Raw genomic sequence first — 115,343 nt, forward strand, 5'->3', positions numbered from 1 at the left:
GGTTGACGTAGTCGTCCTCGATCGAGCTGACGGCGGCGGCGATGGCCTTGAGCCGGCGCACCATGCGGCCCTCGCCCGCGTTAAGGACCTTTTCCAGAATCGACACGGATCAACGCTCCCCTAGACAGTCTCGAACCATCGTAGGCGCTCCATCGGCGCGATGGTCACTGGTGGCGGCGGTCCACCCCGCCGAACCCGACATAACTCGCGCACCGGGTGCGTACCGAAGGTTATCCGGTTACGCCGTCGGCGAACGTTCCGGCACGATGCACGGGTGGAGCCTGTGGAGATCATCGAGGACGGCCTGCTGTTGCGGCCCTGGCGGGACGCCGACGCCGACGCGGTGCACCGCGCGTGCCAGGACCCCGACATCCAGCGCTGGACCACCGTACCGCGCCCATACCTACCCGAACACGCGCACGGGTTCGTCACCGAAATGAGTGGGCGGGCCTGGGCGGAGGGCACCGGGGCACCGTTCGCGGTCTGCGACCCGACCACCGGCGAGCTGTTGGGTTCCTGCGGGCTGATCTCGATCAGCGATGCCGGCACCGGCGAGATCGGCTACTGGACGGCCCCGTGGGCGCGCGGCCGAGGGGTGACCGTCCGGGCCGCCCGCGCGGTGGCCCGCTGGTCCTTCGACACGCTCGGGCTGCGCCGGCTGATCTGGCAGGCTGAGGTGGGCAATCACGCCTCCCGGCTGGTCGCGCTCCGGGCCGGGTTCCGGATCGACGGCCGGCTGCGGCTGGCCGACCCGGCGCTCAAGGGCAGCGCGGACGGCTGGATCGGGTCTCTGCTGCCCGGCGAGGTGCCCGAGCCGGGGTCGACCGAGCCGGCCGGTCCGGGCACCCTGGCCGCCCTGCGGGCCGCCGTCTTCGGCCGCCCGCAACCCACCCTGTTCGCCACCGCCGGGGCCGGCGAGCTGCGGCTGCGTCCGATGGAGGAGCAGGACCTGGACGCCGTGGTGGAGACCTGCCGGGACCCGGAGACCATCCGCTGGACCACCGTGCCGGACCCGTACGAGCGCTCCGACGCGCAGTGGTACGAGAACTTCGGCCGAGAAGCCTGGGCGCGGGGGGAGGCAGCCTGCTTCGTCATCGCCGACCCGGATGACCGGTACGCCGGTTCGATCGACCTGCGGCTCTCCCCCGCCGATCCGCTGCTCGCCGACGTGGGCTTCATGACCGCCCCGGCGGCCCGTGGCCGCGGCTACATGCCGGCGGCGCTGGCCGCCCTGAGCGCCTGGGGCTTCACCACGCTGGGACTGGCCCGGATCGAGTGGAAGGCGCACGTGGGAAACACCGCCTCCCGCCGGGTGGCCGAGAAGGCGGGCTTCGCGTTCGAGGGGACGGCCCGGGGCGGCCTGCAGCACCGGGGTGAGCGGGTCGACGTCTGGGTGGCCGCGCTGCTCCCCAAGGACCTGACGTGACCCTGCAGCAGGTCGTCGAGGCGCACGGGGTACGGCTGCGCCCGTTCCGGGCCGCCGACACCGCCGACGTCGTCGCCGCCTGCGCGGACCCGCTCACCCAGCGGTTCATTCCGGGCATGCCGGCCCCGTACACGGAGACCGACGCCCGCTGGTGGATCGACGCCGGCGCACCGGCGGTCTGGACCGGGGGCGGCGCGGTGTACGCCGTCGCCGACCCGGCCACCGACCGGCTGCTCGGCGGGGTCGGGCTGAGCAACCCGGTGCCCGCGCGAGGTCAGGCCGAGGTCGGCTACTGGGTGCGGCCGGCGGCGCGCGGGCGGGGGGTGGCCGCCGCGGCCACCCGCGCGCTGAGCGAGCACGCGTTCGACACCGGGACGGTCCGGCTGGAGCTGCTCACCGACCCGGAGAACGGGCCGAGCCAGCGGGTCGCGCTGGCTGCCGGCTTCCACCACGAGGGGGTACGCCGCTGGGCCGGCGCGCGCCGCGACGGCGTCCGGCACGACCTGCTGGCCTGGGTACGCCTCACCGACGACCCGCCCGGCCCGGCCGCCCGGCTGCTGCCCGACCTGCCGGGCGGGGTGCTCACCGATCAGGTGGTGGCCCTGCGCCGGCTCGCCCCGGACGACGCGGAGCTGATGTACCGGCTGCACAGCCGGCCCGAGGTGGTGGCGAACCAGGCGCCGCCCGTGCCGCCGGAGCGGTCCGCGATCGAGCGGCGTTGCCGGCTCGCGGAGAGCGGGTGGCTGACCGGCGACATCGCCCGGCTGCTGATCACTGACGTGGCCAGCGGCGAGCCGGCGGGCAGTTGCGGGTTGTCGTACACCGACGTGTCCAGCGGCGAGGGGTCGATCGGCTACGCGTTGCTGCCCGCCTGGCGGGGCCGGGGGTACGCCACCCGAGCGGTCCGGCTGCTGGCCGGCTGGGCGTTCGGGCCGGCCGCCATCGCCCGGCTGACCGCCGGCACCGTGCCGGAGAACACCGCCTCGCACCGTGTGCTGGAGCGGGTCGGCTTCCACCGCGAGGCCCTGCAGCGCGCCCGGCTCCCCGGCCTGGCCGGCGCCCGCCTCGACGACCTGACCTTCGCCCTGCTACCCGCCGACCTCCGCTGACAGATCATGGAGTTGTGGTGGGCGGTCGGGGCCGCCCCACCACAACTCCATGATCGACGCGGGTCAGGCCCGGTCAGGTGGCGAGGGAGATGATGCCGTAGTCGTAGGCGTGGCGGCGGTAGACGACGCTCGGGCGGCCGGACTCCTTGTCCTGGAACAGGTAGAAGTCGTGGCCGACCAGTTCCATCTCGAACAGGGCGTCGTCGATGGTCATCGGTTCCGCCGGGTGCACCTTTTCCCGGGCGATGTGCCACGGCTGCTGGTCGTACTCCTCCTCCACCCGCTCGGCGACGGCCGTGCCGGAGCGGGCACCGTCACCGTTCGCGCTCAGCGGGGCAGCCACCAGGTCCGCGACCGGCAGGTCGGCGGTGGCGGCGGCGACGGAGATCGGCGCGTGCCGACCACGGTGTACGCGGCGACGATCGGCCGCGCGGCGCAGCCGCGTGTCGAGCTTCGCGATGGCCGCGTCGAGCGCGCTGTAGAAGTCATCCGTGCAGGCCTCGGCCCGGATCACCGGGCCCCGGGAAATGCAGGTGATCTCCACCCGCTGGCAGTGGTCGGCCTGGCGCGGATTGCGCTCGTGGAACAGCTCGACATCGACACGAATAAGTTTGTGGTCGTAGCGTTCGACCTTTGCGAGTTTCTCGGCTACGTGCACCCGGTAATGGTCCGGCACTTCGACGTTACGGCCCTTGACCACGATGTCCACGTGACCTCCCTTGTTCGGACGGTCTTCGATCCGGTAACCCGGTCGCGCGCCCTGGGGAGCCCCGCTGGCGTCGACCGGTCAGTACGGCTACGCCTCCTCTCACCGCCGGAGGCGGGTGGAATGACCTCCTACCCCCGACAGCGAAACGCTAACTCTTGTTCGCCCGGTCGTCACCCCAAGTTGCCGAGACGGCCCAGTATTTTTCGCAGCTCATACACCAACGGGTGAAACGGAAACACGGTCGGTTACGAACGGAGTCGTTTCTCGGTCGCCGCGAGCACCACGGCGACACTCGGTGCCCGCCCGATCCCGGCCAGCACCCGGGACGCAGCGGCCAGGGTGACCCCGGTGGTGACGATGTCGTCCAGCAGCACCACCACGGGTGCGCCGCCCCCGCTGGGCGCACCGGAACGGGGCCGGAACGCCGCCTCGGCCGCCGCCGCCCGGCCGGCGCTGTCCAGGGTCACCGAGTCGGGTCGGGGCAGCGCGCGCAGCGGCCGGTCCACCCGGACCGGCCAGCCGCCCCGGCTCAGCCGGGCCGCACAGTGCCGGGCCAGCCGATCGAGGTGGTCGCCGTAGCGTGCCCGGGCCGCTGCCGCGGTGTCCGGCACCGGCACCAGCGCCACCGGACAGGCCCGGCCGACCGCCGCCGCGACAACCTCGGCGAGCAGAGCGCCGAGTGGGCGGGCCAGCCCGTGCCGGCCGCGCTCCTTGTATGCCAGCAGGGCCTCGCGCAGCGGGCCGGCGTACGGGCCGAGGGCGACGCAGGGCGGCAGGCCGGGCGGGACGGGGGTGGGAAGGACGGCCCGGGGGCGGAGTGCGCCCAGCGCCGTCACACAGGTCGGGCAGACCCCGTGCCGCAGGCCGGGCCGGCGCTCCCGACAGCCCGCGCAGTCGGCGGGCACCACCAGATCGGCGAGATCCGCCCAGAGCCCGCGCACGACGTCAGTAGAGGAAGAACGGGGCCGACGGGTTGCTCGCGCGGACCCCGGCGGGCGGCGGGGCGATGTCCCGCACCCGTTGGGCCTCGATCCGTTCGAACGGGCTGCTGCGGTAGGCCACCCCGTTCGCCTCGTACATGTACGCCCCGCTGGGCAGCGGCACACTGCGATTGGTCGGGTACGCCGCCAAGTGGTTGACCTTGGCACCCACGTCGGTCCGCAGCGGCGTCTCCAGGGCACCGTCGACGCTGATCTCGTAGATCGCCGGCTGGCCGGCGGACCCGGCCACCACCAGCCGGTCCTCGCTGCCCCAGTCCACCGCGGTGAGGCCGGTCAGCGAGGTGACCAATGACCGGGGCGGGCCGATGGAGACTCCCCCGCCGTCCAGGTTGACCGCCGCGACGTAGAGCCGGCCGCCGGCGATCAACGCGACCCGCTGGCCGTCCAGCGCGGCCGCCACCGCGGTGACCTCGGTGGAGGGCAGGTTGAGCGGTACCGGGTACATCCGGGCGGCCTCGTCGAAGCGGTAGAGCCGGCCGTCGGCCACCACCAGGCCCCGAGCCGGGCGAGAGTCGATGGTGCGCAGCCAGACCGGGCGGCTGATCGAGGCGTACTCGGGCCCGCTCCGGTTGGGCACGCTGACCGGAACGCGGCCGGTGCCCACGGCGAGCCGGTGCCGGCCCTTGCCGCTGGTCACCACCATCGCGGCGAGGATCCTGCTGTCGTCCCGGGCCAGACTGGCAGAGACGATGTTGCGGTTGGCCTCGGCCGCCAACGGCACGGCGCCGCTGGGCTCACCGACGAAGTCGAGCGGGCGGATGGCGCCCTCGTACACGCCGAACCGCTGCGGGCTCTCCGTGATCGGGTAGAGCCCACGGGACAGTCGGCGCTCGTTCAGATCCTGTACGGGCTGCGAGTTGTTGCGGATCTTCAACTCCAGCTCGCCCGGCAGGTCGCCCAGCGACCAGGCGAGCTGCGTGATCAGCTGGTCGATGCGGGTCTTGTCGTCACCGGACATGTCCAGGTTGACCTCCCACCGGCCGTTCGCACCGGTGGCATTGTTGATCAGCTCGGTGCGGTCGGGTAGCCCGACGACACCGGGGCGCAGCCACTCGGAAGGGCCGCCGACCAGCCACTTCACCACCTCGTTGACCCGGCGCTCGTCCGGCACGGCCAGCGGCAGGTAACGCTGGTCGGGCACCAGCCGACTGCGGTCGGAGTTCCAGAAGTAGATCGACTCGTCCTGGTAGTACTGCTGGAGGGCGACGTCGCTCAGCAGCAGCACGTTCGGTGGGTTGAGGACGTACAGGCCTGCGCGCTCGTCGTTGCCGGCTCCGCCGAGTGCCCCGCTGCGCAGCCCGAACTCGTATTCCGTCTCGGTCGCCACCGGCGGAGCCAGGGTGCCGTTGGTCCCCAGCACGCCGATCTGCTGCACCGTGATCTTCACGGTGGTGGTCGAGTCGCTGTTGAGGGTGAAGACCGTCTCCCGCAGGCGGACCACGGTCAGCGCGACCTCACTGCCCTTCTTCTCCTGCAAGCGGGACCGGTGCTCCGGGGCAACGAACAGCTTGACCCGCTCGTAGGCCCGGTCCGACTCGCCTGCGGCGGCGGACAGGAAGTTGCGCACGAACGCGTCGTTGGCACTGCCGCTGGCCGTCCGCGACGGCGGTTCACTGCCCCGGCCGTTGACCGAAGCGGCCTCCGCCGCGGTGCCACCCTTGCCGTCCACCCGCACGTCGGACGCCTCCGGGATGCCGCACCCGGCACCCAGCAGCAACACCACGCCCACTGCCCCGAGCAGACCCTGACGCCTCACGAGCTCACCTCCGCCCGCTGCCCGTCCCCGGCCGGTGCCGGGTTGATCGCCAGCGCCCCGCCGGTGCCCGGCCCGATGGCCAGCGGGCCACCGTCCCGGGGGCCACCGAACGGCAGCGCGGCGTCGGCGGGCACCAGCCGCAGCGGTGAGGTGGTAAGCCGGTCACCGGCGCGGGCCGGCAGGGTGAGCCGGAACTGGGCGCCCTGCCCGGGCGCACCCCACGCCTCCAGCCAGCCGCCGTGCAGTCGGGCGTCCTCCAGGCTGATCGACAGGCCCAGCCCGGTGCCCCCGGTCTGCCGGGCCCGGGACGGGTCCGCCCGCCAGAACCGGTTGAAGACCAACTTCTCCTCGCCCACCTTGAGCCCCACCCCGTGGTCCCGCACGGTGATCGCCACGGCGGTCTCGTCGATGCCGAGGGTGATCAGCACCGGCCGGCCCTCACCGTGCTCGACGGCGTTGCCGACCAGGTTGCGCAACACGCGCTCGACCCGGCGCGGGTCGACCTCGGCGATCACCGGCGTGCCCGGGAGATCAAGCTCGATCGGTACGCCCACCCGCTCGGCCAGGCCGGCCAACCGGTCGACCACCCGGTGCACCACCGGCACCAGGTCGGTCGGCTCGGCGTCCAGCATGGCGAAGCCCGCGTCGAACCGGCTGATCTCCAACAGGTCGGTGAGCAGCTCCTCGAAACGGTCCAGCTCGGCCTGGAGCAGCTCGGCGCTGCGGGCCACCGCCGGATCGAACTCGTCGCGCTCGGCGAAGATCAGGTCGGCGGCCATCCGGACCGTGGTCAACGGGGTACGCAGCTCGTGCGAGACGTCGGAGGTGAACCGGCGCTGCAACCGGGACATCTCCTCCAGGCGCAGGATCTGCCGTTGCAGGTTGGTCGCCATCTGGTTGAACGAGGCGGCGAGCAGAGCGAGGTCGTCCTCCCCGTTGACCACCATCCGCTGGTCGAGCAGGCCGGCGGACAGCCGCTGGGCGGTCCGCGCGGCGACCCGGACCGGGTTTACCACCAGGCGGGTGACCAGGGCCGCGAGCAGCCCGAGCAGGATCACCAGGGCACCCCCGGTGGCCACCACGGTGGCTCGGGCATCGGCGGCGGTGGCGTCCTGCCGGGTCAACGGCACGAGGTAGTACAACTCGATCTGGCCGAACCGGGTGGGCACCGGCGAGCCGTACACCAGATATTTGGTCGGCTCCCCGGTGAGCCGTCCGGTGCGGATCTGGCTGGCCACCTTGCCGTCGGCGACCGCGGCCCGCAGCTCCGGGCTGATCAGTGGCTGGACGTTCACCGCGGGCGCCGTGCGGGTCTGGATGATGTTGGGGTAGCCGTCGGCGGTGATCGCCACCACCACACCACCGGTCTGCTGGGGGTCGCCGCCGGCCAGGTAATTGACCGTGTCCTCGATGGTCTCCTGGAGCTGCGCCTCCTGCGGCTGGCCGTAGAGGGAGACCTGCTTGACCGCGTAGCCGGCGCCGCTGTTCACCCGAATCCGGACATCGGTGCGGGCGTTGTCGAGCAGGATCGTGGTGATCTTGTCAGCGATCAGGTACGCGAAACCGCCGACCAGCAGGCTGGAGGCGACCAGCGTGATGGTCACCACCCGGACCTGGAGCGAGCGGCGCCAGGTCTGGTGCACCCGGGCGACCATCCGGGTGGCCCGCCCGCTCAGGGCACGCCACAGCTCCCAGCCGGCGCCGGGCCGGCGGGGAACCGTGGTTGGGGGGTGCGGGGGCGGGGAGGTCGACACAGTGTGACCAGGCTATCCGGTCCCCGCCTTATAGCCCACGCCCCGCACGGTGAGGATGATTTCCGGCCGCTCCGGGTCCGGCTCGATCTTGGCGCGCAGCCGCTGCACGTGCACGTTGACCAGCCGGGTGTCGGCAGCGTGCCGGTAGCCCCAGACCTGCTCCAGCAGCACCTCGCGGGTGAAGACCTGACGCGGCTTGCGGGCGAGCGCGACCAGCAGGTCGAACTCCAGCGGAGTCAGCTTCACCTCCTCGTCGTTGCGGCTGACCGTGTGCGCGGGCACGTCGATGGTGATCTGGTTGCTGGGCGGCCCGATGGTCAGCATCTCCGGCGCCACATCCTCGCCCCGGCGCAGCCGGGCCCGCATCCGGGCCACCAGCTCCTTGGGCTTGAACGGCTTGACCACGTAGTCGTCGGCCCCGGACTCCAAGCCGAGCACCACATCGACGGTGTCGCTTTTGGCGGTCAGCATGACGATCGGCACGCCGGACTCGGCCCGGATCGAGCGGGCCACGTCTATACCACTCATTCCGGGCAGCATCAGGTCGAGCAGCACGATATCCGGACGACTGTCGCGAAATGCCGCCAACGCCCGCTCGCCGTCGGCCACGAACGAGGGCAGGAAGCCCTCGCTACGCAGCACGATGCCGAGCATCTCGGCGAGTGCGGGGTCGTCGTCGACCACCAGTACCCGGGCTCTCATGGGATTAATATTGCATCCCCATTCAGTTCGGTGGGACCGGCGTCACCCGGCACGGATAGCGCCGCCGGCAAGTGTGGCATCCCGACCTGCGGCGGCGGCGCCACGTGGTGCGGGGGCTCGGCGCGCGGAAAGTTCCGGAGCCGAGCCATCACCATGATCCCCCTTCGGCGCCGCCTGGCGCCACCGCTACCTCCGGCCGGTCGCACTGTCACGATCACGACCGAGGTCAGCCGAAGAGTGCCCGCCCCCAGTGGTCCCCGCCGTCGCGCACTCCGGGCGGGCAGGCGAACAGGCCGCTGGAGACGTGCCGAAGGTATTCGTTCATCACGTCGTGCCGGGCCAACTGGGTCTGGATCGGCACGAACTGCCGGCGTGGATCCCGCTGGTAGGCGATGAAGAAGAGGCCCGCGTCTAGCCGACCGAGGCCGTCCGAGCCGTCGACGAAGTTGTAGCCCCGGCGCAGCAGGTGCGCGCCGGCGTTGCGGCTGGGGTGCGCCAGCGTGACGTGGGCGTGCTCGGCGATCACCGGCTGCCCGTCGTCACCACGGGCGGCGAAATCCGGCTCGTCGAACTCGTCGGTCCTGCCCAGCGGGGCACCGCTGCCCTTGGTCCGACCGACGATCTCCTCCTGCTCGGCCAGCGAGGTCCGGTCCCAGGTCTCCACGAGCATCCGGATCTTGCGAGTGACCAGGTACGAGCCGCCGGCCATCCAGTCCGGCCCGTCGCCCGGCTGCACCCACAACTGGTCGCGCAGCAGGTCGGTGTCCTCGGCCTTGAGGTTGGCCGTGCCGTCCTTGAAGCCGAACAGGTTGCGCGCGGTGGCCTGGTCGCGGGAGGTCGACGAGGTACGACCGAAGCCGAGCTGCGACCAGCGAACACTGACCACACCCATACCGAGCCGGGCCAGGTTGCGGATCGCGTGCACCGCCACCTGCGGATCGTTGGCGCACGCCTGCACGCAGAGGTCTCCGCCGGAGAGTTGCGGCTGCAACGCGTCGCCGGGGAACTTCGGCAGCTCGGCCAGGGCGGCCGGGCGCCGGTCGGCGATGCCGAACCGGTCCCGGCCATCGGCGTCGCGGAACAGCGTCGGCCCGAAGCCGATCGTCAGGGTGAGCTGCGACGGGGGCAGGCCGAGCGCCTCGCCGGTGTCGTCCGGCGGGGCCTCCGGCATCCCGCCCACCGCGCCGAGCACCCCGGCGTCGCGCCCGGCGGTCATCCGCACGGCGGCAGCCGTCCACTCCTGGAGCAGCTCGACCAGCCGGGCCCGGTCCTTGGTGATCACGTCGAAGGCGACGAAATGCAGCCGGTCCTGAGCCGGGGTGACGATGCCGGCCTGGTGTTCACCATGGAACGGCACCGCCCCCGCCGGGTGGTCGCTGGCCGCAGCCGAGTCACGAGAGTCGCTGATCAGCGCGCCCGCGCCCGCCGCCACCCCGGCGACTCCGGCCACTCCGACACCGGCGAGCGTGATCGCCCGCCGCCGGCTCAGCCTGCTTCCGCTCATCGACTCGACTCCCCCTGACGTCCGGTCACCGGGCGACGACCGCGGCGACCTTGCTGATCGGCTCGGCGAGCGCGTTGATGCCGTCGGAAAGCTCCTTGAGCTCGGCCTTGCTCAGCGCGTTGTGCAGCTTCCAGCCGTCGCCGTCGCGGTGCTTGCCGAGCAGCGCCTCGACGTTGGTGAACTCGGTGTCGAGCTGCGTGACCAGCTCCGGCGAGCGCTGCTCCAGCGCCGGCCGCAGGGCGGACACGGCGGCCTTGGAACCTTCCAGGTTGGCGGCGAAGTCCCACAGGTCGGTGTGCGAGTAGCGGTCCTCCTCGCCGGTGATCTTGCCGCTGGCCACCTCGTCGAGCAGTTCCTTGGCGCCATTGGCGAGCTGCAGCGGCGAGAGCTTCTCGGCGTTGGCCTTGGCCACGATCTCCTTGACGTCGGCCAGCAGCCGGTCGGCGATCGGGCCGTCCTTGCTGATGTCGCCGGACTGCCAGAGGTCCTTCTCGATCCGGTGGAAGCCGGTGAACTCCATCCCCTCCTCGATGACCTCCTCGCGGCCGTCGATCTTGGGGTCGAGGTCGCCGAAGATCTCGGCCACCGGCTCGATCCGCTCCCAGTAGGTGCGGGCCACCGGGAACAGCGCCTTGGACTTCGCCACGTCGCCGGCCTTGACCGCGGCCACGAACTCCTCGGTCTTCTCCAGCAGCGCGCCGGTCTGGCTCTTGACGTACCGCTGGTAGTTGTCCGTGGCGCCCGCCAGCGCGGCGTCGGCGGTCAGCGGCTGCGCCGACCCGCTGACCTTGAGCGCGCCCCGGATGCCCTTGCCGCTCATCCCCGGCTTGCAGGCCGTCTCGTACGTGCCGGCCGGCAGCTCCACGTGCAGCTCACGGCTCAGCCCGGGGGCGATGTTCTCGACCTCGCCCATCACCCGGTCGCCGGAGGCGTACACGTAGAACTCGGTCACCTTCGCACCGGAATTAGTGATCTTGAAGGTGGCGGTGCCGGCGCCGAGGTCGGTGGTGCCGACGTCGCAGGCGGTGTCGCTGGCCTTGACCACGATCGGGCCGCCGGCCGTGGCCGAGTCACCCTTCTCCGAGTCGGAGCAGGCGGCAACACCGGTCGTCGCCAGCACGCCGGCGGCGGCCAGCGCGAAAAATCGGGCCGTACGCATCTGAGCTTTCTCTCCTCGTGGGGTCAGGCACGCTGCGGCGTGGTCGCCGCGTCGGCCCCGGGGTCGGCCCCGCGCTCGGTGCCGGTAGCGGTGGTGGGGGTGGGGGTGTTCGCGGTGTCGCTCGCGCCGGTCGTCGGGGCCGCCTCGCTCGCGGGCCCGCCCGCTGCCGCGACGGGTGCCGACTTGCGGCGGGTCGGGCGCAGGAAGAGCAGGAGGACCGGCACGGCGTACCCGACCCAGGCGATCGTCTCCAGCACGGTGGGCGCGGGAGTCACGTTGAACATGCCGGCGAGCAGCGCGGCGTACCAGGTGCTCGGGTCGAGCACGGTGGTGATGTCGAAGGCCAGGTCGTTCAGGCCGGGCAGGACGCTGGCCTCCTGGAAGTCGTGCACGCCGTACTTGAGGATGCCGGCGGCGACCAGGATCAGCAGCGCGCCGGTCCAGGTGAAGAACTTGCTGAGGTTGATCCGCAGGGCACTGGCGTAGAGCAGCCCGCCGATCACCACGGCGGTGGCGATGCCGCCGATCAGCGCGAGCAGCGGCCCGCTGTCGCCGGCCGCGCCCTGGGCGGCGGAGTAGAAGATCAGCGCGGTCTCCAGGCCCTCGCGGATCACCGCGAGGAAGGCCATTCCGGCGACCGCCAGAGAGCCGACGGCCAGCGCCTCGGTGAGTTTGCCCCGCAGCTCGCCGGCGATACTCCGGGCGGCCCGACGCATCCAGAAGATCATCCAGGTGACGAAGACGACGGCGGCAACGGAGGTGATCGCCTCGAACAACTCGCGGTCCTCGGAGCGGGCCAGCAGAGAGGTCGAGGTGTACTCGATCAGCCAGCCGAAGAGCACCGAGAGCGCAACGGCCAAGCCGACCCCTGCCCAGACCTGCGGCAACCGGTCCCGCCGCTGCGACTTCACCAGGAAGGCCACGAGGATGCTGACCACCAGGGTCGCTTCCAGGCCTTCCCGCAGGCCGATCAGATAGGTGGCGAACATCGGGACTCCGAGATCCTCAGGCACTTCTCAGCTAACTTAGGGCAGCCATACCTTCCTCCTGATCAGAGGCCTCGTCAAGCCGTTCTCGACAAGCTCACCTGGGTCGCGACCTAGCCTCGGCCGAGCGACGATCAGCCGGTGTCGTCCGGGCTGTGAAAGGATCCCGCCGTGAAGGGATTCCTGCCGTGGCTGACGGTGCTGGCCGTGGTGCTGCTGCTCAGCGCGCTGCGCATGCGGGCGCTGGCCACCGTCGTGTCGCTCGGATGGCTGGCCTGGTGTCTGTGGACGTGGTTCCGCCCCGCCCGCCGTCGTTCCCACCCGGACTGACCAGGGTCCGAACCGGCCGGGAACGACGAACCGGGCCGGCTGCGGACAGCCGACCCGGTACGAACGTGTCGATCAGTAGCGGTAGTGGTCCGGCTTGAACGGACCCTCGGTGGAAACGCCCAGGTAGGCGGCCTGCTCCTTGGTCAGCGTGCTCAGCTTGGCGCCGAGCGCGCCCAGGTGCAGCCGGGCGACCTTCTCGTCCAGGTGCTTGGGCAGCACGTAGACGCCGATCGGGTAATCCTCGGTCTTGGTGAACAGCTCGATCTGGGCGATCGTCTGGTTGGCGAACGAGTTCGACATCACGAAGCTCGGGTGCCCCGTGGCGTTGCCCAGGTTCAGCAGGCGGCCCTCGGAGAGCACGAGGATGGCGTGCCCGTCGGCGAAGCGCCACAGGTCGACCTGCGGCTTGATGTTGACCCGCTCGACGTCGGAGCGCTTGGCCAGGCCGGCCATGTCGATCTCGTTGTCGAAGTGGCCGATGTTGCCGACGATGGCCTGGTGCTTCATCCGGGCCATGTGCTCGTTGGTGATGACGTCGTAGCAGCCGGTGGCGGTGATGAAGATGTCACCCTGCTCGACCACGTCGTCCAGGGTGGCGACCTGGTAGCCATCCATCGCGGCCTGCAACGCGCAGATCGGGTCGATTTCGGTCACCACGACCCGGGCGCCCTGGCCACGCAGCGACTCGGCGCAGCCCTTGCCCACGTCGCCGTAGCCCATCACGACGGCCATCTTGCCGCCGATCAGCACGTCGGTGGCCCGGTTGATGCCGTCGATCAGCGAGTGCCGGCAGCCGTACTTGTTGTCGAACTTGCTCTTGGTCACCGAGTCGTTGACGTTGATGGCCGGGAAGAGCAGGGTGCCGGCGCGGTGCATCTCGTAGAGCCGGTGCACGCCCGTGGTGGTCTCCTCGGTCACGCCCTTGATGCCGGCGGCGATCCGGGTCCAGCGCTGACCGTCCTCAGGGAGCGAGCGGTGCAGCAGCTCGAGGATGACCGCGTACTCCTCGGAGTCGGCGGACTCGACCGGCGGCACGACCCCGGCCTGCTCGAACTCGGCGCCCTTGTGCACGAGCAGGGTGGCGTCGCCGCCATCGTCGAGGATCATGTTCGGGCCCTGCCCGTCCGGCCAGGCGAGCACCTGCTCGGTGCACCACCAGTACTCCGGCAGGGTCTCGCCCTTCCAGGCGTAGACCGGCACGCCGGCGGGGGCCTCGGGGGTGCCGTCCGGGCCGACGACGATCGCCGCGGCGGCGTGATCCTGAGTGGAGAAGATGTTGCAGGACGCCCAGCGCACCTGCGCGCCGAGGGCCACCAGCGTCTCGATCAGGACGGCAGTCTGGATGGTCATGTGCAGCGAGCCAGTGATCCGCGCGCCGGCGAGCGGCTGGGCCTCGGCGAACTCCCGGCGGATCGACATCAGGCCGGGCATCTCGTGCTCGGCGAGTTGGATCTCCTTGCGCCCGTATTCGGCAAGCGACAGATCCGCCACCTTGAAGTCGCCCTCGGCGAGGGTGCTCGGCCGGGCCTCGGACGGCGTACCGCTGGGGAACGCCGGGAGGGTGCTGGTCATGAAAGCTCCTGTCGAACGATGTCTGCGCCGACCCTCCACCTTACGCGCGTCGGCGACGGGCGCCAGGCACGGTCCGCGGACAGCGCACGGGGCGGTCGGTGATGGACAGAAATTCCGCCCACTCCCGCCCGCCCCGCGCATCCCCCCGGTTTGGTTCCCCGCACGTTGTCGGACCGTCGTCGCGATAACGCTGCGTACTCATAGAGTCACACCCGAGCAGCACAGCGTCAAGCTATTCCGGGAAAGTCGGACTTGTGTCGTCGCGGTGAGTCAGCGTCAACGCAGTCCGGCGGTCGCCACGTACGCCTCACCGCTGCCGCTGACCCGCAACTGCTCACCGGCCGCGGTGCCGATCGCCGCCTGACCGGACCCCAGCGTCAGCGCGCCAGCCCCGTCGTCCACGGTGATCGGGCCGACACCGCAGAGCACCACCCGGGGACCGGGCAGCGACAGCGTGACCGAGGGCACCGCCGCCCCGACCCGCACCCGGTGCAGCGCGAAGTCGTCCACCGGCACCGGCCACCAGTCCACCCCTGGGGCGACCGGCTGCGCGGTCCGTACCGGATCGTCGAGCACCTCGAAGCGAAGCACCCGCAGCAACTCGTCGACGTCCACCCGCTTCGGGGTCAGCCCGCCGCGCAGCACGTTGTCGCTGGCCGCCATGATCTCCACTCCGCAGCCGCTCAGGTAGGCGTGCAGGTTGCCGGCGGGCATCCAGATCGCCTCCCCGGGCACCAGCCGCACGTGGTGCAGCAGCAGCGCGACCAGCACGCCCGGGTCCCCCGGGTAGGCAAGAGCCAGCCGGCGGGCCAGTTCCGCGTCCGGGCTGTCGGTCGAGGCCACCACCACGGAGCCCAGCAACTCGCCGCGCTCCCCCGCCGGCCAGGCGAGCAGCGTCTGCACCGCCGCCCGCAGCCCCGCCGGCCCGGTTCGCAGCGCGGCGACCACAGGCGCCAACGCCGGTACGCCGAACGCGGCGAGCGCCTCGGCCGACTCCGCCGGGTCCCGGAAACCGCACAGCGCCTCGAACGGCGTCAGCGCCACCAGCAGCTCCGGCTTGTGGTGCGGGTCGGAGTAGTTGCGCTCCTCCAGCGGGCGCCCCGTGTCCGCCGCGAAGCCCGCCCGAGCCTGCTCGGCGTCCGGATGGGCCTGCAGGCTCAGCGGGGCGTCGGCGGCGAGCACCTTGAGCAGGAACGGCAGCCTGCTGCCGAACCGATCCGAGACCCGCTGGCCGAGCCACTGCCCCGGCTCGTCGCGCACCAGGTCGCAGAGGCTGACCCGGAGACCGGCCCGCTCAACGCTGGCCGGGGCGCCCGGGTGGGCGCCCAGCCACAGCTCCGCCTCCGGGCCGGCGCTGGGCACCGGTCGCCCCTGCAACATGGCGATCGCCGAGCGGGACCCCCAGGCGTAGTCCCGGATCGGTCCGTACAGCAGCTCCACCTGTCAGCCCCCGGGCCGCCCGGCCGCCTCGCCCGATCCATCCCCGGGTTGCGTCACGGCGGTGTCGGCGGCCGCACCGGTGCCGGCCTCAGCGGCGGCGGCGCTGTAGATGTCCGGCTCCAGGTAGATCACCCGGGCGGTCGGAACGGCGGCACGGATCCGCAGTTCCACGGCGTTGATGCCCCGGGCCAGATCGTGGGCGTTCTCGCAGGCCTGCACCCCGATCTTCGCGGCCACCATCAGCTCTTCCGGCCCCAGGTAGAGCGTCTTCATGTGGATGATCCGCTCCACCTCGGGGCCCTCGGTGATCGCCCGCTCGATGGCGGCCACGTCCTGCTGCTCGGCGCCTTCACCGAGCAACAGGCTCTTGGTCTCGATGGCCAGCACGACGGCGATCGTCACCAGCAGGATGCCGATCATCGCGGTGCCGGCGGCGTCCCACTCGCCGTTGCCGGTGATCAGCGTCATGGTGACGCCGAACAGCGCGAAGACCAGACCGACCAGCGCGCCGAGGTCCTCCAGCAGCACCACCGGCAGCTCGGGCGCCTTGGCCCGGCGGATGAAGTGCACCCAGGACTGGTTGCCCCGGACGAGGTTGGACTCCTTGATGGCGGTTCGGAAGGAGAACGACTCCATGATTATCGCCGCCACCAGCACGACGACCGGCACCCAGTGCCAGGACTCGATTCCCCCCTTGTGCTCCCACTTGTGGTACGCCTCGTACAGGGCGAACAGGCCACCGACGCTGAACAGCACGATCGACACGATGAACGCGTAGACGTAGCGCTCCCGGCCGTACCCGAACGGATGCTCCGGGGTGGCCGCCCGCTTCGCCCGCTTGCCACCGAGCAGCAACAGGGCCTGGTTGCCGGAGTCGGCGACCGAGTGGATCGCCTCGGCCAGCATCGACGACGAGCTGGTCAGCAGGAACGCGACGAACTTGGTGACGGCGATGCCGACGTTGGCCAGCAGGGCGGCGACGATCGCTTTGGTTCCGCCGTTGGCGCTCATGCGAGCGCCCCGCTCTGCCGCACTGCGCTGCCGGGTGCGCGCGTGCCGCGCCGCCCCCTACATTCGTTCACTGGTTCGACAGCTCCTTCATTTCGGTGATGGCTGGTACAGCCATCGGGTCCAGTCCGTGGGCCAGGGCAAGGTAGACCGAGGCGAAGTCCGGGACGGCGATCAGCGAGGCCAGCCGCTCCAGCGCGGAGCCACCCTCGGCGGTCACCACGTCGCACCGCACCCCGCGACGCTCGGCGAGGGTCTGCACCGCGTCCGCGCGGCGCTCCTCGACCGCCAGCGGCTCGTCCGTGTCGTCCTCGGCGTTGAGCCCGCCATCGCGCAGCAGCACGAGCCGCAGTCGGGTCCCCTCGCCGTCGTCCTCGGCCGGGTCGGCGAAGATGTCCCGCTCCCCCTCGGCCAGGCCACCGAAGACGCCGTCCAACAGGCCGACCCGGCCCCGACCGGCCTCACCGAGCGCCCCGGTGACCACCGGGTAGCGGGCGTTGGCCGACAGGGTGTCGCCGAACCGGCGGGCCGCCACGGTGGCCAGCGGGGACGAGCCCCAGACGATCGGGATCGAGCCGGCCAGGCCCAGGGCCAATGACTTCGCCGGGTTGACGAAGGACTCCGCTGCGGACCGGCAGCGGTCGGCGTCCGCGTCGAGCCGGGCCGCGGTCTCCGCCAGGTCCGCCTCGTTGACCTTCACCAGCCCGAGGGAACGGGCGGCGAGCAGGACCGGCACGGTGAGCGCCCAGAGGCTGGCCCGCGCCGGTGCGCGCCGGGGCACCGGGATGAACGGCGCTCGGGCCCGCTCGGCGACCGACTGCAACTGCGAGTCGGGGGCACCCACCGCGACCAGCCGGGCGCCCCGCCGGTGCGCCGCCTCGGCGGCGCCCAGCGCCTCCGGGCTGCGACCGGACGCGCTCACGGCGATCACCACGTCGGCCGCACCCACCCAACCGGGTACGCCGGCGCTGCGGTGCGCGATGACCGGGACCGGGCAGCGCGGCCCGGCGACCGTGGCGAGTATGTCCCCGGTCCGCCCCGCGGTGCCGATGCCAGCGATCACCACGGCCCGGGGCCGCCCGTCGTCGGCGAGCACCGCGAGGTTCGCCTCGGCGGCCAGTGCGGCCGTCTCGCGGACCTGCGCGCCGGCCGAGGCGGTGTGCCGGAGCATGCCGCCCGGGTCCTGCTCGGCCAGGGCATCCGGGTTGTCGAGCAGTGCCTCGTCGGCGTCACGACGTCCGCTGACCCCGGCCGTACCGTCGATCATGAGGGCTGCCCGGGGCCGCCGCGCGCCTCGTCGAGCAGCAGCACCGGCACGTCGTCGCGGACCTCGAAGATCCGGGCGCACTGCGTGCAGGTCAGCGTCTGCGCCTCGGCGTCGTAGGCGAGCGGGGCGTGGTGCGTGTCCGGACAGGCGAGAATCTCGAGCAACTGCGGATCCAGGGCCATGGCACGGCTCCTTCCACGTGTGCGGCTTCACCGGCGGCGGTGCCGACCGGCGCAGGCGATCTTATCGGCGAACGCGGCCGAGCACCTCGTCCCGCAGCGAGACCATCCGCTCGCGGGTGGGCGCCTCGACGTTGAGCCGCAGCAACGGCTCCGTGTTGGAGGCACGCAGGTTGAACCAGGCGCCATCGGGGAAACGCAGCGTGAGCCCGTCCATCTCGTCGGGCACCGCATCGGGGTACGCGGCCCGCACCTCGGCCACCGCCGCCGCCTGGTCGAGCACCGTCGAGTTGATCTCACCGGAGGCGATGTAGCGCTCGTACTCGCCGGCCAGCACGGACAGCGGCAGTGACTGCTCACCGAGCGCGGCCAGGGTGTGCATCGCGGCGAGCATCCCGGTGTCGGCGAACCAGAAGTCCCGGAAGTAGTAGTGCGCGGAGTGTTCACCGCCGAAGACAGCGTTGGTCCGGGCCATCTCCGCCTTGATGAAGGAGTGCCCGACCCGGGCGACCACCGGCTCCCCACCGTGCTCACGGATGATCTCCGGCACCGCACTGGAGGTGATCAGACCGTGGATCACCGTGGAACCCGGGTGCTTGGCCAGCTCGCGCGCGGCGACCAGGGCGGTGATCGCCGACGGCGAGACCGGCTCACCGCGCTCGTCCACCACGAAGCACCGGTCGGCGTCGCCGTCGAAGGCCAGCCCGATGTCGGCCCCGTGCTCGACCACGGCGCGCTGGAGGTCGACCAGGTTCGCCGGGTCCAGTGGGTTGGCCTCGTGGTTGGGGAAGGTGCCGTCCAGTTCGAAGTAGAGCGGGACGATCTCCAGCGGCAGGGCCGACAGGGCGGCGTCGCCCAGCACGGTGGGGACGGTGAAGCCGCCCATCCCATTGCCGGCGTCGACCACCACCTTCAGCGGCCGGCTGCCGGAGAGGTCGACCAGCTTGCGCAGGTACGCGGCGTAGTCGGGGAGCAGGTCCCGCCGCTCGGCGGGCCGGGTCGGCTCGCCGGCCGGCCGGGACTCGCCCGAGTCGAGCAGCGCCTGAGCCCGCTCACGGATCTCTGCCAACCCGCTGTCCTGGCCGATCGGGCGCGCACCGGAGCGGCACATCTTGATGCCGTTGTACTGCGCCGGGTTGTGACTGGCGGTGAACATCGCACCGGGCAGGTCGAGCGAACCGGAGGCGAAGTAGAGCAGGTCGGTGGAGGCGAGCCCGATCTCGATCACCGAGCGTCCCTCGGCCCGGACGCCAGCGGCGAAGGCGGCGGCCAACCCGGGCGAACTGGCCCGCATGTCGTACCCGACGACGACCGCGTCGCCCGGCTCCTCAGTGGTGTTGAGCAGTTGGGTGAATGCTGCTCCGAGTGCCTCGGCGACCCGCTCGTCCCACTGGTCCGGCACCGTCCCTCGGACGTCGTACGCCTTCACGATCTGGGACAGATCCGACACTAGTTCCGCTCCTCGGGCCGCAGGTTCCACCGAACCTGAGCGTATCGGAGGGTCGACGCCGGTCCCCGCTCAGCCGGGGAGCCGGGGCATGAACACGGTGTGATCGCCGCCGTCGGCGGGCGGATCGCCGGGCAGCGGGCGGGCCGGAGGATTGCCCGGCATCGGCTGCGTCGCGTCCGGCGTCGGCGCGGGATCGGCCGGCCGTGCCCCGTAGACCCCACCAGTGGCGGGCCGGGGGGAGGGCACCGTGCCGTAGCCGTCGGCCGGCTGCGGCTGGCCGTACACCGGGCCGGGGTGACCGGGCGCGGTCGGCGACCCCCCGCCGGAGCGGTAGGTGGTGCCACCGGGGTTGCCCGGCAGCGGCCCCAGCGCCCCGTCGGTCGGTGTCCGATCCTGCCGCGAGCGACGGAACAGCAGCCCGATGAGCAGCAGCCCAACCGCCACCATCGCGATGCCGAAGAACATCACCGGCGAGCCGCCCCCGGACGATTCGGCCGCGGTAGCCGTGGTGTCGGGCGCGCCGTCCAGCGCGGCCGGATTCACCGCGTCGACCGGCGCGGCCTCGGTCGTGGCCACGCTCGGGGTGGGCGACGGCTTCTTCGACGGGGTCGGCGACGCGGAGGCCCGGCCGCCGGTCACCTTCGCCGAGTCGGAACCCCGACCCAGCTCCTGCCCTGCCGCGCTGGCGGCCGCGCCGGTCACCACGAGCCGACCAGCCGGAGCACCGGCGGCGAACGCCACCCGGTAGCGCACGGTGATGCCCTTGCCCTTGCACAGGGTCGGCTTCGCCGGCGAGGTCTGCCCGGTCACCACGCTGCCGTCACCGCCGGAAACGGCCACCGGGAACCAGGTCCCGCCCGCGTTGACCTGCACCGTCACCTGGTCCGGCTGGAGACCCTCAAGGCGCAGACCCAGGGCGGTACGCAGCAGGACGCACCCGTCGGAGCGCTTGCGCACCGCGACGTTCACCCCCTGCGCGGAGCCGCCGGCGGCGAAGCTGCTGGCCGAACCCACCCGGACCGAGTCGTCGTCGGCCAGCGCCGGCGACGCACCGAGCATCACCAGGCCGCCCACCAGACCGCAGACCGTCCCGAGCCGCGCCACGCGCCGACGTACCGTCATGATCACCTCACCGTTCCTCCCCGGGTGGGGTCCGCGGTCAGGCTACTACCGGCCCACCCCCACCCCTGATCATTGAGCGGGCCGTATGTGTGCGGCGTTACGGTTTGAGGGCCCGGCCCGCCGACCTGCTGCGGGCTCTGCCGGACTGCTGGCTAGGGATGCCCAGCTAGCGCGCGAGCGAGGGCGTCCCGGCAGAGCCGGTCGGCGGTACGGGTGGTCTCCGGGAGCCGGTAACGCGGGGTCAGTGCGAGCACCTGCGCGGCGGCGTTGTCCAGGCTCATCCGGTGCCCGACGCTCACGAAGACCGGCTTCACCCCGTCCTGGGTCCGCAGGACCCGGCCGACGACCTCGTCGCCGTCGCGCAGCGGCGACCAGGCACCCCGCTCAGCGGGCGGTGGATCCCACTGACCGACCAGGGGCGTCTTCCCCACCCCGATCGCAGGCAGCCCGGTGACCACGCCGAGGTGACAGGCAAGCCCGAATCGGCGTGGATGCGCCAACCCATGCCCGTCACAGACCAGCAGGTCCGGGCGGGTGCTCAGCCGGTCCAGTGCGGCGAGCAACGCGGGCAGCTCACGGAAGGCGAACAGCCCCGGAACGTAGCCGAACGCGGGCCGGCCCACGCTCACCGCGGAGTCCACCACGGCCAGCGTCCGGGCGTCCAGCACGGTCACGGCCGCCGCGAGGAGGTCACCGCTCTGCGCGTACGCGACGTCCAGGCCAGCCACCGTCGCTGGCGCGGTCGGCCCCGGCCCGACCAGGTCCACCAGCGGCCGCAACTCCTCCTGCACAGCCACCGCCTCCCCCACACTGCCCGGCACCGCTGGCACCGCTGGCGGCGGCGGCCATGATCCACTCGATATCGGCGACATCGGGCTATCCGACGGCCCGGAATGCCCCGATGTCCCCGACATGGAGTCGATCACCCTCGATCCGGGCCGTCGACGTTGCCCCCGGTGGTGCTGCCGTCCGGATTGTCCCGGGTGGAGTGACCCGCCGGGCCAGTGCCGGTGGAGCTGGTGCCGCCATCTGGGTCGCCGTCGGTGGCGGGAGCTTCGGTGCGCTTACTGGTCGCGCCAAAGGCGATCGCGAAGGCAACGCCGATGGCGACGCCGAAGGCGACGCCGAAGGCGACGCCACTTGACGAACCGAACACGGGGATGCCGATCGCCAGGCCGACCAGGATCCCGACCGGCCACGCCCACGCCTTGGACCTGCTGCTGTCCGTCTCGGAGCTCGCCATACCCCGATGCTATTCGGGCCTTACGATGATCTGCCCCCGGCGCAATGGCTCTGACGCGCCTTCCCGCTCGCGGAGTGCGGTGGCCAAGCCGATCCGCCCGGGTCGCCGGCGGTCCATCGACCCGCCATCATGAGCCGTGCGTCACTGGTCGGAGGGCGACGGTTGCCGACTGTCACCGCCGCCGGCCGTGAACATCGAACGGATGGCTTCTTCGTCGGGCAAGCTGGCACCACTCGTGACAATCTCAGCCACGGTCTCGGCCGTAGCACGATCGACGGTTTCGTACCGATCAAGGTTTCGGTAGTCGTTGACGAAGCGCACGACCAGGCCCGGATCGAAGGCCCAGCCTCGGCTGCGGTGATCCCAGATGATTGCCCGTCCCAGGCCCACATCCATGACGAACAGCCCGGCCGGTCCTCCCACCCTCTCGTCATTCCGGTAGATCACGTAGTACGTCAACAAAGTCCTTCTCCAACTTAGGGGCGAGTTCCTCACTTACCGGGAAGTCGCCAGACTTCAGTCCCAACTGCCGCACTACCTCCGAGAAGTTACTCCCTTGACGGTCAAGCCATGATCGATACTTCTGCCACGCGTCTCCGTTCCGGCTCAACCACCTGGCAAAGCTGGCGTCCTTGGTTGGGAAATGCTCCTCCAAGCCGGGCGGGACGCGCTCCGGCATCCGGTGCTCGCGGTTGGCGGCAAGCATCCTCAGGAGCGCACACACATGCTCCTCCGGACTGCTTGAAACCCGCCGCAGGATCTCGTAGTCGCCGTGAGTCTGCATCCACACTTCCCGCGATCCCCGCGTGTGCAGCTGCAACTCAAGAAGAAGCCCGTCGGGTGATCGGACTGTGCAGTTGAATCCGTAGAACCTGTTACCAGCTCGCCAGAAGTTCTTGAGGTCCGAATTCGGTACTGAGAAGCCGGCCTCCACGAGCCCCGCGAGCATCAGGTGGACCGCGTCCCGGTAGCGCTCCCCCGACGGCATCTCGAACAGGAACCTCAGGACGTCGTTGACCGTCTCCGCAAACTCCTCGACTCCGATGTTCACACCTCGCGCCTCGTCGAGGTACTTCCGCGCGAGCGACTCCAGTCCTTTGACGCGAAACTCCCGGTCGCGCAGTTGCACCGGCTCCCTCAGGTTCATCGTCTTCGTCACGCTCTGCCCAACCTGACTCAGAGCATCCTCGACTCGATCGGCGGCAGCCGACGCGCGGTCACGGAGGTCGGTCAGCGCGGTCCACTCCGATGTCGTGAGCCGCGCCAGATCGAGCGTTAGTTGTTCGAGATTGCTCGAGTCGGCGCCGTCGCTCACTCCGGCAGGGGGTTCCGCTGAGCCTGGGCCGTCCAGTAGCAGGTACATCCGGTTGATGTACGGGTCGCCGTGGCCGCCGTCGTCGAGCGTCGGCGGGTGGTCCGGCAGGTCGGGACGCTCGCTGAACCGCCCGCGGGGTAGCCCACCGAGGGGCATCGGCCGGCCGCTCCCATCGAGCACCAACGCGTCGATGCCGACCACGTGGGGGTACAACGGCCGGTCCCGGACGAGGCCGGTCTGCGGGTCGACGTAGAGCACCGTGCCGTTCTGGTTGAGCGCCACCCAGGCGTGCGAGCCACCGTTCGGCCAGTCGGTAACCAGGAACGCGTAGCTGCCGTGGCCTCCCAGCAGCAGTTGGTCGTGCAGGTTGGCGTAGCCCCGGTCGGCGGCCCGCCGTGCCTGCGCGGGATGCGACCGCTGGCCGCTGGGCGGGGCGAGAAGCTGCTGGAAGCGGCCGCCCGTCGCGTCCTCCACCCGGCCCGGGCCGCCCGCCTCGCCCCGGATCGGGCGCCGGATGTCACCGTCCAGGTAGCCGTCGAAGGTGCGTGGCGCCGACACCCGTGGTCGGCCGTGCACCCACGTCTCGAACAACGACAGGGTGCAGTCCAGGCAGTTGATGCCGCGGGTGGCGTCGGCCTCGGGACCACCGTCGTTGAGGAGCCGGAACCAGCCGCCGCGCCGGGGGTCGGCGGTGCGGACGATCGTGCCGTCCGGCTCGCGGGGCATCTGCCGCTCGACGTCGACCTGGTGCAGGGCCAGCGGCGGACGCAGCCCCCCGGGCTGCCCGTACGGCCGGGAGTCGTCGATGGGCGGGGGAACATCATCGCCGGTGAGCCGGGACCGACCAGCGGTCTCCACCGCGCCGAGGGCGAGCGCGCCCATGTCCTTGTTGGCCTGCCGGAACGCCACGTCGCCGATGTCCACGACCGGGGGCGCCGTGGTGCCGGCCAGCACCGCGTCGGCCAGGTCACGGCATTCGGCGTACGCCCGCATTTCGTCGTTCGCGGTCCGCTGCCAGCCGTCGGCCCACCGTGGGTGACCGGTTTGGCGGAGCTGCCGGGCGTAGTTGGCGTACTCCGCGGCCCTGCGGTCGTGCTCGGCGGCCAGAGCGCGCAGTCGGCCAGCCTCCGCCTGCCGGCGGCTGTTCTCGAACTCGCTCCGTCGCGACTCGTAGTAGCCCTGGTAGCGCCGCCGCTCGGCGGCTTCCGCCTCGGCCGTCCACCGAGCCGCGTACCAGTCGCTGCTCTCGATATCGGGCAGCGGCGAGTCGTCGAGTGCCGCCACGTCCGCAGGAACCGATGCCCTACCGCGAGCCGGATGGTCGGGCGGCGCGAGAGCCTGCCGGGTCGCGAAGCGGGACGGCAGGCCGGCTCGACCCACCGACGGCCTGACCGACGAACCGGTGGCCGTTCCGCCCCACGCGCTACCCGCCGCCGCACCGGGCGTGGTCACGACGCTGGGCGCCGGGCCGGTGGACGTGGCGGGCGGCGCCAGAGCGGTGACGTTGGGAGCGACCGTGCTCGGGGTGGTGACGGGAAGCCCCGGAGCGGTGACGGTCGGGGCGACCGCGTTCGGGGCGGTGGCGTGCGGCGCGCTGACCGGGTTGCCTGCCGCGACACCGGCAGCCGGCCCGGTGGCGGGATCGAGAGGACCGGCCACGGGCGCAGCGACCGAGGAGAGCGTGGGATCAGCGACGGCCGAGGAGAGCGTCGGATTGGCCGCAACCGCCTGCGATGCAGCCGACCACTCCGTCGAAGGCACCCTCGTCCCGTCACCCGGCCTGCCTGACGACGGCACGCCATCGAGTGAGGACCCCGAAGGGCTGTCGTCAACCTCGGACACTCCGACGACGGCCAGCGACGAAGAACCGTTCACGTCCAAGGACGTGGGTTGCGGCGGTTCGGCCCCGTGCGGCAAACCCGAGCCCGAATACGTCGGCAGCTCACCGCGCAGGGGCGCCGCGTGGTCGGGCGACACCGGCGACGCGATGACGTCCGCCCCGGCCACCGCCGACGCCTGCGCGGGTATCCCCGGAACCACCGCAGGCGAGGCCATCCCGGACGAGGTCACCGGGGAGGAACCGACCGATGAGATGGAGGGGCCGGCGAGCGAGGCTCCGGCGAGGGCGTTGGCCTGCGCGTCGAGCCGGGCTTGCAACGCGTGGTCGGCCTGCCCGGTCGCCGAACCGGTGGCACCGGACGCGGCGGCCCGGACGGCGTCCTCCACCGAGGTCAGGCCCTGGCCGGTGGCCAGACTGGCGGCGCTCTCGGCGAGCACCTCGCCGGTCATCTCCCGGCCCAGGTGCTCTCCGACCCGTGCCGCGCGCCCGGTCGCGTGCCGGCCCAGGCCGGCAAGCGGCGCAACGGCCCCGCCGGCGAGCCCGCCGACCGCCGACGCGCCCAGATCGGTCAGGTCCACGCCGTGCGCCCGTCCGGTGGAGTTCTGGTACGCCTGGATCGCCAGGCTGATGCCGGCCTCCTCCGCCGCTTCCTCCAGCCCTCCACGGGTGGCTCGCTTGGCGAGCCCGCGCGCGCCACCCCGTGCGACCTCCTTGGCTGCCCGCTCGCCGGCCTCCTTGAGGCCATGCCTGAGGGACTTGCTGGCCAGTTGGCCCATCAGCCGTTTGAAGATCTGCTGGATCAGCAGCCGGGTCACGGTGATCGCCGCGCCAGCCGCCGGGGATGCGGCACCGGCGGTGAGCACCGCGGCAACCGCGAGCGCGAGCAGCTCGACGACCAGGATGCCCAGCTCGATCCAGACTTCCAGTTTGGCGCCCTCGATGTCGCAGCCACACTCCTCGACCAACCGGCCGAGGTCGGCGGTGACCGCGAGCAGCACCGGCAGCGGCGCGTCGTCGCCCTCGGCGATCCCCCGCCAGGCCGCCTCGAACGCGGCGTCGACCGACCCGACGCCGCCGTATCCGCTGCGGACCTCGGCGGCGGCCGCTGCGGCGTCGGTGTGCGGGCCGGCGAGTACGGCGGCGACGGAGTACCACTGGTCGGCGAGGTCCCAGACGGCCCGCTCGTTTCCCTCCGGCCACTGCACGCCGACCACCAGGTCGAGGGCCTCGTAGATCCAGCCGGGCACATCCCAGGGTGCGTAGTCCAGCGGGTGCGGAATCGGGCTCGGCAGCACGCTCATCGGAATGGGCCCGCCCGTCAGCGCTGGTCGGCGGCCCGGTCGAACCGGGCGGCGCTGGTCCCATCGGTCTGCACGCTCGCGTCGACCGCGCGGACCACGTCGCTGCCGAGCTCGGTGAGCCGGTGCCCGACGCCTGCCCAGGCCCGCAACACGGTCTGCTCGAACCCGCGATAGCTCCGCTCGAATGCGGCGCCGATGTCGTCACGGCCCCACGGTCGGGCACCGCTGGCGGCCTCGATCTCACCGCCTTCCGCCGCGCGGCGGGCCGTCACCGCCTCACCGGCGAGGGCCAGGTCGGCGCCGCCTCGGCAGGCCCGGGACGGATCGAGCCAGAGCTGCCCGTCGGTCATGCCGACCCCTCGCCCCGGCCGAGTACGGCGTCGGCCCTGCCGAGCAGCGCGCCGTAGTCGCCGGTGCGCAGGAACTCCACCGAGCCGGAGCCGGCCGGCATGGTTTCGGCGACCATCTCACGGGTGGCGGCGGTGGCGGCGACCGTGGCGGCGCGGACCGTCTCGGTGATCTTCCGGCTCAGCGCCTCGGCCTCCCGGTCTCGGTAGACGGCCGGGTCCAGCTCGACCGCAACCAGCTCGCCCCGGGCCCCCACGGTGGCGCTCACCTGCCCGTCGGCCGACCGCCGGGTCACCCGCAGCTCGGCGAGCCGTACCTGCAGACTGTCCAAACCGGACCTGAGCTGCTGGTACTGGCCGTACACGTCGTCGAATCGGGCCCGTAGCTCGCGATTGGCGTCCCGGTCCACGCGTTCGCTCACCGCCGCCCCTCCCGTCACCGTCGGTAGGCCGAACCATACCGGGTGCCACCGATCCGTGTAGTCCGGTAGTTTCGGTGCGTGATCGACCGTCAACAGGCCGAGCAGCTCGCAGCCATCTGGGCCAACCGGGATTCGCTGCGCCTCGGCTACCAGTGCACGCCGACGGTCGACGAGTTCGATCTCGGCTACGTCATCACCTCCGTCGTGCCGGCCGAGGTACGCACAGTGCCCGGTGACCTGCCGACCACCGTCATCGACAAACAGACCGGGAAGGTCACCACCTGGCCCCGGGTGCCGAGCACCGTTGTGGCGGACATGTACCGGCGCAGCCAGCCCACCGGGTCCACCGCTGCACGCACCGTCGATCAGTCAAGCCTGTTGGTCCGGGAAATCCATCGGGCTGCCACCCCGAACACCACCGCGCACCTGACCATTGACGGTCGAATTTGGACGGCCCAGGGCACGAAGGGCGACGTCCCGCTGAACCACCACCCGCTCATCCGCACCTACCTGGACCAGCTCCCAGCTGGCGAGTTGGTCCGCGGCGGCGAGGGTCATGCCGAGCTGATCGTCGTCTCCGACGTGCTGCACGAGTACGACCACCGGCGAGCCGCCGACGGCATCGCCCCGATGGGTCGGGCCGAGGCTGCGGCACTGCTGGAGGACGCCCGGTTCGAAATCTTCCGGATCCGTGAGCCGGGTGATCCAGCAGGTGGTCCCGCCGAGCGGCCCTGCGATTCGTGCATCAACTTCCTGGTGCGCGCCAACGTTCTGCCCGAGTCAACTCGGGCGTACACCGAAGCCTGGTACCCGCCGGCGGAGACCGACCCCGACCCGGGCCGCTTCCCGCCGGAGGTGGCCAACGCGCTGGTGGCGGCCGGCTGGCGGCCACACCTCGGCGACCAACTCATGGCCGCCGCGGCTGTGCGGGACGTGACCGCCGTGCCGGGGCAGGCCCACCGGCACGCTGTCTTTCCCGCCGTCATGGAGACGCTGACCGCGTTCCCCAGCCTGGTCGGTGCCCGGCGTGGCCCGGGCGAGCAGGTGTGGATCTCCCGCTTCGACATCCGCCCGCACACCATCGCGCACACCGCCGACACGCTCGCCGACTTCGGTGCGGTGCTCGGCGCACGGGTCTTCCCAATCGGCACCGAGCAGCAGGACAGCATCCTGGCGGTGGACGAGCGCGGCCGGGTCTTCGCGCTCGATCAGGCCGGCGAGTGGTTCCTCGGTGACTCCATCGACGCCGCGCTGACCACCCTCCTGCTCGGGCGTGCACCCGCCCGGGTCGGCGACGACGGCACCTGGCAGGCCGGCTAGAGCGCCAGGCCGGTCAGCACCATGACCCGCGGCTCGGTGTAGTCGTCCATCGCGCTGCGCAGTCCTTCCCGGCCGACGCCGCTGCCCTTGACCCCGCCGTACGGCATCTGGTCGGCCCGGTACGACGGCACGTCGCCGACGATCAGCCCGCCCACCTCCAGGGACCGCGCGGCGGCGAAGGCCACGTCCAGCCGCCGGGTGAACACGCCCGCCTGCAACCCGTACGCCGAATCGTTGACCGCGGTGAACGCGGCCTGGTCGTCGGTGACCGGGGCGACCACCAGCACCGGTCCGAACACCTCCTCGGCGACGACCTTGGCGTCCGCCGGCACGCCGGTCAGCACGGTCGGCGGGTAGGTGGCGCCGTCACGGGCCCCGCCCACCTCGACGGTGGCGCCGGCCGCGACCGCCTCGGCCACCCACGTCTCGACCCGGCGGGCCGCGTCCTCGGACACCATCGGCCCCACGTCCGTCAGCTCCGAGGAGGGGTCGCCGGTGCGCAGTGCGCGTACCGCCGCCACCAGCCGGGGCAGGAAGTCGGCGAAGAGCGAGTGGTGCACGTACACCCGCTGGACGGCGATGCACGACTGGCCGGCCTGGTAGTTGGCGAACGTGGCGATGCGCTGCGCGGCGAAGGCCAGGTCGTCGTCCGACGTCCAGTCCGCGCAGATCACCGCCGCCGCGTTGCCGCCCAGCTCCAGCGTCACGTGCTTCTCCGGCACCTGGCGACGGATGGCCGCGCCGACCGGCCCGGATCCGGTGAACGACACCACCGGCAGCCGGGGGTCGGTGACCAGTTCGGCGGCACGGGAGTTCGGCAGCGGCAGGACCGAGAACATCCCGGCGGGCAGCTCTGTCTCGGCCAGCAACTCGCCGAGCAGCAGCGCGGACAGCGGGGTCGCCGGGGCCGGCTTGACGATGATCGGCGCACCGACCGCGATGGCCGGTGCCACCTTGTGCGCGACCAGGTTGAGCGGGAAGTTGAACGGCGCGATGCCCAGCACCGGCCCCTTCGGCACCCGCCGGACCAGCGCGATCCGCCCGCTGGCGGCCGGGTCGGTGTCGAGTCGTTGCAGTTCCCCGGAGAAGCGTCGGGCCTCCTCTGCGGCCCACCGGAAGGTGGACACCGCCCGTCCGACCTCAGCTCGGGCCCATTTCACCGGCTTGCCGTTCTCGGCGGTGATCAGCGCCGCGACCTCCTCGGCGCGTTCGGCGAGCCGCCGGGACACGTGGTCCAGGGCCGCCGCGCGGGCGTGCGCGGGTAGGGCCGCGGCCTGCGCGGCCACTCCGGCCGCCGAGGCGACGGCGGCCTCGACCTGGTCGGCGGTGGCGAGCGTGGTACGCCCCACCGGGCGACCGTCGTACGGGTGGTGGACGGTCAGCTCCCCCTCGCCGTGGGCGGGGCGGGAGGCGACGAAGAAGGCTGCGGACTCCACGCCGAGCAGCGTAGACGAGGAAGCACCCGACGGAAACAGTCGCCGGAACCCTTGTCTGCCGCGAATTCAGTAGCCAAGATGGCAGACAGATTGCGATAACCGCCGCAGAAGCGCACCCCCGGCCCCCTCGGAGAGATCCAGTCATGAGTGACCAGCAGCAGCTGCGCAACTTCGTCAACGGCTCCTACGTCGAACCGGCCGACGGTGGCTACGCCGACCTGATCGACCCCTGCACCGGTGAGGTGTTCGCCCAGGCCCCGGTCTCCGGCGCCGCCGACGTGGACGCGGCCATGACCGCCGCCGCCACCGCGTTCGAGAGTTGGCGGGAGGTCACCCCGGCCGAGCGGCAGAGGGCCATGCTCAAGCTCGCCGACGCGGTGGAGGCTCGGGCAGCCGAGTTGGTCGACGCCGAGGTCCGCAACACCGGCAAGCCGCGCCAGCTCACCGCCGAGGAGGAGCTGCCGCCGGCGGTGGACCAGTTCCGCTTCTTCGCCGGCGCCGCCCGGCTGCTGGAGGGGCGGTCCGCCGGGGAGTACCTGGCGGGGCACACCTCGTACGTGCGGCGCGAGCCGATCGGCGTCTGCGCCCAGGTCACCCCGTGGAACTACCCGCTCATGATGGCCGTCTGGAAGATCGCCCCGGCGCTCGCCGCCGGCAACACGGTGGTGCTCAAGCCGTCGGACACCACACCGGTGTCGACGCTGCTGCTCGCGGAGATCGCCGCCGAGTTCTTCCCGCCGGGCGTGTTCAACGTGGTCTGCGGCGACCGGGACACCGGTCGTACCCTCGTCTCGCACCCGACCCCGCAGCTGGTCTCGATCACCGGCTCGACCCGTGCGGGCATGGAGGTCGCCGCCGCAGCGGCCCCCGACCTGAAGCGGACCCACCTGGAGTTGGGCGGCAAGGCCCCGGTAGTGATCTTCGATGACGCGGACGTGGCGGCGGCAGCCGAGGCCATCGCGATGGGCGGCTACTTCAACGCCGGGCAGGACTGCACGGCCGCCACCCGCGTGCTGGCCGGCCCGGGCATCCACGACGACTTCGTGGCGGCGCTCGCCGAGCAGGCCCGCAACACGAAGACCGGCGCCCCGGACGACGCCGACGTGCTCTACGGCCCGCTGAACAACGCCAACCAGCTCGCCCGGGTCAGCGGTTTCGTCGACCGGCTGCCGGACCACGCGGCGATCCAGAGCGGCGGGTCCCGGCAGGGCGAGCGCGGCTACTTCTACGCGCCGACCGTGGTCTCCGGGCTGCGCCAGGCCGACGAGATCATCCAGGACGAGGTGTTCGGGCCGGTCATCACCGTGCAGCGCTTCTCCGACGAGGACGAGGCGGTGCGCTGGGCCAACGGTGTCGACTACGGCCTGTCCGCCTCGGTCTGGACGAAGGACCACGGGCGGGCGATGCGGATGACCCGGCGGCTGGACTTCGGCTGCGTCTGGGTGAACACGCACATCCCGTTCGTCTCCGAGATGCCGCACGGCGGCTTCAAGCACTCCGGGCACGGCAAGGACCTGTCGGTCTACAGCCTGGAGGACTACACCCGGATCAAGCACGTCATGCACAACATCGAAGGCTGACACCGGTGACCACATCTGACGAGTTGCACAAGCGACGCGGTGCGGCGGTCGCCCGGGGCGTCAGCAGTGTCGTGCCGTCCTACGTGGACAGAGCCTCCGGCGGAACGATCACCGACGTCGACGGCCGGGAGTGGATCGACTTCGCCGCAGGCATCGCGGTGACCAGCGTCGGCAACTCCGCACCGAAGGTCGTCGAGGCGGTACGGGCGCAGGTCGAGCGGTTCACCCACACCTGCTTCATGGTCGCACCGTACGAGTCGTACGTGGCGGTATGCGAGCAGCTCAACGCGCTGACGCCGGGCGGGTTCGAGAAGCGCTCGGCGCTGTTCAACTCCGGCGCCGAGGCGGTGGAGAACGCCGTGAAGATCGCCCGGCACGCCACCGGCCGACCGGCGGTGGTGGTCTTCGACCACGCGTACCACGGCCGGACGAACCTGACCATGGCGTTGACCGCGAAGAACATGCCGTACAAGCACCGGTTCGGGCCGTTCGCCGGGGAGATCTACCGGGTGCCGATGTCGTACCCGCTGCGCGACGGCGGGTTGTCCGGCGCGGAGGCTGCTGCCCGGGCGGTCGAGATGATCGAGAAGCAGGTCGGCGCGGAGAACGTCGCCGCACTGCTGATCGAGCCGATCCAGGGTGAGGGCGGTTTCGTGGTGCCCGCGCCGGGTTTCCTGCCGGCGCTGCGGGCCTGGGCCACGGCGGCCGGGGTGGTCTTCGTGGCCGACGAGATCCAGACCGGCTTCTGTCGCACCGGGGACTGGTTCGCCTGCCAGCACGAGGGCGTCGAACCCGACCTGGTCACCCTGGCCAAGGGCATCGCCGGCGGCCTGCCGCTGGCGGCGGTCACCGGTCGGGCCGAGCTGATGGACGCCGTGCACGTCGGCGGGCTCGGCGGCACCTACGGCGGCAACCCGATCGCCTGTGCCGCCGCGCTGGCCACCATCGAGACCATGCACGAGCTGGACCTGGCCGGCGCGGCCCGCCGGACCGAGGCGGTGCTGACCCCCCGGCTACGGGCCATCGCCGAGCGGGACCCCCGGATCGCCGAGGTACGCGGGCGGGGCGCGATGCTCGCCGTGGAACTGGTGCAGCCCGGCACGCTCATCCCCGACCCGGCCAGCACGGCGGCGGTCTCGGCCGCCTGTCACGCCGCCGGCCTGCTCACCCTGACCTGCGGCACGTACGGCAACGTGCTGCGCTTCCTGCCACCGCTGGTGATCTCCGACGCGCACCTCACCCGGGGCGCCGACATCCTCGACGCCGCCTTCGGCTGAGTGCAGGAAGGGCACCTTCCCAAGAAGGTGCCCTTCCGAACCCGGCAACGTCAGCGCAGCACCTCGACGGTGTTGCGGCGGACCAGGTTCTTGCCCGGCTCGCGGATCTGATCCATGGCGGCGGAGTTGAGCAGCACGCAACTGCCCGACGGGCCGGTCACCGTCACCGTGGTCACCCGGTTGTTGTCCAGGTTGGTGACCCGCAGCCGGGTGCCCACCGGGAACTGGCCACTGGTCGCCGCGGGAGCCCCGCCCTCGGCGAAGAAGGTGATCGAGCCCTGGCAGGCCGAGCGGGGCGCCGGACCAGGCACGCCGGGCGATGCGGCGCCGGGACGTACCGTGCCAGCGGCCGGCTGCCCGGCGGGCGGCGCGGCGGCGCCGTCCAGGCGTTCCACCACGTTGCGGCGGATCACGTTCTTCCCCGGCTCACGGACCAACTCCATGGCTGCGGCGTTGAGCAGCACACAACTGCCCGACGGGCCGGTCACCGTCACCGTGGCCGCCCGGTTGTTGTCCAGATTGGTCACCCGCAGCCGGGTACCCACCGGGAACCGGTCGCTGGTCGCCGCCGGTGCACCGCCCTCCGCCGAGAAGGTGACCGAGCCCGAGCAGGCGGACTGCCCCATCGGGGCGGTGCCGGCGAACCCGAAGCCAGTCCCCACCGCCACTCCCGCCGCGGCGAGCACCGCCACGGTCGCCGCCAGCACGTGCTTGCGCTGCACCCTCATCGCCGTCACTCCCGTCCTCGGTGTGTCCTTCACCGCCTGGTACGGACGGGAGCGCCCTACCGTTCAGTCGGCACGGGCACCGATCCCCGAAACGGCCAGGTTCGCCGGCCGTTTCCACCCTCGGGGACCCGGTGGTTGGCGATCAGGGGTGAGCTGCGTCACGATGGGGGCCGAGGAGGTCGCCCGATGGCTGACCCGTGGCTCGCCCTGGAGTTCGGCGTCGATCCGGCAGAGCGGATCGCGCAGGTCGGCGCCGCCCACGAGGCGTTCCTCACCGCCGGCGCCGCGCCGCACCGGGTGCGGGAGGTGGTACGCCGCTCGTGGGAACGCTCGGCGCGACTCGACCCGGAGGCCACCCCACCGGTCGACCTGGTCGACGACGCGCTGGCCGCCTACCGGGCCGCCCACCCGCTGGCCCGAGTGCTGCCACTCTTCCGGGACCTGCTCGGCGGCATCGCCCAGGACGGCGCGCACCTGATGGCGGTGTGCGACGCGTACGGGCGGCTGCTCTGGGTGGAGGGACATCCGGGGGTGCTCCGGCACGCCGAGCGGATGAACTTCGTGCCCGGCGCCCGCTGGGACGAGACGCACGCCGGGACCAACGCCCCCGGCACCGCGCTGGCCGTCGACCACAGCGTGCAGATCTTCGCCACCGAGCACTTCAGCCGGCCGGTGCAGCGCTGGACCTGCGCCGCCGCGCCGATCCACGACCCGGTCACCGGGCGGCTGCTCGGCGCGGTCGACATCACCGGCGGCGACCACCTGGCCAACCCGCACAGCCTGGCGCTGGTCCGGGCCACCGCCCGGGCCGCCGAGGCACAGCTGGCCGCCGACCGTCCGGTGGAGCCCGGCGTCGCCATCGTGACCGCACTCGGCCGGGACGAAGCGGAGCTGCGGGTCGACGGACGGCGCATCCGGCTCGGCCGGCGGCACAGCGAGCTGCTGGTACTGCTGCTCCACCACCCCGAGGGGCGCACCGGCGAACAGCTCGGCCTCGACCTGTACGGCGACGACCGGCTGCACCCGGTGACCCTGCGCGCTGAGCTGTCCCGGCTGCGCCGGGTGCTCGGCCCCGAACTGCTCGATTCGCGCCCGTACCGGCTGCGCGGCACCGTCCGGGCCGACTTCACCACCGTCGCCAACCGGCTGGAGCAGGGCGATCCGGCGGGCGCGCTCGACGCGTACCCCGGGCCGTTGCTGCCCGGCTCGGACGCACCGGGAGTGACCCGACTGCGCCGGCTGATCGACGGCCAGCTCCGCGCGGCCGTGCTGGCCGCCACGGACCCGTCGCTGCTCGCGGCCTGGACCGCGACGCCCGCCGGCGCCGACGACCTGACCGCCTGGCAGGCCCTGGCGCGGGCGTTGCCGGTGGGCGCGCCGCGCCGGCCGCTCGCCCTCGCCCGCATCGACCAGCTCGCCGGGGAGTACGACCTACCGCGCGCAACGTGGCTGCAACGTTCCTGAAACTAACGTCGCCGTCGGCACACCCGCACAACGACGGCGGAGGTAACCATGACGCGCTACGACGCGCCCACCCACTGGCAGTCCCGTTACGACCACTTCATCGGCGGCGAGTACGTCAAGCCGCACGGCGGCGCCTACTTCGAGAACCCCACCCCGGTCACCGGGCAGACCTTCACCGAGGTGGCCCGAGGCACCGCCCCGGACGTGGAGAAGGCCCTGGACGCCGCGCACGGCGCGGCCGACGCCTGGGGCCGCACCTCGGTGGCCGAGCGGGCGCTGATCCTCAACCGGATCGCCGACCGGATGCAGGAAAACCTGGAATCGCTGGCCATCGCCGAGAGCTGGGAGAACGGCAAGCCGGTCCGGGAGACGCTGGCGGCCGACATCCCGCTCGCCATCGACCACTTCCGCTACTTCGCCGGGGCCATCCGGGCCCAGGAGGGCTCGCTCGGCGAGCTCGACGACGACACCGTGGCGTACCACTTCCACGAGCCGCTCGGCGTGGTCGGGCAGATCATCCCGTGGAACTTCCCGATCCTGATGGCGACCTGGAAGCTGGCACCCGCGCTGGCCGCCGGCAACGCCGTGGTGCTCAAGCCGGCCGAGCAGACCCCGGCGTCCATCCACTACTGGCTGTCGCTGGTGGCGGACCTGCTGCCGCCGGGCGTGCTCAACATCGTCAACGGCTTCGGCGTGGAGGCCGGCAAGCCGCTGGCGTCCTCGTCCCGGGTGGCCAAGGTGGCGTTCACCGGCGAGACCACCACCGGGCGGCTGATCATGCAGTACGCCAGTGAGAACATCAAGCCGGTCACCCTGGAACTGGGTGGCAAGAGCCCGAACATCTTCTTCGACGACGTCAGCGCGTCCCGCGACGACTTCTTCGACAAGGCGCTCGAAGGCTTCACCATGTTCGCGCTCAACCAGGGTGAGGTCTGCACCTGCCCGTCGCGGGCGCTGATCCAGCAGGGCCACTACAGCGACTTCCTCGCCGCGGCCGTCGAGCGCACGCAGGCGATCGTCGCCGGGCACCCGCTGGACACCGACACGATGATCGGGGCGCAGGCATCCAACGACCAGTTGGAGAAGATCCTGTCCTACCTGGACATCGGTCGGCAGGAGGGTGCCAAGGTGCTCACCGGCGGGTCGCGCGCGGACCTGGGCGGCGAGTTGTCCGGTGGGTACTACGTCGAGCCGACCATCTTCGAGGGCGACAACTCGATGCGGATCTTCCAGGAGGAGATCTTCGGCCCGGTGGTCTCGGTGACCTCCTTCGCCGACCTCGACGACGCCGTCAAGACCGCCAACGACACCCTGTACGGGCTGGGCGCGGGCGTCTGGACCCGGGACATGAACACCGCGTACCGGGCCGGGCGGGCCATCCAGGCCGGCCGGGTGTGGACCAACTGCTACCACGCGTACCCGGCGCACGCCGCGTTCGGCGGGTACAAGCAGTCCGGCATCGGCCGGGAGAACCACAAGATGATGCTGGAGCACTACCAGCAGACCAAGAACCTGCTGGTCAGCTACTCCACCCAGAAGCTCGGCTTTTTCTGATGAACCTCGTCTCCGTGACTCCCGCAGCGGCCGACCTGATCCGGTCGCTGCGGGAGCGGCACGGACCGCTGATGTTCCACCAGTCCGGCGGCTGCTGCGACGGTAGCGCCCCGATGTGCTACCCGGCGGGCGAGTTCCGCACCGGCTCGTCCGACGTGCTGCTCGCCTCGCTCGCGGTCGACGGAGTGTCCGAGCCGGTCGAGTTCTGGATGTCGAAGTCCCAATGGGAGCTGTGGAAGCACACCCGGCTGACCGTCGACGTTGTCCCCGGCCGAGGCAGTGGCTTCTCCCTGGAGGCCCCCGACGGCCTCCGCTTCCTCATCCGCTCCCACCTAGCCGCCTGACGCCGACGCCGGCACGGCTGGGGCGTGGGCGCCGGGGGCACTCGGGCTGGAGAGCGTGATACCTCTGAGGCATAAATATGACTCAGAGGTATCACGCTCTAAACCCAGTCATCCACCCCGCGGGTGACGTGACCGCCGCGCGGGATTAGTCGCAGCCGTAGCCGTCGTTGTCGCGGTCCAGGTCGTAGATGTCGGTGCCAATGACCTTGACAGTGCCACGGACGTAGGCGGGGCCGTTGCCACTGCCGGGCAAACAGTCGACGTCACTGGCGATCGGGACGCAGGGGCTGTAGTTCGGGTCGCAATTCGCCTGCGGCTTCTTGGTGCCGACGGCGACGACCTCGGTCACCGGCTGCTTCGTCACGACGGTCTTGACCAGCTTCTTGCTCGTCTGCACCCCGTCCGTGGTGGTCACCTGATAGGTCAGCGTCTTTACGCCGTCCACACCGTTGGTCCGGACCACCCGCTTGCCCTCGGCCAGGGACGAGTCCTTCACGGTGCGAACACGTCAGCGGGCGTCGAGGAGGGGTTGGTTCGGGTTCCATGGTGGACCACCGGCGGCATCGCGGCGACGGCGGGCGATTGCCGAGAGCGCCTCCAGGACCACCCGGTTCCCCAGGTACGCGGTGATGTCGGCGTGGTCGTACGGCGGGGCGACCTCGACCACGTCCACCCCGACCACGGGCAGCTCGTAACAGACCCGGCGGACGGCGTCGAGCAACTGCCGGGAGGTCAGGCCGCCTGGTTCCGGGGTGCCGGTGCCGGGTGCCATCCCGGGGTCGACCACGTCCACGTCGACGGAGAGGAACACTCCCTCGCACTCGTCGACGACGATCGTGAACGCCTCGGTGAGGCACGTGTCGAGTCCGCGGGCGACCAGCTCGGTCATCTCGTACGACCGCATCCGCTGCTCAGCCATCCAGGACAGGACGTCCGGGCCCGGCCAGTAGCCGCGCAGCCCGATCTGGAGGAAGCGGTCTCCGCGTACCGCGCCGGACTCGATGAGCCGGCGCATCGGCTGGCCGTGCCCGTGCAGCGAGCCGAACTCGATCTCGCCGGTGTCGGCGTGCGCGTCGAAGTGCACCAGCGACACCCGGCCGTGCCCGTGCTGCCGGGCCACGCCGGTGGCGTCGGGCAGCGCGATGGAGTGGTCTCCACCGAGCACCACCGGGATGGCACCGGCGGATGAGGCGGCGTACACCGCTGCTTCCAGGGCGGCCAGCGAGCGTTCGATGTCGCCGGAGAACATCTCGACATCGCCGGCGTCGTACACCCGCAGGTCGCGGAGCGCGTCGACGCGCAGCGCGAGCGACGGGCGGGAGCCATCGTGGGCCAGATAGCACGCCTGGCGGATCGCCGATGGCCCGAACCGGGTGCCGGGCCGGTGCGAGGTGCCACCGTCGAAGGGGGCCCCGATGATCACCACGTCGGCGTCGGCGTACGACGCGGAGTCGTCGAGCGTGCACCGGTCCACCCCGAGGAAGGTGACGTCCGGCCCGTACATGGCCCCGTAGCGGCTCATCGCTCCTCCATTCCCCACGGCGATCCGTAGGCGGTAAGCAGGTCGAGGAAGGGCATCGGGGGCAGCGCCTCCGGGCCGAGTACGCCGACGCCGGACCAGACTCCGGTGGCGAGCAGCTCCAGCGCGACCACCGGGTTGACCGCGGTCTGCCAGACCACCGCCTGGTGGCCGTACTCCCGCATCGACCACTCGTTGTCGACCACGTGGTACAGGTAGACCTCCCGGGGCTGCCCGTCGGGGCCGAGACCGCGCACCCAGGTGCCGGCGCAGGTCTTGCCGCGCATCCGCTCGCCGAGGGTGGCCGGGTCGGGCAGACAGGCCGCGACCACGTCGCGCGGGGACACCTCGACGCCGCGCACCCGGACCGGGGAAGCAGCGTCCAGGCCGAGTTTGTGCAGCGTCTTGAGCACCTCGATGAACTCGTCGCCGAGGCCGTACTTGAAGGTGACCCGGCGGGCCTTGACCCAGCGCGGGATGAGCAGCACCTCCTCGTGCTCGACGTTGACGCACTCGACCGGCCCGATCCCCTCGGGGAAGTGGAAGACCTCCGGCTCGGAGAACGGCTCGGTCGTGTACCAGCCCCGATCCTTCTCCCAGACCACCGGCGGGTTGAGGCACTCCTCGATGGTGGTCCAGATGGAGAACGAGGGCGCGAAGTCGTAGCCGTCGACGGTGAGGTTCGCGCCGTCCCGGACGCCGATCTCGTCGATCTCGCTGAACAACTCGTCGGCGGCGTACCGGGCGAACACGTCGGACAGGCCGGGTTCGACGCCGATGCCGCAGAGCGCCAGCCGACCGGCCGTGGACCAGGCATCGGACACCGCGAACTGCTCGTCGCCGAGCATCACCCCGGTCTCGGCGTACGGGCGGGACGGGTGCGGGTGCGACAGCGACATCGCCATGTCGAGGTAGTCCGCACCGGCCGCGAACGCACCGTCGAAGATCGGCATGACGAAGCGCGGGTCGACGGCGTTGAGTACGTGGGTGATCCGGTGCTCCCGGCAGAGCGCGGCGACCGCGTCGGCCGACGAGGCGTCCACCTGGGCGGCGACGAAGCGGTCACCGTGCCCGGCGATCGCCCGCTCGGCGCGGCCCGGGTCGTGGTCGGCGACCACCATGGTCTCGAAGTAGGAGCGTCGGGCGGCGATGGCTACGGCGGCGGAGCCGACGCCACCGGCGCCGACGAGGAGGACACGCATCAGGAATCAAACCCCAAACCGAGACGATCGAGAGTACGGAGCCAGAGGTCGCGACGGCCGTCGCGCGCGTCAGCACGGGCCATTGACCAGCGGGTGAGGTTGATGCCGATCGCGCGGACGGGTTCCGGCGGGAACGGCAGTGGCTTGCTGCGGACCAGGTCGAGCCGGGTCAGCGGGGTGTCCCCGCCGGCCAGCAGGTCGAGCAGTACCCGGGCTCCGAAGCGGGTGGCCCCCACGCCGAGACCGGTGTAGCCGGCCGCGTACGCCAGCCGGCCGCCGTACGCGGTGCCGAAGAACGGGCAGAACCGGGTGCAGGTGTCGATGACGCCGCCCCAGCGGTGGCTGAAGCGCACGTCGGCGAGCTGCGGGAAGGTGGTGAAGAAGTGCGCGGCGAGGGCGGCGAAGGTGGCCGGGCGCTGTTCCAGCTCCGGCGCTACCCGGTTGCCGTAGTGGTAGACCGCGTCGTAGCCGCCGAAGAGGATCCGCCCGTCGGCGGTGATCCGGTAGTAGTGGAACTGGTTGCCGGTGTCGGCCAGCCCCTGCCGGTTGCGCCAGCCGATCGCGTCCCGCTGGGCCGGGGTGAGCGGTTCGGTCATCAGCACGTGGTCGTAGACCGGCACCAGGTACGCCCGCAGCCGGCGCAGCAGCGGCGGGAAGGCGTTGGTGGCCAGCACGATTCGTCGGGCCCGCACCGACCCGGGCCGACCTGCGGCCGGCGCACCGGCCATGCCGGCGTCGGCGGGATCGGTGCCGAGGGTGCTGGCGTACAGCGCGGCACCGTCGGCGCGTAGCCCGGTGACCCGGGTGTGCTCGTGCACCCGCACGCCGAGGTCGAGGCAGGCGCGGCGCAGCCCCCACGCCAGCTTCGCCGGGTCCAGCATGGCCACCCGGTCGGCGTCGAACATCCCACCCAGGTACGTCGGTGAGTTGACTTCGGCGCGCACCTCGTCGCGGTCCAGCAGCCGCACGTGGTGGCCGTACCGCTGGGCCAGCTCCGCGTCGGCGGCCAGCCCGGCCACCTGGTACGGCGCGACGGCGACTGCCAGCTCGCCGGTGCGCTCGAAGTCGCAGTCGATGCCGAAATCGGCGACGGTGGCGGCGATGGCGTCCAGGTTCTCCCGGCCGAGTCGTTCCAGCTCGCCGATCTCACCGGGGAACCGGTCGACGCCGTTGGCCAGCCCGTGGGTGAGCGAGGCCGCGCAGAACCCGCCGTTGCGCCCAGACGCGGCCCAGCCGCAGGTACCGGCGTCGAGCAGCAGCACGTCGCGGTCGGGGTCGGCCTGCTTGGCCAGCAGGGCGGCCCAGAGCCCGCTGTACCCGCCACCGATCACCAACAGGTCGGCGTCCTGCGGGCCGGCGAGCGGCGGAAGCGGGTCGGGGCGGTCCGGGCGGTCGAGCCAGTACGGCACGGGCGCCGCGTCGGCCAGCGCCCGGCCGGTATGCGGCAGGGTCATGACGACCGGCGCGTCTGACGGCCCGATGCCGTGCCGGCCAGCAGGTTGGCACGGCGGGATCGCCGGCCGCGCAGCGAGCTGAGCCCGACCAGCAGCAGCGCGATCGCGAACATCGCGGTGCCGATGACGTTGACCTGCGGCGGGATGCCCCGCTGGGCGGCACCCCAGACGTACATCGGGAACGTGACGGTGGTGCCGGCGTTGAAGTTCGTGATGATGAAGTCGTCGAAGCTCAGCGAGAAGGCCAGCAGCGCGGCGGCCACGATGCCGGGCAGCACCAGCGGCAGGGTGATCCGCCGGAAGGTCTGCCACTCGCTGGCGTAGAGGTCCATGGCGGCCTCCTCCAGCCGCCGGTCCATCCCGGCCAGCCGCGCCTTGACCGTGACCACCACGAACGAGACGCAGAACATCACGTGCGCGATGACGATGGTCCAGAAGCCCTGCGGCACCCCGGCGGAGACGAAGAGGGCCAGCAGCGAGGTGCCCATCACCAGCTCCGGGGTGGCCATCGGCAGGAAGATCAGCACGTTGATGCCGGACCGGCCGCGGAAGCGGTGCCGGACCAGCGCGAACGCCATCAGGGTGCCGAGCACGGTGGCGACCACGGTGGCGATGAAGCCGATCTGCACGCTCCGGACGACCGCGTCGCACATGTCGGAGGTGGCGCACGGCTGACGCCAGTTGTCCAGGGTGAACTCGTTGAAGTCGTACGACAGCCGGCTCGACGGCCGGTTGAACGACAGCCCGGCCACCACCAGGATCGGCAGCGCCAGGTAGCCGAGCACCAGCAGCGCCACGATCATCACCCAGCGGTCGGCCAGCCAGCGGGACACTCTCATCAGAGAACCTCCTCCGTGCCGGCCTTGCGCAGGTAGCCGAAGACCACCGCGAGGATCGCCGCCATCAGCAGGAACGACAGCGCCGCGCCCTGCGGGTAGTCCAGCCGGACCAGGAACGCCGAGTCGATGACGTTGCCGATCATGTACTCGTTCGGGGTGCCGAGCAGCTCGGCGTTGATGTAGTCACCGCTGGCCGGAATGAAGAACAGCAGCGTGCCGGCGATCAGGCCGGGCATGGACAGCGGCAGGGTCACCCGGCGGAACGCCTGTACCGGGCTGGCGTACAGGTCACTGGCCGCCTCCAGCAGCCGGTAGTCCAGCCGTTCCAGGCTCGCGTACAGCGGCAGCACCAGGAACGGCAGGAAGTTGTACGTCAGGCCGAGCACCACGGCGAACGGGGTGGCCAGCAGCCGGCCGTCCGGGGCGAGCAGGTGCACGTCGCGCAGCAGGCCGACCAGCGCGCCGTTGTCCGACAGGATGGTCTTCCAGGCCAGCGTGCGGACCAGGAAGCTGGTGAACATCGGCGCTACCACGCAGACGAGCAGCAGGTTCTTCCACCGGCCGGCCTTCTGCGCGATGGCGTACGCCAGTGGGTAGCCGAGCAGCAGCGCCAGCACCAGGGCCAGACCGGCGTAGCCGAACGAGCGGAGGAACTGCGGCCAGTACGCCTGCAACACGTCCGGGTAGTTGCCGAACGCCCAGGTCATCGCGTACCCGGTGGAGAGCGAGCCGCTGGGGTCGTAGAGGCTGGCCGAGGCGAGCTGCACCAGCGGCACGCCGAAGAAGACCAGCAGCCAGGCCGCGCCGGGCAGCAGCAGCAGGTACGGCAGCAGGCGGTACTTCCCGGACCGGGCGGCCGGCGGCGTGGGCGGCGGCTGCCCCGATCCGGTGGGCACCTGGGCCAGGAGGGTCACGACGACGCACCCACCGGCTCGTCGAGCACCGGGGAGGTCCGATCGGTGTCGGCGGCATCCCGGGGCAGCAGGAACGCGTGCCGCGGGTCCCAGTACGCCACCGCCTCGCTGCCGACCGGAACCTGCGCCACCGCACCGCTGTTGGCCGCGAAGACCGACAGTTCGGTGCCCCAGCCGGTGCGCAGGAGGTACTGCGTGCTGACTCCGACGTAGGAGGCGTCGGTGACCACCCCGGTGACGTGCTGGTGGCCCGCGGGCACCTGGTCGGCGGAGCCGACCAGATGGAGCTTCTCCGGGCGTACCCCCAGGTGGACCGGGCCCTGGTCGGCCCGGGCGCGGCCGGCGGGCACCGAGAAGCGCGCGCCGTGCGCGGTCACCGCGACCTCGCCGCCGCCGGTGCCGGCGGCTTCGCCGGCGAGCAGGTTGGACTGGCCGAGGAAGTTCGCCACGAAGGCGGTTGCCGGGAACTCGTAGATGTCGGCCGGGGTGCCGAGCTGCTCGATCCGGCCGGCGTTCATCACCGCGACCGTGTCGGCCATGGTCATGGCCTCCTCCTGGTCGTGCGTGACGTGCACGAAGGTGATGCCCACCTCGGTCTGGATCCGCTTCAGCTCGATCTGCATCTGCCGACGCAGCTTCAGGTCGAGCGCGCCGAGCGGCTCGTCCAGCAGCAGTACCTGCGGCTGGTTGATCAGCGCACGGGCCAGCGCGACCCGTTGCTGCTGGCCGCCGGAGAGCTGGGCCGGGCGACGGTTGCCGTAGTCGTCGAGCTGCACCAGCGACAGCATCCGCATGACCTCGTCGTCGACCGAGCGGATGCCACGCCGACGCAGCCCGAAGGCCACGTTCTCGAAGATGTTCAGGTGCGGGAAGAGCGCGTAGCTCTGGAAGACGGTGTTGACCGGGCGCTTGTACGGCCGCAGCCGGGCGATGTCCCGGTCGCCGAGCAGCACCTGGCCGCTGGTCGGCTCCTCCAGACCGGCGATCATCCGCAGCGTGGTGGTCTTGCCGCAGCCGGACGCGCCGAGCAGGGCGAAGAACGAGCCCTGCGGAACGGTCAGGCTGAGGTCGTCGACCGCGGTGAAGATGCCGAACCGCTTGGTGAGGTTGGCCAGGCGCAGGTCGCCGGCGGGTGTCTCGCGCGCCATCCCCGTCACGCTCCGATGACCTGCTGGAACTTGCCCTCGAACTCCTTCTCCTGCTTCTCGTCCAGGGCCATGAACACCTTGGACTTCGACAGCAGCGCCTCGTCGGGGAAGATCAGCGGGTTGGCGGCCAGCTCCGGGTCGATCTTCTCCATCTCGGCCTGGGCGCCCTTGACGGGGCAGATGTAGTTGACGTACGCGGCGAGCGTCGCGGCGGCGGCCGGCTCGTAGTAGTAGTTGATCAGCGCCTCGGCGTTGCCCTTGTGGGTGGCCTTGTTGGGGACCATCATGTTGTCGCTGAACAGCATCACGCCGGAGTCGGGTGCGACGAACTGCACCTTCTCGTTCTCGCTGGAGAGCTGGATGACGTCGCCGGACCAGCCGATGCATGCGGCGATGTCGCCCTTTGCCAGGTCGGGTGCGTAGTCGTTGCCGGTGAACTTGCGAATCTGCCCCGAGTCGACGGCCTTCTTGAGCTTGTTGAGCGCGTCGTCGAACTGGGCCGTGGTGAAGTTGGCCGGGTCGTGCCCGTTGGACTGCATCAGCAGGCCCATGGTGTCGCGCATCTCGCTGAGCGCCGTCACCTTGCCCTTGAGATCGGGGCGGGTGAGCAGCTCGTCCACAGTGCGCAGCTCCTTGGTGACACTGCCGTTGTACGCCAACCCGGCGAGGCCGGACTGCCACGGGATGGAGATCCGGTTCTCAGTGTCGAAGGAACGGTTGAGCAGCGACGGAAGCAGGTTGGCCTGGACGTTCGGGATCTTCGCCGGGTCGAGCTTCTGGATCCAGCCGAGCCGGATCATCCGGGCCGCCATCCAGTCGGTCAGCACGATGATGTCCCGGTCGGTGCTCTGGCAGGCCGCGAGTTGGTTCTGCACCTTGCCGAAGAACTCGTTGTTGTCGTTGATGTCCTCGGTGTACGTGACCTGGATGCCGCTCTTGGTGATGAACCCGTCCAGGCTGGGCCGCTTGGACTCGTCCTTCTCGTCCACGTCCATGTACTGCGGCCAGTTGGAGAAGGCAAGCTTCTTCTCGGTGCCGGAGAGGTCCTCGCTGACGCAGCCGGCCTCGGTCTGCTGGGCACCCTTGGTGCCGCAGCCGGCGAGGCTGCCGCCAGCGGCGAGCAACGCAGCCGAACCGAGAGTGCCGGTGAGCAGTCCACGCCGGGTGAGGGGCCGGAGGGGAGTACGCATGACGACTCCTAGGGGGTCATCGTCGGCGGGCGGGACGGGGGTGGCGCGCCGGCGGGAGGTCAGGTGCCAGGGACGACTGATCCTGACATGAGGTGACCTCCCTTACAAGGGATTCCGTTGCGGGAATAGCGATGCACGACGAAATACGCCAGACTGCGCGGGGACACACGCGCGACATCACGATTCGGGACATGGGGAACGGACGATGACGAACCGACAGCATGAGAACGGCACCGGCGGGCGACGGGTAGCTGTCCGTGAAGGTGCCAATCACGCTCTGCTGGACGACGTGGCCAAACAGATCATCGAACAGCTCCAGGAGGACGGCCGCCGGCCGTACGCCACCATCGGCAAGGCGGTCGGGCTCTCCGAGGCGGCGGTCCGCCAGCGGGTGCAGCGGCTGCTCGACTCCGGCGTGATGCAGATCGTCGCGGTGACCGATCCACTCCAGCTCGGCTTCCCCCGGCAGGCGATGATCGGCCTGCGTACCGACGGCGACCTGGAGGCGGTGGCCGACCGGCTGGCCGAACTGGTGGAGGTCGACTACGTGGTGATCACCGCCGGGTCGTTCGACCTGCTCACCGAGGTGGTCTGCCGCAACGACGACCACCTGCTGGAGATCCTGCAACGGCTGCGCGCGGTGCCCGGGGTGCTCTCCACCGAGGCGTTCGTCTACCTCAAGCTGCGCAAGCAGACCTACACCTGGGGTACGGCCTGACGCATGCCCTTGATCCACTCGACATCCCCGATATCGCGGTATCAACCCTGCCCTGACACCGCAGTTTTGGCGATATGGAGTGGATCAGTGGGTCGGCTGGCGAAGAGCGTCGACGAAGGACGCCCAGGCGGCCGGAGCGAAGGTCAGGGTGCCGCCGTCGCGGTCCTTGCTGTCCCGGACCAGCACCCGGCCGGGCAGATTGTCGGCCACCTCAACGCAGTCGCCGCCGTTGTTGCTGCTGCGAGTCGCGGTACGCCAGCGGGCGTCGGTCATGTCCATGTCTTGGCCACTTCCCTGATCAGCTCGATCGACCGGCGTTGGGGGAACGCCTCGCCGGTGACGCTCTCCCACCTGCGTCCAAGGCTAGCGACGTCGATGGGATCGGTCACGACCTGACCGCGTAGCTGGTTGTCGAGATACGCCAATTCCGTCCCGTCGGGCAGCCGGCCCAGAACGAAGGGACCGGCCAGACCGGTGTGCCACGGACTGTCGGCCGGAATCACCCGGACCTGCACGTGCTCCCAGTCGGCCACCGCCGCGAGGTGCGCCAGTTGTCCGGCCATCACCGACCCGTCGCCGACCGGCCGGCGAAGCACCACCTCGTCGATCACCGCGACGAGTTGCGGTGGGTGGTCCGCGGCGAGGACGGACTGACGCTCGATCCGGCTCGTCACGATCTGGTCCACCTCGGCCGGCGCGACCAGCCCGCCGGTGCCCAGCACCGCGCGGGCGTACCCCTCGGTCTGTAGTAGGCCCGGCACCAGCAGCGGCTGATAGGACCGGATCGAGGTGGCGTCCTGTTCGAGTTCGGCCCAGGGGCGAAACCACGGCAGGTCGCGGCGGCGGAACGGCTCGGGCCAGAGGTCGGCGGCATCCCGGCGCAGCACCTCCGCAACCGCGACCCGGGTACGCGGGTGTGGAATGCGCCCCGCGGCGAGCCACCGCGCCGCCGACTTCGGATGGACGTCGACCTTCTCGGCCAGCGACTCGACCGTCTCGCCCGCCTCGGCCATCGCCACCCGCAACGCCTCGTTCGCCACCGGATCCTCCTGCCAGCCAGGTGCACACTGCGGCGCACAGTAGCCACGCTCCGTGTCCGTGTCCGCCGACTACCGGCGTGTTGCGGTGGACGTGTTGGCGCGCATCCAAGACGCTCCGCAACAGCCCCGAAGGTGCTCTGCCACCGTCCCGCGCGCGCCCACGCCCCCGCGCCACGCCGACCCGCCGGGTTGATCCACTCGACATCCCCGATATCGCGCTATCAACCTCGTCCCAAGCCCCCACATCGGCGATATGGAGTGGATCAACCCGCTGCCAACGCCCGGCGGCAGGCGGGTCAGCCGTCGACGGGCGGCGGCGGGGCGCGGGGCGGCGCGGGGCGCGGGGCGGCGCGGGGCGTGGGGCGGCGCGGGGCGCGGGGCGGCGCGGGGCGCGGGGCGGCGCGGGGCGGGGAGGCGGCGGGCGGGTGCCCATATTTGGGGCAGCTCGACAGCGGGGCGCGACCACACCCGCCGGGTCACAGGGCAGGCACCCGCCGACCAGGCCGGCCGCCCGTGATACGAATTCCGTTGCGCATACAGTAACCCCTCGCTGAATCCGTTGCGCTCGGGCCAGTGCGCCACCGATACCACTTGCCTCGGAGCACAAGACTGTGCGATAACCGTTGGCAGAGCGGCCGGCGTCACCCCTTGGACCGGCCCGACGAACCGATGGGGCTGACATGGCCAACGCCACCGACCACCTGTGGATGCACTTCACCCGGATGGCGAGCTACTCCGCCGGCGAGGTGCCGACCATCGTGCGCGGCGAGGGCGCATACGTGTGGGACGCCCAGGGTCGCCGCTATCTGGACGGGCTCGCCGGGCTCTTCGTCGTCAACGCCGGCCACGGCCGCACCGAGCTGGCCGAGGCGGCCGCGAAGCAGGCCGGTGAGCTGGCGTACTTCCCGCTCTGGTCGTACGCCCACCCGAAGGCCGTCGAGCTGGCCGAGAAGATCGCCACGCTCGCCCCCGGCGACCTGAACCGGGTCTTCTTCACCACCGGCGGCTCCGAGGCCGTCGAGGCCGCGTGGAAGCTGGCCCGGGCCTACTTCAAGCGCACCGGCCAGCCCAACAAGTACAAGGTGATCAGTCGGTACATCGCCTACCACGGCACCTCGATGGGCGCGCTGTCGATCACCGGCCTGCCCGGCATCAAGAGCGACTTCGAGCCGCTGGTGCCCGGCGCGATCAAGGTGCCGAACACCAACTTCTACCGCGCCCCGGAGCACGGCGACTCGCCCGAGGCATTCGGCCGCTGGGCCGCCGACGAGATCGGCCGGGCCATCGAGCGGGAGGGGCCGGACACTGTCGCCGCGGTCTTCCTGGAGCCGGTGCAGAACTCCGGCGGCTGCTTCCCACCCCCGCCCGGCTACTTCGAGCGGGTCCGGGAGATCTGCGACGCGTACGACGTGCTGCTCGTCTCCGACGAGGTGATCTGCTCCTGGGGGCGGCTCGGCGAATACTTCGGCGCCGTGCGGTACGGCTACCAGCCGGACATCATCACCACTGCCAAGGGCATCACCTCCGGGTACGCCCCGCTCGGCGCGATGATCGCCAGCGACCGGTTGATGGAGCCGTTCCTCACCGAGACCGGGATGTTCGCCCACGGGGTGACCTTCGGTGGCCACCCGGTGTCCTGCGCGGTGGCCCTGGCCAACCTGGAGGTCTTCGCCCGCGAGGACCTGATCGGGCACGTACGGGCCAACGAGGACGCCTTCCGATCCACCCTGGAGAAGCTGTACGACCTGCCGATCGTTGGCGACGTTCGCGGCGACGGCTACTTCTACGGCATCGAACTGGTCAAGGACAAGACGACCCGGGAGACCTTCGACGAGGCCGAGTCGGAGCGGCTGCTGCGCGGCTTCCTGTCCACGGCACTGTTCCAGGCCGGGCTCTACTGCCGGGCCGACGACCGGGGCGACCCCGTCGTGCAGCTCGCCCCGCCGCTGATCGCCGAGCAGCAGCACTTCGACGAGATCGAGCAGATCCTGCGCACGGTGCTCACCGAGGCATGGGCACGACTCTGACCGGCGATCCGGCCGGGATGCCCCGCTATCGGGAGCTGTCGCACTGGCTGTCCACCGTGGACGACCCGCTGACCCCACGACCGGCGCTGCCCGGCGACACGGACGCCGACGTGGTGATCGTGGGCGCCGGCTACACCGGGCTGTGGACGGCGTACCACCTGGCCCGGGCCGAGCCTGGGCTCCGGATCATCGTGCTGGAGAAGGAGATCGCCGGGTACGGGGCGTCCGGTCGCAACGGCGGCTGGTGCTCGGCGCTCTTCCCCACCTCCCTGACCGGGCTGGCCCGCCGGCACGGACGGGACGCGGCGGTCGCCATGCAGCAGGCCCTGCACAAAACGGTCCGCGAGGTGGGTCGGGTGGTCGCGGCGGAGGGCATCGACTGCGACTGGGCAGACGGCGGCACGATCACCCTGGCCCGCACCGGCCCGCAACTCGTCCGTGCGCGGGCCGCCGTGGACGAGGCCCGCGAGTTCGGTTTCGGCGCGGAGCACCTGGCGCTGCTCGACGCCGGCGAGGCCGCCGCCCGCTGCGCCGCCGAGGGGGTACGCGGTGGGACGTACACCCCGCACTGCGCGACCGTGCACCCGGCGAAGCTGGTCCGTGGCCTGGCCCGGGTGGTGGAACGACTCGGGGTGACCATCCACGAGCACACCCCGGTCACCGCGATCCGGGCCGGCGCGGCGGTCACCGCCGCCGGCACGGTACGGGCGCCGGTGGTGGTCCGGGCGACCGAGGGGTACACGCCCACGCTGCCCGGTCAGCGGCGGGCCGTGGCGCCGGTGTACTCGCTGATGGTGGCCACCGAACCGCTGCCGACGGAGACCTGGGCACGGATCGGGCTGGCCCAGCGCGAGACGTTCTCCGACCACCGACACGTGATCATCTACGGCCAGCGCACCGCCGACGGTCGGCTGGCGTTCGGCGGGCGCGGTGCTCCGTACCATTTCGGGTCCCGGGTCTCCCCCGACTACGACCGGGAGCCACGGGTCTTCGCCGCGCTACGACGGACGCTCGGGGAGCTCTTCCCGGTGCTCGGCCTGGACGTGCCGGTGACGCACACCTGGGGCGGGCCGCTCGGGGTGGCCCGGGACTGGGCCGCCTCGGTCGGCTTCGACCGGGCCAGCGGCCTGGCCTGGGCGGGCGGCTACGTCGGGGACGGGGTGGGCTCCAGCAACCTCGCCGGCCGCACCCTGGCGGACCTGATCCGTGGCGAACGCACCGAGCTGACCACCCTGCCCTGGGTCAACCACCGCTCCCCCCGCTGGGAGCCGGAACCCCTGCGTTGGCTGGCGGTCAACGCCGGCCTACGACTCATGACCAGCGCCGACGCAGCGGAATCCCGCACCAACCGCCCGTCCCGCCGAGCAACGACCTTCTCCCGCCTCCTAGGCAACTAACCGCGCCCCCGCACGCCGTCTCTCCCCTGTTGATCAAGAGGTTTCAGTCACCGAACGGCGCGATTTTGACGCAAACCTCTTGATCACCAGGGCGGAGCGGGCCTGGGGGGTGGGGTGGGGGTGGGGTGGGGGTGGGGTGGGGGTGGGGTGGGGGTTAGTGGTTGGGGGGGATTACGCGGAGGTGGCCTCGGCGGCCGGTTTGGTGGGGGTTTTCGTGGTGCTGGTCGTCCGATGGGGGGCGGGGGGCCGGGCGGGCGGCCTCGCGGACCGCCTCGGCCAGCGCGACCAGGTCGTCGGTGGTGGGCGGCGGCGGCTCGAACTCGCCCTCGTGCCGGACCACGTCCCAGCCCCGCGGCGCGGTCAGGCTGCGGGCGTGCTGCTCACACAGGTCGTACGTGTGCGGCTCGGCGAAGGCCGCCAGCGGACCCACCACCGCTGTCGACTCGTTGTAGACATAGGTCAACGTGGCGACCGCTTGCCGGGGGCAGCCGTTACGGGAGCAGCGCCGTGGTGACCTCACGGCGGCAGGGTATCTCCATTACCGGGTCCGGCGCACCGCTTCGCGTTGCGACACGCCCGTCGTGGTGATCACAATCCGCCGACCGCGTCGCGCCGCGCCACGGGAGCGGCGCTGCCGCTGGCCAGCCCGACGCGGGCGCTACCCTTTGCCTCATGACGAGCCCGGAACACCGCCGCCCCGGCTCCGGCCGGCGCGCTCACCGCGACCGGCATGGACGCGGCCTGCGCGGGCGGCTGGTGCCGGCAACCGTGCCACTGGCGCGGACCAAGGCGGAGGTCTTCGACGACCTGGTCCTGGACACCGTCGAGACGCTGGAGCGCCGCTTCGCCAAGGAGCTGGCCGGCGTCGAGTTCGCGGTCGAGGACGTCCCGCCGGACCTGAACGTCTACGACTCCGACGTGCTGGAGGACGGCGAGGTCCCGCTGGCCCGGCTGCTGCCCGGCCGCCCGGGCCGGCAGGAGGTGCCGCCGCGGATCGTGTTGTACCGGCGACCCCTGGAATTCCGGGCGATGGACCGCGAGGACCTCGCCGACCTCGTGCATGACGTGATCATCGAGCAGGTAGCCAACCTGCTCGGGGTCGACCCCGACGAGTTGGCCTGAGCCGTCCCCGCACGGGCGAGCCGGGCGGCCCCCACCGCCCCGACCCGAAACCGCTCAGGCGACCCGCCGCTTCAACTTGCGCCGCTCCCGCTCCGAGAGCCCACCCCAGATGCCGAACCGCTCGTCGTGACCGAGAGCGTATTCGAGGCATTCGGTCTTGACCTCGCAGCGCGAGCAGATCCGCTTCGCCTCGCGGGTCGAGCCGCCCTTCTCGGGAAAAAACGCCTCGGGGTCGGTCTGCGAGCACAGCGCCCGCTCCTGCCACTCCGGCGCGTTTCCGAGCAGGTCGGCCACCTCAAGCTGGCCGTCCATCAAATGCCTCCTTGTCGCGCACCGGCGTCATCGCCGCTGCAACCCCCCACGCGAAAGGCGTGCTTGTCCGTCCGGTCCCGTTTGTTGCGTTCCGCGCGAACAACCCCATTCAAATTACACGCGTGTAATGCGTGCGCCGTCAAGCCAAACTTGATAATGGAGTCGCCCTCCCGACACACCCGGCCGGACACTCGGACCGTCCAGCCTCGCAACCTGCCCTATCGATTCAGACCCCGGCCGAGTAACGCCCTCTCCGGCGAGTTGCCCGACTTTTCTGCCGTGGCGCTCCCACGACGGCTCGCCACCACGACGCCGCCAGGAACACTGAATGACCCCCTCCACAAAAGCTGATCTTGGTGGGAGACAGGTTAACGCGGCATGGCCCAGACCGCCCGTCGAGCCATGGACACCGCCCGCGCCCCGCCCACAATGTGGACGGGGCGCAGCGGAGAAAATGTGTCGTGGGGTCAGCCGGCCACCCCGAAATCCCTGCTCGGCCACACAAACTCGGCTATCCCTCCACCGTGGACAGAAACCGTCCCGACTCGTACATCATCGTCCCACCAGACGGTATAGATGGCGGCCGGCAGATCGGGGTAGACCGCCGTGTGGAACGACCCGTCCCGCACCCGGCGTTCCCGCACCGCCGAGTGTGTCCGCTGCGCACCGTCCCGGCTGATCTCGATCTCGCGGCCGAGCAGATCCTGACCGGTGTAGACGATGAGGGCTCCGGTCTCGCCGCCCAGTTCGAGGACGACGCTCCCGGTCTCCGACGGCCCGTACGCGTGCTCGTGCATCCGCTGCTCCCCCGCGCCGCTCAGGACGACGCCGACGGGTTGTTGAACCCGTCGTACGGCGTACCCAGGTAGGGGAAGTTCCCGAGGAACGGGGCACTCACGTCGGCGGCGCTCAGCCCCGGGGTGAGCGCGGCGGTCGCCGCGTCCGGACGGAAGGTCCTGTCCACCAGCGGAACGGTCAACCCGGCGATCGCCCGCAGCGCGATGCTCACCACGTCGTCGCCGACCCGTCGCCCGTTCGGGAAGCCGGCCAGGTCACCGCCGAGCACGCCGAACCGGTCCGGCTGCCGGCTGGGCGGGATCGCGGTGTTCAGCCGCAGCATGTCGGCCTGCACATCCCCGGTGGCGTTGGTGAAGCCGTCGATCAGCCCGGCCGGCACGCCGGTGAGCAGGATCGCCACCAGGTCCGCGCGAGCCTTCTTGGCCTTGGTGAGCTTGTCCAGGTTGGGAAAGACGTCCGGGTAGAGCGCCGGCAGCAGCGCCGCCAGCTCGGGTTGCTCGACGAACTGCGCGAACCGCTTGTCCTCCGACGGCGGCAGCGAGTTCCACAGGTCCTTCTTGGACATCGGCACGATGACCTCGTTGAACAGCGGATTCCCGAGCCGGGAGACCTGGGTGAACGGGCCGGTCGCGGTGTCCGCGGCCCCTCTGTCGCCGAGCACCCGGACCTGCCGGCGGGACGCCGACGTCCACACCCCGATCACCGACGCCCGGTCGGCCGCGCCGTACCGGTTGGCGCGCCGGCGCACGCGGCTCAGCGGCATTTGCACGGCGATGCTGTGCACGTTCATCCGGTCGGTGGCGTTGACCGGCTCCCCCTCGGCCTTGAAGATCTTCTTGCCGGCCACGTGCAGTTGCTGGAACGGCCGCAGCGTGCCGAGGTCGAAGATCGCCCCCAGGTCGACGAAGAAGCCGTCCGCGCGCTGCCCGGCGAAGACCCGCTCCCCGGTGGAGAGCGAGTAGGTGGCCTGTCGGACCAGTTCGGCGTACTTCGGAGTGGAGAGCGGGCCGACGTTGCACGGCGGGCAGGGCAACTTGTGCGCCAGCCGATGCTCCCGGCCATCGGCCACCCGGGTCAGGCTGTAGAACTGCCGCCGGTTCCAGTTCTCGCTGTCCAGCGAATCGATCGGGCCGGTGTTGTAAAGAAAACTGTTCGGATTCGTGATCTCGGTGGTGAATTCGAAGCGGTAGGTGACATCCGGACGACCGTCGCCGTCGTTGTCAATATGGATCTCGTAGCGCACGTCGTCACCGAACTCGAAGAAGTTCGGGCCCCCGGAGGGGAGCTGCAACGGCACGTAGTTGGCAATCAGCGTGACCGAGTCGGGCTTGTCGGGGCTGACGAACGCGTACAGGTCGGAGCTGTCGGCGACCGGATCCTTGGCTATTTCCGGGGCCTCGCGGTGGGAAGACATGGCGGACCAACCTCACTGGGCGGGGACAGGGTGGCGGGCGGAGCGTCGGGTCAGCGCCGGGCGGCGCGCCGCAGCCGGTCCGCCAGGCCGCGGTCGCGTACCTCGATCCGGGACTCACCGACGAAGATGTCCATCGTTCCGGAGGCGGCGTCCCGCAGGTGCACGACGATCGGGTCGTCGGCCCGGCCGGCCGCGCCCGGCGCGTTCTGTGCGGCTGACAGGCCCGGCACGGTGAGCGCGGCGGCGCCGAGGGTGGCGCTGGCCGCGGCGGTCAACGTCTGCCGGCGGGTCAGTCGCGGCCAGGGCCGCTTCCGCTGATCACTGGTCATGGGCAACCTTTCGGCGGCGGCGCGAACGCGCCCGGTGAGACGGACGGGTCCCGCGCCGCCTACCGACGCCGCCGGGCCCCAGGGACACCGGCGGCGGTCCTCGCCGCGACCGCCGCCGGCACCGCTTGGTACGGCCGGCGGCGGGAAAAGGTTCGACCTCAGGGCCGGACGTGACCGTACGCGGTCGTGCGCTTGCGCGCCGGGCGACCGGCCGCCGTGGCGATGGCCCGCAACTGCTCCTCGGTCCGCGCCGAGCCGTTGTCCGAGCCGGCCATCCGGGAGATGGTCTCCTCCATCAGCGTGCCGCCCAGGTCGTTGCAGCCGCCCTGGAGCATCGCCACCGTGCCCTCGTCGCCCAGCTTCACCCAGGAGCACTGGATGTTGTCGATCCGGCCGTGCAGCAGCAGCCGGGACATCGCGTGCACCACCCGGTTCTCCCGCCAGGTGGGCCCCGGCCGGGCGATGCCGGCGAGGTAGATCGGGGCGTTGGTGTGCACGAACGGCAGCGCGACGAACTCGGTGAAGCCACCGGTGCGGTCCTGCACACCGGCCAGCACCCGGAAGTGCGCCAGCCACTGCCCGGGATGGTCGACGTGGCCGTACATCATCGTGGAGCTGGACCGGATGCCCAGCTCGTGGGCGGTGCTGACCACGTCGACCCAGGCGGCGGCCGGCAGCTTGCCCTTGGTCAACACCCAGCGCACGTCGTCGTCGAGGATCTCCGCGGCGGTGCCCGGGATGGTGTCCAACCCGGCCTCGCGCAGCTGGGTCAGCCACTCGCGCACCGGCACGCCCGCCTTCGCTGCGGCCGTGACGATCTCCATCGGGGAGAACGCGTGCACGTGCATCTCCGGCACCCGGGCCTTGATCGCGCGCACGATGTCGGCGTACCCGGTGACCGGCATCTTCGGGTCGATGCCGCCCTGGAGGCAGACCTCGCTGGCGCCGGCCGCCCACGCCTCCTCGGCCCGGTCGGCCACCTGGTCGACGGAGAGCCGGTACGCGTCGGCGTCCCGCTCGCGCTGAGCGAAGGCACAGAACCGACACCCGACGTAGCAGACGTTGCTGAAGTTGATGTTGCGGTTGACCACGTACGTGACGTCGTCGCCGACCGCACCCTGACGCGCCTCGTCGGCGAGCCGGCACAGCTGGTCGAGCGCCGGCCCGTCCGCGCCGAACAGGGCCAGCGCGGCATCGGTGTGCCGGGGCTCCAGCAGCGCGGCCGGGTCGTCGGCAGCCAGCCGCAGCCCGGCCCGCAGATCGTGGTCACCGGCGAGGGCGGTCGGCCCGGCGGTCACCTTCGTGGCGACCTCCGCCCAGTCCCCGTAGACGCTGTCGAAGTCGCCACGCCGGTCGTCCGTCCGACCGGTGGTGTCGATGGTGGCGTGCAGGTCGGTCCGCCCGCCGAACACCTCCTCCGGCTCCTGCCACGGGCGGCCCTGCGGCCGGGCCGACTCGACCGCCAACCCGGTCGCCGGATCGGCCAGCGCGCTGACGTGCGGCAACAGCCGCGGGTCGAGCCACGGGTCACCGGCGCGCACGTACTCGGGGTAGATGGTCAACCGCTCGCGCAGGGTGAACCCGGCCAGCTCGGTGTGCCGGGCCAGCTCCTCGATCTGCGGCCAGGGACGCTCCGGGTTGACGTGGTCCGGGGTGAGCGGGGAGACGCCGCCCCAGTCGTCGATGCCGGCCCGCAGCAGCAGGCCGTACTCGCCGGCGATGAGGTTCGGCGGGGCCTGGATCCGGGCCTTCGGGCCGAGCAGCAGCCGGGCCACCGCCACCGTGGCGGCCAGGTCGTGCAGCTCCGCGTCGGGCATGCCGCGCATCGCCGTGTCCGGCTTGGCGCGGAAGTTCTGCACGATCACTTCCTGGAGGTGGCCGTACTCCCGGTGCGCGCGGCGGATCGCGAAGAGTGCGTCCACCCGCTCGGCCGGGGTCTCCCCGATGCCGATCAGGATGCCGGTGGTGAACGGCACCCCGACCCGGCCGGCGTCGTCGAGCACCCGCAGCCGGACCGCCGGCTCCTTGTCCGGCGAGCCGAAGTGCGGGCCGCCCGGCTCGGACCAGAGCCGGGTCGCGGTGGTCTCCAGCATCATGCCCATGCTCGGCGCGACCGGCTTGAGCCGTTGCAGCTCCGACCAGGACAGCACCCCGGGGTTGAGGTGCGGCAGCAGCCCGGTCTCCTCCAGCACCGCGACCGCGCAGGCGCGCAGGTAGTCCAGGGTGGAGTCGTAGCCACGCTCGTCCAGCCAGGTCCGGGCCGCCGGCCAGCGCTCCTCGGGCCGGTCACCGAGGGTGAACAGGGCCTCCTTACAGCCCTGCGCGGCGCCTGCCCGGGCGATGGCCAGCACCTCGTCGCGGTCCAGGAACGGTGCCGGCAGCCGGTGCGGCACGGTGGCGAACGTGCAGTAGTGGCAGCGGTCCCGGCAGAGCCGGGTCAGCGGGATGAAGACCTTCTTGGAGTACGTGACCACGCCGGGCCGGCCGGCGTCGCGCAGCCCCGCGTCGCGGATCCCACCGGCCACCCGGAGCAACTCGTCGAGCGCGTCACCACGGGCGGAGAGCAGCGCGGTCGCCTCGTCGACGTCCAGCGCCCGCCCGGTCGCGGCCCGGCCCAGGGCCCGCCGCACACTCGCCTCGCTCGGACCGGAGTGGGTGCGATCAACCATCCACTCAGCCTAGGCGCTGCGCCCGGCTGCTCCACTGGTCCCAGCCCGCAGGGTGGGAAAGGGCACGCCTCCCGCGTCCGGCCACGGTGGGCGCGGTCGGTCACGGGAGGCGTACGGGTGTTGGTGCGCAACGCGGCCCGCGCGGTCAGGCGCGGGCGGCGCGGCTGATCAGCGCGGCTGTTCCGGGTGCTCGCCCGGGTTGATCCGCTGGGTATGGTCGCTGTCCACGTCAGCGGGGAGGACGATGGCCTCGGTCGCGTCGGCGGACTGGCGCGGGATGGCCTGGGTCGGGTCGGCCGACGGCGGCTGCCCGAACGGCGGTGCGGCCGGCATCGGCGGCGCGGACTGCGGGGCGGGGTTGGCCGGCGGCGCGGACTGCGGGAACGGCGGGGCGGACTGCGGGAACGGCGGCGCAGACTGCGGGGCCGGCTGGAACGGCGGCGAGGGCTGGCCGTACTGGCCGGGGTACTGCGCCGGCGGGTAGCCGCCGGGCTGGCCGGGGGCCGGCCATCCGCCCGCCGGCTGGCCGCCGGGCTGCCCCGGGGCGGGCCAGCCACCCTGCTGCTGCGGCCAGCCCGGCTGGGGCTGGCCCGGCTGCGGCTGGCCGTAGACGCCCGGCTGCGGCTTCGGCCGGGGCACGTAGTACAGCTTCCGCCAGATCGTGTAGACCACCCAGGCGGCGACCGCGAAGATCATCAGCCAGGCGAACCGGGTGAGCACGCCGAGCAGCGCGTCGAGCACCTCGGCCTCGGCCAGCCGACCCACCGTCCAGATCAGCATGGTCAACGTGCCGAGCAGCGCGCTGAACGCGTACTCGCCCAGCGCGACCTGCGTGATCAGCTTCGCCTTCGGCAGCACCGGCGAGATGTGCGTGGCCAGCAGCACGGCCAGCAACGGCAGGACCACCGCCTCGAAGCCGATGAACGTGTAAGAGGCGCTGCCCGAACGATCGCTGAAGTCGCTGAAGTCGCTCGGAATGAGTAGCCGCAGCAGGCCCACGAAGAGGAACACCGCGTTGGCGCCGAGCAGCGCGAGCGCACCCAGTTCCCGTAGTGGCTTGGTCAGCTGGCGGGCCTGCGTCGCGTCGGTGGACGCGGGCTCGGCGGGGCTGGTCACGAACTCCCCCTCGGGGCATGGACGGACAGGGCGCACGTGAGCCTAGTCTCCCGGGCCACCGGAGGACCGAAGGCGTCACGTGCGCGAGGATGGTCGACATGCGCATCGTGGTTCTGGCCGGCGGCATCGGCGGCGCCCGGTTCCTGCTCGGCGTCCGGGCGTACGCCCGCGAGGTCGGCGCCGAGGTGACCGCCGTCGTCAACGTCGGCGACGACCTGTGGCTGCACGGGTTGAAGATCTGTCCCGACCTGGACAGCGTCATGTACACCCTCGGCGGCGGCGCCGACCCCGAGCGGGGCTGGGGCCGAGCCGGGGAGACCTGGACGGTCAAGGAGGAGCTGGCCGCGTACGGGGCCGAGCCGACCTGGTTCGGCCTCGGCGACAAGGACATCGCCACCCACCTGGTACGCAGCACCATGCTCAACGCCGGCTACCCGCTGCACGCGGTCACGGAGGCACTGGCGACCCGCTGGGAGCCGGGCGTACGCCTGCTGCCGGCGACCGACGACCGCCTGGAGACGCATGCTGTGGTCGACCGCGACTCGGGCCAGCAGGCGATCCACTTCCAGGAGTGGTGGGTGCGGTACCGGGCCGACATCCCCACCCACCGCTTCATCTTCGTCGGCGCGGAGACGGCGAAGCCAGCGCCGGGGGTGCTGGACGCGATCGGCACGGCCGACCTGGTGCTGATCGCGCCGAGCAACCCGGTGGTGAGCGTCGCACCGGTGCTGGCCGTGCCGGGCCTGCGCGAGGCGGTGGCCGACGGGCCCGCCCGGGTGGTGGGCGTCTCGCCGATCATCGGCGGTGCGCCGGTCCGCGGGATGGCCGACCGCTGCCTCGCCGTTCTCGGTGTCGAGTGCAGCGCGGCCGGCGTGGGCCGGCTCTACGGAGGCCGAACGGCCGGCGGGCTGCTGGACGGCTGGCTCGTGGACGAGCAGGACGCGGGCACGCTGGTGCCGGAGGTGACGGTCCGCGCGGTGCCGTTGCGGATGACCGACGATGCGGCGACGGCGGCGATGGTCCGCGCCGCGGTGGAGTTGTCGTGAGGCTGGAAATCCTGCCGGTGCTGGGCATCGGCCACGTGACCGAGGGCGACGACCTGGCCGCGTTGATCGCCAACGCCGCGCCCTGGCTGCGCGACGGCGACGTGCTGGTGGTCACCAGCAAGATCGTCTCCAAGGCCGAGGGCCGGCTGGTCGACGTCCCGGCGGACGGACCCGAACGGCTCACCGCGCGGGACGAGGTACTGGCCGGGGAGACCGCCCGGGTGGTGGCCAGCCGGGGGCCGACCCAGATCGTGCAGACCCACCACGGCTTCGTGATGGCCTCCGCCGGGATCGACGCGTCGAACGTGGACAAGACCCGGTTGGTCCTGCTGCCGGTGGACCCGGACGCCTCGGCCCGGGCGCTGCGCGCCGCGCTGAAGGAGCGCTACGACCTGGACCTCGCCGTGATCATCACCGACACCATGGGCCGCCCCTGGCGCAACGGGCTGACCGACGTGGCGCTCGGGGTGGCCGGAATGCCGGCCATCCGCGATCACCGGGGCGAGGTGGACCCGTACGGCAACGAGCTGCAACTGACCCAGATGGCCGTGGTGGACGAGCTGGCGGGTGCCGGCGAGCTGATCAAGGGCAAGTGCGACCAGGTCCCGGTCGCGGTGGTGCGCGGCTACCTCTCCGCCACCCGCCCGGACGACTCCCTTGGCGCGCGGGCGCTGGTCCGCGACGCCGCCCAGGATCTGTTCTCGCTCGGCACCGCCGAGGCCCGGGCCGCAGGGCTGGCCGACGCCGCCACCCTGGCCGACGCGCCCGGCGCCACGCCGGCCGACCCGGCCGCCGCCCGGCGAGCGATCGACGCGGTCGCCGGGGTGGTCGCCCCCGGCACGGTCTTCACCCTGGTCGACGAGGCGGAGGTACGGGCCGGTCTGATCGCCGCGGTGCCCGGCTGGCCGGCCGGCGCCACCGCCCTGGTGCTCGGTTCACCACCGGCCCCGGTCGACCCAATGGACCTGGTCCGCTTCGGCGCCGACCTGCACCGGCTGCGCATCGCCCTGGCCGCCGAGGGCATCGGCTCGGCCCTGCTCCCCCCGCCCGCCGGCAGCCCGGCCAGCGCCGCGCTCGCCCTGTAGACGGCTGGCCGGGTCAGGCGTCCAGCATGGCCCGGCCGAGCGGAGTCAACGTGTGCAGCACGGTGTTGCGTTCCCGGTGACTGACCAGCAGGCCGGCGTTGCGCAGCACGGTGGCGTGCTGGCTGGCCGCCGCCGGTGAGATGTTGAGCCGGCGGGCCACCTCGCCGGTGGTGCAGCCATCGTCGCTGGCCTGCAACACCGCCGCCCTGGTCCGGCCGAGCAACGCGGCGAGCGAGTCCCGGACGGAGCCCGGCACGGTCGGTGCGGCGCCGTCGGCCGGCGCCAACCCACCCAACCGGTCCACCGGATAGACCAGCACCGGCGGCAGCGCCGGGTCCAGCAGGGCGACCGGGGTAGCCGCGCAGAAGAACGACGGCACCAGCAGCAACCCCCGGCCGTCCAGGTGCAGCTCCCGACTGTGCGGGTAGTCGCGGACCTCAAGCACCCCGCCCTCCCAGCGCATCGCCGGTCGGAGACTGGCCAGCAGCCCCTCCACACCGCCGTCGAGCAGGGCCCGGGCCCGTCGGGTCCGGTCCGCCTCCACCGCGGACTGGATCCGGCTCCAGTACGGGCTGATCGCCAGCGACCGGTACTGCTCCATCGACTCGGCGAGGTGACGCAGCACCGCCACGTCGCCCCGGGCCAGCGCGGAGGCCGAGGACGGCAGCGGGTTCTCGGAGGCCAGCACGGTCAGATCCCGGTGCAGCACCTCCTTGGGAGTGCCGCGGACCGCGTCCAGCCCGGCCTCGAAGCCGTGGACACTCGCGTACGGGGTGAGGAAGTCGGGGAAGTAGCCGCGCGGCGGGTTCAGCGCGAAGAGCAGCCGGAGCTGGTCGGAGGCGACGTCCTGGCGCAGGTGCCGGGCAACGGTGCGCCGCCAGTTCGACGTCAGCGGATCGCGGCTACGGCCCTGCAACACGTGCAGGCTGAGGACCGACTCCCAGACCGGGTCCGCCGCCGGCGCCACCCGGGTCCGGAGGATGTCCTCGCCGGAAAAGTGGATCTTCAGCATGGAGTGCTCCCGTGTCGCCAGCAGAGGGATGCCGGGCGACCGTTCGACTCTACCTGGCCGGCAATTATCTCCATCTTTAAGCCAGAGCTGAAAAACCTCGACGCCTCCGGGGGCGGTTCGGCATGCTTCCAGTTGCCCGTACACGGCACCGGCGCGTCTCGCACGCACCCGGCACCGCGGGACCGGGGAGGACCGGTGATCGGGCGGCACCACGAGGGTCTGCGGCCCTTGCTCCGCAGAGGTGCCGTCCGGTCATCCGTCGTCTTATCATGACGCCGTCCCACGAATTCGACGAGTCGCAGGGTCACCGCGCAAGCCTACGGACCAGGCGCTCGTACAGTGGCGGGGTGCCCGACACCGCGTTCACCGGACCCGCCGCCCACCCCAGCGCCTACGCGACGCTGCACGCCGACGCCACCGCGCTGCTCGACCGCTGGCGACCCACCGGCCCGGCCGCCGCCGAGGCGCGGGACCGGACCCTCGCGCTGCTCGCCGCCGGGCCGGTCGCGATGAGCCGACCACACCGCCCCGGGCACGTCACCGCCAGCGCACTCGTGCTGGACCACACCGGCTCGCGGGTGCTGCTCTGCCTGCACGGCAAGTTCGGGCGCTGGGTGCAGCTCGGCGGGCACTGCGAGCCCGACGACGTGACCCTGGTCGGCGCCGCGCTGCGCGAGGCCACCGAGGAGTCCGGAATCGCCGGCCTGCGCATCGACCCCGTGCCGATCGACGTGGACATCCACCCGGTGAGCTGCCAGGGCGGCTCGCTGCACCACGACGTCCGGTTCGCGGTGATCGCCCCGCCCGGCGCGGTGGAGCAGGTCAGCGACGAGGCCGAGGCGCTGGAATGGTTCCCGCCGGACCGGCTGCCCGAGCCACTGGCCGGCGGGACCGTGCAACTGGTCGCGCCGGCCCTCGCGGCCCTCAGACGTAGCCCTCTTCGCCCCGCCTGACGAGCCTGACGACTCGCCACCACCGCGCCCGTCGAAGTCTGCTCACGTTCAGTTGCTGGGTGGGGGCTGAGCTGGCATCATGACCACTCCCGGCAGCCCTGCGAGGTGGCGATGGCGTCCTCCACCCGGATCGTCCTCGCGCAACCGCCGTTCTTCCGCGTCTTCGGCTCGCACAACAACCGTGGCCCGCTGGAACTCGCCTACCTGGCGCGCCGGCTCAGCGACCATGGCGAGTCGGGCTCCATCCTCAACCTGGACCGTACGGACGCGACCACCCACTGCACTTGGCGAAATCTGTTCGCCCGGTCGCCGCTGCTCCACGCGGCGCTGGACGGCCGCTCGGCACTGCTGTACGAGTCAGCCGAACGCATCCTGGGGCTCGCGCCGGACGTGGTGGTCCTGTCGGCAGGCGACTCCCTTACCCCCTGGGTCGACCTTGGCAACGTGTTTCTCGCGGCGCGGCTGGCTGAGCTGCTCCGCCGGCACGGCATCCGGTGCGTGGGGATCGGGAGCCGATTCAGCACCGCACCGCAGGTGCGCGCCGCCTTCGACGCGGTGATCGACGACGTGTTCGGCGGAGACGCCGTCGCCGCCGTGCTACCCGGCCGGCCGGCGCCGTCCTTCGTGCCCTGGGCACCCGCGCCACCGCTGTTGTCGGCCGACGCCACCGGCTCGACGTGGGACGTGGTGTTGAGCTCGTTCGGCTGTGTGCGTGCCTGTTCGTTCTGCGATGCCGCGGCGCAGACCTACCGTCCGGTGCCTCCGGAGGTGTTCGCCGCCGACGTCGAGCAGCGCCCCGGCCGTGATCGGCTCGACATCGGTGATGCGATCTTCCTGGCTCGGGGAGCCCGGCTGGCTGCGCTCGGCGAGGGACTGCGGCGCGCGGCCCGGCGACCCGAGTTCTCGATCGAGCTCTCGGTCGACCAGGTGACACCCGGCCGGCTGGCCGAACTCGTGAGCTTCGGCGTGGTGGAGGTGAAGCTCGGCATCGAGTCGGCCGACGACTCCACGCTTCACGTGATGGGCAAACGCCAGCACGCCCAGCAGATCCGCGCAGCGTGCGACCGGGTACGCGACCACGGTCTCAGACTCACCGTCTACGTCCTGCTGGGCGGGCCGGTGCCCGAACCGGCCGTGGCGGCACTGCGAACCCTCAAACTCTGCCGGACCCTGCCGGCCGACGACTTCGTGATCAATGTCTGGGCCTACAACCGGCCGGGTGCGCAGCCGACGGACAGCCACTTCTCGGGGGATCTCGTCGAGGAGTACCGCCTCGGTGAAATCATGAACGAGTTCTTCGCGCTCCAGGCTCCGGCCAAGCCGTCCATCGGCCGCCTGCTGGACATCGCGTGATCCTGCCGAGGGAACGCCCGGAGGAGGCTGCCAGCGTCGCCTCGGCACCCTTGCGCGCGGATCTGACCGGCGGGTTCACCGACTGCGAGCCGTTCCTCGGCGCCCAGCCCGCGCGGATGGTCAGCGCTGCCCTGGGCCATCGAGTGACCGTACGGGCCATGCGGACGCCGGGCCACTACTCGGTCCGCATGGTCGACCCGCGAGGGCTGGTGGTCGACGTGCCGTGCCTCGACCCTGGCCGGGGAGGCACCGGTCTCGAGCGACTCCTCGGAAAGCTGCTCCTGTTGCTGGGCATTCCGGCCCACATCGAGGTGACGGTCCCGCTGCCCATGGGGTCCGGGACCGGCAGCTCCGCCACCGTCCTGACCGCCGCCACCAGTGCCGTGCTCGCACTCGACGGTGGCGCTGGCATCTCCGTCCCGTCGGTGCCGCACGTGGTCGCCGCCGTCGAACGTCTCTGCGGACACCACGGCGGCCTCCAGGATCAGTTCGCCGCCACCTTTGGTGGGTTGACCTCGTACTCATTCCACGAGCGGGGAGTTGACGTGCACCGCCTGGGCCGCGCCCACGGCGTCCTCCGGGGCGCGGTGCTGGCGATTCCGCCGCCCGCGCAGCGGCGAACCGGCTCCGACCGGCTGGTGCAGCTGGTCGCCGAACGTTTCCGGTCGGGCTCGGCCGACACCATCACCGCCCTGGCCGCCCTCGTCGAGCTGGGTGAGCAGATAGGCGAACTGCTCTCCGCCGGCCGACCAGGGCCCGCCGAGCTCTCCCCGCTGCTGCTGGCGGTGCTGGACCGGCAACGACAGCTACACCCGGTCATCCGCGCCGGGATAGAGGAGACTCCCGTATGGGCGCTGGTACGGGCCGGGGCCGCAGTCGGCAAGCCGCTGGGCGGCGCGGGGCGGGGGTCAGCCTGGCTCCTGCTCGGAGCGACCGGTGCCGCGCGCCAGCAACTCGCCTCGGCGGGATGGGTGGTACACAAGGTTCGGATTTCGGACGTAGGAGTACGTACGGAGAGCGAGCCCAGACGTGAAACCACAACCGTGGGAGGCACTGACCTCCACGACAGCACTCAAGACCCCACAGTTCCAGGTGCGGCGGGATCAGGTTCGACTGCCTGACGGGGCGGTCGTCGATGACTACTACGTCTGCGTGCGGCCGGACATCGCGGTCGTCGTCGCGCTCCGCCAGGATGACCGGCTGCCCCTCGTCCGCCAGTACAAACACGGCGTCCAGGACATCACCCTCGAACTGCCGGCCGGCATGATCCGCAGCGGCGAGAACCCGGAGGAGGGCGCGCGACGCGAGCTGCGTGAGGAGACCGGTTGGGTGGCCCCCTCGCTCACCTGCATCGGTAGCTTCTACGACGATTCCACGAGAAACACCAACCGCGTGCACTGCCTGGTGTCTCGAGACGCCTACCGTGCCGGGGCACAGCAGCTCGACCCCCACGAGGCGGCCGGTGGTCTGGAGGTCCTGGAGGTCTCGATCCAGGAGTTGCCCGGCCTGCTGGCCACCGGAGCGGTCCGCACCCAGTCTTCGGTGGCGGCGGCGTACCTCGCACTGGCCTGGCTCGCTAAGGCGCCGCACAGGGAGTGACCGGCCAATTGCGGGCCAGCGAACTGCATCCTAGGCTCTGATCATATTGTCGAGGGAGGCAGCATGCTGGGGTGGATTCGCCGGTACGGAATCGCACTGCTCTGCGTATTGCTCGCCATCCTGGCCCTTGCGAAGGTAAAGATCGCCGGGTTGGACTACTCCGAGCAGGAGATTATTCTCGCCCTGCTCGGTCTGCTCGCGATCGACAATCTGGCAGAGCGGACCGGAATTCTGAACAGCGTCCTCAACAAACTCACCGACCTGTCGCGGCGGATCCCCCGGCAGGGCGACCATCAGGTGGTGATGACCCGACGCAACCAGGTGCCACGCCTCGTCGACGTGGTGGAGGCCGCCCGAGCTGAAGTGATCCTCGTCGGGCCGAGTCTCGACACCGTCGTCGGTATGGCCAGGCGGCTTGAGGAGATGGCCCGTGCCGGGGTCCGGATCAAGATCATGCTCAGCGCGCCGAACCAGGAGAGCGTGCAGCGGTACGCCGACCACATGATCTTCGACAACTGGGTCTCCCCGGACGACAGTGAGTTCCGCCTGGCCATCGATCACCTTCGCAACAACTACCGCATCCTGCACCGGTCGCTGGTAGCCGGAGGTGACGGCCGCGTCGAGATCCGGTTGATGGACAAGATGATCTTCTGTAGCTATGTGATCATCGATTCGGCGTTGCGCTCGGGCAACCTCGCCGCGCATTTCCACATGTACAAGATGCCGGTGGACATGACGCCATTCGTCCAATTGGAGCGGACAGCCGACGCCGAGTGGTTCACGTTCTTTCTCGGCGCGTTCGAACGGGCCTGGCAGGACGCCCGACCCGTCACCGAACAGGACCGGTACGGCACACCGCCGGCCCAGCGGGTCGTGCGCGACAACAACTGATTACAGGTACTGCTCGGCCGCCTCGGCTTCCAACTCGGAAACCACTCCCTTGACCTCCTGTGCCCGCGACCGGTCACAGACGAAGAGCGCGTCCGGGGTGTCGACGACCACCATGTCCCGCAGCCCCAGCGTCACCATCAGCCGCCCCGACCGGGTCACCAGCACCGAGCCCGTTGTGTCCCGGGCCATTACCCGGCCGTACTCGCCCGGCTCGTCCGCCCCGATGATGACGTTGTCGGTGGCTTCGTGGCTGAGAGCGTCTCCCAGGGAATTGAAGTCGCCGACGTCGTTCCATGCAAAGTCGGCGGGCACCGTGGACACCAGGCCCTTCTCGGCAGCGCCCTCCATGACGGCGAAGTCGACCGAAATCTTCTTCAGGTTGGGCCACACCCGATCCAGCACGGCGGCCCGCTCGTCGGTGTCCCAGGCTGCGGCGATGTCGGTCAGCCCGGCGAACAGATCGGGCTGCTGGCGGGCAAGTTCGTCGAGGAACACGTCGACGCGCCAGACGAACATCGACGCGTTCCAGTAGAAGCGGCCGGATTCCACATACTTCACCGCGAGGTCGTACTCGGGCTTCTCCTTGAAACGCAGCACCCGACGGGCCGGTCCCGACCCGATCGACTCACCCGCCTCGAGGTAGCCGTACCCGGTCTCCGGGTAGGTCGGCGTGATGCCCACCGCCACCATCTGGCCGTCCTCCGCTGTGGCGATCGCCGCACCCAGGATCTCCTGGAACCGATCGTCGTCGCCGACCACGTGGTCGGCGGAGAACGCGCCCATCACCGCCGTCGGCTCACGCCGGGCGATGATGGCCGCCGCGAGACCGATCGCCGCACACGATTCCCGACGAGACGGCTCCACCACGATGTTGTCGTCTGGCAGCCGCGGCACCTGACGGGCCACCGCCGCCGCGTGCGCGACACCGGTCACCACGTAGGTGCGGTCCGGGCCAGCCAGCGGCGCCACCCGGCGAACCGTGGCCTGGAGCAGAGATTCGGGTGTTCCGGTCAGCGCCAGGAGGAACTTAGGACGGTCCGCGCGGGACAGCGGCCACAGACGGGTGCCACTGCCGCCGGCCGGAATCACGGCGTAGAACATCGCCACATCATGCCTGAACCACCTGAGTCGGACAGCACCAGCGTCGGAAAACCCTGCTGATCAGGAGCGGGCGCGGCTCCAGGCGGCGATGTGCACCTCGGCGCTCGACTCCCAGGTGAACTCCTTGGCTCGATCGAAACCGGCCTTCGCCAGCGACAACCGGCGCTGCTCGTCGTCCAGCAGGGCGGCCAGGTCGGTGCCGATCTGCTCCGCGTCCTCTGAGGTGTACGCGACCGCGTCGCCGCCCACCTCGGGCAACGAGAGCCGGGGCGTGGTCAGCACCGGGGCGGCGCACGCCATCGCCTCCAGGATCGGCAGCCCGAACCCCTCGCCATAGGACGGGTAGGCCGCCACCAGCGCACCACCGAGGAAACCGGGCAGGTCGGCGTAGCGCAGGTAGCCGGGCCGCAGCAGCCGCAGGTGGGAGGGGACCTCGGCCACCGCCCGGTCGATGTCGTCGTCGTGCCCCTGCCCGCCGGCGATCACCAGCGCGGGCGGGTCGGCCCGGTCGGCCACCGCCCGGGCCCAGCCACGGATCAGGTTGGGCACGTTCTTGCGTGGCTCCTTGGCACCGAGGAAGGCCACGTAGCTGCTGTTGCCCAGCCCCAGCCGGGCGCGCACGCGGGCCTTCTCCTCCTCGCTGGGCGCGTGGAAGGCGGCGTGGTCGACGCCGTGGTAGGCCACGTCGATCCGGGTCGGGTCGGCGTCGAGCAGCCGGATCAGCTCGTCCCGGGTGGCCTTGCTGGGCACGATCACCCGATCGGCGCGGCGCAGCGAGGTCTTGATGGCGCTGCGGAAGAACGTCCGGCGGGACTTGTCGTAATGCTCCGGCTCGGTGAAGAACGTCGCGTCGTGCACGGTGACCGTCACCGGACACCCGGCCCGCAGCGGGCAGGTGTAGAAGGGCGAGTGCAGCACGTGCGCACCAACCTGCTGGGCGAGCAGCGGCAGCCCGGTCTGCTCCCAGGCGAGCCGCGCCGGGCGGTGCGCCACGGCGGCCGGGGCGGGGATGATCTCCGCGCCGGGCAGCATCCGGGTGTACCGCTCCAGGTCGGTGCGGAGGCTGACCACCGCCAGCTCCACCCCCGACCCGCACACCTTGCCGAGGGCACCGAGCAGACCGTCGACGTATCGACCGACACCACCACGGTCGGCGGGGACACTCGTGGCGTCGATGAGCACGCGGGGCGGGCGACCGGCGGTCACGGGGCGACTCCTTGTAAATGGCGGGTCTGTGGGCAACAACACTCCGGTGGCCAAGCCTACGCTGGAGCACGGGGCCGACGCTGACTGCGACCCGACGGTACGCCGACTTGTCATCGTCTTCGAGTACGGGCCACAGGGGCGTATCGTTCGCGCCGATGGCCGACAACATTGCCCGGGTGTTCGCCGACGCGATCACGACCGACCCGACCCGACCGTTGCTGACCTGGTACGACGACGCCAGCGGCGACCGCACCGAGCTTTCCGGCGCCACGCTGGCGAACTGGGTGGCGAAGACCGCCAACCTTCTCGTCGACGAGGTCGGCCTCGCACCGGGCACCCCGGCCGGGGTGCTGCTGCCGCCGCACTGGCAAACCGCAGCGGTGCTGCTGGGTTGCTGGTCGGCCAAACTGGCCGTGGTCGACACGCCGGGCGACGTGGACGTGCTCTTCGCCGCCGCCGACCGGCTCGACGAGGCGCAGTCCTGGTCCGCCGACGAGCGGTACGCCCTCGGGCTGTCCCCACTCGCCGCCCCGCTGCGACAGGTGCCACCCGGGTTCGCCGACTACGTGGTCGAGGTACGCCGGCACGGCGACCACTTCACCCCGCAGCCCGGGCCAGGCCCCGCCGACAGGCCCCTGCTGGCCCGCGCCCAGGCCCGCGCCACGGAGCTGGGCATCACGCCCGGTGCCCGCATCCTGATCGACACCGCCCGGTACCCGGACCCGGTGGACTGGCTACTCGCCCCGCTGACCCAGGCCGCCACCGTCGTCCTCTGCGCCAACCTCAACCCCGCCAGCCTGGCCGCCCGCACCACCACCGAACAGGTGACCCACACCCTGCCCTGACCCACCGCCGCCAGCGTCAGGCGGGGGTGTTGTTGGGGGCACGGCGTTGGGCGAAGGTGGCGAAGGCGGTCAGGGACTCGGGGTTGACCAGGGCGCCCTTCGCGGCGGCCGAGTCGACCGGAGTGCCGGTGAGGATCTTCTTGACCGGGACCTCCAGCTTCTTCGCCGAGAGGGTGCGGGGCACCGCGCGTACCTGGTGGATCTCGTCGGGCACATGCCGGGGCGAGAGGGCGGTACGCAGCTCGCGGCTGATCTTCGCGCGCATCGGGTCGTCCAGCTCCAGGCCCTCGGCGAGCACCACGAAGAGCAGCAGCTCGCCGGCGCCGCCCTCGTCGTCCTCCAGGTGCACGACAACGGAGTCGACCACCTCGTCCAGCCCCTCGACCACCGAGTAGAACTCGGCGGTTCCCAGCCGCACGCCGCCACGGTTGAGGGTGGCGTCCGAGCGTCCGGTGATCACGCAGCCGCCTCGGGCGTTGATGGTGATCCAGTCACCGTGCCGCCAGACGCCCGGGTAGACGTCGAAGTACGCCTCCCGGTAGCGGGTCCCGTCCGGGTCGTTCCAGAAGCCCACCGGCATGCTCGGCATCGGTTCGGTGATCACCAGCTCACCCAGCTCGCCGATCACTGGGGTGCCGTCGGCGGATCGGGCCTCCACCTTGGCGCCCAACGCCCGGCAGGCGATCTCACCGGCGTACACCGGCAGCAGCGGCACCCCACCGACGAAGCCGGTGCACACGTCGGTGCCGCCGGAGAGCGACTGGAGCTGGAGGTGGTCGCCGACGGTCTCGTACACCCAGGTGAAGCCCTCGGCGGGCAGCGGCGCACCGGTGGAGCCGACGCCGCGCAGCGCGGACAGGTCGGCGACCTCGCGGGGCACCAGGCCGGCCTTGCGGCAGGCCAGCAGGAACGGCGCCGAGGTGCCGAAGTACGTGGTGCCGGTCTCCGCCGCCAGCCGCCACAGCCCGCCCAGGTCGGCCTCAGCCGGCCGGCCGGGCTCCGCCCGGACCGCCGGGTTGCCGTCGAACAGCACGATGGTCGCGCCCACCGCCGGACCGGAGACCAGGAAGTTCCACATCATCCAGCCGGTGGTGGTGAACCAGAAGAACCGGTCGGCCGGGCCCAGGTCGTGGTGCAGGGCGAGCATCTTCAGGTGCTCCAGCAGGATGCCGCCGTGGCCGTGCACGATCGGCTTGGGCAGCCCGGTGGTGCCCGAGGAGTAGAGCACGTACAGCGGGTGGTCGAACGGCACCGGCGTGAACGCCAGCGGCTCGTCGGTGGGCGCGGCCAGGTCGGCCCAGCCCAGCGCTCCGTCAGGTAGGACGCCCGCCGGGTCCAGGTAGCCGATCCCGACGGTGTGCCGCAGCGACGGCAGGGCGGCCCGGATGGCGGCGATCTCGGCGCGCCGGTCCACCGGCTTGTCGCCGTATCGGTAGCCGTCCACGGCGACCAGCACGGTCGGCTCGATCTGCTGCCAGCGGTCGACGACGCTGCGGGTGCCGAACTCGGGCGCGCAGGACGAGAAGATCGCCCCCAGACTGGCGGTGGCCAGCAGCAGGACGTACGTCTCGGGAATGTTCGGGGCGTACGCCGCCACCCGGTCACCGGCGGTGACGCCGAGCCGGCGCAGCCCGGCCGCCACCCGGCGGACCTGTTCGCGCAGCTCGGCGGCGGTCAGCGTGAGCGGCGCCCGGGTCTGCCCGTGCGCGATCACCACCGGATCGTCGTCGGCCCGCCCGGGCATCCGCAGCACGTTCTCCGCGTAGTTGAGCGTGGCTCCGGGGAACCAGCGGGCGCCGGGCATCCCCCGCTCGGCCAGGGTCGCCGTCGGCGGGGTGTGCGCCACCACCTCGAAGTGGTCCCAGATCGAGCGCCAGAACGCGTCCAGGTCGGTGACCGACCAACGCCACAGCGCGTCGTAGTCGGCGAAGTCCAGCCCACGGTGCTCCCGCAGCCAGCGCAGGTAGTCGCCGATGCGGGTCCGCTCCAGTACGTCCGCCGGCGGCGTCCACAGCACGTCACCCACTGCTCCACCCTCCCCCTGGCCCGGCACGACACTGTGATTGGGCCGTGGCGCCATCTTGCCCTACCTCGAAGCGCCATTCTGCGCACCGGGTACGGCCACCGACGCGTGCCCACGCCACATGCCCCAGCCGCGACCTGTGTGGGCCGGCGCTCAACCCGCCCCGGCCCGACCTCGTTCAGCCCGCGCGGTGCGCCTGGATGGCGCGGCGGCGAGCGAGACGGTGGGCGCGACGGATCTCCGCCTCCCGGTACCGGCGCTCGTCCTCCGGCGTCTCCGGCAGCACCGGGCGGACCATCCGCGGCGCCCCGCCCACGTCCACCCCGACGAAGACCAGGTACGCGGTGGCCACCCGGACCGGCGCGTCCTCGGCCGAGTCCCACCGCTCGGCGACCACCCGCACGCCCACCTCCATCGAGGTCTGCCCCGTCCAGTTCACCTGGGCGTGCGCGTGCACCAGGTCGCCGACCCGGACCGCCTCGGAGAAGACGATCTCGTCGATCGCCGCGGTCACCGCCGTGCCGCCACTGTGCCGCGCGGCGGCGGCCCCCGCCACGTCATCGACGAACTTCATCAGGACTCCGCCGTGCACGGTGCCGTAGAGATTCACGTCGACGGCGGTCATGATCTTACTCAGCGTGACCCGGGAGTACGACGTCGGCTTGCCGGTCGGAGCGGCGGAGAGGTGCTCGGTCATGCCGGAAACGGTACGGTGCGCGGATGCGACATCTCTGGAGCTTCCTCGCCGGGCTGGTGGTGGCGCCCATCACCTGGGTGTTGGTCACACTGGGGCAGGACGGGTCGAGCCGGACGGTCGACCGCTGGGTAGAGATCGGCACCTTCAACACCGCCAACCTGATCGAGCCGGCTGTGTACCTCGGTGTCGGTGCTGTCCTGCTCGGCCTGCTCGGCACACTGCGCGTCTCGCCGCTGGGCCCGCTGGTGGCCGGGCTGCTGCTGGCCATCCCGTACGTCGGGATGTTCATGGCACCGTTCGAGGTGCGGGATGCGATCCCGCAGGGGTGGAAACTGTTCGGCGATCCGCTGCCGCTGCGGCTACCGCTGGAGAACGGCACCCTCTTCCTGATCGGCCTGCTGCTGCTGATGGCGACGTTCAGCAGGCAACGCTGGCAGGCCTGGCCGCGTCCGGCGACCGAGCCGGCCGCGACGCCAACACCCGTGCCAACGGACGGCCCCCCGAGCGACAACCCCACACTGACCGACTGGCCGCCCCGCGAGCCCGCGGAGCGCGACACCACCCCGGTCACCCTGGGTTATCCGGCCGATCCGACACCGACCGACCCGCTGCCCCGCCGGGTAGGTGGCGAGTCGCCGTGGTCCGCGCCGCCGCGCGGCCAGTCCCGCCCCGAGGACACCACCGAAATCCGCTGATCATCGGGCGGGCCGGGTGACCGGCCCGCCCCCTAGTGCACGGCGACAGCCAGGTCCGGGTCGACGGTGCCAAGGTCGGCGCGGGGAACGACGAGGAGCATGACCGCCAGCGCGGCGGCCATGCCGCCCGCGATCACGATCGCCATCGGCACGCTCCCGGTGCCCAGGAACCCCACCAGGGGTGCCGACACCGCGCCGATGCCGAACTGCACGGCGCCGAGCAGCGCCGCAGCGGTCCCAGCGGCCTCGCTGTGCCGGGTCATCGCGAGCGCCGGCGCGTTCGGCAGGGCCAGGCCCGCCGCGGCCAGGACCAGCCACAGCGACGCCAACAGGGCGCCCAGGCCACCGAGGCCGGTCACAGCGAACATGATCAGCAGCAGCCCGGCCGCCGTCCCGGCGATCAGGGCGCTGACCAGGATCTGCTGTGGGGTGAAGCGACGCAGCAGCCGGACGTTGAACTGGGTGGCCCCGATCAGGCCGACCGAACCCGCCCCGAAGGCCAGGCCGAACTGCTGCTCGTCGAGGCCGTACTGCTCCTGCAGCACGAAGGACGACCCGGAGACGTACGCGAACAGGGCGGCCATGGCCAGCCCGGCGACCAGCACCAGACCGATGAAGGCCCGGTCGTTGAACAAGCGCCGGTAGTCGCGCAGGGTCGCACCCACCCCGCCATGCCGGCGGCGAGCCACCGGCAGGGTCTCCGGCAACCGGAGCGCGGCCACGACGGTCAGCAGCACGCCCAGCACCGCCAGCGTCGCGAAGACACCCCGCCACTCGGTCCAGCGCAGCACGCCGCTGCCCAGGGTCGGTGCGAGGATCGGCGCCAGGCCCATGACCAGCATCAGCCGGGAGAAGATCCGGGCGAAGGCGGCACCGCTGAACAGGTCGCGTACGACGGCGGTGGCGACCACGGTGGCGGCCGCCACCCCGAGGCCCTGCAGCACGCGCAACGTGCCGAGCACGGCGATGCTGGGCGCGAACACGCACAGCACAGATGCCACGACGTGCACGACCAGCCCGGCCAGCAGAGGCGTGCGCCGCCCGACCACGTCGGAGAGCGGCCCGATCAGCAACTGGCCCAGCGCGAGGCCGACCAGGGTGCCCGTCAGCGTCAACTGCACCGCGGTCTCGGTGGTCTGCAGACCGGCCGTGATGGCGGGCAGCGCCGGCAGGTACATGTCGATGGTCAGCGGCCCGATCGCGATCAGCGCGCCCAGCACGAGCACGAGCTGCACCCGTTGGCGTTTGGTCATCAGGTCGCCGGGCAGCACCTCCTGCTCGGCGGCGGAACCGGGGCCGGTCTTGTCCACCAACTGCTTCATCATCTCGATCTCTCTGCGTGTTCGTAGACGTCGTTGGGCGCGCCCGACGCTGGGCAGCGAGTGGAGGACAAGGCAAGGGACGGCGGCACGGATCAGCCGGAGGTCAGGTGCGTTGATTCTCCCCGCTCGTCAACGACACGAACCCGCACGAAATGCTCGGTGTGTGGGGAGTCACGTGTGCCCTCGTGGCACAACACAGGCAGCCGACCGAGAAATTCAACTCGGTCGGCGCCCGGGATCTGACTGGGAGGAAAACCTAGGCGACGCCGTTGAGCAGCTGCCGCGCCATGACGATCCGCTGCACCTGGTTGGTGCCCTCGTAGATCTGGGTGATCTTGGCGTCCCGCATCATCCGCTCGACCGGGTAGTCCCGGGTGTAGCCGTAGCCACCGAGCAACTGCACCGCGTCGGTGGTGATCTCCATGGCGGCGTCCGAGGCGAAGCACTTGGCCGCCGCGCCGAAGTAGGTCAGGTCCGCGTCGCCACGCTCGGACTTGCCGGCCGCGGCGTAGGTGAGCTGCCGGGCCGCCTCCAGCTTCATGCCCATGTCGGCGAGCATGAACTGGACACCCTGGAACTCGGCGACCGCCTTGCCGAACTGCCGGCGCTCGGCCACGTACCCCTTGGCGTAGTCGAGCGCGCCCTGCGCGATCCCGATGGCCTGCGCGGCGATGGTGACCCGGGTGTGGTCCAGGGTCCGCATCGCGGTGGCGAAGCCGGTGCCCTCCGCGCCGATGATCCGGTCTGCCGGGATCCGCACGTTGTCCAGGTAGACCTCACGGGTCGGCGAGCCCTTGATGCCGAGCTTCTTCTCCGGGGCGCCGAAGCTGACCCCGGCATCGGACTTCTCGACCACGAAGGCGGAGATGCCCCTGGACCGGGCAGTCGGGTCGGTGACGGCGAAGACGGTGTAGAACTCGGAGACGCCGGCGTTGGTGATCCAGCGCTTCACACCGTTGAGCACCCAGTGATCCCCGTCACGTACCGCGCGGGTGGTCATCGACGCCGCGTCGCTGCCCGCCTCCGGCTCGGAGAGGCAGTACGAGAACATCGCGTCCCCCGCCGCCACCGGCGTCAGGTAGCGGCGCTTGATCTCCTCGGAACCGGACAACAGCAGCGGCATCGTGCCAAGCTTGTTGACCGCCGGGATCAGCGAGGAGGACGCGCAGGCCCGGGCCACCTCTTCGATCACGATGGCGGTGGCCAGCGCGTCCGCGCCCGCACCGCCGTACTCCTCGGGGATGTGCGGGGCGTGGAAGTCGGCCGCCCGCAGCGCGTCGTAGGACGCCTTCGGGAACTCACCGGTCTCATCGGCCTCGGCGGCGTGTGGGGCCACCTTCGCCGTACAGACCTCGCGGACCGCCTCCCGGATCGCCACGTGCTCCTCAGGCAACCGGTAGACGTCGAACGACTCCCCTGCGGCCATGTCGGCCCCTCCCCTTCACCGCTATCATGCGCAGTCTGTAGCGTCTCCTGACCGCCGACCGCGCAGACTGAAGACTAGCGACTGCAGTTCAAGTGATGTTACCGGCGCGTAGGTATAGACATGACGGAGCACCCAGGCCGCTGCGCGATGATGGAAGAAGACAGTTGAGCCACCCCTCCGGTGCCCGGCCAGGCGCCGCAGCAAAATGCGACGCGACGAAGCGCCGCCAGTGCGAGCGGAGAAGACAGGCGTGACGATCCCCTATCCCACCATTCAGCCGACCCCCGCCATCGCCGCGGTGACGCCGCCCTCGGGTGCGGCCCGGCCGCGGGTGACCTTCCTGGGGACCGGTTACCTGGGTGCGACGTACGCCATCTGCTACGCCGAGCTGGGGTACGAGGTGCTCGGGTTCGACGTCGACGCTGACAAGATCGCGATGCTCAACGCCGGTCAGGTGCCGATCCACGAGCCCGGCCTGGACGAGCTGCTCAGGCGCAACCTGGCCGCCGGCCGGCTGCGGTTCAGCACCGACATCGCCGAGACCGCCGACTTCGGTGACGTGCACTTCATCTGCGTCGGCACCCCCCAGCGCGCCGACGGGATGGGCGCCGACCTGTCGTACGTCGAGGCCTCGGTGACCAGCCTGGCGCAGCACCTCACCCGCAAGGCGCTGATCGTCGGCAAGTCCACCGTGCCGGTGGGCACCGCCGAGTGGGTGGAGCAGCTGGTCGGCAAGCACACCCCCAACGACCTGGGCGTCGAGGTGGCGTGGAGCCCCGAGTTCCTCCAGGAGGGCTTCGCCGTCGACGACGTGCTGCGCCCCAACCGGATCGTGGTCGGCGTGAAGAGCGAGTGGGCCAACGGCATGCTCTACGCCGCCCACAAGGGTGTCTTCGACCTGGCCGCCACCGAGGACCGCGAGGTGCCCCTGGTGGTCACCGACTTCGCGACCGCCGAGCTGGTCAAGGTCGCCGCGAACGCCTTCCTGGCCACCAAGATCTCCTTCATCAACGCGATGGCCGAGGTCTGCGAGGCCTCCGGCGGCGACGTCACCCAGCTGGCCCGGGCGATCGGCTACGACCCGCGGATCGGCAACCGGTTCCTCCAGGCCGGTCTCGGCTTCGGCGGCGCCTGCCTGCCCAAGGACATCCGGGCCTTCCAGGCCCGGGCGCAGGAACTGGGCGCCGGCGAGGCGCTGCGCTTCCTGCACGAGGTGGACCTGATCAACCTGCGCCGCCGGACCCGGGTGCTCCAGCTCGCCGCGGACCTGCTCGGCCGCCGCTCCGGGCCAGCCGGCCCGGACTTCTCCGGCACCCGGATCGCCGTGCTGGGCGCCACCTTCAAACCCAACACCGACGACGTCCGCGACGCCCCAGCGCTCGCCGTCGCCGCGCTGCTGCAGAAGGCCGGCGCCGACGTGCACGTGTACGACCCGCAGGGCACCGAGAACGCCCGCCGCGCCGTACCCGAGCTGACCTACGAGACCGGCATCAACGAGGCGGTCAGCGGCGCGGACCTGGTCTGCGTCCTCACCGAGTGGGCCGACTTCCGCAACGCCGACCCGGTCGCCCTCGGCGAGCTGGTCGCCGGCCGCAAGGTGGTCGACGGCCGCAACTGCCTCGACTCCACACTGTGGACCCAGGCCGGCTGGGAGTACCGGGGCATGGGCCGCCCCTGACGGATCAAACCCCACCGGCCGGTCTCGGAGCACCCTCCGTGGCCGGCCGGTGTCGTTTGTTTGCCCCGGACCCGCCGACAAGTGTCGTAATCCGCGCCAGCTTTGGGCATGCTGCGACAGTGGATGTCCACAGTGCGGGTGGAGGGATGTCGTGGCGACGTTTCAGTGCTCCTCGTGCGGCCAGGAGATCAAGCCGGCTGTCCGCTGCCCGCACTGCGGGGCCGACCAGCCGCAGTGGGTCGAGCACCTGGCGGACATCGAGCGCTCGATCGCGGAGATGAAGGCGCGCGACGCCGCCATCGCCAGCGAGCAGCGGCAGATCGCCGCCAAGATGCAGGCCGCGCTCTTCCAGCGGGACATCCTGGCGCACGCCAGTGAGGAGCGGCTCAAGCAGGCCACCCGGCCACGGCGGGTGCTGCGCCGCCGACCCGGCCGCCGGCCACCGACCGCCACCACCGGCGCCCCGCCCCGGGTGCCCCGCCAGGGCAGCCCGCCCGCCCCGGAGGACCCCCCGCCGCCACCACCACCGCCCCGGGCGTCCTGGCTGGACGCGGACGACCCGGAGCACCCGCCGGAGGCATCCTCCCGCGAGGTGCAGAACATCCCACTCGGGCTGGGCGCGTTGCTGCTCGGGGTGGCCGCGGTGGTCTTCGCCGCGGTGGCGACCAGCTCGATGGACGCGCTGGCCCGGCTCGGCATCCTGCTCCTCGCCACCGTCCTGATGCTGCTCGCCCCACCGGCGCTGGCCCGGCGCGGGCTCACCTCGACCGCCGAGACGATCTCCGCGGTCGGCCTGCTGCTGGTGCCGCTGGCCGGAAACGCCCTGTGGGCGGTGGACCGGATCGGCAACGGGGGCTCCTCCGGAGCCGTCTTCGCCGGGGTGATCTTCGCGTTTACCGCCGCCGTCGCGTTCGGGTACGCCAGGTGGACGGGTCTGCGCACACCCCGGTTCGCCACCGTGCTCGCCGCGCAGCCGGTGCTGCCGCTGCTCGCGTACGACCGGATCACCGGGCCGGGTGGTTGGGCCCTGCTGCTGACGCTGGTCGCCCTCTTCGACCTCTGGCTGACCCGCACCGGGGTCGCCGTGGAGCGGCCCGTCCGGCAGGACCTGCCGGAGCCCGGCATGCCCCCGGCGCCCCGGCAACGCAGCGCCGAGAGCCGACCCGAGGGCGACCCGGAGGAGGCCGCCGAGCTGCTCAACGCCGATGCCGGGGCCGCCGACACCCGGCCGACCCGCCCGGTGCCCGGGCTGCGCGAGCTGATCTGGCTGCTGCACGCGGTGGCGGTCGCCGTCGCCCTGGCGTACGCCGTCACCGCCCTGCTCCAGGCCGAGACCGTGCCGGCGGCGACCGGCGCCGGGGTGGCGCTGCTGCTGGCCGCCGCGGTCGGGCTGGCCGGCGCGCTGGTGCTGCGCCGCCCGCCGCTGCCCGACGTCGCGGCCGGCATCCTCACCCTGGCCGTGATCGGCGCGCTCGGCCGGATCGCCTCGGTGGCCCTGCCCGGCCGGTCGTTGCTGCTGATCGCGGCGGTCATCACGGTGACCGGGCTGGCGGTGCGCGCGGTCCCCGAGGCCGCCCGGCGCGGCCCGCAGGTCGCCTCGGCGGTGGCGCTCACCGTCAGCGGGCTGGTGGTCGCCGGGGGCGCGCTGCGCGCCGGAGTGGCGCCGGTCCAGGCGGTACTGCCCGCCTGGGGCGCCGACCTCGACCAGTACCAGGCCGAACTGGCCGCTGCGGTCGGCCCCACCACCTGGCAGCTCGCCGCCGCCGCGTTCCTGCTCACCATCGCCGCGGTGCTGGCCCTGCCGCCGGAGATCCGCCGCGAGTTCGCGGTCGCCGGGGCGACGCTGACCGCGCTAGCCGTGCCGGCGTCGTTCGGTCTCGGCTGGGCGTACGCGCCCTGGCCGATGGTGCTCACCGCAGTCGGCATCGGCGTGATCGGCCTCTCCGCGCGGACCAGCCGGGCCGCCATGGCGCATGGCATCGGGGCCGCCGTGGTGGGCATGTTCGGTGCGGGCGCCAGCCTGGTCGGGCCGACGCTCACCGCCGCGGTCCTGCTCACCCTCTTCGCGGCCGGCGCGCTGGTCGCGCTGGCACCCCGGATCCGGATCGCCTCGGCCGCAGCCGACACGGTCGCCGCCTGGGCCGCGGGGGGTGCCGCTTTCGCGCTGCCCGGGGCGGTCGCCGCGTTCGTGGCCGCCACCGTGCCGACCGATCCCACCCCCACCCCCGCCAGCCTGCGCGAGGTGACCGTCCCGGTGCTGGCGGCGAGTTTCCTCGCGGTCTGCGTGACCCTCGGCTACGCCGCCGTGGTGCAGGTCTCCCAGCGGCGCATCCCGACACCGCTGTCCGTCGGCACCGGTCTGGGCGCACTGGTGGTCACCGCCGCCGCCTTCGGCGCACCCGGGGCGACCGTCGCCGACGCCTGGGTCGGCGCACTACTGCTGGTCGCCGCCGTGCTGCTCTTCCTGGCACCGTCGATCGACGCCGGACGCCGCTCCGACCTCACCCTGGACGGCTCCGACCTGGCCGCCGCGGCGGTGACCACCGCCCTGATCGCCACGCTGGTCCGGATCGCCTCGGTGCTCACCCCGGGCGGGCAGTTGGCGGTGGCCGCCGGTCTGGTGCTGGTGGTCGCCGTAGGTGCTCGCGCCATGCCCGAGGAGTGGCGGCGCGGGCCGATCCTCGGCATCACCGTCGGCGGCGCACTGATCGGCATCCTCGCCGGCTGGACGGCGCTGCGCGGCGGGCTGGGCGTGCTGGCCACGCCCGGTCCGATCTGGGACGGCAACCTGACCGACTGGCCGGCCGCGCCGACCGGAGGCGCCACCTGGCAGGCCCCGGTCGCGCTGGCCCTGCTGGCCGTCGCCGCCGGCATCCTGCTCCCGCCGCCCTGGCGGTGGGACGTGTCCGGCGCCGCGGTGGTGCTCGCCACGATCGGCGCACCGACCGCCTTCGACCTGCCCTGGTGGTCGCCGGTCCTGGTCGGCGGGATGGTCGCCACCGTCTTCGGCATGGCCGCCGTGGCCACGGAGGAGGCCCGGGCGGGGCTGTCCCGGGCCACCGTGGCCGGGGTGGTCGCGCTGCACGCGGCCGGCGCCGGCCTGGTCCGGCCGTGGACCACCGCGCTGGCGCTGGGCAGCATCGCACTGATCGGCGTGGTGGTGGCCACCCTGGCCCGCGTACTGGCGGGTCCGCAGGTGACCGACATCGAAACCGACGGGATGCCGCCGCACCTGGCGCAGATCGGCGGTGCGGCGGCCGGTGCCGCGCTGCTGGCCCTCCCCGGCGCGGTAGCCGCGCTGTCCGCCGAGTTCCAACACTCGGCGCAGGTGGTGCTGACCGCAGCGCTGGCCGCGTCCAGCCTGGGCCTGGCCGCCGCGGCCGCAGTCCGCCGGCAGGTGCCGCAGTACCTGCCCTGGGTCAGCGTGGCCGTGGTTGGCGGGGCCACCATCAGCGCGCTCGCCGCCATCCCCACCGGCCTCCCCTCGGGTGTCTACGCGGCCGCCGCCGCCCTGCTCGGCGTGCTCGCCGAGTTGATCCGGGCGGCCACCGTGCCGCCGACCGGCTCGGCCCAGCCGGTCCGCCGCTGGGCGGTGCTGTTCAGCGGCGCGATGCGGCGGTTGCCAGACGACCCGGACCGTCGGCGATGGCGGGTCAGCCCGTCCGCCGGCGCGCTGGCCGCGGCGGCCCTACCGACCGCCCTGGCGCTCGCCTCGATCGGACCAGCCCTGGTCACCGCCCTGGTCGAACCGCACCGCACGTTGGCCCGCATCTGGGAGGGGCCGCCGCCGGAGCTGCTCACCCCGCCCCCGGACGTGGTCAACCCGACCCACGTGCTGACCGCGCTGCTGCTCACCGCGACCGCGGCGCTGGCCGCCACCGGGTTCAGCGGCGGGCGGCGGTCCCGGGCCGTACCGGTGGTGCTGCCCGGCGCCGCCGTCACGCTGCTGATCGCGCCCATCGCGCTGGGCATGGGTTGGCCGGCGAGCACCGTCGCCGCGCTCTCCGTCTTCACCATCGCGATGCTCGGCCTCGCGATGACCCCGCCGCCGCCGCTGGTCGAGCCGGCCCGTTCGCTACGGCTGGCCCGGGTGCTGGTGTTCCTCATCGGGTTGGCCGGCGGCGGCGCCGGGCTGGCCGGCAGCCTGGCCGACCGGCAGCTGACCCTGTTCACCCTCGGCAGCGCGGTCGGCGTGGGCGCGGTGGCGGCGCTGTTCGGCACCACTCAGCGAGCGCGCATCCTCGGCTGGCTCTTCGCATCGCTGATGGCGCAGCTCTTCGTGCTCACCGTCGGCCTGGTCGCCGGCCTGGCCGCGGTCTGGTCCGCGTTCGGTGTGCTGGCCGTCGGTGCGGTCCTGCAGGTGCTCGCCGCGACCCTGCCCCGGTTGCGCCGTCCCGAGGCGCAGCGCGAGGCCTCCACGGTGGAGTGGAGCGGGTACGCGGCGGCGCTGATCGCCTTCGCCCTCGCCTTCGACTCGCCCCGCCACATCGCCGCCCTGCTGGCCGCCTGGGGCGCGGTCCTCGGCGTGGCGGCGACCCGGCCCGGTCGGCGGCCGGTGGAGCGCCGGATCCTCTTCTGGTCGGTGGTGGTCTGCGAGATCACCGCCTGGTGGATCCTGATGCGCGTCGCCGACGTGGCGCTGCCCGAGGCGTACACCCTGCCCTTCGCCGCGCTGGCCCTGCTGGTGGGGGTGCTCGAGTTGCGCCACCGGCCGGACCTGAGCAGCTGGGTGGCGTACGGGCCGGCGCTGGTCGCCGCGTTCGTGCCCACCCTGGCGATCGTGCTGGCCACCGAATCCAGCACGCTGCGGCAGATGCTGCTGCTGCTCGGCGCGGTGGCGGTGCTGATCTTCGGCTCGACCAGCCGGCAGCAGGCGCCGGTGATCGTCGGCGCGTCGGTCACCGCGATCACCGCGATCCACGCGCTGTTCAGCCTCGGCCCATGGCTGGCGCTGATCCCGGTGGGCATCCTGCTGCTGATCCTCGGCGCCAGCAACGAGCGCCGCCGCCGCGCCCAGGAACGCCTACAGACCGCGCTACGCGGCATGAGATGAAAACGGAGGGTCGTGCGGCGTGCGTGAGTGGGCACGGTGAGTGTGCCGGGTTCGTACGTCCGGCGCGGGGGGGGTTAGGTGAGGGTGGCCTGGAGGGCGGCGTCCTTGGCGACGATCAGCTGTTCCAGGTCCTGCTGGTAGGTCGTCATCCGCGCGCGGAGGTCCTCGTCGGCGACGCCGAGGATCCGCACGGCCAGCAGGCCGGCGTTGCGGGCGTTGCCGATCGACACGGTGGCCACCGGGATCCCGGCCGGCATCTGCACGATGGACAGCAGCGAATCCATGCCGTCGAGGTGCTTCAGTGGCACCGGCACGCCGATCACCGGCAGCGGGGTCACCGAGGCGACCATGCCCGGCAGGGCGGCGGCACCGCCCGCACCGGCGATGATCACCTTGAGACCCCGGTCGACGGCGTCGCGGCCGTAGTCGATCATCGCGACCGGGGTCCGGTGCGCCGAGATCACCCGGACCTCGTAGGACACCCCGAAGTCGTCCAGCACCTCGGCCGCGGCCCGCATCGTTGGCCAGTCCGAGTCGCTGCCCATGATCAGCCCGACAGTGGTCACTGCGGTCCCCTCTTCGTTCGCGACTGCAGGGCTCGGGCTCACTCGTGCCCCTCACGCAGCCAGCGGGCGGCCCGCGCGGCCCGCGCCCGTACGTCGTCCAGGTCGTCCCCGAGCACGGTGACGTGCCCGATCTTGCGGCCGGGTCGTACCTGCTTGCCGTAGAGATGCACCTTGGCCCCCGGCTCGGCGGCGAAGAGGTGGTGCAGCCGCTCGTCGATCGACATCCCGCCCGGCTCGCCGCCGAGCACGTTCGCCATCACCACGACCGGCGCGGCCAACGCGGTGTCGCCCATCGGGTAGTCCAGCACCGCCCGCAGGTGCTGCTCGAACTGGGAGGTCCGAGCCCCCTCGATGGTCCAGTGCCCGGAGTTGTGCGGACGCATCGCCAGCTCGTTGACCACGATCGCCGGTCGGCCGGCCTCGTCGCGCACCTCGAAGAGTTCCACGGCGAGCAGGCCGACCACGCCGAGCGCGGTGGCCAGGTCGATGGCGAGCTGCTGGGCGGTGACCGCCAGCTCCTCGTCCAGGCCGGGTGCCGGGGCGAGCACCTCCACGTTGATGCCGTCCCGCTGCACCGTCTCGACCACCGGGTACGCGGCCACCTGGCCGAACGGCGAGCGGGCCACCTGCACGGCCAGCTCCCGGCGCAGCGGCACCCGCTCCTCGACGATCAACCGCGTGCCGCCGGCGAGCAGCGTCCGTGCCAGCTCGACGGCCTGGGTGGCATCGTCGACCAGCCAGACACCCCGGCCGTCGTAGCCACCCCGGGCCGCCTTGAGCACCACCGGCCAACCGACCTGCTCACCGAAGCCGACCAGGTCGGCGGGCTCGCCGACCGGCCGCCACACCGGGTTGGGCGCGCCCAGCTCGGTCAGGCGTTCCCGCATGACCTGCTTGTCCTGGGCGTGCAGCAGCGCGTCCGCCGGCGGGTACAGGGTGACGCCTTCCGCCGCCAGCGTGCGGATGTGCTCGGTGGGCACGTGCTCATGGTCGAAGGTGACCACGTCGCAGCCCTTGCCGAAGGTCCGCAGGGCGGCCAGGTCGGTGTGGTCGCCGTACTGGACGTCGGCGGCGACCAGCGCCGCGCCGTCGTCGGGGGCGGTCGCGAGCACACGCAGTGACTGGCCAAGGGCGATCGCGGCCTGGTGGGTCATCCGGGCCAGTTGGCCGCCACCCACCATGCCGACAACGGGCAGACCGGTACGGGAATCCATAGCGCGGCCAGCCTATCCGGGCCGCCGACGCGACCAACCGGAGGGCCGGCGCTCGCGCCCGACCCGTCCAGGCGCTCGCCGGCCAACACCCGGCGTGGGGCGCGAGCGACCTCCCGGGCACTACTCCGGGCAACCATCGGGCCGCACCCGGGCGGCGGGGACGCTCAGCCGAGTTCGGCGACCAGCTCCTCGACCGAGGTGACCGGGCGTTGACAGACGAAGCCCCGACAGACGTACGCGGCGGACCGGCCGTCGACCAGCGGCCGGTCGGCGAGCAGCGGCACACCGGGCTGGTCCGGGCGCCCGGCCACCACCACCGCGCCGGGCGGGGCGTGCCGGTGGGCGGCGGCCACCAGCGGGTCGCCGATCGGGTCGTCGGTCGCTACGGCGATCTCGTACGGCCCGGAGAGCAGCGCCTCGCCGACCGTGGCCGCGTACCCGGTGAACCGGGCGTGCTGCCCGACGATCGGCGCGACCGTGCCGAGCGCCACCTCGGCGGCCTCCCGGTAACGCGTCTCCCCGGTCAGCGCCGCGTACGCCACCAGCCCGGCGATCAGCGCCGACCGGCCGGACGGGGTGGCGTTGTCGGTCGGGTCGGCCGGCCGGGTGACCAGCCGCTCCGCGTCGTCGGCGGTGTCGTAGAAGGCGCCGCCCGGCGCCGCGAAGTGCTCCAGCGCGGTGTCCAGCAGCCCGCCGGCCAGGGTGAGCCAGCGGCCCTCGCCGGTGAGCTGGTGCAGCGCGCAGAACGCCTCGGCCACGCAGCCGTAGTCCTCCAGCACGCCCGCCGGCTCACCGACCACACCGCCCCGGGAGACCCGGCGTAGCCGGCCGTCCACCAGGTGCACGGAGGCCAGGTGCTCGGCGGCGTCGCGCATCGCGCCGTCGGCGACGATGGTGACGCCCTCCATCAGGTTGGCATCCTCGTCCTGTGGCGACGCGTACAGCGCGGCCACCTGCTGGAACTCGACGATGGCGGTGATCGCCAGGCCGTTCCAGGCCGCCACCACCTTGTCGTCGCGGGCCGGTTGCGGACGGGTGTCCCGGGCCGTGAGCAGTCGACCCACCACCTGCTGCCAGCGGACCCGGGTCTCGGGTGCGACGTCGTCGACGTCCCGGGCGAGCCGGAGCACGCTCATGCCGTGCTCGAAGGTGCCCTCCTCGGTCACGGCGAACAGGTCGGCGGCGAACCGCCCGTCGTCCTCGCCCAGCACCTCGACGAGTTGGGCCGGCGTCCAGGCGTAGGTGAGCCCCTCGACGCCCTCCGTGTCGGCGTCCAGCGCGGACGCGAACCCGTCCCCCGGCCGGTGCAGCTCGTCGGCGAGGAACCGGGCGGTGTCCCGGGCCACCCGACGGGCCAGCGGGTCGCCGGTCAGCCGCCAGAGCTGGGTGTAGAGCCGGAGCAGCAGGGCGTTGTCGTAGAGCATCTTCTCGAAGTGCGGCACCGTCCAGTGCCCGTCCACCGAGTACCGCGCGAAGCCCCCGGCGAGCTGGTCGTAGATGCCGCCCCGGGCCATCGCCTCGGCGGTGTGGCGGACGATCTCCAGGCTGCGCGGGTCGCCCGTCCGCTGGTGCTGGCGCAGCAGGAAGAGCAGGTTCATGTGCGGTGGGAACTTCGGCGCGCCCCCGAAACCGCCGTTCGTCGCGTCGTACTCGCCGGCCAGCTTGGCGGCCGCGGCGTCGAGCAGCGGGGCGTCCAGCGGCGCGGTGGGACCGCCCACGGCCTGGGCGCCCCCGATCGCCTCGACCACCGCGGCGCCCTGACGCACCACTTCCTCGCGCTGGTCCCGCCAGGCGGCGGCGACCGACTGGAGCAGCCGGACGAAGTTGGCCCGCGGGAAGTAGGTGCCGCAGAAGAACGGGGTGCCGTCCGGGGTGGCGAAGACGGTCATCGGCCAGCCGCCCTGGCCGGTCATCGCCTGGGTGGCGGTCATGTAGACGGCGTCGACGTCCGGACGCTCCTCACGGTCCACCTTGATCGACACGAAGTCGGCGTTCATCAGCGCGCCGACCTGCTCGTTCTCGAACGACTCGTGCGCCATCACATGGCACCAGTGACACGCGGCGTAACCGACCGAGATGAGTACCGGTACGTCCCGTCGTTTCGCCTCGGCGAACGCCTCGTCGCACCAGGGCCACCAGTCGACCGGGTTGTCGGCGTGCTGGAGCAGGTATGGACTGGTGGCGCCGGCGAGTCGGTTCACCCGACGACCATAGCCAGCCCCGGCGCGGACCGCGCAGGCTCCGCCCGGATGGTCAGGCCGGCCGGTGTGGCCGCCCCGTCCGAAACCGATCAGCGGGAGGGTCGCCCCGACGGTCAGGAGGCGCCGTCGGCGCGGAGTCGGAAGACGTTCGACTCCGCCGAGTCGCGCAGCGACCCGAGCACCGCGCCGATCTTGTCGGCCGGCATCGGCTTGAAGAAGTGGTAGCCCTGCGCCGAGGTGCAGCCCAGCTCGGTCAGGGCGATCCGCTGCTCGGCGGTCTCCACCCCCTCTGCCACCACGCGCAGGCCAAGCTCGTGGGCGAGGCCCACAGTGGTCCGTACGATCGCCGCCGCCTCGGGCGAGTCGGCCATTCGGATCACGAACGAGCGGTCCACCTTCAACTCGTCCACCGCGATCCGGGTGAGGAACGTCAGCGAGGAGAAGCCGGTGCCGAAGTCGTCCACCGCGAGTTGCACACCCATCGACCGGAGCGTCGCCAGCACCTCGTCGATGACCTCCAGCTCGCTCATCACCACCGTCTCGGTGATCTCCAGGACCAGCCGGTGTGGTGGGACCTGGTGCCGGCGCAGCGCGTCGGCGATCTCTGCCGGCAGTCGGGGGTCGAGCAGGCTGCGCGCCGACAGGTTGACCGAGATCGGGACGTCCAGCCCCTCCAGGGCCCAGCCGGCGGCCACACCGAGCGCCTTGTCCAGCACGTACCGGGTGAATGCGCCGAGCTGCTCGCTGTTCTCCACGGGGCGGATGAAGTCGGCCGGGCTCAGCCAGCCACGCCGGGGGTGCCGCCACCGGATCAGCGCCTCCACCCCGGTGGGCGCGCCGGTGGCCAGGTCGACCGCCGGCTGCAACGCCAGCACCAGCTGGTCGTCGACCTCCAGCGCCTCCCGCAACTCGGCCAGCAGGGCGAGCTGATCGGTGCTGGCCGCGTCCCGGGCGCTGTCGTAGGCGGCGACGCTGCCGCCGCCCTCCTTGGCCTGGTACATCGCGATGTCGGCCCGGCGCAGCAGCTCGGTCAGGTCGGCGGTGCCGGCGTCGGCCACGACCACCCCGACGGAGACCTCGATCGACATGCGTACGCCGGCCACCTCGGTCGGCGCGGCGAGCCGCTCGGCGATCTCACGGGCCTGGCGCAGCGCGTGCGCAATCGGGGCGGCCCGGTCACCGAGCACCGGCACCGAGGTGAGCAGCAGCGCGAACTCGTCGCCGCCGAGCCGGCCGAGCAGGTCACCGGGGCGGGCCAACGCGCTGAGCCGGTTCGCGGTCAACCGCAGAAGCTGGTCACCGGCGGCGTGCCCGAGGGTGTCGTTGACTTCCTTGAACTGGTTGATGTCCAACAACAGCAGCGCCACCGGGTGATCGTGCGCGAGCTGCCGCAGCGACTGATCGCCCTTGCCGAGCATGGCGGCCCGGTTGGCCAGCCCGGTGAGTGGGTCGTGCACCGCCTCGTACGACGAGCGGGCGGTGACCAGCCGCAGCTCGCGGTGGGTCGCGGCGTCGTGCAGCGCGGCCGCGAGCGCGTCGCCGAACGCGGCCACCGCGTCGCGTTCCCGGGCGGCGGGCGGGGCGGAGCGGGGGAACCGGATCCGCAGCTGACCGACCGGCGCGGCACCCACCGTCAGTGGACGGATCAGCTCGTCCTCATCGGGCTCGGACGGGCGCGGCGGGTCGACCTCCCGGTCGACGAGCTGGCCACCGGCGTCACCCCGGTAGCGGCGCCACCGGCCGTCGGCCCGAGCCACGTCGACGTCCACCAGCTCGGCGTTGAACAGCGTCAGCGCGCCGGTCACCGCCGCGCTGGCCACGCCCCGCTCGTCGAGCTGGTTGAGGGCCGCGGTGGCCTCGGCGAAAGCTCGCCACGTCCGGCGCTCCTGGTCGGAACGCAACCGGTAGCGGTAGGTCTGCTGAAGCAGCCAGAGCAGCGGCGGAAGCAGCAGCAGCCACCGTGGGTCGAGCTCCAGCAGCGCGACCACCACCAGGCCGACCGCCAGGTTGCCGACGAACATCAGCAGCTTGCCGCGCAGGGCGGCGAGCAGTGGTGGCCCGATCGGCACTCCGTGCCGCAGGCCCAGCGTCACCCCACCGAGCCAGGCGGTCACCAGGAGGTAGGTCACCGACCCGGCGATCACGGCCAGCGCCAGCCTCGGGGTGGGCGGGGCGAGCAGCGGCTGCCCCAGCGCGCTGGTCACGGACACGGCCAGTGCCGACGCGGCGGCCAGCGACGCGGCGATCCGGACGATCTCCAGCGGCGGGCGGCGGTCGTTGTGCAGTGAGTGCACCGTCCAGGCCAGGCCGGCACCGAGGAGGGTGGCCAACGGCAGCCAGCCGGCGGGCGCCAGGTAGAGGCAGACGATCAGCGCCGCCTCGCCCCAGGTGATGCTGACCATTCCGGCGGCCGAGCGGAACCGCAGCCGGGCGAACTGGGCGACAGCGAGGACGGCGACGGCGATGCCGAAGCGGGCCGGACCGCCGAGCGGGTCGTCGGCCGGCAGCCCATCCGGCAGGGTCAGCCCGACCCCGGCGGCGACCAGTGCGGTCAGCGTCACGGCGGCGGTGAGCACGAGCAGCCGAGCGGGCATGCCGCGCACCCCGAGCCGGTCGAACGGATCGCCGGCCGGGCCGGAGGTCATCGACCTCCCCCGTCAGCCGACCGACCGACGGTACGGCGGGCGGCCGGTGCTGTGACGGTCATCGGCGCCCCCTTCCGCACACGGCTCGGGGACTTTTGGTCCCCCCGGCGGAAGGCTAAGCCAAACCGGGTGGTCGCAACAGGGGTCGACCACCCGGTTCGGCGTGAATCATGCGCGGACTACCCGTTCCGGTGCTGCTGGTGCCCGTTGGGAGCGGGCGTGGATGAATCGTGCGCCGCGGTCTCGTCTGTCGGATCAGCGACTGCCGATTCGGCCCTGGTCGGGTCGGTCGGGTGCGCCTGCTGCGGGAACCGGTCGGGCAGCCGGCGCAGCCGGGCGTTCATGTTGCGGATCAGCAGGATGGTCGCGGTGGCCAGCAGCAGGATGAGGAAGAGGCCCATCGGCCCAGCCAGGCCACCCGTGCGGGTATCCCCGAAGTTGTTCTCCGCGAGCACCTCGGCAGCGGTCAGCATGGTGTTCCTCCGATGGGCGACTGGTTACCAGAGTAGCGCCGTACGGAATCAGCGCGCGTGCGCCGTCTCCCGCACGCCCGCGAAGAGATCGGACTCGGGCATCGGGCTGTCCACCACGGAACGGGCCAGCTCGTAGTCCTCGGTCGGCCAGGCGCGCTGCTGGAGCTCCATCGGCACGTGGAACCAGAAACCGTCCGGGTCGACCTGGGTGGCGTGGGCGCGCAGCGCGTCGGCGCGGACCGGGAAGTAGTCGGCGCACTCCACCCGGGTGGTGATCCGGGGGCCCTTGTCCGGCCGCTCCTCCCAGCGCTTGAGCCAGTCCTCGTAGGGCGACTCCAGGCCGGCGGCGAGCATGCCCTCGTGCAGAGCCATGATCTTGGCCTTGGAGAAGCCGATGTCGTAGTAGAGCTTCAGCGGCTGCCACGGGGTGCCCAGCCCCGGGTAGCGCTCCGGGTCGCCGGCGGCCTCGAAGGCGGCCACGCTCACCTTGTGGCACATGATGTGGTCGGGGTGCGGGTAGCCGCCCTCTTCGTCGTACGTGGTCACCACGTGTGGACGGAACTCGCGCATCAGCCGCACCAGCGGGCCGGCGGCCACCTCGACGTCCTGGAGGGCGAAGCAGCCCTCCGGCAGCGGAGGCAGCGGGTCGCCCTCGGGCAGCCCGGAGTCGACGAAGCCGAGCCAGGCCTGCTCGACGCCGAGGATCGCCCGGGCGGCGTCCATCTCCGCGCGCCGGATGTCGGCGATGTTGGCCCACACGTCGGGTCGGTCGAGCTTGGGATTCAGCACACTGCCGCGCTCCCCGCCGGTGCACGTCACGACCAGGACATCCGCCCCCTCTGCGACGTACTTCGCCGTGGTCGCTGCACCCTTGCTCGACTCGTCGTCCGGGTGCGCGTGCACGGCCATGAGACGCAGTTGCTCTGCCAACTTCGGCGCTCCTCGTCTGTGCCGGACGGTGGACCCGACCGGGCTCGACCGGCTGACCTGCCGGGGATCCTCCTCACCCCGTCGCCGGTCGGCACCGCGGCGGGCTCGACCTGCCATTCCTGCCGCTAAGCCGGGCTGGGAGGATGGACCCTGTCATTCTTGCTGATGCCGCCGACAACAACGCCAGGAGATACCCGCCGGTGACCGAGACGCACGCCACAATTCCGCCGGGCGCGCCCGTTTTTCCGGCCGGTCGCTACGGCCGCCGCCGGGCGCCCGGGGGCGGCCGCCCCCGCAAGCTGCTGGCCGCGCTGGCGCTGGTGGTGCTGCTGGCAGCGCTGACCTTGATCTCGGTCCGGCTCTACCAGCAGTACGGCGACCCGGAGTACGACGGCCAGGTGATCACCTACACCGACATCACGGACAACCAGGTGGTGGTCAACTTCCGGGTGACCGTGCCGCCGGGCGGATCAGCGGTCTGCGTGCTGCGGGCGCGGGACCTTGCCGGCGCGGAGGTGGCCCGCGAGGAGGTCACGGTGACCGCCGAGCCCGGCGACCGGCATGTCACCACCCAGCACCGCCTAGCGACCTCCGCAAAGCCGTTCATCGGCGAGGTGCTGCGCTGCCGGCCCCCGGCCTGACCTGCCAGAACGCCGTCTCGGCAGGCCACCTGAGGGGTTCTGGTGGACGCCTACCAGCGGTGTTGGATACGGACACCAACGGTCATCGCCGACACGCTGTGTCGTACCGCACTGGTAACTTGGTAGTTCACCTGTCAGCCAGCCACGCACAACTGAGGAGACCGCCTGTGTCTACTGGCAACGAGGCGCCCGCCACCTGGCTGTCCCAGGACGCGCACGACCGCCTCCAGGCCGAGCTCGACGAGCACATCGCCAACCGCCCGGCGATCGCCGCGGAGATCAACGCCCGGCGCGAGGAGGGCGACCTGCGGGAGAACGGCGGCTACCACGCCGCTCGCGAGGAGCAGGGCAAGGCCGAGGGACGCATCCGCTACCTACAGGAGTTGCTGCGCACCGCCAAGGTCGGCGAGGCACCGACGACGGACGTGGTGTCGCCCGGCATGGTCGTGACGATCTACTTCGACGACGACACCGCGGACACCGAGACCTTCCTGCTCGGCTCCCGGGAAATCTCCTCCACGACCGAACTGACCGTCTACAGCCCCGAGTCGGCGCTCGGCAAGGCGATCCTGGGCGGTCGGCCCGGGCAGACCTGCACCTACACGGCGCCGAGCGGCGCCGACATCAAGGTGACCGTGGTCAACTTCGAGCCGTTCTCCGGCTGACCGGCACACGACCCGCCGAGGCGTGGCACCCAGCGGTGTCACGCCTCGGCGGCGAAGACCACCTGGTAGCCGCTGGCCCGTAGCGCGCTGATCAGCGTGTCGGAGTGCTCCACCCCCCGGGTCTCCACCGACAGCGCCACCTCCACCTCGCCGAGGCTCAGGTGCGGGTTGGCCCGCTGGTGCTCCACGTCCACCACGTTGGCCCGGTGCTCGGCGATCTGGCTGAGCAGCGAGGCGAGCTGCCCGGGCCGGTCCGAGCAGCGCACCGTCACTCGCAGGTAGCGACCCGCAGCGGCCAGACCGTGCTCGATCACCCGCAGCAGGAGCAGCGGGTCGATGTTTCCGCCGGAGAGCACCGCGACCACCGGGGCCTCCACCTCCACCACACCAGCCAGCAGCGCGGCCACGCCGACCGCGCCGGCCGGCTCGACCACCAGCTTGCCCCGCTCCAACAGCATCAGCAGGGCGCGCGAGATGTCCTCCTCGGAGACCGTGACGATCTCGTCGACCAGCTTGCGGACGTGGTTGAAGGTGATCTCCCCGGGCCGGCCGACCGCGATGCCGTCCGCGATGGTGGAGAAGGCGGGCAGCCGGACCGGTTCCCCGGCCACCAGTGAGGGCGGGAAGGCCGCCGCGCCGGCCGCCTGCACACCGATGATGCGGACGTCCGGCCGCAACGCCTTGGCTGCCACCGCCATGCCCGAGATCAGACCACCGCCGCCCACCCCGGTGATGATGGTCCGCACGTCCGGGCACTGTTCGAGGATCTCCAGCGCCACGGTGCCCTGGCCGGCGATCACGTCCGCGTGGTCGAACGGGTGGATCAGCACCGCCCCGGTGCGCTCGGCGTACGTGTGTGCGGCGACCAGCGACTCGTCGACGGTGTTGCCGGCCAGCTCGACCTGCGCGCCGTACCCCTTGGTGGCGGCCACCTTCGGCAGCGGCGCGTTGATCGGCATGAAGACCGTGGCGTGCGTGCCGACCAGGCCGGCGGCCAGCGCCACGCCCTGCGCGTGGTTGCCCGCGCTCGCCGCCACCACGCCGCGCTCCCGCTCCGCCGCCGACAGCCGGGAAATCCGCACGTACGCGCCGCGCACCTTGTACGAGCCCGCCCGCTGCAGGTTCTCGCACTTCAGCCAGGTCGGCCCGCCGAGCGCCGCACTCAGCGGCCGGGAGGGCTCCAGCGGGGTGGTCCGGACAACGCCGGCGAGCAGTTCCCGCGCAGCCCGCACATCGTCGAGACCGACCAGTTCCGTCATGCCCCGATCGTGCCACCCGCGCCCGCCGCACCCTGCGGCGACACCGGGGTCGGCGCGAGCACCGTCCCCGTGCACCGGGTTGATCCACTCGACATCCCCGAAATCGCGGGATCAACCTCGCCCAGATAGCGCGATATCAGCGATCCGGAGTAGATCAACCCCGGGACTGCGCCTCCGGGCCCGACGGGGCCTCCGGGCCCACCTGACGGCTCACCGTGGTCGGCGTGAATGCGGGCGGCACCGGCGCACCCGAACCGGCCGGTGGCTCCCCGCCCGGCGCAGAGGCCGACGGCATGGCGCCGCCAGCGGCATGCCCACCCGAGACCGACCCAGCCGGCCAGACCGGGGCAGTCGGCCAGACCGGAGCGGTCGGCCAGACCGGCAGCGCGCGGGCGATGCGGGCCTCCTGCTCGGTGGAGATCCGCTGGATCAGCACGATCAGCGCGACCGCGGCGATCACGCAGGCCACCCCGGGCACCGAGTACCGGAGCAGAGAGTCCCGGTAGTAGTCGATGTGCGCCTGGTAGCCGGCGTCGTTGAAGGGGGTCTCCGGCAGCTTGTCGTACGCCTGACTGTCGAGGCGGCTGACGACCCGCTCACCGATGCTGAACACCAGCCAGGCGGTCCACCACAGGAAAACCAGGGCCGGGGTGCGCCGCCGCCAGAGGCTGTCCCGGGCCACGTTGGCCACCACGCGGGCCGGCACCACGAAGCTCGCGAACGGCACCAGCCAGCCGGCGATCGCCCAGCCGGCCCCGAGCGTTGGCAGCGCGCCCGGGAACGCGTCGGTGTTCTTCCGCGCCCGCCAGGTCCAGATGATCACCAGTACGGCGGCGGTAAGGTACGCCACCGCCATGGGCAGCGCCGCCACCACGGTGACGATGAGCGCGCCGAGCAGCAGATCCGGGTCGCCGTCGGCCCGGGCCTGCCGGGCCATCGCCATCCCCAGCAGCGGGGAGAGCGCCACCGCCAGGAAGAGGACAGCGGTCGCACCGACCGCGATGGCGGCAGCCAGGCCGATCCCGCGTACCCGGTAGGTCGCTAGCCCCGGAGTGACGGCGGGCTGGCCCAGCGGGGTGTGGCAACGCGGGCAGTCGTTGTGCTCGGGGGACCTGGGGTCCCCGCAGGTCTGGCAGCGCATTGGTTTCCCCCGGTCCGCGCGACGATGCGCGCACACCGTAGACGATCATGCAGCGGCCGGCGACCCCGTTCCGACCTGGGGGTAGCCGGGGGCGTGCCTCGACCACGGGGCGGCCATCTCGAACTGGCCGGCCACGCCGAGCAGCAGCAGCTCCGAGCCGGGCGGACCGACCAGCTGCACGGCGACCGGCAGCCCGTCCGGGCGGCGGCCCACCGGCACCACGATGGCCGGCAGGCCGGCGATGTTCCACGGAGCCGCGAACGGGGCGTACCGGATGTTGGCCGACATGTTCGCCCGCCAGGACCGGTCGGACCAGCGCGCGGCCTCCGGCGGCGCGCTGGCCAGCGCCGGGGTGAGCAGCAGGTCGACCGAGTGGTCGGCGAAGAAGTCGATCGACCGCTCCCGCCAGGCGGCCCGGTCGGCCTCCCGGACGTAGCCGCGGCGCTGGGCCCACTCGCCCAGCGCGACGTGCCGCCGGCTGCGCCGCTGCAGGTCGCGCCGGTTCAGCCCAGCGGCCCGGACGTCGGCTGCGGCGGCGGCGAACCAGGTGGCGATGCCCTGCAGGCCGAGCGCGGTGGGGTAGACCGGATCGGCCGGCACGGTGTCGTGCCCGGCGGCGGCGAGCAGTCGGCCGGCGGCGGCGACCGCGTCCCGGTTGGGCGCGTCCGGCGAGACACCGCGCACCGGGGAGCGCAGCGAGACGCCCACCCGGAGCCGCTGCGGCGGGACCAGCTTCTCCGGCCGTCGACCGGCGAGCACCGAGAAGCCGACCGCCGCGTCCGCGACCGTGCTGGTCAGCATGCCGTGCTCGGTCAGACCGAACCAGTCGTCCGCCCCGAGCTGGCAGGGGACCACGCCCCGGCCGGGCTTGAGCCCGACCAGGCCGCAGCAGGCCGCCGGGATCCGGATCGAGCCGAGGCCGTCGTTGCCGTGCGCGATCGGCACCAGCCCGGCGGCCACTGCGGCAGCCGCGCCGCCGGAGGAGCCGCCGGGGGTACGCGCGCTGTCCCACGGGTTGCGGGTCACCGCGCTGTCGTCGTCCGTGAGCGCCCACAGCCCCAGTTCGGGCATCCGGGTCACCCCGAGGATCACCGCGCCGGCGCCGCGCAGCCGTCGGACCACCTCGTGATCGGCCTCCGCGACGCTGGTGCGCACCGCTGCGGACCCGTTCCAGGTGGGCAGGCCGGCGACCGGAGTGTTCTCCTTGACCGCCACCGGCACCCCGGCCAGCGGCAGGTTGGCCAGGTCCTCCTGCTCGTCGACCTTCTCCGCCTCGGTGATCGCCTCGCCGCCGCGCACGGCGCGGAACGCGCCCAGCTCGCCGTCGGCCCGCGCGATGTATTCGAGGTGGTCGGCGACGACCTGAGTGGCCGAGACATCGCCTCGGCGTACGCCCCGGGCGATCTGCTTGGCGGTCGCCCCGACCCAGGTCGCCATGATGTCCTGCACGGCCATCCTCCCCAGCGGTCAGCCCAGTGCCTGCTCCAAATCGGCGAGCAGGTCGTCGACCGTCTCGATGCCGACAGACAGTCGCACGAGATCCCCGGGAACTTCAAGCGGCGAGCCGGCAGCACTTGCATGTGTCATGCGGCCGGGGTGCTCGATCAGGGATTCCACCCCGCCCAGCGACTCGGCGAGAACGAAGAGCTTGGCCCGGTTGCAGATCTCCACGGCGTGGTCCTCGCCGCCGGCCGCCCGGAAGGAGATCATGCCGCCGAACCGGCGCATCTGCTTGGCGGCCACCTCGTGGCCGGGGTGCGAGGGCAGCCCGGGGTAGATCACCTCGGCCACCTTGGCGTGCCCGTCCAGGTACGCGGCGAGCCGCTCGGCGTTGTCGCAGTGCCGGTCCATCCGTACCCCGAGGGTCTTGATGCCGCGCAGGGTGAGCCAGGCGTCGAACGGGCCGTTGATCGCGCCCATCGCGTTCTGGTGGTAACGCAGCTCCTCGCCGAGCGCGGCGTCGGCGACGACGAGCGCGCCACCCACCACGTCGGAGTGCCCACCGATGTACTTCGTGGTGGAGTGCACCACCACGTCGGCGCCGTGCGCGATCGGCTGCTGCAGGTACGGCGAGGCGAAGGTGTTGTCGACCACCAGCAGCGCGCCCGCGTCGTGCGCGACGCCGGCCAGGGCGGCGATGTCGGCGATGCCGAGCAGCGGGTTGGTCGGCGTCTCCACCCAGACGATCTTCGTCCGGCCGGGCTGCACGGCGGCCCGGATCGCGGCCGGGTCGGAGACCTTGGCCGGGGTGAACTCCAGGCCCCAACGCTGGGCGACCCGGGCGAAGAGCCGGTAGGTGCCGCCGTACGCGTCGTCCGGGATGACCACGTGGTCGCCCGGCTGGCAGACGGCCCGCAGCAGGGTGTCCTCGGCTGCCAGGCCGCTGGCGAAGGCGAGCCCGACGGGCCCGCCCTCCAGCGCGGCCAGGCATTCCTGGAGCGCGTCGCGGGTCGGGTTGCCGGAACGGCTGTACTCGTATCCGAGCCGGGGCGCGCCGACGGCGTCCTGGGCGTAGGTGCTGGTCTGGTAGATCGGTGGGATCACCGCGCCGGTGCGGGCCTCAGGGTCCTGACCGGCGTGGATGGCGAGCGTCTCGAAGCCGTGGTTCATTCTGGTGAGGCTAGTGCCCCGCCCCGCGGGCCGTGGCGGAGCCGGGCAGTCGGCATAGCCTGGGCCGATGAACGGGTGCGTGTTCTGCGGGATCGTGGCCGGCGAGGTGCCCGCGTTCCGGGTGGCCGACGAGCCGGACGGGGTGGCTTTCCTGGACACCCGCCCGGTCTTCGCGGGGCACGTGCTGGTGGTGCCCCGCGTCCATCTGGTGACCCTGGCCCAACTGCCGGCCGATCTGCTGCCGGGCTACTTCGCGCTCGTTCAGCGGCTGGCGGTGGCGGTGGAGACCGGTCTGGGAGCCGGTGGGACGTTCGTGGCGATGAACAACAAGGTGTCCCAATCCGTGCCGCACCTGCACACCCACGTGGTGCCCCGGACCAAGGGGGACGGGCTGCGCGGGTTTTTCTGGCCGCGTACCCGCTACCCGAGTGACCAGGACGCCCGGGACATCGCGGTACGGGTGGCCGACGCGCTGCCGCCCCCGCCCCGACCGGCGGCCTGACTGCCGGCCAGGCGGGTAAGAAACAAGGGCCCGCCGGCGTTGCATGCGGCAGAGGTACGAGAGGAGTTCCACCGTGTTCCTTCGCCAGTCCAAGGCTGAGCTGCCCACTCCCGACCAGGCCCTGCCGGGCCGCCCGATCGCGATGCCGGTCGCCGACCGACACGAGGTGCTGGGCACCCCGTTGAAGGGCCCGTTCCCGGAGGGCCTCCAGGTCGCCGTCTTCGGTATGGGCTGTTTCTGGGGCGCCGAGCGGCTGTTCTGGACCCTGCCCGGGGTCTTCACCACCTCCGCCGGCTACGCGGGTGGCAGCACCCGGAACCCGACGTACGAGGAGACGTGCTCCGGCCGGACCGGGCACGCCGAGGTCGTCCAGGTGGTCTACGACCCGAGCAAGATCACTTATGAGGACCTGCTGAAGGTGTTCTGGGAGAACCACGACCCGACCCAGGGCATGCGCCAGGGCAACGACGTGGGCACCCAGTACCGGTCGGCCATCTACACCACCACCGACGAGCAGCGGGCCATCGCTGAGTCGTCCCGGGACGCGTTCCAGCCGATCGTGACGCGGGCCGGCAAGGGTGAGATCACCACCGAGATCGCCCCGCTCGGCAGCTACTACTTCGCCGAGGACTATCACCAGCAGTATCTGGCCCCGACGAAGAACCCGAACGGGTACTGCAACCACGGCCCGAACGGGCTGAGCTGCCCGGTCGGCGTGGCCCGTACCGCGGGCTGACCACCGCCCACCCTGCACGACCTCGATGCCCGGCCGCCGAAAAAGGCGGCCGGGCATTCCCGTCTGACCGTGTGATCGAAATCCGTTGCCGAGCCCAGCGGGGACTCGATAGCGTGGCGGTACACGTGAAGGGAGGTGGTCCAGACTTGTATAGCAATCGGACTCGTGAGGTGGCTGTCCGCTAGCCGCTGTCCTCGACAGTGATCGGTCCGCCGCGAGGCGGGCACAAGCAACAACGTCGAGACCGTGTGGCAGCGGTGCGGCGAATCCACGACAGCCACCCGACCCCCGGGGCGCCGGCCCAGTCCAGCCGGCCCGCGCACGAGCGCGGAAAACCCCGGGGGTCGCTCCATCTGCCGGCGAGGCCGGGCCGGTCAGCTCAGCCGGAGGAGATCACCGTGTCGATGCGCGAGCTGGTGGTGCTCGGGACGGCCAGCCAGGCCCCGACACGGCGGCGCAACCACAACGGGTACGTGCTGCGCTGGGACGACGAGGTGATCCTCTTCGACCCGGGCGAGGGCAGTCAGCGGCAACTCCTGCACACCACGGTCACCGCCACCGACCTGACCCGGATCTGCGTCACCCATTTCCACGGCGACCACTGCCTCGGCCTGCCCGGCACCATCCAGCGACTCTCCCTGGACCGGGTGGCGCACCCGGTCGCCGTGCACTTTCCGGCCGGCGGCGCCGAATACTTCGCCCGGCTGCGGCACGCCACCTCCTTCTACGAGACCGCCGAGCTGCGGGTCGAGCCCATCGAGGCCGACGGGCAGCGGATCACCCTGCGCTGCGGCACGCTGGAGGCCCGCCGGCTGCGGCACCCCATCGAGACGTACGGCTACCGGCTGATCGAGCCGGACGGCTGCCGGATGCTGCCGGAGAAGCTGGCCGCGTACGGCATCACCGGGCCGGCCGTCGGCGAGCTGATCCGGGTCGGGCACCTGGACCTCGACGGTCGCCGCGTCACCCGGGACGAGGTGAGCGTGCCCCGGCCGGGGCAGCGATTCGCCTTCGTGATGGACACCGGTCTCTGCGACGGGGTGTACGCCCTCGCCGAGCACGCCGACCTGCTGGTCATCGAGTCGACCTTCCTGGAGTCGGAGGCCGCGCTCGCCGCCGAGGTCGGTCACCTGACCGCGGCACAGGCCGCCCGGGTGGCGAGCGAGTCCGGGGTACGCCGGCTGGTGCTCACCCACTTCTCCCAGCGGTACGGCGACCCGCGCCGGTTCCACGACGAGGCCCGCGCACACTTCGACGGTGAGCTGATCATCGCCGAGGACCTGACCACGGTGCAGCTCCCGCCGCGCCGGGTAGCCTCGGCCGGATGACCGTCACGCTCCGCCCCGCCACCGGTGACGACCTGATGGGGGTGGGTGCCCTGCACCAGCGTTCCCGGGTCGCCGCGTACTCCTCGTTCCTTCCGGCCGGGGCACTGGCCGACCCGACGCAGGAGGCGATGGGCCGCTACTGGACCGAGCGGTGGAGTTGGGAACGGGACACCCACCGGCTGACCGTGGCGGAACGCGCGGGAAGGCTGGTCGGGTTCAGCTACCTGGGCCCGGACGACGAGGACGACCCGGCGACCGGGCTGCTGAACGCCATCCACCTGGACCCGGCCGAGCAGGGCCGGGGGGTCGGCCGCGCACTGATGGTGGACGCGCTGGACGCCATGCGGGCCCGGGGCTGGCGGCGAGCGGTGCTCTGGGTGCTCCGGGACAACGCCCACGCCCGCGCCTTCTACCAGCGCGGCGGTTGGACCCCCACAGGCACGGAACGCGACGAGTACATCGGCACCGCCCCCACCCCCCAACTCCGCTACAGCCGCCCCCTCTAATCCCCCCCACCCCCTCATTCCGTCGATCATGGAGTCGTGGTGGGCGACTTAGCCACTTATGCCGGCTCTGCGCGGCACCACAACTCCATGATCGACGGGGTGGGGGTGGGGGGAGGGCGTCGACAAGACGCCCTCAGGGTTAGTGGGCGCCGAGGTGGGCTAGGAGGTCCTGGCGGGTTAGGACGCCCTTGGGCTTGCCGTCGACGAGGACCAGCGCGGCGTCGGACTTCTCCAGCAGGCCGACGGCCTCGCTGACCGGCTGACCGCCACCGATCATCGGCAGCGGGTCGCCCATGTGCCGCTCGATGGTGTCGTGCAGGTGGGCCTGACCGGTGAACAGCGCGTCGAGCAGGTCCCGCTCGGCGATCGAGCCGGCCACCTCGCCGGTCACCACCGGCGGCTCGGCCTTGAGCACCGGCAACTGCGAGACGCCGTACTCACGCATGTAGTCGATCGCGTCCCGGACCGTCTCGGTCGGGTGCACGTGCACCAGCTCGGGCAGCCCGCCCGGCTTGCCGGACAGCGCGTCGGCCACCGTCGGCTCGGTGCCGGAGTTGTCGAGGAACCCGTACCGGGCCATCCACGAGTCGTTGAAGATCTTCGAGAGGTAGCCCCGGCCGCCGTCCGGCAGCAGCACGACCACCACGTCGTCCGGGCCGGCCCTGCGCGCCACCTCCAGCGCGGCGACCACCGCCATCCCGCAGGAGCCGCCGACCAGCAGCCCCTCCTCGCGGGCCAACCGCCGGGTCATCTCGAAGGACGCCTTGTCGGAGACCTCGACGATCTCGTCGGCGACGCCCCGGTCGTAGGTCTCCGGCCAGAAGTCCTCGCCGACGCCCTCCACCAGGTACGGCCGGCCGGTGCCGCCGGAGTAGACCGAGCCCTCCGGGTCGGCCCCGACGACCCGCACCCGCCCCTCGGAGGCCTCCTTGAGGTACCGGCCGATGCCGGAGATGGTGCCGCCGGTGCCGACGCCCGCCACGAAGTGGGTGAGCCCACCTTCGGTCTGCTTCCACAGCTCCGGGCCGGTCGTCTCGTAGTGCGAGCGCGGGTTGGCCGGGTTGCTGTACTGGTTGGGCTTCCAGGCGCCGGGGATCTCCCGGGTCAGCCGGTCGGAGACGTTGTAGTACGAGCGCGGGTCCTCCGGGGCCACCGCGGTCGGGCAGACCACCACCTCGGCGCCGTACGCCCGGAGCACGTCCTGCTTGTCCTGGCTGACCTTGTCGGGGCAGACGAAGACGCAGTGGTAGCCCTTGAGCTGGGCCACCAGGGCCAGCCCGACGCCGGTGTTACCGCTGGTCGGCTCGACGATGGTGCCGCCGGGCTTGAGCAGGCCGGCGGCCTCGGCGTCCTCCACCATCCGCAGCGCGATCCGGTCCTTCACCGAGCCGCCCGGGTTGACGTACTCGACCTTGGCGAGCACGGTGGCCTGGATGCCCTCGGTGACGTTACGCAGACGTACCAGCGGGGTGTTGCCGATCATGTCGACGACGTTGTCGTAGTACTGCACGGTGTGCCCTTCGTTGCGGCGCCGGCAACGGCGGCCGGGCAGACGTTTCCTCGCCGCCCAGGGTACGTGGCGTCAGGGCACCACCCCTCCGGGGATGACCGAGTCGCGACGCGCCTCCCACTCCAGGAAGCGGTCGGTCTCGGCGAGCACGCTGCCGGCCAACCAGGTGATCATGACCGCGTCGTCAGCCAGCCCGAAGATCGCCAGTGGGATTTCCGGGAGCAGATCGATCGGCGAGACGATGTACGCCGTCGCCGCGGTCATCAGGGCCAGCCGGAGGCCTCCGTCGTACTGCCCCCGGGTGGTGGCCCTGATCATCCGGGGCAGCGCCGCCAACCGGGCGCCCAGCGAGGGCCCACCCCGTGCCCCGGACGCCAGTGCTCGGGCCAGGGCCGTGAATGCCGCGCTGCGCTTCAGTGTCTTCCCCATCGTCGCGCTCCTCTCCGCCGGATCAGCGTGGCGGGTCGGCGCAAGTCGGCCGGCCTCCCCCGGTCAGGTACCCCGTCGCGTCGGTTTCCAGGCACCCGCGAGCCGTCACGACGACAGCGCCGTGTCGGACCGGCGCGATAATCTCGCGGTATGGGGGTGGCTGGTTCCGTCGTACCCGTTGGTCCGCGCTGGCGGCAGGCCCGGCGGGTCGCCCGCCTGGCTGCCATTGGCACGGGCGCCACTGCGGCGGCCGTGGTCGCGACCGGCGGGGTGCTGCTCGGGCAGGCCCGCCAGGCGCGGCGCACCATCCCGATGGCCGAGGCGCCGCCGCCGCGCTGCGACGGGGTGTACGGCGCCAAGTTCCCCGGCCCCGCGCTCACCATGGTCGTGCTCGGCGACTCGTCGGCCGCCGGCTACGGGGTGCACCGCCGCCGGGAGACGCCCGGCGCCCTGCTCGCCACCGGCCTGTGCCGCCGGCTGCAACGGCCGGTGCGGCTGCACCGTTACGCGGTGGTCGGAGCCATCTCGTCGGCGCTCCGGCACCAGGTGGAGGCCGCGCTGGAGTGCCAGCCCGACATCGCGGTGATCCTCATCGGCGGCAACGACATCACCAACCGCACCCCGCGCGGGCTGGCCGTGCGCTACCTGGTCGAAGCGGTCCACACGCTGCGCGACGCCGGCTGCGAGGTGGTCGTCGGCACCTGCCCCGACCTGGGCGCGATCCGCCCGATCCAGCCCCCGCTGCGGTGGCTGGCGCACCGGTGGAGCCGGCAGCTCGCCGCCGCCCAGACGGTGGCCGTCGTCGAGGCCGGCGGCTGGACGGTCTCCCTCGGTGACCTGCTCGGCCCCCGCTTCGCCGCCGAACCGACGCGGATGTTCGCCTGGGACCGGTTCCATCCCTCCGCCGAGGGGTACGCGGTGGCCGCCGCCGCGCTGCTGCCGACGATGATCTCCGCGCTCGGTGCGGGGCAGGAACGACGGGTCACACCGGTGCCGGGCGAGGGCGTACGGTCGCTGCCGGAGGCCGCGCAGGAGGCGGCCCGGCACGCCGGCACGGAGGTCAGCGGCACGCAGGTCCGGGGCCACGACCGAGGGCCGGCCGGTCGGTGGGCGCAACTGCGCCGCCGGGCGTTCTTCGGTGTCGGTGCGGTGCCGCAGCGCGGGTCCGCCACGGACACTTCGACAGTGGAGGGACTGGCATGAACGAGCGCAGCGAGCGGGGCGTGACCGCCGGTTTCCCGGGCCGACTGGGTCGGGCGGCGGTGCTCTCGCTGCTCGCCGGCACCGTGGGCGGCGCCGCCGTCCTGGCCGGCGAGGCGTTCGTCGCCCGGCACCGGCGCTACGCCCAGCCGGAGCTGGGGCTGGCCCTGCGGGCCACGATCGGCCGGGCCGGCGCACCGCCTCTACGGCTGGTGCTGCTCGGTGACTCGTCGGCGTTGGGCGTGGGCGTCGACCGGCTCGACGACACCATCGGCGGGCAGATGGCCAACCTGCTGGCCGAGGGGCCGGCCGGCCGGCGGGTGCACCTGTCCAGCGTCGGTGTCTCCGGGTCCCGCTCGACGGACCTGTCCACCCAGGTGGCGCGGGCCCTGCTCGGCGAGCGGCCCGACGTGGCGCTGATCCTGATCGGCGCGAACGACGCCACCGGGCTGCGCCGGCCCGCCGACGCGGCGGCGTATCTCGGCGCGGCCGTGCACCGGTTGCGCGAGGCGCGGGTCGAGGTGGTGGTGGGCACCTGCCCCGACCTCGGCGCCGTGCGGGCCATCGCACCTCCGCTGCGCCAACTGGTCGGCTGGTCCGGGCGGCGGGTGGCCCACGCCCAGACCACGGCCGTGCTGGACGCCGGCGGCACGGTGGTCGACCTGGCCACCGAGACCGGGCCGGTGTTCCGGGCCGACGCGGGCACGCTCTGTCACGACGGCTTCCACCCCTCCGCCGACGGCTACCGGGTGTGGGCGCACGCCCTGCTGCCCGCCGTCGCGGCAGCGGCGGCGGTCGCCTCCCGGCGCTAGACCGGCCCGGTCCGGGGTGACATTTCCCGCCGGGCGGGCTTCTTCCGTGCCAAGTTACCGGCGGGTTAACGTGGTTCCATGCCGATTGAGTCGTCCCGCGACGCCGTCATCGTCGCCACCGCCCGCTCCCCCATCGGCCGGGCGCACAAGGGGTCCCTGCGCGACGTCCGCTCCGACGACCTCGCCGCGACCATCGTCCAGGCCGCCCTGGACAAGATCCCCCAGCTCGACCCGACCACGATCGACGACCTCTACCTCGGGTGCGGCCTGCCCGGCGGCGAGCAGGGCTTCAACATGGGACGGGTGGTGGCCACCCTGCTCGGGCTGGACACCGTGCCCGGCGCCACGCTGACCCGCTACTGCGCCTCCTCGTTGCAGACCACCCGGATGGCCATGCACGCGATCCGCGCCGGCGAGGGCGACGTATTCATCTCCGCCGGCGTGGAGATGGTCTCCCGCTACGCCCGGGGCAGCTCCGACGGGCTGCCCCCCGAGGCGCAGGCGCTGGTCGGCGGCGGCTGGGAGAACCCGCGCTTCGCGGCCGCCGGTGAGCGCTCGAAGAGCCGCGCCCAGGGCGGCGCCGACGTGTGGACCGACCCCCGCGAGTCCGGCGAGCTGCCGGACATCTACCTGACCATGGGGCAGACCGCGGAGAACCTGGCCCAGGTGTACGACGTCACCCGCGCCGACATGGACGAGTTCGGCGTCCGCAGCCAGAACCTGGCCGAGAAGGCCATCGCCGACGGCTTCTGGGCCCGGGAGATCACCCCGGTCACCACGCCTGACGGCACCGTGGTGAGCACCGACGACGGCCCGCGTGCCGGCGTGACCCTCGATGCCGTCGCCGGCCTGAAGCCGGTGTTCCGCCCGGACGGCCGGATCACCGCCGGCAACTGCTGCCCGCTCAACGACGGCGCCGCCGCCGTCGTGGTGATGAGCGCCCAGCGGGCCGAGGAGCTCGGGCTGACCCCGCTGGCCCGGATCGTCTCCACCGGCGTGACCGCACTCTCGCCGGAGATCATGGGTCTCGGGCCGGTCGAGGCGTCCCGGCAGGCGCTGCGGCGGGCCGGCATGACCATCGACGACGTCGACCTGGTCGAGATCAACGAGGCGTTCGCCGCGCAGGTCATCCCCTCCTACCGGCAGCTGGGCATCCCGGAGGAGAAGCTGAACGTGATGGGCGGCGCTATCGCGGTCGGCCACCCGTTCGGCATGACCGGCGCCCGGATCACCGGCACCCTGCTCAACGCGCTGGAGTGGCACGACAAGACCATCGGTCTGGAGACCATGTGCGTCGGTGGCGGCCAGGGCATGGCCATGGTGCTGGAGCGGCTCAACTGAGCCGACGTCAGAGCGCGCTGCGGGTCGCCGTCACCTCGGCGGCGGCCCGGGCCAGCGCCTCGGCACCCGGCCCGGCGGCGATCAGATCCGCCGCCACCACCCGCAACTGATCCGGCAGGGCCAGGTCGTTGTCCAGCCGAGGCACCACCCGGCGGGGCTCACCCTCGGCGTCGGCGGTCAGGTTGGCGATCTCCTGCACGAGTCGGTGCACCAGGTCGGCGCGAGGCACGTTGCCGGTGGTCGCGACCGCCGCCCAACGGGGCTGCTGCCAGTGCCCGATCTGACGGACCAGCGACTGCACGGCCTGGTCCAACTCCGCTGCGCTCATCGCCACCGAGTCTACGGCCGGCACCGGCCGCGTCTCGCCGGGCCGGTCAGCGACGCAGGTAGCTGAGCAGCCGCAGCAACTGCCAGTAGAGAAAGACCAACCCGGTGATCAGGCCGAACGCGCTCAACCACGCGTACCGGCGGGGTCGACCGTCGCGCACCGAGCGCTCGACGAGGTCGAAGTCGAGGATGAAGCTGAACGCGCCGGCGATGATGGCCACCACCGAGAAGGCGTACGCCAGCCAGCCGACCTCCCCGCTGGCGCTGTAGGTCGCCAACCCCGGGCGCCCGGAGATCAGGTACGACACCAGGTTGACCACGCTGAGCACGGCGATGCCGAGCAGTGTGCCGATCACCAGGCGGGCCAGCCGGGGCGTCGCCCGGATCACCCGGGCCCGGTACAGCGCCGCCATGCCGAGGAAGACGCCGAAGGTGCCGGCCACCGCCTGCACCACGATGCCCGGATAGATCAGCTCGAAGGCGCGGCTGGCCACCCCCAGCAGCAGCCCCTGGAGCACGGCGTAGGCGACGATCGGCACCGGGTTGGTGATCCCGCGCAGCGAGATGACCAGGACCAGCACGATCGAGGCGAGGGCGCTGCCGGCCAGCGCGGCGGGCAGCCAGGCCGCCTCCGGCACCACCGCCCAGGACACCGCCGCAGCCACGACGGTGACGAGCAGCAACCCGACCGTGCGGACCACCACGTCGTCGACGGTCATCGCCTCGACGTCGCGGGTGCCGAGCACCCGGGCCTCCACCCGGCCGGTCTCGTCCAGCCGGTTGAGCACCGGGTTGTTGCTGCGCACCGCCGCCTCCTCTGCCCGCGTACCCCCTCGCAGTCACTCTGCCCCGGGCCGGCCGGCGACGGCGGCCAAACAGCGCGCCCGGTACAGACGACGGCGCCCGCCCCCGCAGAAGCGGGAGCGGGCGCCGGTCAGCAGCGCGGACGAGGTCAGTCGTCGCCCTGGAAGTAGCTCAGCAGGCGCAGGATCTCGATGTAGAGCCAGACCAGGCTGACCAGGATGCCGAAGGCGGCCGTCCAGGAGTAGCGCTGGGGCAGGCCCATCCGGACGCCGTCCTCGATCTCCTTGAAGCTGAGCACGAAGCTCAGCGACGCGACCACGATGCAGACCAGGCTGAAGCCGATGGCCAGCGGGCTGCCGTCACGCAGGCCGGTGTTGACGCCGAACAGGGCCAGCACCAGGTTGATCAGCATGACCGCGAAGAGGCCGGTCATCACCGCGATCATGCCCTTGACGAAGGCCGGGGTGGCCCGGATGACCTTCGCCCGGTAGAGGATCGCCATCAGGAAGAAGATGCCGAAGCTCGCCGAGGCGGCCTGCAGCACGATGCCGTCGAACGCCGACTCGAACGCCTTGCTGACCATGCCGACGAAGACACCCTCGACGACCGCGTACGTGATGACCAGCGCCGGGTTGGCCATCCGGGAGAACGAGATGATCAGGCCAAGCACCAGGCCGACCACCGCCGCGCCGATCCAGGCGGCACCGACCAGCGAGTCGGGCACGAGCACCCAGGCGGCCGCGGCGGAGATGCCGAGGATGCCGAGCAGGGCGACAGTCTTGACGACCACGTCGTCGACGGTCATGGGCGCCACGGTGGGCGGCGCTGCCGGGTAACCGGCCTGGGACGGGTACTGCTGGGGAATGCCGGGCTGTCCGTACGGCCCGGTCGGTGCGTACCCGGCGGAACGCTCCCGCTCGGCCGCCTGGCCGAGCCGGGCGAGCACCGGGTTCGAGGTCTTCACTGTCTGGCCTCCCTCAGGGGGTCGTTTGCACGTGAACGTGCCCTCCAAGAGTAAACGGCCCGGCCAACTCCTGGTGATCACGAATGGGAATGCGGCCCATGGCGGCTGGTGCCCGGGGCGGGGGTCGAACCCGCACGCCTTGCGGCAGCCGCTTTTAAGGCGGCCGTGTCTGCCGTTCCACCACCCGGGCGGGTGGCACCGGCGCGCCGACACGCACGGTGCAGTGTCACCGTAGCGGGTCGTTGGCGACCCGGCGTACCCCGCCGGCCAGCCCGCACTAGGGTCGATGGCGTGAGCAGCGCAGCCCCCACGGCCCCCGACGCCGCCCCTGAGCAGGCATTCCGCCGCTCCGATCAGATCAACCGCCTCGCCTGGGCCGTCCGGCTGCTGTCCGCCGTCCGCCGGCACCGGGCGGACCTGCTGGTCGCCTTGATCTGCACTGTCCTAGCTGGCTGGCTGACCCACGGCCTGTGGCCCGACCCGGCCGGGCGGGTCATGGCGCTCAACCCCGAGGACCAGGCCCTCTACGAGTGGTTCCTGGCGGTCGACGCGCGAGCGCTCCTCGGCGACTTCAGCCTGCTCACCGACCGGCTCAACGCCCCCGACGGGGTCAACATGATGGCCAACACCACGGTCATCGCGCTCGGCATCGTCTGCGCACCGATCACCCTGCTGCTCGGCGCGCCGGTCACCTTCGCGCTGCTCGCCGCCGCCAACCTGGCCGGCACCGCCGTCGCCTGGTACCTGCTGTTCCACCGGACGCTGCACGCTCGCCGGCTCGCCGCCGCGCTCGGCGGAGGGCTGTGCGGGTTCGGCCCGGGCATGATCTCGCAGACCAACAGCCACCTGCACATGACCGCCCAATGGCTGGTGCCGGTGATCGTCTGGTTGGTGATCCGGCTACTGCGAGCGTCCGACCCAAAGCCCACGTCGCCCGCCAGCCACAGCGGGATCGACGGCGCCCGGCCCGCAGGGCTGGACCGGCGGCGGATCTTCAGCTCCGCGGCCGGGCTGGCCGCCGCCGTCACCGCGCAGGTCTTCATCGGCGAGGAGGTGCTCTTCCTCGCCGCCGTCACGCTGCTGGTGATGGCGGTCAGCTACGCCATGGCGGACCGGGACCTGGCCCGGCGGGCGCTGCCCGCGTTCGCCGGCGGGCTGGCCATCGCCGCCGGGCTGGCCCTGCTGGTGCTGGGGTATCCGCTGTGGTTCCAGTTCGCCGGGCCGCAGGGGGTCGCCGACGGGATGTTCAGCCCCGACTACTTCTCGGCCGACCTCAGCAGCTGGTGGACAGTCTCCCCACTGTCGGTGGCCGGCAGCGACGAATCCGCCCGGCTGACCACCGGCCCGGCCGAGTACAACACGTTCCTCGGCTGGCCGCTGCTGCTGGTCGCCGTGGCCAGCGCGATCTGGGCCGGGCGGCGCCGGCTGGTGCTCGCGTGCGTGGCAGCCGCCCTGGCGATGGGCGCGCTCTCGCTCGGCCCGGAGGTGGTGCTCGGCGGCACCCGGACCGCGCTGCCCGGCCCGTACGCCCTGCTGGCCGGGCTGCCGGTGGTGGACGGCGCCCTGCCGATGCGGTTCGGCCTGGCGCTGCTCCCGATCGTCGCGACGCTGCTGGTGCTGGCGGTCGACCGGGCACTGCAGAGCACCGGTCGGGCGCGGCGGCTGGTGCCGCTGGCCGTCGTCGCGGCGCTGCTGCCGATCTTCCCGGCCCCCCTGCCGACCGCCGAGCGACCCGCCCTGCCGGAGTTCATCACCGGCGGGCACTGGCGGCAGTGTGTCCGCCCCGGCGGGGTGCTGGTCCCGGTGCCGCTGCCCACTCCCAAGGAGCCGTGGCCGATGCGCTGGGCGGCCGCCGCCGACGCCGGCTTCGGTCTGCCCGAGGGGTTCTTCATCGGCCCGTACGGCCGGGGCGGCACCGCGGCGATGGGCACCTTCAAGCAGCCCACCTCCGCGCTGCTGGCGGACGTGGCCCGGCGCGGCGACCAGCCGCCCATCGGTGACGAGCAGCGCCGGCAGGCAGCCCGGGACGCGGACTTCTGGGGCGCGTCCTGCGTGGCGCTGGCCGACGACGCCCCACACGTGGAGAGCCTGCGCGCAACCCTGGAGCAGCTCTACGGCCCGGCCACCCGGATCGCCGACGCCTGGACATGGCGGGTCTGACCCGGACGTCGAACAGGGCCCCTCGCGGCACCAGGAACGGTGCGGCGGGGGCCCTGTTCGTCGATCGGGTCAGACGCGGGGGGCGCCAACCGGCTGGGACGCCTCGACGAACTCCTCGCGCGGGTCGTGCAGCTGGCCCAGGGCGACCACCTCACGCTTCAGGAAGAACGCCAGCGACCAGTCCACCACCACCCGGACCTTGCGGTTGAACGACGGGATCCGGCTCATGTGGTACGTCCGGTGCATGAACCAGGCCGGCCAGCCGGTCATCTTGATCCCGTACACCTGGGCGACGCCCTTGTGCAGGCCGAGGCTGGCCACGCTGCCGACGTGCTTGTGCTTGTAGTTGACCGGCTCGCGGCCTCGGATCACCGCCGCGATGTTGTCGGCCATCTGGGCGGCCTGGCGGACCGCGTGCTGGGCGCTCGGCGAGCAGTAGTTGCCCGGCTCCTTGGTCAGGTCGGGCACCGCGGCGCAGTCACCGGCACTCCACGCACCCTCGACCACCCGGTCACCGTCGACCACCTGGAGGGTCGGCAGGCAGGTGACCCGCCGACGGTCGTCGCGCGGGAAGTCGGTGGCGTCCAACATCGGCGACGGCTTCACGCCGGCCGTCCAGACGATCGTGTCGGAGCGGAAGCTGTCACCGTCGGAGAGCTTGACCACCCCGTCGACGCAGGACTCCAGCCGGGTGTCCAGCCGGATGTCCATGTTCCGCTTGAGCAGCTGCTGCACCGTGTAGGCACCCATGTCCCGGTCCACCTCGGGCAGCACCCGCTGGGTGGCCTCGACCAGCACCCAGCGCATGTCCTCCGGCTTCAGCTCCGGGTAGTAGCGCATGGCGTCGCGGGCCATGTCCTCCATCTCGGCGAGCGCCTCGATGCCGGCGTAGCCACCACCGACGAAGGTGAACGTCAGCGCCGAACGGCGGACCTCCGGGTCCGGGGTGACAGCCGCCACGTCCAGTCGGTCCAACACGTGGTTGCGGAGGTAGATCGCCTCACCGATGGTCTTGAACCCGATGCCGTGCTCGTGCAGGCCGGGGATCGGCAGCGTCCGCGACACCGAACCCGGGGCCACGATCACGTGGTCGTACGCGATCTCCCGGACCGGGCCGGCGATCGGCTGCACGGTGGCCACCTTGCGGTCGTGCTCGACACGGGTGACCGTGCCCGCCACCACCGTGCACCGACGCAACTCCCGCCGCAGCGGCACCACGGAGTGCCGGGGGGAGATGTTGCCCGCCGCGGCCTCGGGCAGGAACGGCTGGTAGGTCATGTGCGGCTGGGGGTCAACCACGATGACCTCAGCCTCACGGGAGCTGAGCTTCTTCGACAGGCGCAGGGCGGCGTAAAGACCGACGTGCCCGGCACCCACCACAAGGATCCGCTTCGGATTCACGTCATCTATCTTTCCCCGAGCGGCTCAGGTAATCCCGCTCGCGCCCCCCATCTGTGACGGAACACAACCCCTGTGACCCGGGTAACCCGGTCGGCACGCCCGGTTTACCTGCGGCGCAGCAGCCAGCCGAGCAACCCGGCCGTCCCCACCGCCACCAGCAGCCCCAGCACGGTGGCCCACTGGTGGCCGCTGTCCCCGCCCAGGCCGGCGACCTGCAACAGCAGCACCCCCAGCACGGCGGTACCCAGCAGCACCGCGGCCGCCCGCAGCAACCAGCGGGTGATCAGCTCCGGGTCCACCACCCCGTCATAGGGCAGCAGTGCGGCCAGCGCGCACAGGGTGTGCGCCAGGTAGAGCAGCGCGGCGAGGGCAAGCAGCCGCCACAGCGCCACCGGCCGGCCGTACCCGTCGGTGGCGAGCAACCAGCCACCGACCGTGACCAGCGCCGTGAAGGTCGGCCAGACCCGGCGCGGGCCCACCGCGGGCAACAGCGCGGCCACCGCCATGAAGAGCAGCGGCCGGCCGGTCAGCACCTCGGCGGGGAACGCCAGCGCGAACCCGGCCAGCACACTGACGAAGATCCCGGCCCGGACCATGAGCGGGGCGAGGCTGATCCGGGCGAAGGCGTCCTGCGCCGCCCTGACCCTCCCGGTGACGGTGTCGATCATGGGTGCCCGCCCTCACTCCTCGCGCTCACCGGCCACCAACCCTCGGGGCAGTGGCCAGCCGGGCGACGTCCCGCAGCACCTGGTCCAGGCTGCCGGCGCCGGCCCAGCGCACCACGGGCACCCCGTGCTCCCGGAGCTGCCCGATCATGGTTTCCCGGTCCAGCCGCCATAGCCGGTACGCCACCTCGGCCCAGCCCCGGTCCTTGGGCGGCGTCAGGTCGGTCGGCAGCGTGTCGACCGCCACCACGAACCGCCCGGCGCGGGTCAGCCGGGCCAGCATCTGTGCCGACCGCTCGTCCAGCAGCGGGGTGAGCACCACCACCAACGCGTCCGACGAGAGCAGTTGCGGGCCGAACACCTGGTCGTACGGCTCGTGCTGGGAGGCTTGGGCGCGCACGTCGAGCAGCCACTCCAGCACCGTCAGGTACTGCCGGCGACCGGCCGCCGGGCGCAGCCGCCGGGCCGCCGGGCCGTACTCCAGCAGCGAGACCCGGTCGCCCCGGTGCAGGTAGTGCTCGGCGATCGCGGCGGTGGCCCGCACGGTGGTGTCCAGCACCGAGGCTGCGCCGCCCACGCCGCCGGAGCGGCCGGCCTCGGCGAGCACGTCGAGCAGCACCACCACCTCCGCGTCCCGATCGGAGAGGGTGGCCGCCACGTGCAGTTGCCGGGCACGCAGCGAGACCCGCCAGTCGATGCGGCGCAGCCGGTCACCCGGGGCGAAGATCCGGACGCCGGCCAACTCGCCGCCCTCGCCCGGCCGGCGGGAGTGGTGTGCCCCGACCAGGCCGGCGGCCCGGGGCATCGCCTCCACCGCCTCGAACGGCTCGGTCCGCGGATAGACCCGCACCCGGACCGGCTCGGTGATCACCGCCCGGGAGACCAGCAGACCACCCGCCGTGGCGACCCGGGCGCCCGCCGGACCGACCGGATGCCGACCCCAGCGCAGGGCCCGGCCGGCCAGTTCCAGGTCCACGGCCTCCGACCTCGGCACCGAGGTCACGAACGGCCGGTCGGCGACGGAGCGGCCCGTCCCGCCGGTCGGTACCGCACCACCGTTGGGGGTCGCACCACCGTCGGGGGTCGCCTCGCCGGGCGACTCGTCGCGGGCGAAGCCGGCCCGCTCGATCCGCAGCCACGGCGACACCCGGGACCGCACCACCACCAGGTCGTAGTCGACCGTGTCCGGATTGCCGACGCTCACCGCCGCCGTCACCTCGCCGCCCTCGACCAGCGGCCCGTCGTCACCCGGGGTGATCCAGACCTGCGGCAGCGCGGTGGGCCGGCGGCGCAGCGCGTACGCGGTGCCCAGCGCGAACGGGGCGGCCAGCACGATCAGGTCGACCCGTCCCAGCAGCACGCCCGCCACCAGCAGCAGGCCGGCGAGCAGCACCGCCCGGCTGAGCGCCCAGGTGGGTGCCCAACCGGTCGCCGGCTCCGGCTCGGCGGATCGCGGCACGGGCACGGTCGGTCCGGTCATCAGCGCCGGGGCCCGCCGGCGGCGTAGCTGGGCAGTGCGCCGCTGGCCGGCGCGGGGGTTGCCTCCAGCACCTCGCCGACCACGAACGCCGGGTCGACCCGGCGCAGCCACATCTCCGGGCGCAGGGTGATCCGGTGGGCCAGCGCGGGCGCCGCCACCTCCTTGACGTCCTCCGGCACCACATAGTCCCGGCCGCCGAACACCGCGCGGACGCGGGCCAGCAGCAGCAGCGCCAGCGAGCCACGCGGCGAGGCGCCGACCAGCACCGACGGGTGCTCCCGGGTGGCCGCCGTGAGCGCCACGATGTAGCGGCCGATGGAGTCCTCCACCACGACGTCCTCCAGCGCGGCCTGCATCGCCCGCAGGGTGGCCGCGTCGACCACCGGCTTGATCTCCGCCTCCTCGCGGCGGCGGCTCATCCGGCGACGGAGCACCTCCCACTCCTCCTCGTGGTCCGGGTAGCCGAACGAGACCCGGAGCAGGAAGCGGTCCAGCTGCGCCTCGGGCAGCGGGTACGTGCCCTCGTACTCGATCGGGTTGGCGGTGGCCAGCACGTGGAACGGCTCGTCCAGCTTGTAGGTCACCCCCTCCACCGAGACCTGCTTCTCCTGCATCGCTTCGAGCAGCGCGGACTGGGTCTTCGGGGGCGTCCGGTTGATCTCGTCGGCGAGGAGCAGGTTCGTGAAGATCGGGCCGGCCCGGAAGGTGAAGTCGCCGTTGCGCTGGTCGTAGAGGAACGAGCCGGTGACGTCGGCGGGGAGCAGGTCCGGGGTGAACTGGAGCCGTCGGAAGTCCAGCCCGAGCGCCTGGGCGAAGGAGCGCGCGGTGAGCGTCTTGCCCAGCCCCGGCAGATCCTCCAGCAGGACGTGCCCACCGGCCAGGATGCCGGCGAGGACGAGCTCCAACGCGTCCCGCTTGCCGACCACGACGGTGCCGACCGCATCCAGGACCGCCCGGGCCAGCTGGCCGACCTCGGCGGCGGGCAAGCTCCGGTCCACGTCGTTCATCAGATCTTCTCCAGTTCGGCGACGATCACCGCGAGGTCGCGCGGCGACGGGGGGCGGCGAGGCGGGCTTTCCAGGAACGTCCACAGTCGGTCGCCCAGCAGGGCACTGGCGCGGGCTGGGTCCGACTCACGGGTGACGCCGTGTTTCAGGCGCATCCGCTCGTCGGCCAACTCACCGATCCGGGGCAGGATCACGCTGCTGAAGCGTTCGGGTCGCGTGTTGGACCAGTCGAGCGGCCACTCCCAGCGGTTGATCGCGGCGCGCAGCGCGTCCCGGGCTCCCCAGTTGTAGCTGCCGTCATCCTCTCCCGTCGCCACCCGGCCGCCCGGTGGCGGCGGCGGTGGCGGCGCGAGCAGGGCGGTGACCCGGCGAACCGCCAGCACGGCCAGCACCCCGGCGATCAGCACGGGCAGAGAGACCTGGAGGCCGACCCCGCGGAGGCCGACGACCAGCACCACGACCACCGCGGCGGCGATCGCGAGCGAGCGCAGCACCAGTCGGGACCGACCGCCACGCGACTGCGGGCCGACCGGCGCCGGCTCCTCCTCGAAGGCGAGCAGGTCGTCGATGCTGGTGCTGCTCAAGCCGGCACCTCCGAGGTGGGTGCCACCGTGGCCAGTTCGTGGCGCAGCCGGCGCAGCGCGGCGCGCGCCTGGTCACGGGTGCGCTCGTCGACCGGTCGGGTGGCGTACCGGGCTTCGCGGTAGACGTGCGCGAACTCCGCCAGCACGTCGGTGCTGACGATCGCCGGCACCCCGGCCGCCGGATCGCCGCGCAGCAGACGGGTGACCAGGTCGGTGGGGGTGTCCCCGGCCCGCCGGGAAACACCGGCTGCGCCAGCGGCCTCCTCCAGGCGGACCCAGCAGGCGATCACCGCCACGCGGGGGTCGGTGTCCCGGTCGTCGAGCTCCACCAGGCCGGCGTCGAGGGCGGCGACCACCTCCCGGGCGGTGCCCTCGGCCGTACGCCGGGACCACTGTCCGGGCAGCGCGCGGGTGGCCCGGCGGCGGCGGAGGCCCCGCAGCAGGATCCAGCCGAGGTAGCCGAGAGCGGCGAGGATGGCCAGCCCGAGCAGCACCATCGCCACCGTCGCGATCCACTGCGGGATGTGCGCCTGGGTGGCCTCGCCGGCGTCACGCGGCTCGACCGGAATCGACGGCGGCGGCTCGGCGGTCGGGTACTCGGGGACCCAGGGGACCTGCTCCACCGGCGGGATCCGGCTGGCACCGATCGACGAGTGCGCGGCGGCCAGCGTGGCCCCGACGAGCAGAGCGGCGACCGCACCAACCGGCCACCAACGGCGGAGCAGGCCGACCGCCGGACGCAGCACCCCCGCCTCGGTGGCCGGGGACGGCGTGGGCGGGCGCGTTCCGTCCGTCATCGCCACCACCCCACGCGCTCAGTCCACTCCGGCCAGCTGCTTGGCCCGACCGAAGACATCGTCCAGCATCACTGGTGTCAGCCGCCCGGTGAAGGTGTTCTGCTGACTGACGTGGTAGCAGCCGAGCAGCTCCGGTGCGGCCGTGCCGGACCAGTGTGCCCCATGGCCGAACGCCGGTCGCGGGCTGGGCGGGCGCTGCCCGTACACCTGGCGCAGCACCGGCCACCACGCGGCCCACGCGAACGCACCGAGCGCGACCACGACGCGCAGGGTGGGCCGGATCAGCGCGACCTCGCGGTGCAGCCAGGGCGCGCAGGTGTCCCGCTCGACCGGGGTGGGCTTGTTGTCCGGCGGCGCGCACCGGACGGCCGCGAAGATCCGGGTGTCCCGCAGGGCCAGCCCGTCGTCAGCGGCGACACTGGTCGGCTGGTTGGCCAGCCCGGCCCGGTGCAGGGCGGCGAAGAGCACGTCACCCGAGCGGTCACCGGTGAAGATCCGGCCGGTGCGGTTGCCGCCGTGCGCGGCGGGCGCCAGCCCGAGGATGGCGATCCGCGCGTCGGCGGGGCCGAAACCCGGGACCGGGCGGCCCCAGTACTCCTGGTCGCGG

The 115,343-nt window shown here is 72.1% G+C and carries 103 protein-coding genes, 1 tRNA gene and 1 pseudogene (2 of these 105 only partly in view); 34 read left to right on the plus strand and 71 right to left on the minus strand.

Annotated features, from left to right (window positions below; genetic code table 11):
• Positions 1-106 carry the beginning of a preprotein translocase subunit SecA gene (gene secA / locus OG990_RS24455; RefSeq protein ID WP_386984963.1) on the minus strand. It extends 2,816 nt beyond the left edge of the window, so 106 of the gene's 2,922 nt are visible here — the first part of the coding sequence; it begins with the start codon at positions 104-106; its stop codon lies off the left edge, out of view.
• A gap of 168 nt (positions 107-274) precedes the next feature.
• Here secA and OG990_RS24460 point away from each other — a divergent pair, with 168 nt between their 5' ends.
• A complete protein-coding gene (locus OG990_RS24460) occupies positions 275-1,426 on the plus strand; it encodes a GNAT family N-acetyltransferase (protein WP_386984965.1) in 1,152 nt (383 codons plus the stop codon).
• A complete protein-coding gene (locus OG990_RS24465) occupies positions 1,423-2,535 on the plus strand; it encodes a GNAT family N-acetyltransferase (protein ID WP_406077304.1) in 1,113 nt (370 codons plus the stop codon). The genes OG990_RS24460 and OG990_RS24465 overlap by 4 nt, the downstream gene beginning before the upstream one ends.
• A 73-nt stretch (positions 2,536-2,608) precedes the next feature.
• Here OG990_RS24465 and hpf read toward each other — a convergent pair whose 3' ends face one another.
• The 8 genes from hpf to efeU all read right to left on the minus strand — a co-directional run bounded on the left by hpf (position 2,609) and on the right by efeU (position 12,109).
• On the minus strand, positions 2,609-3,244 hold the full coding sequence (gene hpf / locus OG990_RS24470) for a ribosome hibernation-promoting factor, HPF/YfiA family (protein WP_328423771.1): 636 nt from the start codon (positions 3,242-3,244) through the stop codon (positions 2,609-2,611).
• A 245-nt stretch (positions 3,245-3,489) separates the two neighbouring features.
• Positions 3,490-4,185, minus strand: coding sequence for a ComF family protein (locus OG990_RS24475; RefSeq protein WP_406077305.1), 696 nt, complete (start codon positions 4,183-4,185; stop codon positions 3,490-3,492).
• Between the two features lie 4 nt (positions 4,186-4,189).
• Positions 4,190-6,001, minus strand: coding sequence for an LpqB family beta-propeller domain-containing protein (locus tag OG990_RS24480; protein ID WP_406077306.1), 1,812 nt, complete (start codon positions 5,999-6,001; stop codon positions 4,190-4,192).
• On the minus strand, positions 5,998-7,755 hold the full coding sequence (gene mtrB / locus OG990_RS24485; RefSeq protein ID WP_406077307.1) for an MtrAB system histidine kinase MtrB: 1,758 nt from the start codon (positions 7,753-7,755) through the stop codon (positions 5,998-6,000). The genes OG990_RS24480 and mtrB overlap by 4 nt, the downstream gene beginning before the upstream one ends.
• 12 nt (positions 7,756-7,767) lie before the next feature.
• A complete protein-coding gene (mtrA, locus tag OG990_RS24490) occupies positions 7,768-8,457 on the minus strand; it encodes an MtrAB system response regulator MtrA (protein WP_355606592.1) in 690 nt (229 codons plus the stop codon).
• Between the two features lie 226 nt (positions 8,458-8,683).
• Entirely contained in the window at positions 8,684-9,961 is a 1,278-nt protein-coding gene (gene efeB / locus OG990_RS24495) for an iron uptake transporter deferrochelatase/peroxidase subunit (RefSeq protein WP_406077308.1), read from the minus strand.
• Between the two features lie 25 nt (positions 9,962-9,986).
• Positions 9,987-11,120, minus strand: a complete 1,134-nt coding sequence (gene efeO / locus OG990_RS24500; protein ID WP_406077309.1) for an iron uptake system protein EfeO — start codon at positions 11,118-11,120, stop codon at positions 9,987-9,989.
• 23 nt (positions 11,121-11,143) lie between these two features.
• The gene (gene efeU / locus OG990_RS24505; protein ID WP_406077310.1) at positions 11,144-12,109 is read right to left on the minus strand and encodes an iron uptake transporter permease EfeU; all 966 of its coding nucleotides are present in this window, start codon (positions 12,107-12,109) and stop codon (positions 11,144-11,146) included.
• A gap of 168 nt (positions 12,110-12,277) precedes the next feature.
• On the opposite strand from efeU, the gene OG990_RS24510 reads away from it, so the two are divergent.
• Positions 12,278-12,436: a hypothetical protein gene (locus tag OG990_RS24510; protein ID WP_328423755.1), complete on the plus strand. Its 159-nt coding sequence runs from the start codon at positions 12,278-12,280 to the stop codon at positions 12,434-12,436.
• A 72-nt stretch (positions 12,437-12,508) separates the two neighbouring features.
• Here OG990_RS24510 and ahcY read toward each other — a convergent pair whose 3' ends face one another.
• From ahcY to OG990_RS24575, 13 genes are all read right to left on the minus strand, one after another.
• Positions 12,509-14,008, minus strand: coding sequence for an adenosylhomocysteinase (ahcY, locus tag OG990_RS24515; protein ID WP_328423753.1), 1,500 nt, complete (start codon positions 14,006-14,008; stop codon positions 12,509-12,511).
• Positions 14,009-14,284: 276 nt separating this feature from the next.
• Positions 14,285-15,448 carry a mannose-6-phosphate isomerase, class I gene (manA, locus tag OG990_RS24520; protein WP_406077311.1) on the minus strand — a complete coding sequence of 388 codons (1,164 nt, stop codon included), beginning with the start codon at positions 15,446-15,448 and terminating at the stop codon, positions 14,285-14,287.
• A 3-nt stretch (positions 15,449-15,451) separates the two neighbouring features.
• Positions 15,452-16,459 carry a cation diffusion facilitator family transporter gene (locus OG990_RS24525; RefSeq protein ID WP_328423749.1) on the minus strand — a complete coding sequence of 336 codons (1,008 nt, stop codon included), beginning with the start codon at positions 16,457-16,459 and terminating at the stop codon, positions 15,452-15,454.
• Between the two features lie 67 nt (positions 16,460-16,526).
• Positions 16,527-17,723, minus strand: a complete 1,197-nt coding sequence (locus OG990_RS24530) for an SIS domain-containing protein (protein ID WP_355606575.1) — start codon at positions 17,721-17,723, stop codon at positions 16,527-16,529.
• On the minus strand, positions 17,720-17,905 hold the full coding sequence (locus OG990_RS24535; RefSeq protein ID WP_328423745.1) for a Trm112 family protein: 186 nt from the start codon (positions 17,903-17,905) through the stop codon (positions 17,720-17,722). The genes OG990_RS24530 and OG990_RS24535 overlap by 4 nt, the downstream gene beginning before the upstream one ends.
• Before the next feature lie 61 nt (positions 17,906-17,966).
• On the minus strand, positions 17,967-19,352 hold the full coding sequence (locus OG990_RS24540) for a phosphomannomutase/phosphoglucomutase (protein WP_328423743.1): 1,386 nt from the start codon (positions 19,350-19,352) through the stop codon (positions 17,967-17,969).
• Between the two features lie 69 nt (positions 19,353-19,421).
• Positions 19,422-20,474, minus strand: a complete 1,053-nt coding sequence (locus OG990_RS24545) for a hypothetical protein (RefSeq protein WP_386984984.1) — start codon at positions 20,472-20,474, stop codon at positions 19,422-19,424.
• 152 nt (positions 20,475-20,626) lie between these two features.
• Positions 20,627-21,346, minus strand: a complete 720-nt coding sequence (gene nfi, locus OG990_RS24550) for a deoxyribonuclease V (protein WP_406077312.1) — start codon at positions 21,344-21,346, stop codon at positions 20,627-20,629.
• A 50-nt stretch (positions 21,347-21,396) separates the two neighbouring features.
• Complete coding sequence (locus OG990_RS24555; RefSeq protein ID WP_406077313.1) at positions 21,397-21,717, minus strand: hypothetical protein; 321 nt, start codon at positions 21,715-21,717, stop codon at positions 21,397-21,399.
• Between the two features lie 141 nt (positions 21,718-21,858).
• Entirely contained in the window at positions 21,859-22,176 is a 318-nt protein-coding gene (locus OG990_RS24560) for a hypothetical protein (RefSeq protein WP_406077314.1), read from the minus strand.
• Entirely contained in the window at positions 22,148-26,173 is a 4,026-nt protein-coding gene (locus OG990_RS24565) for a toxin glutamine deamidase domain-containing protein (protein WP_406077315.1), read from the minus strand. Before OG990_RS24565 ends, OG990_RS24560 begins: the two co-directional genes overlap by 29 nt.
• Before the next feature lie 17 nt (positions 26,174-26,190).
• Complete coding sequence (locus tag OG990_RS24570) at positions 26,191-26,523, minus strand: hypothetical protein (protein WP_406077317.1); 333 nt, start codon at positions 26,521-26,523, stop codon at positions 26,191-26,193.
• On the minus strand, positions 26,520-26,942 hold the full coding sequence (locus OG990_RS24575; protein ID WP_406077318.1) for a YbaB/EbfC family nucleoid-associated protein: 423 nt from the start codon (positions 26,940-26,942) through the stop codon (positions 26,520-26,522). The genes OG990_RS24570 and OG990_RS24575 overlap by 4 nt, the downstream gene beginning before the upstream one ends.
• Positions 26,943-27,020: 78 nt before the next feature.
• Here OG990_RS24575 and OG990_RS24580 point away from each other — a divergent pair, with 78 nt between their 5' ends.
• Positions 27,021-28,262, plus strand: a complete 1,242-nt coding sequence (locus tag OG990_RS24580) for an SUKH-3 domain-containing protein (protein ID WP_406077319.1) — start codon at positions 27,021-27,023, stop codon at positions 28,260-28,262.
• Here the strand turns inward: OG990_RS24580 and OG990_RS24585 are convergent.
• A complete protein-coding gene (locus OG990_RS24585) occupies positions 28,259-29,698 on the minus strand; it encodes an aldehyde dehydrogenase family protein (RefSeq protein WP_406077320.1) in 1,440 nt (479 codons plus the stop codon). The genes OG990_RS24580 and OG990_RS24585 overlap by 4 nt on opposite strands.
• A 143-nt stretch (positions 29,699-29,841) precedes the next feature.
• Between OG990_RS24585 and OG990_RS24590 the strand changes: the two genes are divergently transcribed.
• Positions 29,842-31,278, plus strand: coding sequence for a gamma-aminobutyraldehyde dehydrogenase (locus OG990_RS24590; RefSeq protein ID WP_386985006.1), 1,437 nt, complete (start codon positions 29,842-29,844; stop codon positions 31,276-31,278).
• 5 nt (positions 31,279-31,283) lie between these two features.
• On the plus strand, positions 31,284-32,555 hold the full coding sequence (gabT, locus tag OG990_RS24595) for a 4-aminobutyrate--2-oxoglutarate transaminase (RefSeq protein ID WP_406077322.1): 1,272 nt from the start codon (positions 31,284-31,286) through the stop codon (positions 32,553-32,555).
• 50 nt (positions 32,556-32,605) lie between these two features.
• Here the strand turns inward: gabT and OG990_RS24600 are convergent, their stop codons facing one another.
• Complete coding sequence (locus OG990_RS24600) at positions 32,606-33,283, minus strand: hypothetical protein (RefSeq protein WP_406077323.1); 678 nt, start codon at positions 33,281-33,283, stop codon at positions 32,606-32,608.
• 186 nt (positions 33,284-33,469) lie between these two features.
• Here OG990_RS24600 and OG990_RS24605 point away from each other — a divergent pair, with 186 nt between their 5' ends.
• From OG990_RS24605 to OG990_RS24615, 3 genes are read left to right on the plus strand one after another with little or no spacing between them, the layout of a single operon-like run.
• Positions 33,470-34,747, plus strand: a complete 1,278-nt coding sequence (locus OG990_RS24605; protein WP_406077324.1) for a GAF domain-containing protein — start codon at positions 33,470-33,472, stop codon at positions 34,745-34,747.
• A gap of 48 nt (positions 34,748-34,795) precedes the next feature.
• The gene (gene adh / locus OG990_RS24610) at positions 34,796-36,301 is read left to right on the plus strand and encodes an aldehyde dehydrogenase (RefSeq protein ID WP_355606522.1); all 1,506 of its coding nucleotides are present in this window, start codon (positions 34,796-34,798) and stop codon (positions 36,299-36,301) included.
• Positions 36,298-36,645, plus strand: a complete 348-nt coding sequence (locus OG990_RS24615; RefSeq protein ID WP_355606798.1) for a DUF779 domain-containing protein — start codon at positions 36,298-36,300, stop codon at positions 36,643-36,645. Before adh ends, OG990_RS24615 begins: the two co-directional genes overlap by 4 nt.
• A 145-nt stretch (positions 36,646-36,790) precedes the next feature.
• On the opposite strand, the gene OG990_RS24620 is transcribed toward OG990_RS24615, so the two are convergent.
• From OG990_RS24620 to OG990_RS24655, 8 genes are read right to left on the minus strand one after another with little or no spacing between them, the layout of a single operon-like run.
• Complete coding sequence (locus OG990_RS24620; RefSeq protein WP_406077325.1) at positions 36,791-37,141, minus strand: G5 domain-containing protein; 351 nt, start codon at positions 37,139-37,141, stop codon at positions 36,791-36,793.
• A 12-nt stretch (positions 37,142-37,153) separates the two neighbouring features.
• Positions 37,154-38,167 carry an agmatinase gene (gene speB, locus OG990_RS24625; protein WP_406077326.1) on the minus strand — a complete coding sequence of 338 codons (1,014 nt, stop codon included), beginning with the start codon at positions 38,165-38,167 and terminating at the stop codon, positions 37,154-37,156.
• On the minus strand, positions 38,164-39,366 hold the full coding sequence (locus OG990_RS24630; protein WP_355606514.1) for a saccharopine dehydrogenase C-terminal domain-containing protein: 1,203 nt from the start codon (positions 39,364-39,366) through the stop codon (positions 38,164-38,166). The genes speB and OG990_RS24630 overlap by 4 nt, the downstream gene beginning before the upstream one ends.
• Positions 39,366-40,820, minus strand: coding sequence for an NAD(P)/FAD-dependent oxidoreductase (locus OG990_RS24635; protein ID WP_406077327.1), 1,455 nt, complete (start codon positions 40,818-40,820; stop codon positions 39,366-39,368). The genes OG990_RS24630 and OG990_RS24635 overlap by 1 nt, the downstream gene beginning before the upstream one ends.
• Positions 40,817-41,659: an ABC transporter permease gene (locus tag OG990_RS24640; protein ID WP_355606508.1), complete on the minus strand. Its 843-nt coding sequence runs from the start codon at positions 41,657-41,659 to the stop codon at positions 40,817-40,819. The genes OG990_RS24635 and OG990_RS24640 overlap by 4 nt, the downstream gene beginning before the upstream one ends.
• A complete protein-coding gene (locus tag OG990_RS24645) occupies positions 41,659-42,573 on the minus strand; it encodes an ABC transporter permease (protein ID WP_328423717.1) in 915 nt (304 codons plus the stop codon). The genes OG990_RS24640 and OG990_RS24645 overlap by 1 nt, the downstream gene beginning before the upstream one ends.
• Positions 42,570-43,721, minus strand: coding sequence for an ABC transporter ATP-binding protein (locus OG990_RS24650; RefSeq protein ID WP_355606504.1), 1,152 nt, complete (start codon positions 43,719-43,721; stop codon positions 42,570-42,572). Before OG990_RS24650 ends, OG990_RS24645 begins: the two co-directional genes overlap by 4 nt.
• Before the next feature lie 5 nt (positions 43,722-43,726).
• Complete coding sequence (locus OG990_RS24655; protein WP_328423713.1) at positions 43,727-44,911, minus strand: spermidine/putrescine ABC transporter substrate-binding protein; 1,185 nt, start codon at positions 44,909-44,911, stop codon at positions 43,727-43,729.
• 205 nt (positions 44,912-45,116) lie between these two features.
• Between OG990_RS24655 and OG990_RS24660 the strand changes: the two genes are divergently transcribed.
• Positions 45,117-45,629 (plus strand): Lrp/AsnC family transcriptional regulator, encoded by a 513-nt coding sequence (locus OG990_RS24660; protein ID WP_328423711.1) that lies wholly within the window; start codon positions 45,117-45,119, stop codon positions 45,627-45,629.
• 84 nt (positions 45,630-45,713) lie between these two features.
• On the opposite strand, the gene OG990_RS24665 is transcribed toward OG990_RS24660, so the two are convergent.
• Both OG990_RS24665 and OG990_RS24670 read right to left on the minus strand, forming a co-directional pair.
• Positions 45,714-45,908: a DUF397 domain-containing protein gene (locus OG990_RS24665; RefSeq protein WP_406077328.1), complete on the minus strand. Its 195-nt coding sequence runs from the start codon at positions 45,906-45,908 to the stop codon at positions 45,714-45,716.
• Positions 45,899-46,642 (minus strand): DUF5753 domain-containing protein, encoded by a 744-nt coding sequence (locus OG990_RS24670; RefSeq protein WP_406081866.1) that lies wholly within the window; start codon positions 46,640-46,642, stop codon positions 45,899-45,901. The genes OG990_RS24665 and OG990_RS24670 overlap by 10 nt, the downstream gene beginning before the upstream one ends.
• Before the next feature lie 707 nt (positions 46,643-47,349).
• Between OG990_RS24670 and OG990_RS24675 the strand changes: the two genes are divergently transcribed.
• Both OG990_RS24675 and OG990_RS24680 read left to right on the plus strand, forming a co-directional pair.
• Positions 47,350-48,696 (plus strand): aspartate aminotransferase family protein, encoded by a 1,347-nt coding sequence (locus tag OG990_RS24675; protein WP_328423707.1) that lies wholly within the window; start codon positions 47,350-47,352, stop codon positions 48,694-48,696.
• A 17-nt stretch (positions 48,697-48,713) separates the two neighbouring features.
• The gene (locus tag OG990_RS24680) at positions 48,714-50,093 is read left to right on the plus strand and encodes an NAD(P)/FAD-dependent oxidoreductase (protein ID WP_406081868.1); all 1,380 of its coding nucleotides are present in this window, start codon (positions 48,714-48,716) and stop codon (positions 50,091-50,093) included.
• 154 nt (positions 50,094-50,247) lie between these two features.
• On the opposite strand, the gene OG990_RS24685 is transcribed toward OG990_RS24680, so the two are convergent.
• On the minus strand, positions 50,248-50,613 hold the full coding sequence (locus OG990_RS24685; RefSeq protein WP_328423703.1) for a DUF3499 domain-containing protein: 366 nt from the start codon (positions 50,611-50,613) through the stop codon (positions 50,248-50,250).
• Positions 50,614-50,765: 152 nt separating this feature from the next.
• Here OG990_RS24685 and OG990_RS24690 point away from each other — a divergent pair, with 152 nt between their 5' ends.
• The gene (locus OG990_RS24690) at positions 50,766-51,215 is read left to right on the plus strand and encodes a metallopeptidase family protein (protein WP_074316962.1); all 450 of its coding nucleotides are present in this window, start codon (positions 50,766-50,768) and stop codon (positions 51,213-51,215) included.
• A gap of 54 nt (positions 51,216-51,269) precedes the next feature.
• Here OG990_RS24690 and OG990_RS24695 read toward each other — a convergent pair whose 3' ends face one another.
• From OG990_RS24695 to OG990_RS24720, 6 genes are all read right to left on the minus strand, one after another.
• Entirely contained in the window at positions 51,270-51,527 is a 258-nt protein-coding gene (locus OG990_RS24695; protein WP_088980572.1) for a WhiB family transcriptional regulator, read from the minus strand.
• A gap of 467 nt (positions 51,528-51,994) precedes the next feature.
• On the minus strand, positions 51,995-52,324 hold the full coding sequence (locus OG990_RS24700) for a phospholipase (protein ID WP_406077329.1): 330 nt from the start codon (positions 52,322-52,324) through the stop codon (positions 51,995-51,997).
• Positions 52,325-52,344: 20 nt separating this feature from the next.
• Positions 52,345-53,739 (minus strand): DUF4331 domain-containing protein, encoded by a 1,395-nt coding sequence (locus OG990_RS24705; protein WP_406077330.1) that lies wholly within the window; start codon positions 53,737-53,739, stop codon positions 52,345-52,347.
• 50 nt (positions 53,740-53,789) lie between these two features.
• Entirely contained in the window at positions 53,790-54,068 is a 279-nt protein-coding gene (locus OG990_RS24710) for a hypothetical protein (protein ID WP_328423687.1), read from the minus strand.
• Between the two features lie 158 nt (positions 54,069-54,226).
• Positions 54,227-56,737 carry a bifunctional FO biosynthesis protein CofGH gene (locus OG990_RS24715; RefSeq protein WP_355606482.1) on the minus strand — a complete coding sequence of 837 codons (2,511 nt, stop codon included), beginning with the start codon at positions 56,735-56,737 and terminating at the stop codon, positions 54,227-54,229.
• A 168-nt stretch (positions 56,738-56,905) separates the two neighbouring features.
• A complete protein-coding gene (locus OG990_RS24720; protein WP_406077331.1) occupies positions 56,906-57,853 on the minus strand; it encodes a hypothetical protein in 948 nt (315 codons plus the stop codon).
• A gap of 98 nt (positions 57,854-57,951) precedes the next feature.
• Here OG990_RS24720 and cofD point away from each other — a divergent pair, with 98 nt between their 5' ends.
• Positions 57,952-58,899, plus strand: coding sequence for a 2-phospho-L-lactate transferase (gene cofD, locus OG990_RS24725; RefSeq protein WP_355606474.1), 948 nt, complete (start codon positions 57,952-57,954; stop codon positions 58,897-58,899).
• Positions 58,896-59,984: a coenzyme F420-0:L-glutamate ligase gene (locus OG990_RS24730; RefSeq protein ID WP_406077332.1), complete on the plus strand. Its 1,089-nt coding sequence runs from the start codon at positions 58,896-58,898 to the stop codon at positions 59,982-59,984. The genes cofD and OG990_RS24730 overlap by 4 nt, the downstream gene beginning before the upstream one ends.
• Positions 59,985-59,997: 13 nt before the next feature.
• On the opposite strand, the gene OG990_RS24735 is transcribed toward OG990_RS24730, so the two are convergent.
• Positions 59,998-60,996, minus strand: a complete 999-nt coding sequence (locus OG990_RS24735; protein ID WP_406077333.1) for a winged helix-turn-helix domain-containing protein — start codon at positions 60,994-60,996, stop codon at positions 59,998-60,000.
• Positions 60,997-61,343: 347 nt separating this feature from the next.
• Between OG990_RS24735 and OG990_RS24740 the strand changes: the two genes are divergently transcribed.
• The 5 genes from OG990_RS24740 to OG990_RS24760 all read left to right on the plus strand — a co-directional run bounded on the left by OG990_RS24740 (position 61,344) and on the right by OG990_RS24760 (position 65,792).
• On the plus strand, positions 61,344-61,949 hold the full coding sequence (locus tag OG990_RS24740; RefSeq protein ID WP_406077334.1) for an NUDIX hydrolase: 606 nt from the start codon (positions 61,344-61,346) through the stop codon (positions 61,947-61,949).
• Between the two features lie 111 nt (positions 61,950-62,060).
• Positions 62,061-63,302: a B12-binding domain-containing radical SAM protein gene (locus OG990_RS24745; protein ID WP_406077335.1), complete on the plus strand. Its 1,242-nt coding sequence runs from the start codon at positions 62,061-62,063 to the stop codon at positions 63,300-63,302.
• Positions 63,299-64,423, plus strand: coding sequence for a hypothetical protein (locus tag OG990_RS24750; protein ID WP_406077336.1), 1,125 nt, complete (start codon positions 63,299-63,301; stop codon positions 64,421-64,423). Before OG990_RS24745 ends, OG990_RS24750 begins: the two co-directional genes overlap by 4 nt.
• A 31-nt stretch (positions 64,424-64,454) precedes the next feature.
• Entirely contained in the window at positions 64,455-64,901 is a 447-nt protein-coding gene (locus OG990_RS24755) for an NUDIX hydrolase (protein ID WP_406077337.1), read from the plus strand.
• Between the two features lie 63 nt (positions 64,902-64,964).
• Entirely contained in the window at positions 64,965-65,792 is an 828-nt protein-coding gene (locus OG990_RS24760) for a hypothetical protein (RefSeq protein ID WP_406077338.1), read from the plus strand.
• Here the strand turns inward: OG990_RS24760 and OG990_RS24765 are convergent, their stop codons facing one another.
• Both OG990_RS24765 and OG990_RS24770 read right to left on the minus strand, forming a co-directional pair.
• Positions 65,793-66,893, minus strand: a complete 1,101-nt coding sequence (locus OG990_RS24765; protein ID WP_406077339.1) for a mannose-1-phosphate guanylyltransferase — start codon at positions 66,891-66,893, stop codon at positions 65,793-65,795. It abuts the gene before it with no gap.
• A gap of 60 nt (positions 66,894-66,953) precedes the next feature.
• A complete protein-coding gene (locus OG990_RS24770; RefSeq protein WP_328423673.1) occupies positions 66,954-68,099 on the minus strand; it encodes a glycosyltransferase family 1 protein in 1,146 nt (381 codons plus the stop codon).
• 155 nt (positions 68,100-68,254) lie between these two features.
• Here OG990_RS24770 and OG990_RS24775 point away from each other — a divergent pair, with 155 nt between their 5' ends.
• Entirely contained in the window at positions 68,255-68,944 is a 690-nt protein-coding gene (locus OG990_RS24775; RefSeq protein ID WP_406077340.1) for a TIGR03089 family protein, read from the plus strand.
• Positions 68,945-68,960: 16 nt separating this feature from the next.
• Here the strand turns inward: OG990_RS24775 and OG990_RS24780 are convergent, their stop codons facing one another.
• Together OG990_RS24780 and OG990_RS24785 are read right to left on the minus strand one after the other, a co-directional pair.
• The gene (locus OG990_RS24780) at positions 68,961-70,970 is read right to left on the minus strand and encodes an acetoacetate--CoA ligase (protein WP_406077341.1); all 2,010 of its coding nucleotides are present in this window, start codon (positions 70,968-70,970) and stop codon (positions 68,961-68,963) included.
• A gap of 175 nt (positions 70,971-71,145) precedes the next feature.
• Positions 71,146-71,664 carry a hotdog domain-containing protein gene (locus OG990_RS24785; RefSeq protein ID WP_328423667.1) on the minus strand — a complete coding sequence of 173 codons (519 nt, stop codon included), beginning with the start codon at positions 71,662-71,664 and terminating at the stop codon, positions 71,146-71,148.
• A 23-nt stretch (positions 71,665-71,687) separates the two neighbouring features.
• Here OG990_RS24785 and OG990_RS24790 point away from each other — a divergent pair, with 23 nt between their 5' ends.
• A complete protein-coding gene (locus OG990_RS24790; RefSeq protein WP_328423665.1) occupies positions 71,688-72,359 on the plus strand; it encodes a hypothetical protein in 672 nt (223 codons plus the stop codon).
• A gap of 32 nt (positions 72,360-72,391) precedes the next feature.
• Here OG990_RS24790 and OG990_RS24795 read toward each other — a convergent pair whose 3' ends face one another.
• A complete protein-coding gene (locus OG990_RS24795; RefSeq protein ID WP_406077343.1) occupies positions 72,392-73,684 on the minus strand; it encodes a multidrug effflux MFS transporter in 1,293 nt (430 codons plus the stop codon).
• A gap of 253 nt (positions 73,685-73,937) precedes the next feature.
• Positions 73,938-75,107 (minus strand): acyl-CoA dehydrogenase family protein, encoded by a 1,170-nt coding sequence (locus tag OG990_RS24800; RefSeq protein WP_386985047.1) that lies wholly within the window; start codon positions 75,105-75,107, stop codon positions 73,938-73,940.
• Positions 75,108-75,357: 250 nt separating this feature from the next.
• Between OG990_RS24800 and OG990_RS24805 the strand changes: the two genes are divergently transcribed.
• Complete coding sequence (locus tag OG990_RS24805; RefSeq protein ID WP_328423659.1) at positions 75,358-76,785, plus strand: UDP-glucose/GDP-mannose dehydrogenase family protein; 1,428 nt, start codon at positions 75,358-75,360, stop codon at positions 76,783-76,785.
• 151 nt (positions 76,786-76,936) lie between these two features.
• The gene (locus tag OG990_RS24810) at positions 76,937-81,838 is read left to right on the plus strand and encodes an SCO7613 C-terminal domain-containing membrane protein (protein WP_406077344.1); all 4,902 of its coding nucleotides are present in this window, start codon (positions 76,937-76,939) and stop codon (positions 81,836-81,838) included.
• Between the two features lie 74 nt (positions 81,839-81,912).
• Here the strand turns inward: OG990_RS24810 and purE are convergent, their stop codons facing one another.
• From purE to mca, 6 genes are all read right to left on the minus strand, one after another.
• Complete coding sequence (gene purE / locus OG990_RS24815) at positions 81,913-82,404, minus strand: 5-(carboxyamino)imidazole ribonucleotide mutase (RefSeq protein ID WP_328423655.1); 492 nt, start codon at positions 82,402-82,404, stop codon at positions 81,913-81,915.
• A gap of 38 nt (positions 82,405-82,442) precedes the next feature.
• Positions 82,443-83,618: a 5-(carboxyamino)imidazole ribonucleotide synthase gene (locus OG990_RS24820; RefSeq protein WP_328423653.1), complete on the minus strand. Its 1,176-nt coding sequence runs from the start codon at positions 83,616-83,618 to the stop codon at positions 82,443-82,445.
• Positions 83,619-83,782: 164 nt separating this feature from the next.
• Complete coding sequence (locus tag OG990_RS24825) at positions 83,783-85,819, minus strand: thioredoxin domain-containing protein (protein ID WP_406077345.1); 2,037 nt, start codon at positions 85,817-85,819, stop codon at positions 83,783-83,785.
• Between the two features lie 113 nt (positions 85,820-85,932).
• Positions 85,933-88,413 carry a putative bifunctional diguanylate cyclase/phosphodiesterase gene (locus tag OG990_RS24830; protein WP_386986627.1) on the minus strand — a complete coding sequence of 827 codons (2,481 nt, stop codon included), beginning with the start codon at positions 88,411-88,413 and terminating at the stop codon, positions 85,933-85,935.
• 230 nt (positions 88,414-88,643) lie between these two features.
• Positions 88,644-88,937, minus strand: coding sequence for a hypothetical protein (locus OG990_RS24835; RefSeq protein ID WP_328423647.1), 294 nt, complete (start codon positions 88,935-88,937; stop codon positions 88,644-88,646).
• 48 nt (positions 88,938-88,985) lie between these two features.
• Positions 88,986-89,867 (minus strand): mycothiol conjugate amidase Mca, encoded by an 882-nt coding sequence (gene mca / locus OG990_RS24840; protein ID WP_406077346.1) that lies wholly within the window; start codon positions 89,865-89,867, stop codon positions 88,986-88,988.
• A gap of 200 nt (positions 89,868-90,067) precedes the next feature.
• Here mca and OG990_RS24845 point away from each other — a divergent pair, with 200 nt between their 5' ends.
• Both OG990_RS24845 and greA read left to right on the plus strand, forming a co-directional pair.
• Positions 90,068-90,508: a DUF4307 domain-containing protein gene (locus OG990_RS24845; protein WP_355606436.1), complete on the plus strand. Its 441-nt coding sequence runs from the start codon at positions 90,068-90,070 to the stop codon at positions 90,506-90,508.
• 167 nt (positions 90,509-90,675) lie between these two features.
• The gene (gene greA / locus OG990_RS24850) at positions 90,676-91,173 is read left to right on the plus strand and encodes a transcription elongation factor GreA (protein WP_355606433.1); all 498 of its coding nucleotides are present in this window, start codon (positions 90,676-90,678) and stop codon (positions 91,171-91,173) included.
• Positions 91,174-91,211: 38 nt separating this feature from the next.
• On the opposite strand, the gene ilvA is transcribed toward greA, so the two are convergent.
• The 4 genes from ilvA to OG990_RS24870 all read right to left on the minus strand — a co-directional run bounded on the left by ilvA (position 91,212) and on the right by OG990_RS24870 (position 96,183).
• Positions 91,212-92,432, minus strand: a complete 1,221-nt coding sequence (ilvA, locus tag OG990_RS24855; RefSeq protein WP_386985061.1) for a threonine ammonia-lyase — start codon at positions 92,430-92,432, stop codon at positions 91,212-91,214.
• Positions 92,433-92,586: 154 nt separating this feature from the next.
• The gene (locus tag OG990_RS24860; protein ID WP_406077347.1) at positions 92,587-93,573 is read right to left on the minus strand and encodes a DUF4328 domain-containing protein; all 987 of its coding nucleotides are present in this window, start codon (positions 93,571-93,573) and stop codon (positions 92,587-92,589) included.
• A gap of 45 nt (positions 93,574-93,618) precedes the next feature.
• The gene (locus OG990_RS24865; RefSeq protein WP_406077348.1) at positions 93,619-95,028 is read right to left on the minus strand and encodes an amidase; all 1,410 of its coding nucleotides are present in this window, start codon (positions 95,026-95,028) and stop codon (positions 93,619-93,621) included.
• Positions 95,029-95,040: 12 nt separating this feature from the next.
• A complete protein-coding gene (locus OG990_RS24870) occupies positions 95,041-96,183 on the minus strand; it encodes a cystathionine gamma-synthase (protein ID WP_355606422.1) in 1,143 nt (380 codons plus the stop codon).
• 67 nt (positions 96,184-96,250) lie between these two features.
• Here OG990_RS24870 and OG990_RS24875 point away from each other — a divergent pair, with 67 nt between their 5' ends.
• The 4 genes from OG990_RS24875 (at position 96,251) to OG990_RS24890 (ending at position 99,255) form a co-directional block, all read left to right on the plus strand.
• On the plus strand, positions 96,251-96,685 hold the full coding sequence (locus tag OG990_RS24875; protein WP_386985067.1) for an HIT family protein: 435 nt from the start codon (positions 96,251-96,253) through the stop codon (positions 96,683-96,685).
• 73 nt (positions 96,686-96,758) lie between these two features.
• Positions 96,759-97,421, plus strand: a complete 663-nt coding sequence (gene msrA, locus OG990_RS24880; protein ID WP_328423629.1) for a peptide-methionine (S)-S-oxide reductase MsrA — start codon at positions 96,759-96,761, stop codon at positions 97,419-97,421.
• A gap of 398 nt (positions 97,422-97,819) precedes the next feature.
• Positions 97,820-98,749: a ribonuclease Z gene (locus OG990_RS24885; RefSeq protein ID WP_406077349.1), complete on the plus strand. Its 930-nt coding sequence runs from the start codon at positions 97,820-97,822 to the stop codon at positions 98,747-98,749.
• Positions 98,746-99,255: a GNAT family N-acetyltransferase gene (locus tag OG990_RS24890; RefSeq protein ID WP_406077350.1), complete on the plus strand. Its 510-nt coding sequence runs from the start codon at positions 98,746-98,748 to the stop codon at positions 99,253-99,255. The genes OG990_RS24885 and OG990_RS24890 overlap by 4 nt, the downstream gene beginning before the upstream one ends.
• A 139-nt stretch (positions 99,256-99,394) precedes the next feature.
• On the opposite strand, the gene OG990_RS24895 is transcribed toward OG990_RS24890, so the two are convergent.
• Both OG990_RS24895 and OG990_RS24900 read right to left on the minus strand, forming a co-directional pair.
• A complete protein-coding gene (locus OG990_RS24895) occupies positions 99,395-100,765 on the minus strand; it encodes a cystathionine beta-synthase (RefSeq protein WP_328423621.1) in 1,371 nt (456 codons plus the stop codon).
• Between the two features lie 72 nt (positions 100,766-100,837).
• Positions 100,838-101,194: a YkvA family protein gene (locus tag OG990_RS24900; protein ID WP_386985076.1), complete on the minus strand. Its 357-nt coding sequence runs from the start codon at positions 101,192-101,194 to the stop codon at positions 100,838-100,840.
• A 150-nt stretch (positions 101,195-101,344) separates the two neighbouring features.
• Between OG990_RS24900 and OG990_RS24905 the strand changes: the two are divergent.
• From OG990_RS24905 to OG990_RS24915, 3 genes and pseudogenes are all read left to right on the plus strand, one after another.
• Positions 101,345-102,426: pseudogene (locus OG990_RS24905) on the plus strand (SGNH/GDSL hydrolase family protein); the annotation flags it as partial.
• A gap of 30 nt (positions 102,427-102,456) precedes the next feature.
• Entirely contained in the window at positions 102,457-103,206 is a 750-nt protein-coding gene (locus OG990_RS24910; RefSeq protein ID WP_406081869.1) for an SGNH/GDSL hydrolase family protein, read from the plus strand.
• Between the two features lie 78 nt (positions 103,207-103,284).
• Complete coding sequence (locus tag OG990_RS24915) at positions 103,285-104,547, plus strand: acetyl-CoA C-acetyltransferase (protein WP_355606408.1); 1,263 nt, start codon at positions 103,285-103,287, stop codon at positions 104,545-104,547.
• A 7-nt stretch (positions 104,548-104,554) separates the two neighbouring features.
• On the opposite strand, the gene OG990_RS24920 is transcribed toward OG990_RS24915, so the two are convergent.
• The 4 genes from OG990_RS24920 to OG990_RS24935 all read right to left on the minus strand — a co-directional run bounded on the left by OG990_RS24920 (position 104,555) and on the right by OG990_RS24935 (position 106,832).
• Positions 104,555-104,875, minus strand: a complete 321-nt coding sequence (locus tag OG990_RS24920) for a hypothetical protein (protein WP_386985080.1) — start codon at positions 104,873-104,875, stop codon at positions 104,555-104,557.
• Positions 104,876-104,921: 46 nt separating this feature from the next.
• Positions 104,922-105,680: a Bax inhibitor-1/YccA family protein gene (locus OG990_RS24925; protein WP_386985082.1), complete on the minus strand. Its 759-nt coding sequence runs from the start codon at positions 105,678-105,680 to the stop codon at positions 104,922-104,924.
• Between the two features lie 146 nt (positions 105,681-105,826).
• The gene (locus OG990_RS24930; RefSeq protein WP_355602573.1) at positions 105,827-106,642 is read right to left on the minus strand and encodes a Bax inhibitor-1/YccA family protein; all 816 of its coding nucleotides are present in this window, start codon (positions 106,640-106,642) and stop codon (positions 105,827-105,829) included.
• 106 nt (positions 106,643-106,748) lie between these two features.
• A tRNA-Leu gene (locus OG990_RS24935) sits at positions 106,749-106,832 on the minus strand.
• Positions 106,833-106,933: 101 nt separating this feature from the next.
• On the opposite strand from OG990_RS24935, the gene OG990_RS24940 reads away from it, so the two are divergent.
• On the plus strand, positions 106,934-108,802 hold the full coding sequence (locus OG990_RS24940) for a hypothetical protein (protein ID WP_406077351.1): 1,869 nt from the start codon (positions 106,934-106,936) through the stop codon (positions 108,800-108,802).
• A gap of 69 nt (positions 108,803-108,871) precedes the next feature.
• Here OG990_RS24940 and OG990_RS24945 read toward each other — a convergent pair whose 3' ends face one another.
• The 7 genes from OG990_RS24945 to OG990_RS24975 form a co-directional block, all read right to left on the minus strand.
• On the minus strand, positions 108,872-110,203 hold the full coding sequence (locus OG990_RS24945) for an NAD(P)/FAD-dependent oxidoreductase (protein WP_355602569.1): 1,332 nt from the start codon (positions 110,201-110,203) through the stop codon (positions 108,872-108,874).
• 104 nt (positions 110,204-110,307) lie between these two features.
• Positions 110,308-110,871 (minus strand): hypothetical protein, encoded by a 564-nt coding sequence (locus OG990_RS24950; RefSeq protein ID WP_406077352.1) that lies wholly within the window; start codon positions 110,869-110,871, stop codon positions 110,308-110,310.
• A 25-nt stretch (positions 110,872-110,896) separates the two neighbouring features.
• Positions 110,897-112,348, minus strand: a complete 1,452-nt coding sequence (locus tag OG990_RS24955; RefSeq protein ID WP_406077353.1) for a DUF58 domain-containing protein — start codon at positions 112,346-112,348, stop codon at positions 110,897-110,899.
• The gene (locus OG990_RS24960) at positions 112,348-113,355 is read right to left on the minus strand and encodes a MoxR family ATPase (RefSeq protein WP_328423601.1); all 1,008 of its coding nucleotides are present in this window, start codon (positions 113,353-113,355) and stop codon (positions 112,348-112,350) included. The genes OG990_RS24955 and OG990_RS24960 overlap by 1 nt, the downstream gene beginning before the upstream one ends.
• Positions 113,355-113,939, minus strand: a complete 585-nt coding sequence (locus tag OG990_RS24965; RefSeq protein WP_406077354.1) for a hypothetical protein — start codon at positions 113,937-113,939, stop codon at positions 113,355-113,357. Before OG990_RS24965 ends, OG990_RS24960 begins: the two co-directional genes overlap by 1 nt.
• Positions 113,936-114,736, minus strand: a complete 801-nt coding sequence (locus OG990_RS24970) for a DUF4129 domain-containing protein (RefSeq protein ID WP_386985091.1) — start codon at positions 114,734-114,736, stop codon at positions 113,936-113,938. The genes OG990_RS24965 and OG990_RS24970 overlap by 4 nt, the downstream gene beginning before the upstream one ends.
• Positions 114,737-114,754: 18 nt before the next feature.
• Positions 114,755-115,343, minus strand: partial view of a uracil-DNA glycosylase gene (locus OG990_RS24975; protein ID WP_406077356.1) — the 3' portion only. 152 nt of this gene lie beyond the right edge of the window; 589 of the gene's 741 nt are visible here — the last part of the coding sequence; its start codon lies beyond the right edge, outside the window — the gene reads right to left on this strand; its stop codon occupies positions 114,755-114,757.

Source organism: Micromonospora sp. NBC_00858, assembly GCF_045207365.1.
GTDB lineage: Bacteria > Actinomycetota > Actinomycetes > Mycobacteriales > Micromonosporaceae > Micromonospora.

What these genes read in the sequence shown, in the direction of transcription:
- OG990_RS24870 (WP_355606422.1), bottom strand. Translation starts at nt 96,183, where the DNA reads ATGAACCACGGCTTCGAGACGCTCGCCATCCACGCCGGTCAGGACCCT.
- OG990_RS24690 (WP_074316962.1), top strand. Translation starts at nt 50,766, where the DNA reads ATGACGAGCCCGGAACACCGCCGCCCCGGCTCCGGCCGGCGCGCTCAC.
- OG990_RS24960 (WP_328423601.1), bottom strand. Translation starts at nt 113,355, where the DNA reads ATGAACGACGTGGACCGGAGCTTGCCCGCCGCCGAGGTCGGCCAGCTG.
- OG990_RS24765 (WP_406077339.1), bottom strand. Translation starts at nt 66,893, where the DNA reads ATGTTCTACGCCGTGATTCCGGCCGGCGGCAGTGGCACCCGTCTGTGG.
- OG990_RS24775 (WP_406077340.1), top strand. Translation starts at nt 68,255, where the DNA reads ATGGCCGACAACATTGCCCGGGTGTTCGCCGACGCGATCACGACCGAC.
- OG990_RS24915 (WP_355606408.1), top strand. Translation starts at nt 103,285, where the DNA reads ATGCCGATTGAGTCGTCCCGCGACGCCGTCATCGTCGCCACCGCCCGC.
- OG990_RS24820 (WP_328423653.1), bottom strand. Translation starts at nt 83,618, where the DNA reads ATGGATTCCCGTACCGGTCTGCCCGTTGTCGGCATGGTGGGTGGCGGC.
- OG990_RS24830 (WP_386986627.1), bottom strand. Translation starts at nt 88,413, where the DNA reads ATGCCCGCTCGGCTGCTCGTGCTCACCGCCGCCGTGACGCTGACCGCA.
- OG990_RS24785 (WP_328423667.1), bottom strand. Translation starts at nt 71,664, where the DNA reads ATGACCGAGCACCTCTCCGCCGCTCCGACCGGCAAGCCGACGTCGTAC.
- efeO (WP_406077309.1), bottom strand. Translation starts at nt 11,120, where the DNA reads ATGCGTACGGCCCGATTTTTCGCGCTGGCCGCCGCCGGCGTGCTGGCG.
- OG990_RS24630 (WP_355606514.1), bottom strand. Translation starts at nt 39,366, where the DNA reads ATGCGTGTCCTCCTCGTCGGCGCCGGTGGCGTCGGCTCCGCCGCCGTA.
- OG990_RS24535 (WP_328423745.1), bottom strand. Translation starts at nt 17,905, where the DNA reads ATGGCCCTGGATCCGCAGTTGCTCGAGATTCTCGCCTGTCCGGACACG.
- OG990_RS24800 (WP_386985047.1), bottom strand. Translation starts at nt 75,107, where the DNA reads ATGGCCGCAGGGGAGTCGTTCGACGTCTACCGGTTGCCTGAGGAGCAC.
- OG990_RS24795 (WP_406077343.1), bottom strand. Translation starts at nt 73,684, where the DNA reads ATGATGAAGCAGTTGGTGGACAAGACCGGCCCCGGTTCCGCCGCCGAG.
- OG990_RS24890 (WP_406077350.1), top strand. Translation starts at nt 98,746, where the DNA reads ATGACCGTCACGCTCCGCCCCGCCACCGGTGACGACCTGATGGGGGTG.
- OG990_RS24970 (WP_386985091.1), bottom strand. Translation starts at nt 114,736, where the DNA reads ATGACGGACGGAACGCGCCCGCCCACGCCGTCCCCGGCCACCGAGGCG.
- ahcY (WP_328423753.1), bottom strand. Translation starts at nt 14,008, where the DNA reads ATGACCAGCACCCTCCCGGCGTTCCCCAGCGGTACGCCGTCCGAGGCC.
- OG990_RS24760 (WP_406077338.1), top strand. Translation starts at nt 64,965, where the DNA reads ATGCTGGGGTGGATTCGCCGGTACGGAATCGCACTGCTCTGCGTATTG.
- efeU (WP_406077310.1), bottom strand. Translation starts at nt 12,109, where the DNA reads ATGTTCGCCACCTATCTGATCGGCCTGCGGGAAGGCCTGGAAGCGACC.
- ilvA (WP_386985061.1), bottom strand. Translation starts at nt 92,432, where the DNA reads ATGACGGAACTGGTCGGTCTCGACGATGTGCGGGCTGCGCGGGAACTG.
- OG990_RS24525 (WP_328423749.1), bottom strand. Translation starts at nt 16,459, where the DNA reads ATGAGCGCCAACGGCGGAACCAAAGCGATCGTCGCCGCCCTGCTGGCC.
- OG990_RS24635 (WP_406077327.1), bottom strand. Translation starts at nt 40,820, where the DNA reads ATGACCCTGCCGCATACCGGCCGGGCGCTGGCCGACGCGGCGCCCGTG.
- OG990_RS24600 (WP_406077323.1), bottom strand. Translation starts at nt 33,283, where the DNA reads ATGAGGGTGCAGCGCAAGCACGTGCTGGCGGCGACCGTGGCGGTGCTC.
- OG990_RS24860 (WP_406077347.1), bottom strand. Translation starts at nt 93,573, where the DNA reads ATGCGCTGCCAGACCTGCGGGGACCCCAGGTCCCCCGAGCACAACGAC.
- OG990_RS24570 (WP_406077317.1), bottom strand. Translation starts at nt 26,523, where the DNA reads ATGACCGACGGGCAGCTCTGGCTCGATCCGTCCCGGGCCTGCCGAGGC.
- OG990_RS24950 (WP_406077352.1), bottom strand. Translation starts at nt 110,871, where the DNA reads ATGATCGACACCGTCACCGGGAGGGTCAGGGCGGCGCAGGACGCCTTC.
- OG990_RS24660 (WP_328423711.1), top strand. Translation starts at nt 45,117, where the DNA reads ATGACGAACCGACAGCATGAGAACGGCACCGGCGGGCGACGGGTAGCT.
- OG990_RS24715 (WP_355606482.1), bottom strand. Translation starts at nt 56,737, where the DNA reads ATGGTTGATCGCACCCACTCCGGTCCGAGCGAGGCGAGTGTGCGGCGG.
- OG990_RS24790 (WP_328423665.1), top strand. Translation starts at nt 71,688, where the DNA reads ATGCGACATCTCTGGAGCTTCCTCGCCGGGCTGGTGGTGGCGCCCATC.
- OG990_RS24665 (WP_406077328.1), bottom strand. Translation starts at nt 45,908, where the DNA reads ATGGACATGACCGACGCCCGCTGGCGTACCGCGACTCGCAGCAGCAAC.
- efeB (WP_406077308.1), bottom strand. Translation starts at nt 9,961, where the DNA reads ATGAGCGGAAGCAGGCTGAGCCGGCGGCGGGCGATCACGCTCGCCGGT.
- OG990_RS24605 (WP_406077324.1), top strand. Translation starts at nt 33,470, where the DNA reads ATGGCTGACCCGTGGCTCGCCCTGGAGTTCGGCGTCGATCCGGCAGAG.
- adh (WP_355606522.1), top strand. Translation starts at nt 34,796, where the DNA reads ATGACGCGCTACGACGCGCCCACCCACTGGCAGTCCCGTTACGACCAC.
- nfi (WP_406077312.1), bottom strand. Translation starts at nt 21,346, where the DNA reads ATGTCGCCGATATCGAGTGGATCATGGCCGCCGCCGCCAGCGGTGCCA.
- OG990_RS24695 (WP_088980572.1), bottom strand. Translation starts at nt 51,527, where the DNA reads ATGGACGGCCAGCTTGAGGTGGCCGACCTGCTCGGAAACGCGCCGGAG.
- OG990_RS24670 (WP_406081866.1), bottom strand. Translation starts at nt 46,642, where the DNA reads ATGGCCGAGGCGGGCGAGACGGTCGAGTCGCTGGCCGAGAAGGTCGAC.
- OG990_RS24900 (WP_386985076.1), bottom strand. Translation starts at nt 101,194, where the DNA reads ATGGGGAAGACACTGAAGCGCAGCGCGGCATTCACGGCCCTGGCCCGA.
- mtrA (WP_355606592.1), bottom strand. Translation starts at nt 8,457, where the DNA reads ATGAGAGCCCGGGTACTGGTGGTCGACGACGACCCCGCACTCGCCGAG.
- OG990_RS24675 (WP_328423707.1), top strand. Translation starts at nt 47,350, where the DNA reads ATGGCCAACGCCACCGACCACCTGTGGATGCACTTCACCCGGATGGCG.
- OG990_RS24545 (WP_386984984.1), bottom strand. Translation starts at nt 20,474, where the DNA reads ATGACGGTACGTCGGCGCGTGGCGCGGCTCGGGACGGTCTGCGGTCTG.
- OG990_RS24590 (WP_386985006.1), top strand. Translation starts at nt 29,842, where the DNA reads ATGAGTGACCAGCAGCAGCTGCGCAACTTCGTCAACGGCTCCTACGTC.
- OG990_RS24565 (WP_406077315.1), bottom strand. Translation starts at nt 26,173, where the DNA reads ATGAGCGTGCTGCCGAGCCCGATTCCGCACCCGCTGGACTACGCACCC.
- OG990_RS24655 (WP_328423713.1), bottom strand. Translation starts at nt 44,911, where the DNA reads ATGCGTACTCCCCTCCGGCCCCTCACCCGGCGTGGACTGCTCACCGGC.
- OG990_RS24955 (WP_406077353.1), bottom strand. Translation starts at nt 112,348, where the DNA reads ATGACCGGACCGACCGTGCCCGTGCCGCGATCCGCCGAGCCGGAGCCG.
- OG990_RS24875 (WP_386985067.1), top strand. Translation starts at nt 96,251, where the DNA reads ATGAACGGGTGCGTGTTCTGCGGGATCGTGGCCGGCGAGGTGCCCGCG.
- OG990_RS24530 (WP_355606575.1), bottom strand. Translation starts at nt 17,723, where the DNA reads ATGATCGACGGTACGGCCGGGGTCAGCGGACGTCGTGACGCCGACGAG.
- OG990_RS24735 (WP_406077333.1), bottom strand. Translation starts at nt 60,996, where the DNA reads ATGCTGAAGATCCACTTTTCCGGCGAGGACATCCTCCGGACCCGGGTG.
- OG990_RS24865 (WP_406077348.1), bottom strand. Translation starts at nt 95,028, where the DNA reads ATGGCCGTGCAGGACATCATGGCGACCTGGGTCGGGGCGACCGCCAAG.
- OG990_RS24705 (WP_406077330.1), bottom strand. Translation starts at nt 53,739, where the DNA reads ATGTCTTCCCACCGCGAGGCCCCGGAAATAGCCAAGGATCCGGTCGCC.
- cofD (WP_355606474.1), top strand. Translation starts at nt 57,952, where the DNA reads ATGCGCATCGTGGTTCTGGCCGGCGGCATCGGCGGCGCCCGGTTCCTG.
- OG990_RS24680 (WP_406081868.1), top strand. Translation starts at nt 48,714, where the DNA reads ATGCCCCGCTATCGGGAGCTGTCGCACTGGCTGTCCACCGTGGACGAC.
- speB (WP_406077326.1), bottom strand. Translation starts at nt 38,167, where the DNA reads ATGAGCCGCTACGGGGCCATGTACGGGCCGGACGTCACCTTCCTCGGG.
- OG990_RS24650 (WP_355606504.1), bottom strand. Translation starts at nt 43,721, where the DNA reads ATGGCGCGCGAGACACCCGCCGGCGACCTGCGCCTGGCCAACCTCACC.
- OG990_RS24835 (WP_328423647.1), bottom strand. Translation starts at nt 88,937, where the DNA reads ATGCTGACCGCTGCCGAGGTGCTCGCGGAGAACAACTTCGGGGATACC.
- OG990_RS24920 (WP_386985080.1), bottom strand. Translation starts at nt 104,875, where the DNA reads ATGAGCGCAGCGGAGTTGGACCAGGCCGTGCAGTCGCTGGTCCGTCAG.
- OG990_RS24700 (WP_406077329.1), bottom strand. Translation starts at nt 52,324, where the DNA reads ATGCACGAGCACGCGTACGGGCCGTCGGAGACCGGGAGCGTCGTCCTC.
- OG990_RS24640 (WP_355606508.1), bottom strand. Translation starts at nt 41,659, where the DNA reads ATGAGAGTGTCCCGCTGGCTGGCCGACCGCTGGGTGATGATCGTGGCG.
- OG990_RS24555 (WP_406077313.1), bottom strand. Translation starts at nt 21,717, where the DNA reads ATGGCGAGCTCCGAGACGGACAGCAGCAGGTCCAAGGCGTGGGCGTGG.
- OG990_RS24710 (WP_328423687.1), bottom strand. Translation starts at nt 54,068, where the DNA reads ATGACCAGTGATCAGCGGAAGCGGCCCTGGCCGCGACTGACCCGCCGG.
- OG990_RS24745 (WP_406077335.1), top strand. Translation starts at nt 62,061, where the DNA reads ATGGCGTCCTCCACCCGGATCGTCCTCGCGCAACCGCCGTTCTTCCGC.